Genomic DNA, 84237 nt, shown 5'->3' on the forward strand with positions numbered 1-84237 from the left:
GCGGACAGGCTGACACCGTACTTTTTCTGCAGGGCCAATCCAAGTTCAAGCGCGTCAATCGAATCCAGACCCAGGCCTTCGACGAACAACGGCGCTGCGGAATCGATGTCGTCTGGAGTGATGTCTTCCAGTGAAAGCGATGAAATGATCAATTGCTTGATCTCGTGCTCAAGTGCCTGCACGGGTCGGTTCTCCAGCGTAGTCAAAGTAATGGGCAAGATGATCGGTCACACGCCGGGCCGCCAAGGCATCCCCCCTGGGCATGTCGCCGGCGCCCACCAGGAAGGGAGCGATCGGGAGATCTTCCCCGACTTCCAGCTGAACGTGAAAACGCCGTGAGGGCACACGATACCATTTCTGACCCTTGGTCAGGGTAAGGGGGGTGCAGGTGATCCGCACCGGGGTGATGTCCAGCCGTCCGCGGACGGCGATGTTGGCGGCCCCGCGCTGCAGGCGCAGCGGCTGGCCGGGCACGGTGCGGGTGCCTTCGGGGAAGATCACCAGGTTGCCGCCGGCCTGAACGGCGGCGATGCAGTCGTCGATCAGCCCGGCACCATCGTCATTGGAGACATAGCCGGCCGCGCGCACCGGACCGCGCATGAACGGGTTGCGGGCCACGGCCTGCTTGACCACGCAGTCGGCGTTGGGCAGTTGGGCGACCAGCAACACCACGTCGATCAGGGTGGGATGGTTGGCCAGGATCAGCAGGCCATTGCGCTGCAGGCGTTCGCCCCCGCGGATTTCATAGGTCATCACGCCCAGCCGGTGCATCAGGCCCACATGGCTGGCGAAACTGAACTGCACCAGGCGCCGGGCCAGCGCGCGCCGCCGGTCCGGGTTGCCGACCAGCAACAGCAACGGGAACAACAGCCCGCCCAACAGCAGCCCGCCGATGCCGAACACGGCAAAGCTCAGGCCGGTGCCGAACACCCGCCAGACGCGGTCGAGGCGGGCCCGCCAGCGCTCAGCCATGGCGCTGCCAGGTCCATTGCTGGCCGGCCACGGCCAGGCCAAGGGTGGCGTCGCCACTCAACAGGAAACGCATCGCATCCAGCCCGTGCGGCAGCGCAGCGGGCGCGCTGTCGGCCGCGGCGGCGCCCCAGCCCAGCGATAGCCGGGTACCGGCGGGAGGGTCGGCGCGGGCCAACCGCCAGCACCAGGCGTAATACGGGTCCGGCTCATCGGCGAAGTCGGCGTAGACCGGCGGCAGCGGCGATTCATAGACGATCACACGCACTTCCGGGGCGCCATCGGCCAGTAGTCCGTAGGCTTCCACGCACGCCGCTTCGACCGTGGCGCGACCGGCGGCAAGGGCGAGGTAGTTGCCGCGATGGCCGCGGGCGATCGAGTACAGGGCGGCCACCGCGTTGTGCACGGACAGGCCAAAGGCGGTCGGTGACATGCCGTTGCCGGTGCCCAGGCTGTCCAGCAGTTCCATCGAACGGGCAACGTCGCCGTGACGGGAGGCGAACACCAGCGGCACCTGGCGGGCATCGTCGGGCTGTTCACACCAGCAGGCGGCCTGGATGGCCATGCGTCCCAGCCGCTCGATGCGACGGCGCTGCATGGCGGGCACTTCGCTCAGCGTGGGGGTGTCATCGCCTTGCGGCAACGAGGGGGCCAGCGCCCAGGCCTGCCATTCTGCCTTGGAGGTCAGGCCCGGCGCCCAGGCCGACCAATCCACAACTGAAAACTCGATCATTCACGCCAACATGTTGAAAGGCACCCGGAACGAAGTGCTGGAAGGTAGTGCGCCGGGAGTGCCCGGCCCGCCGCCGTGAAAGGAGCGCACGCTATCATGACACCCTCGGCAATGGCGGTATTCACAATCTGAAATGAGTAGCACGATCCACGACGCAGCGACCCAGGGGGTCGCTCTTCCCCCGCCCGGCGCGGCGTTGTTCAGCGCGGCCTATGCACCGGCATCCGAACGCGATGCGGCGCTGGCCGATCCCTGCGTGCTGGCGGTGTTCGGTTTCGGCACGCGCGGGGAGCACATCGACGATCCGCGCTGGTTGCAGGTGCCACTGGCCGAGCACGGGCCGGCCCGGATCGAGGTCTGGCGGGGACTGACGCCGGTGCTGCGCGGGGTCACGGCGGGGGTTCGCTGGTCGCACAACGAAGCGGTGCTGTTCGGGGTACTGGAAATCGAGGAGGTCGACGGCGATATCGAGTCGGCATCGGCCGATGCCTATGCGCGGATGAGTGGCTTCCTGGCCCAGTGTGGTTTCCCGCATCTGCTGCGGACCTGGAACTATCTGGATGCGGTGACCGAGGGCGAGGGCGACGCGGAGCGCTATCGGCGTTTCTGCGTGGGCCGGGTACGTGGCCTGCGGGAGTTGGACGAGGCGGCGTTGCCGGCGGCGACCTGCATTGGTCGTTACGACGGCGATCGGCGTCTGCAGGTGTACTGGTTGGCGGGCCGGGAGGCGGGGATGCCGTTGGAGAATCCGCGCCAGGTGAGTGCGTTCCGGTACCCGCGTCAGTACGGGCCGCAGTCGCCGAGTTTTTCGCGTGCGCTGCTGGCGCCGGTGGCGACGGGGTTGCCGTTGCTGCAGTCGGGGACGGCGGCAATCGTGGGGCATGTGTCGCAGCACACCGGGGCGGTGGACGGGCAGTTGCGCGAGACGTTGACGAATCTGCAGAGTCTGGTGGACGCGGCACGGCGGCAGCGGCCGTCGTTGTCAGCGGTGCTGGGGGCCGGTTCGGTGTTGAAGGTGTATGTGCGGCGTGCGGAGGATCTGCCTGCGGTGGCCGCGCAGATGGCGGCGCTGCCGGGTGCGCCGGCGTTCGTGGTGCTGCATGCGGAGGTTTGTCGGGCGGAGTTGCTGGTTGAGATTGAGGGGTTGCATGGGTGAGGGGTTTTATTTTTTTGTAGATGCAACTGCAACTGCAACGTCAACTTCAACGGCAAATTTGGCTGCGGGCTCGCGGGGTTGGGGCGGTCGCCATGGATACAGTCAAACGCCAAGCGCAGGTGCTGCTCTTGATGCGTTGCGCTTAAGACGGTCCGTTTTTGACTTCGACGTTTGGAAAGTTTGGGTTTGGGATTTTGGGTTTGGGGCGTCTGCATCGGCTTCGGCTTTTCGCTCTGCGCTTTTCGCTCTTGTAGAGCCGAGCGTTGCTCGGCTGCTCTTGCCCCTTCTTTCGCGGTTGATCCCACCCACCGGCGACGCACAAGGTTGCGGGGCGAGGGCGGTTACCCCCTGTCGGGACCGTGAGCGGCATGGATGCCGCTTACGAGTCCCCATGGATGGGTTCACGACGTGTCCCGGCAGGGGGTAACCGCCCTCGCCCACCCGTAAAAATGACTGGTCCGCAATCAACCCAATCAACCCGCCCCCTCAGTGATACCCCGTGTCCGCGCGGACCTTGCCGCGGAATACCCGGTAGGACCAGGCGGTGTAACCCAGGATCACCGGCAGTAGTACCACCAGCCCGACCAGGCTGAAACCCAGCGACGATGCCGGTGCCGCTGCCTGCCACAACGTCATGCTCGGCGGCAGCAGGTAGGGCCACATGCCCAGCACCAGCCCGATGAAGCCCAGCACGAACAACGCCAGGGTCAATAGGAACGGGGGCAGGTCGCGGCGGGGGTGCATCGCGCTGCGCCACAGCGCTACCGCCACGGCCAGGGTCAACAGCGGGACCGGCGACAGCCACCAGAAATTGCCATCGCTGAACCAGCGCGCCATCAGGCGCGAATCCAGGAACGGCAGCCACGTGCTGACCAGGCCCATGAACACGATCACCGCCACCACCAGCGGACGGGTCAGGGTGCGGGCGAAGGCCTGTTCGCGGCCTTCGGTCTTCAAAATCAGCCACGTACTGCCCAGCAGCGCATAGCCGAACACCACCGCGGCGCCGGTCAGCATCGAGAACGGACTGAACCAGCTGAACGCACCGCCGACGTAGCGGCCGTCCACGATCTGCAGGCCTTCCACCAGCGCGCCGAGGATCACGCCCTGGGCGAACGCAGCCAGCAGCGAGCCCAGCCCGAACGCCACGCTCCAGAGCCGCCGCGAGCGGTGCGCCTTGAAGCGGAACTCAAATGCCACCCCGCGGAACACCAGCGCCACCACCAGCAGCAGCACCGGCAGGTACAACGCGGACAACAGCGCGGCATAGGCCTTGGGGAACGCGGCCATCAGGCCCGCCCCACCCAGCACCAGCCAGGTCTCGTTGCCGTCCCAGATCGGCGCGGCGGTGTTCATCATGATGTCCAGCTGTTCTTCATCCTCGGCCATCGGCGCCAGGATGCCGATGCCGAGCACGAAACCGTCCAGCACCACGTACATCAGCACGCCAAAACCAATCACCGCAAACCATGCCACCGGCAGCCAGGTCGTCATCTCCATCTCAGCGCTCCTCCAGCGGTTCGTCGGCCCCGGACAGCGGCCGCGCCGGCGTATGACTGCCGGCCTCCAGCGCCGGTGCCGGGCCGTGTGGGCTGGGCCCGGTGCGGATGATCTTGACCAGGTACCAGATCCCCCAGCCGAACACGAAGGCATAGCCGACGATGTAGACGCCCAGCGACAGAGCGGTCATCCACGCGCTCTGCGGGCCCACCGCGTCGGCGGTGCGCAGCACGCCGTAGACCACCCAGGGCTGGCGCCCCATTTCAGTCACGAACCAGCCCGACAGCAGCGCGATGAAGCCGCTGGGCAGCATCCAGTTCCAGCTGCGGATCAACCCGCGCGACTGCAGCAGCTTGCCGCGCCACCACTGGAATGCCGACACCCAGGCCAGCAGCAGCATCAACGTGCCCAGCCCGACCATGATGCGGAACGCGAAGAACACCGGCACCACCGGCGGTCGGTCACTGGCGGGAACCGTGGTAAGCGGATCGAAGGTGCCGTCCAGCGAGTGGGTGAGGATCAGGCTGCCCAGGCGCGGAATGGCGATTTCATAGTCGTTGCGTTCGGCCTTCTCGTTGGGCAGCGCGAACACCACCAGCGGCACGCCTTCGCCCTCGCCGGCCGAATGCCAGTGGGCTTCCATCGCGGCGATCTTCATCGGCTGGTGCTTGAGTGTATTCAAACCGTGCATGTCGCCGACGAAGATCTGCACCGGTACGGTCAGCGCGGCGAACGCCACGGCCGCCAGCAGCATGGTGCGGCCGGCCTCGATGTGGACCCCTTTGCGCAGGTACCAGGCCCCCACCCCACCGATCACGAAACAGGTGGTGATGAACGACCCCAGCGCCATGTGCGCCAGGCGGTACGGGAAGGAGGGGTTGAACACCACCTGCCACCAGTCCTGCGGATGCACGATGCCATCGATCATTGCGTAGCCGGCCGGGGTATGCAGCCAGCTGTTGGACGACAGAATCCAGAAGGTGGAGAACAGCGTGCCCAATGCCACCATGCAGGTGGAAAAGAAGTGCAGGCGCGGCGAAACGCGGCCCCAGCCGAACATCATCACCCCCAGGAAGCTGGCTTCCAGGAAGAACGCAGTGAGCACCTCGTAGGTGAGCAACGGCCCGATCACGCTGCCGGCCACCTCGCTCAGCCGTGGCCAGTTGGTGCCGAACTGGAAGGCCATCACGATGCCGCTGACCACGCCCATGCCGAAGGACACCGCGAAGATCTTCTGCCAGAAGAAGTACAGCTCGCGCCAGACCGGGTTGCCGGTGCGCAGCCAGCGCGACTCCACGAATGCCAGCCAACTGGCGGTGCCGATGGTAAAGGCGGGAAACAGCACATGGAAACTGATGACGAACCCGAACTGGATCCGCGACAACAACAACGCGTCCACGTGACGCCTCCGACTGGTTTCTGAAATCCGCACCAGTCTGGGCCGGTATCCGTGAAAGGCACATGCGACCCGGTGACGCGCTGCTTCACTTTGTCGCAGGGGCTACCGCGAGCGTGAGGGCCCTGTCGGTGGGTCGGGCGCTGGGCCCCATACCCTTGGAGGCGAAATAAAGGAGGAGGTGGCGGCCGCAGGCCGACGCCGGGGGACATTCGCCTCCAAGGGTATGGGGCCCAGCGCCCGGCCCACCGGCCACCGCTTGCCTTCCGCAGGAGCGCACGCCCATGACCTGTGGCCCCTTCCTGCGGCCCTTACGGCTGCTACGCTTGCCGGGTTTTCTACTACGGTGCTGCCCGCAATGCCCAGAACGCTGCCCTTGTCCCTGCTGTTGCTTGCCGCCCTCGGCGGCACCGCCCACGCGGCGCCGACGCCGATCACCATCGAGCAGGCCATGGCCGACCCGGACTGGATCGGTCCACCGGTCGAAAGCGCCTGGTGGTCCTGGAACAGCCAGCAGGTCGAGTACCAGCTCAAGCGCACCGGCAGCCCCGTGCGCGACACCTTCCGCCAACCGCTCAGTGGCGGCGCGGCCGCGCAGGTGGCCGATGACCAGCGCGGCAGCCTGGATGTGGACAGCCCGGTGTACGACAGCGCGCGCCAGCGTGCGGTGTTCGTGCGCAACGGCGATGTGTTCCTGCGCGACCTGCGCAGCGGCGCGCTGACCCAGCTGACCCGCAGCACCGAGAAGTCCGGCGCGGTCAATTTCGCCCGCGATGGCGGGGTGATCTGGCAGACCGGGCAGAACTGGTTCCACTGGACCGCCGCCGCCGGCGTGCAGCAGGTCGCCAGCCTGAAGGCCGAGAAGAACCCCGACGATGCGCCCAAGGCCGACGTCCTGCGCGACCAGCAGATGCGCACCCTGGCCACGCTGCGCAACGACCGCGCCCAGCGTGACGCGCTCAAGCAGCAGGACGCCAGCTGGCGCCGCAGCGACAGCACCCGTGCCCCGGGCCCGGTGTATCTGGGCGCCGATGTCGAGATCCTCGACAGCGTGCTGTCGCCGGACGCGCGCAGCCTGATCGTGGTCACCAAGCCCAAGGGCTTTGATGAAGGCCGCGGCGGCAAGATGCCCCGGTACGTGACCGAGTCGGGTTACGAAGAAACCGAAGACACCCGTACCCGCGTGGGCCGCAACGATCCCGAGCCGCACAGCCTGTGGCTGGTCGATGCGGTGACCGGCACGGTCAAGCCGCTGTCGCTGGACCGCCTGCCGGGCATCGGCAGCGACCCGCTGGCCGCGCTGCGCAAGGCCGCCGGCAAGGACGCGCTGAAGGGCAACCGCCCGGTTGAGGTGCTGGGTGGCCCCGGCAGCCCCGGCATCCGCTGGAGCGCCGATGGCCAGCAGGCGGCCATCATGCTGCGCTCCAACGACAACAAGGACCGCTGGATCGTCAGCGTCTCTGCGGCCAGCGGCACGCTGGACAACCGCCACCGCCTCACCGACGGTGCCTGGATCAACTGGAGCTTCAACGATTTCGGCTGGTCCAACGACAACCGCACCCTGTGGCTGCTGTCCGAAGAATCGGGTTACTCGCACCTGTACACCCAGCAGGGCACCGCCAAGCCGGTGGCGCTGACCGGGGGCAAGTGGGAAACCTCGATGCCGGTGCCCAGCGCCGATGGCCGGGGGTTCTACTTCCTGTGCAACCAGCAGTCGCCGGGCGACTACGAAGTGTGCGCGGTCGATACGGCCGGCAAGCAGGTGCGTGAACTGACCGCGCTCAACGGCGTGGAAGATTTCTCGCTGTCCCCGGACGGCCAGCAGCTGCTGGTGCGTTACTCCGGCGCCTACCTGCCGGCACAGCTGGCGGTGGTGCCCACCAGTGGTGGCCAGGCCCGCGTGCTGACCGACACCCGCAGCGCCGCCTTCAAGGCCCGCGAGTGGGTGCAGCCCAAGCTGGTGCAGGTGCCGTCCAAGCATGGCGCCGGTATGGTCTGGGCCAAGTACTACGGCCCGGAGAACCCGGAACCAGGCAAGCAGTACCCGATCGCCATGTTCGTGCACGGCGCCGGCTACCTGCAGAACGTGCACCAGCGCTACCCGGCCTACTTCCGCGAGCAGATGTTCCACAACCTGCTGGTGCAGCAGGGCTACATCGTGCTGGACATGGATTACCGCGGCAGCGAGGGCTACGGCCGCAACTGGCGCACCGCGATCTACCGCAACATGGGCCACCCGGAACTGGAAGACTACAAGGACGGCCTGGACTGGCTGGTGGACAGCAAGCAGGGTGATCGCGACCACGCCGGCATCTACGGCGGTTCCTACGGCGGCTTCATGACCTTCATGGCGTTGTTCCGTTCACCGGGCACGTTCAAGGCCGGCGCCGCGCTGCGCCCGGTGGTCGACTGGCACCAGTACAACCACGGCTACACCGCCAACATCCTCAACACGCCGGACATCGACCCGGAGGCGTACCGCAACTCCTCGCCGATCGAGTACGCCGAGGGCCTGCAGGACCACCTGCTGATCGCGCACGGGATGATGGATGACAACGTGTTCTTCCAGGACTCGGTCAACCTGACCCAGAAGCTGATCGAGCTGCACAAGGACAACTGGAGCATCGCGCCCTACCCGCTGGAACGCCACGGCTACGTCCGCCCCGATTCGTGGCTGGACCAGTACAAGCGCATCCTCAAGCTGTTCAACGAGACCCTGAAGTGAGCCACGCCGCGGCGCCGATCGAGATCGTCGTCGCGGTCATTTACGACACCACCGGCCGGGTGCTGGTGGTGCGCAAGCACGGCACCGATACCTTCATCCAGCCCGGTGGCAAACCCGAACCGGGCGAGCCGCCATTGGCCGCCCTCGCCCGCGAGCTGCATGAAGAGCTGGGCGTGGTCATGGACCCTTCCAGCGCGTGTGCGCTGGGCGGGTTTGAAGACTGGGCCGTGCATGAACAGGGCCAGCGCGTTCGCGCGCAGGCCTGGCGGGTGGAGGTCACCGGTACCCCGTGCGCGCAGGCGGAAATCGCCGAGCTGGCGTGGGTTCCCGTGCACCCGCCACATGGCTGTCGCTTGGCACCGTTGAGTGCAGGCCATATCCTGCCCGCGGCCGCACGCGCGGTGGCGGCAACCTAGAGGTTTCCGCCCGCCCTACCAGGACACCGGATGTCATCGTCCCTGCCCCCTCGATTGCCCACTGCCACGCCACCGGTCGATCCATTGGCACCCCCGGCGTTCCTGTCACCGATGGCCAAATCGGTGCTGCTGGTCTGTCTGGTCTCGGCGCTGTGCTGGGCGGTGATGGCGTTGATTGCCGTGCCACTGTCCAGCGCCGGCTGGGTGCAGGACCTGCTGCACGGGCCGTCGCTGGACTGGCTGTCGCCGCCGATACGCTGGCTGGGGCGGCATGCCGTGGCCACCAATGGGGCGTTGTTGGTGATCTGCCTGCTCGGCGCCGTCGCCAGCGTGGGCATGCTGCGCCGGCAGCCGTGGGCGCTGTGGCTGTTCCTGGTGCTGCTGGTGGTCACCGCCGCGCTCAACTTCGTCGGCGCCTGGGTGCTCGATGACGCCTTCGCGCACGTGTACCGCCATCTGCTCACGCTGGGCGACAGCCCGGACCTGGTCCAGTTGCGCACCGACGTGCACCTGCAACGCATCGTCTTCACCGGCATGACCGGGATGACCGCCGTGGGGTTTGCCGGCCTGCACGGCTGGTTGCTGGTGCGCCTGCTGCGCGCCGATGTGCGCGCGTATTTCCGCCGCTGACGCGGCGTTTTCGACCCTCTTGCACAAGGACGTCGTCGTGACCCCTGCTGTTTTCCTGCCCCGCCGCAGTGCCGGTTGGCGCGCGGCCCTGTTCACCCTGCTGGCCTGCGTCAGCCTGCCCGTGGCGGCGGCACAGCCGATGCTGTGCGGCACCTTCAAGGCCGACGACACCGGCACGACGATCACCTTGGAAAGCCCCAACCAGGGCCTGCGTCAGATTCCCGGGCTGGCTCCGGAGCCTTATCTGGTCAACCGGCTCGGCGACGAACTGAAACTGGCCGACCTGGACGCCGGCGGCGTCAGCGCGCTGACCCTCAGCGAGGGCGGCCGTCACCTCAGCGACGGGGTCAACCAGTACCGGTTGGTTGCCCCGGCCCGCTGCGCGCCGGCCGCGGTGTTCGCCGCGGACACCTGCCGCGCCGACATCGCCAGCTGCATGCACGACATGACCTTCGCCAGCAACGAACACCTGCGCCAATGGTGCAGCGAGGACGTACCGGCCGCGTGCAGCCGTCTGCTCGGCAACTACCAGTCCCAGGCGCATGAGGCGCGCGGTGAGGTGGCGCGCGCCGAGGAGGATCCGGACCTGGTCGAACCGGAGGTCTGCAAGCCGGCATCCGGCCACTACGACGAAGCGGCCTGCCAGAAGGCCGCGGGCGAGGCCATGGCCAAGGCGATGGCCAAGGCACTGATGGGCGTGCTGGGCGACACCGATCCCGCGCCGTTGCCGGCCACGCAGCTGGATGAGATCACCCGCCTGTGCCGCAACCAGACCTTCGGTACGTTCTGCGCCAAGGCCGCCGCCGCGCTGTGGGAGGCCGGACGTCTGGCCGATGCCCGCGACGCCCTGCAGCTGGCCTGCAGCCGCGGCAAGGATCCCCGCGCCTGCGAGCAGGCCGCGCCGCTGGCCGCGCTGGAGGCGCGTGGATTGCAGCGGGCGTCGGCCACCGTCCTGCCCTGTGGGGGCTATGCGGCCGAGCAGGGTCTGCTCGACCAGCTGGTCTTCGGTGACGCCGGGTTGGTCGACACCGGCCTGGGCGGCCACCTGCGTGCACGCCTGGAAAACGGACAGGTGCGGGTCCGCCATGACAAGGGCGGCGACTTCGTGTTCCAGCCGCTGGCAAGCGGCGACCTGGCCGGCATGGACCGCTGGAACCAGTACAGCCTCTACCGCCGCAGCGGCGCGTCGGCGCAGTGCAAGGCGCCGGTGGTGTTCGTGGAAACACCGCTGCCGCAGGACTGCCCGGCCGCGGGCAGCGCAGCGGCCGCACGCGCCTGCTGCACCGCCGGCAAACTGCAGGGGTGCAACGCCGCCGGCCATTACCTGGCCCTGGGCGAGCGCTGGGCCGATGCCGCGCCGTATTACCTGAAACTGTGCAGCGCCGGCGTGCGCGAGGGTTGCCAGAACCTGGCCACGGTCTACGCGCGCACGGGCGAGGACAGCATTCCGGCATCGATCCAGCAGCTGTGCGAACGCGATGGCAAGGGCACCCACGTGGCCTGCGACGTCGATGCGACCAGCAACTGGGCGATGCTCAAGCTGGGCGCCGACCTGGACGGTATGGCCGAGCGCCTCACCGCCGAACTGGAGGCGGAAGAGCAGCTGCAATCGGCGCGTTCCGATGCCGATGCCGACGCACTGCAGGATGCACCGGCAACCCCACCGGCGCATGGGAACCGGAAGGGACACTGAAGCCTGCGGTAAAGTACGCGGCATGAACGAGTTCGAGCGCGTACGCAGCTACCTGACCGACCTGCAGGACCGCATCTGTGCGGCCATCGAGGCCGCCGACGGCCAGGCCCGGTTTGCCGAAGATCTCTGGCAGCGCGCCGAGGGCGGCGGCGGGCGTACCCGCATCCTGCGCGATGGGGCGGTGTTCGAGCAGGCCGGGATCGGCTTTTCCGACGTGGCCGGCACCCGCCTGCCACCGTCGGCATCGGCCAACCGGCCCGAGCTGGCCGGCGCGTCATGGCGCGCCACCGGGGTGTCGCTGGTGTTCCATCCGGCCAACCCCTACCTGCCCACCACGCATGCCAACGTGCGCTATTTCCGCGCCGAGCGCGATGGCGTGGAAGTGGCCTCCTGGTTCGGCGGCGGCTTCGACCTGACCCCGTTCTATCCCTTCGACGAGGATGTGCAGCACTGGCACGGCGTGGCGCGCGACCTGTGCGCAGCGTTCGGCGAGGAACGCTACGCCGCGCACAAACGCTGGTGCGACGAGTACTTCTTCCTGCGCCACCGCAACGAAACGCGCGGCGTGGGCGGGTTGTTCTTCGATGACCTGCACGGCGATTTCGAGCGCGACTTTGCCTACCTGCGTGCGGTGGGCGATGGTTTCCTGGACGCCTACCTGCCCATCGTGCAGCGCCGCAAGGACATGCCCTACGGTGAGCGCGAGCGCGAGTTCCAGCTGTACCGGCGCGGTCGCTATGTGGAGTTCAACCTGGTCTACGACCGTGGCACGTTGTTCGGCCTGCAGAGTGGCGGGCGCAGCGAGAGCATCCTGATGAGCCTGCCGCCGCGCGTGCGCTGGGAGTATGGCTTCCAGCCCGAGCCCAGCAGCGATGAAGCGCGCCTGGCCGACTACCTGGTGCCCCGCGACTGGGTGTGACCCGGCAGGCGGCACGCCGGGCAACGATGCACCGGCCTGCGCAACGGCGCCGCCGGGACAACCATCCACCGTAGAGCCGACCGTTGGTCGGCTGCCGTTGGTCGGCTGCCGTTGGTCGGCTGCCGTTGATCGGCTGCCGTTGATATTCGCCTCGGCCCGCAGCCGACCAACGGTCGGCTCTACTTCTTTGGCACGATGGTGATGTGGCCGTTGATCTCCAGCAGCGCCAGTTCCACCTCGCTCACATCCAGGCAGCCTTGCTGGCGTAGCGCGGCGTCGAAATCGGACGGGGTCACCATTTCCCGCTTCAACACCGAGGCCAGCAGCTTGCCATCGCGTGCGATCAGCACCGGTTCGCCTTCCACCAGCGTTTCAATCCGGCGGCTGCGCGTGCTCAACCAGCCCACGCCGTAGTTGAGCAGGATCAGCGTGGCCGCCAGCAGCAGGCCCCCGCCCAGCGAGGTGTCCTGGCCCAGCAGCGCGTTCTGCACGGCATTGCCCAGCAGCACGATCAGCAACACGTCGAAGGGGGTGATCTGGCCCAGCGCGCGCTTGCCCGACAACCGCACCATGCCCAGCACCACCACGTAGACGATCACCGCGCGCAGGATGAATTCCCACCACGGCATGGCCAATGCAAACAGGTCGCTCATTCACCTTCTCCCCCGGTCGTGGCTGCCAGCATGGGCTGCAATCGTTGTCATCGGCAATGCGGGCCGATGGTTTCAATCGTAATCAACTGCGTTGGCACGGGCGCGTGACAGCCGATGGGGGCGCCACAAATAAAAGGTTCTTCGCCCATCTGCGAGGCAAACAGAACCGTGCCTTGACGCTTACCAGGCGCAGTCGTCGGTGGGTCGGGCGCCGGGCCCGCAAGCCGAGCCCCGTAGCAGCCGGTAGGCCCCTGGGCAAAATCAAGGAGAAGGCCGCCCGCGGCCGGGGGACATTTGCGCCAGGGGCCTACCGGCTGCTACGGGGCCCTCACGCTCGCGCCCGGCCCGATCGGAGACGCCAGTCAATCCAAATGGCGCCTGCACACCTGGCCAGCGGCGTAGCGTCGTGCTCACTCTGCGACGGCCCTTGCAACAAGACGCTCCCCTCAGATGGGAGAAGAACCAAATAAAAAGCCCCGCCGACCAGGGGGAGGTCAGCGGGGCCGGGGAACGGGCGCTTGGGGAGTAGCCCCCGTTCCGAGATCTGCTCCAGGGGATGGGAGAGATCCACAACAGGCGTTGCGCCTGTCGAGGTCTATAAAAGCATTCCGAACATTGATAGTTCGTGAAGGGGCCCAATTAATGAAACGACTGTCGGTGAAACATTCATGCAAGAGTCAGTTTTTAAGACTGAATTCAACGCATTCACTGTTTGCCTGTGATTGCCGTCTCAGTGCGCTTCATCCCAGTTATCACCCACGCCTGCATCCACCACCAGCGGCACACGCAACTGGGCTGAAGACGACATCAGCTCCACCACCTTCAAACGCAAGGTGTCGAGAAACTCGCTTTCGGTTTCAAACACCAGTTCATCGTGCACCTGCAGGATCATCCGCGCCTGCCCATCCTGGGCCTGCAGCCACTCGTCGACCCGCACCATCGCGCGTTTGATGATGTCCGCCGCGGTGCCCTGCATCGGGGCGTTGATCGCCGCCCGCTCGGCGCCCGCGCGCAGGCCCTGGTTGCGGGCGTGAATGTCGTTCAGGTACAGCCGGCGGCCTTCCAGGGTTTCCACATAGCCCTGGTCGCGGGCCTGCTGGCGCATGCGTTCCATGAAATCGCGCACGCCCGGGTAACGGCTGAAGTACAGCGCCACGTAATCCTGGGCCTGGCCACGGTCGATGCCCAGGTTGCGGGCCAGCCCGAACGCGCTCATGCCGTACATCAGCCCGAAGTTGATCGCCTTGGCGGCGCGGCGCTCGTTGGTGGTGACGTCCTCCAGCGCACGCCCGAACACCTCCGCGGCGGTGGCACGATGCACGTCCACGCCCTGTTCAAACGCGCGCACCAGGCCCGGGTCCTCGGACAGGTGGGCCATGATCCGCAGCTCGATCTGCGAGTAGTCGCAGGCCAGGATCTTGCGGCCCGGCGGGGCGACGAAGGCGCGGCGGATGCGGCGGCCATCCTCGGTGCGGATCGGGATGTTCTGCAGGTTCGGGTCCGACGAGGACAATCGCCCGGTGGCGGCGCCGGACTGGTGGTAGCTGGTGTGCACCCGGCCGGTGTCCGGGTTGACCATCTCCGGCAGCTTGTCGGTGTAGGTGCTGCGCAGCTTGGCCAGCCCGCGGTATTCCAGGATCACCCGCGGCAGCTCGTGCTGCCCGGCAATGGCCTCCAGCGCCTCTTCATTGGTGCTGGGCTGGCCCTTGGGGGTCTTCACCAGCGCCGGCAGCTTCAGTTCGTCGAACAACACCGCCTGCAACTGCTTGGGCGAATCCAGGTTGAAGGTGTGCCCGGCCAGTTCGGTGGCCTGCTGCTGGGCGGCCAGCATGCGTACGCTCAGGTCCTGGCTCTGGCGGCGCAGCTCGGCCATGTCGATGTGCACGCCGTTGGCCTCGATCCGCGCCAGCACCGGCACCAGCGGCATCTCGATGTCGCGGTACACGTGGTCCAGCGCCGGGACCGCCTGCAGCTGCGGCTGCAGCGCGTGGTGCAGGCGCAGGGTGATGTCGGCGTCTTCGGCGGCATAGCGCCCGGCCTCGTCCAGGCCCACCTGCGAGAAGGAAATCTGCTTGGCGCCCTTGCCGGCCACGTCCTCGAACTTGATGGTGCTGTAGCCGAGGTAGCGCATCGCCAGCGAATCCATGTCGTGGCGGGTGGCGGTGGAATTGAGCACGAAGCTCTCCAGCATCGTGTCGTCGTGGTACCCCTGCACGTTGATGCCATGCCGGCGCAGCACGTGCAGGTCGTACTTGCCGTGCTGGCCCAGCTTCTTCTTGCCGGGGTTTTCCAGCACCGGGCGCAGCGCGGCGAGCACCTGCTCGCGCGGCAGCTGGGCCGGGGCACCCGGGTAGTCGTGGCCGACCGGGATGTAGGCGGCACGGCCCGGTTCGACCGCCAGACTGATGCCGACCAGGTTGGCGCGCATCGCGTCCAGCGCATCGGTTTCGGTATCGAAGGCGATCAACTCGGCCGCCTCGGCACGCTGCACCCAGGCATCGAGCTGTTCGGTGGTCAGCACCGTTTCGTACTCTCCCGGTGCCGACAGCGCCGGATCAACCGGTGCCGCCGCGTCGTCCGGCGTGCTGCGGGCAAACCCGGCGGCCGTGCCACGCAGGCTCACCGGGGCATCGCTGGCGGCGGCCGGGGCCGGTATCGGCCCGCCGAGCTCCTTCAACGCCTGGGTGAAGCCGTAGCGCAGGTACAGCTCGCTCAGTGTCGGCACGTCCGGGTCACGCAGGGCCAGCGTGCGCGGGCTGGCATCCAGCGCCACGGTGGTGCGGATGGTGACCAGCTCGCGGTTGAGCGGCAGGCGCTCCAGTGCCGCGCGCAGGTTCTCGCCGATCTTGCCCTTCATGGTCGCCGCTGCGGCCATCACCCCGTCCAGGTGCTGGTACTCGGCCAGCCACTTGGCCGCGGTCTTGGGGCCGCATTTGTCCACGCCGGGCACGTTGTCCACGGTGTCGCCCATCAGCGCCAACAGGTCGACGATCTGGTCGGCGCGCACGCCGAACTTCTCCATCACCGCCGCGTCCGAATCCATGCGGCTGCCGGTCATGGTGTTGACCAGTTCGATACCCGGGCGCACCAGCTGGGCAAAGTCCTTGTCGCCGGTGGAGATGGTGACGTGCAGGCCATCGCGCTGGCCCTGCAGGGCCAGCGTACCGATCACATCGTCCGCTTCCACGCCGGGAATGCGCAGGATGCTCAGGCCGAGCGCTTCGACGATGCGGCACATCGGCTCCACCTGCGGGCGCAGGTCATCGGGCATCGGCGGGCGGTTGGCCTTGTACTCGGCATACAGGTCATCGCGGAAGGTCTTGCCCGGCGCATCGACCACGAAGGCGACGTACTCGGGGCGCTCCTTCAGCGTGGCGCGCAGCATGTTGACCACGCCGAACAGCGCGCCGGTGGGTTCACCGTGGGCATTGGTCAACGGCGGAAGCGCGTGGAACGCGCGGTACAGGTAACTGGACCCGTCAATCAGGACTAATCGGCTCATGCGACGATTCTACGCGCCCGGCCGCGCGGGTTCCCGGCACCGGCCTCACCACGCTTGGGGCATAATCAAGGCTCCCCGCCCTAGGACCCTCGGCCCATGAAGATTCTGTTGCTGGCTGGCCTGCTCGCGCTGGCCGGATGTGCCACCACCGGTGGTGCCGGCTCCGCCCCGGTCGATGTGAGTGGCGCCGATGTCATCAAGCGCACCCAGGACAACGGCGACACCATCGAGGAATACCGGGTCAGCGGCCAGCTGCGCATGGTCAAGGTGACCCCGGCCCGTGGCGCGCCGTATTACATGTATGACCGCAACGGCGATGGCCGCATGGACAGCGACAAGGACGGCGTCTCGCCGGTGTACTGGAAGCTCTACAGCTGGTGATGGAACGCGGCTTGCAGGGGCAACCGTTCCACCTACCGCTTTGTAGCACCCGATGACGACGCCCGAACGCCGCCAACCGCCCGACCCTGCCGCTCTGCGGGCCGGGCTCACCGCCGAGCAACGGCAGGCCGTGGAAACGCTGGAGCATTTCGGCTGGCAGCTGCGCTTCGTACGCCGCCCGCTGTTCCGCGACCCGATCCCGGTGCTGTTCGACCGTAGCGGCGAGCGCTACGTGGTGCTGCAGCCCGATGGCAGCCTGGATGAATCGCAGACCTTGACACTGCGCCCGTAGCGCCGGGCGCTAGGTGGGCGCGGCTAGCGGATCACCAGTACCGGCACGGTGCTGCGGGCCAGGACTTCGGCGGTCTGGCTGCCCAGCAGCACACGGGTGACGCCACGACGGCCGTGCGAGGTCATCACGATCAGGTCGCTGTTGCGCTCGATGGCGGTATCGATGATGCCGTCGGCGGCGTAACGGTCCAGCACATGCACCACGTTGGCCCGCAGGCCCTGCGCTTCGGCGGTGGCCTGGGCCGGGGCCAGCACCTTCTGCGCGCTCTCTTCGCGGTCGGCCTTGTACTCGGGGCTGTTCATGTAACCCACGCTCCAGCCCATCGCGTCATACATGCCCACCGCCCACGGCTCGGACACGGTCACGATATCGACCTCGGCATCCAGGTCCTTGGCCAGCTCCAGGCCTTTGCGCAGCCCCTTTTCGGACAGCTCCGAACCGTCGGTGGCAATCAGGATTCGCTTGTACATGGCAGGGCTCCGTCCACAGGGGCAATGGGTAGAACACCATTGCACACCCGGTGTGGAGACGATGCCTTGAGCCGGATCAATCGGGCCGGTGCACGATCCGGGCGGGATTGCCGACCACGGTGCCGCGGGGCAGGCGCGTAGCGGCGATGGCGGTGACCGCAACCATTCCGGCGGTGGTCCAGAACGGCCACGATTCCAGCAGCGCATACAGGTCATTGGGGCGGGCTTCGCAGCGCAGCCGCACCAGGTCCAGGCCGCCACCCGCCTGCAGGCAGGCGTAGGCATGGTCGAACAGGGCCAGCACCGGCGCCGCCCAGCCTGCCGACAGCGTCAGCGCGACCAGGACAGCAAGCAGATACGGGATTCCCTTGTTCATATGCGCGCTCCCAGCGGACAGCGCCAGACTCTGGGCGTGGTCGCCGGGCGTCACAAGCGGCAGGCGACGAAGCCGGTGATATCCGGGATGAGTGCGGGGCCGGGGCGGACGAGTTGCGGTCGACGAACGGTGCCATGGCCCGCCCTGCGCACGCCCTACCGTCCGTCGGCGCGTGACTTCCGGCAGTCACGGCGCGCGCGGTGGCCCCGTACGGTGGCCACGACCGGTCGATCCGCACCGGTACCCGGGAGCGGCGCAATGACAACGCAGCAGCGCATCGGCCGCCTGGCCGGTGGGGTGTACCTGGTAGTGATCGCCACCGGCATCTTCAGCCTGGCCTATGTGCCTTCCCGGATCAGCGGCGGCGACCCGGCAGCGACGCTGGCCAATGTGGCCGCGCACGCCGGGTTGTTCCGTGCCGGCATCGCGGCCTTCGCGCTGGAGCAGGTGGCCTTCCTGCTGCTGCCGCTGCTGTTGTATCGGCTGTTCGCGCCGTTGCACCGCACCGCCGCCACGCTGATGGTGGCGCTGGCGGTCAGCGCAGTGCCGATCGCGCTGGTCGCCCTCGCCCAACGCGTGGACGCGGTCAACCTGCTGACCGATCCAGCCCTGGCGCTTGCGCTCCCATCGGCGCAGCTGCAGGCGCTGGCGATGGCGGCCCTGAAAAGCTGGAGCAGCCACATCTTCCTGGCCAGCCTGTTCTGGGGCCTGTGGCTGCTGCCGTTCGGCTGGCTGGTGTGGCGCACGCGGGCCATTCCGCGCGTGCTCGGTGGGCTGCTGATGCTCGGCGGCGTGGGCTATGCGCTCAACGTGTTCGGCGAGCTGCTGATCCCCGGCTACGCCGCCACGGCACTGTCGAACTACGCCACGCTGCCCGCCTCGCTCGGTGAGATCGGCAGTGGCCTGTGGCTGGTGCTGTTCGGCGCACGCGCCAGCAGCCTCGCCCCGCCCCGGCACGCCGCCGACCTTTCCTGACGAGAACCGCCATGAGCACGCCCGCATTGCACGACATACCGATCCACGTGCGTTTCAAGTTGTCGGCGCTGTGGACCGCGCTGATGTTCTGTTACATCTACGGCGACTACTTCGGCCTGTACGTGCCGGGCAAGCTGCAGGGCATGATCAACGGCACCGGGCCGGTCGGGCCGGTCAGCGAAGGCACGTTGGTGGGCACGGCCGTCATGCTGGCCATTCCGGCGCTGATGGTGCTGCTGTCGCTGGCCGCACCGGCGTCGCTGGCGCGCTGGCTCAACATCGGCTTCGGCCTGGCCTACACCGTCATCATGTTGCTGACGATGCCCGGTGCATGGTGGTTCTACCTCACCCTGGGGGTGATCGAGATTGCGCTGTCGCTGGCCACCGTGGTGGTGGCGTGGCGATGGCCGCGCAGGTAAGCGGCGCGCGTGGTCAATGGCTGACCGTCACCCGCCACCCGCCCTCATGCGCCTGCCAGTCGAACTCGACCGGCAGGAATTTCTCGCTCAGGCGTTGCGAGCAGCCGACCAACGGTCGGCTCTACGCGGGTCTGGGGCTCGGTAGAGCCGACCGTTGGTCGGCTGCTCGCAAACCCGGCACCGTTACACGGTTATCAGGCGATCTTCACCACGCGCGCGCCCTGGCACAGCGGGTAGCTGGCCACCAGGTCGGCGATGCGCTCTCTCAGGGTCTCGAACGACACGCCATACAGGTACAGCGCGGTCTCGGTCGGCCCCTGCCACCAGCTGCAGATTTCGCCCACGCCTTCGATGCGTTCGACGATCTGTTCGAACACATAGTTCGAATCGCACTGCTCGTACACCTCATCGGGCAGGTCCGACCCGTTCAAGTACAGGGCCAGGCCTTCGGTGACGCCAAACGGCTGGTCCGGCGCACCCTCACGCTGGATCACCGAGCCCTTCGGCGCGCCCAGCTGTTCCAGCAGTTCAACCACGCCGGGCAGCGAGCCGGCATCGTTCAAGGCGATCTCGATGTCGCCGTACTCCACTTCGCCGTCGTCAGCCAGCGCAGTACCACCGCCGGTGAGCTGGCCCAGTGCTGCGCTTTCCAGCAGCGCGTCGAGCGGATCCTCGAACAGCTCATGCCGGTGCTCAGGCTGCAACCGTGCGTTCAATTTGACGGTGATGTTCAACGGCGACTCGGTCATGGGCGCAATCCACAGCAAAGGATGACGCTCATTGTAGAGCCGGGCTCTGCCCGGCCATGCCCTCAGATCACGGTCAGGTTGGCGTAGGCCATCACCAGCCACTTGCTGCCGGCGTCGGCGAACTCCACCTGCACGCGCGCGTGCGCGCCACTGCCTTCGTAGTCGGTGACCATGCCTTCGCCGAAGCGCGCGTGGGTGACCATCGCACCGAGTTTCAGCGGCGGTGCTTCCAGCGCGGCGTGGCCCATCACCCGGTTGGCGCCGAGCGAAGCGGTGCGCGATACCTGCACCTTGGGCCGCACTTCGTTCAACAGCTCACGCGGAATCTCGCGCAGGAAGCGCGAGGGCACGTTGTAGTTTTCCTGGCCGTGGATGCGCCGCGATTCGGCATAGCTGAGCACCAGCTTCTGCCGCGCTCGGGTGATGCCCACGTAGGCCAGCCGGCGCTCCTCTTCGAGCCGCCCGCTTTCCTCCAGCGAACGTGCACTCGGGAACAGCCCGTCTTCCATGCCGGCCAGGAACACCAGCGGGAACTCCAGGCCCTTGGCCGAGTGCAGGGTCATCAGCTGCACGCCTTCTTCGCCGGCCTGGGCCTGGCCTTCGCCGGCCTCCAGCGAGGCATAGGACAGGAACGCGACCAGTTCGCTCATGGTCTCGCCGGTTTCTTCGATGTCATCTTCGCGGCGGACGAAACGCGACGCCACCGAGATCAGTTCGTCGAGGTTGTCCGCGCGCGATTCGGAATCCAGCGCGTTGCGGCTTTCCTTGGACCAATGCTCACGCAGGCCCGAACGCACCAGCACGTGGTCGATGCGCTCGGCCAGGGTCATCTCGCCGGCTTCGGCATGCAACTGGTTGACCAGGGTCAGGAACCCCGCCAGCGCATTGCGGGCGCGCGCGGCCAGTGCATCGCCCTGGGTGGTCAGCATGGCGGCCTCCCACAGCGAGATGGCCTGGTTGCGTGCCAACCGGCGCACTTCGTCCAGGGTGCGGTCGCCGATGCCACGGGTGGGTGTGTTGACCGCGCGCTCGAACGCGGCGTCATCATTGCGGTTGGTCATCAGCCGCAGGTACGCCAGCGCGTCCTTGATTTCGGCGCGCTCGAAGAAGCGCACGCCGCCATACACGCGGTACGGCACCTGCTCGGAGATCAGCGCTTCTTCAAACGCACGCGACTGCGCGTTGCTGCGATAGAGCACGGCGGCATCGCCGTAGCTGCCACCGTCGCGTACCCACTGGCGCGCACGCTCGACCACGTAACGCGCTTCGTCCATCTCGTTGTACGCCGCGTACAGATCGATGGCTTCACCATCGCCGCTGTCGGTCCACAACTCCTTGCCGATGCGGTCCGGGTTGTGCGCGATCACCGCGTTGGCCGCGCCGAGGATGTTGGCGGTGGAGCGGTAGTTCTGTTCCAGCCGCACGGTCTGCGCGCCGGGAAAATCCTTCAGAAAGCGCTGCACGTTCTCGACTTTCGCACCGCGCCAGCCATAGATGGCCTGGTCATCGTCGCCGACCACGAACACGTGGCCGCTGTCGCCGGCCAGCACGCGCACGAAGGCGTACTGGATGGCGTTGGTGTCCTGGAATTCGTCCACCAGGATTTCGCGGAAGCGCGAACGGTAATGCGCCAGCAACGCCGGGTTGTCGCGCAGCAGTTCATGCGCGCGCAGCAGCAGTTCGGCAAAGTCGACCAGGCCGGCACGGTCGCAGCGTTCCTGGTAGGCGGCATAGGCCTGGCGCATGGTTTCCAGCCACGCATCGTGCGGCTCGGGCTGGATGTGCTGCGGACGACGGCCCTCGTCCTTCTGCTCGTTGATCCACCAGGCGATCTGCTTGGGCGGATGCTTGCTGTCGTCAATCTCCAGCTGCTGCACCACGCGTTTGACCAGGCGCAGCTGGTCATCCGAATCGAGCACCTGGAAGCTGTCAGGCAGCTTGGCGTCCTGGTAATGCAGGCGCAACAAACGATGGGCCAGCCCGTGGAACGTGCCAATCCACGCGCCGCGGCTGCCCTGTGGCAGCTGCAGGTCGATGCGGTGGCGCATCTCGCCAGCGGCCTTGTTGGTGAAGGTGACCGCAAAAATGCCATGGGTAGGCACGCCGCAGACTTCATTGAGCCAGGCGATGCGGTGGATCAGTACGCGGGTCTTGCCGGAACCGGCACCGGCAAGCACCAGATGGTGGCCGGGCGGGGCGGACACAGCTTCGCGCTGGGCGGGGTTGAGCCCGTCGAGCAAGTGGGAGACATCCATGCACCCATTTTACGCCCTATCGCCGGATCGGTCAGGAACCGCGTGCAACTGTTCAGCCCGACCGCTCAGGCCAAGGCAGCACGCGCGGCCTGCTGGGCCTGCACGCGCAGCTCGGGAATGGCCAGGCTTTCCCACAGCGTGCCGATGCGCAGGCTGCCGACCACGTGGATGGCCGCCTGCGGCTGGCCGCTGGCGTCGAGCAGCTGGCCCTGTTCCAGCGAGGTGTCCAGGCCCAGGCCATGCGGCCCGGGGCGGGCATGGCCATCGACAAGCAGTTGTTGCAGCAGCGGGTTGCGCATCGCCAGGGCCCGGGTTTCCACCCCGGTGGCGTTGATCAGCGTGCCCACGCGCAGCGGTGTCCAGCCGCCGCGCGGCGCGCGTGCGTGGATCTGCAGGGTGCCATCTAGCACCAGTACCGTATCCAGGCGTGCGCGGTGCCGCTGCAGCTGGCCGCTCTGCTCCAGCGCGGTCAGCTGCGCCTGGACCGACGCGGCGATACGGTGGCGGTGCACGTCCCAGTAGCGCACCACATGGCGCAGGAAGCGGCGCTGGTCGGCAGCGGCCAGGCTCAACCACAGCGCCTGCCCGAGGGGACGGATGCGATCCATCACCGCCTGCCACGGCAGCCCCGCCGCAGTGGCATCGCGGGCATGCGCACGCAGCGTACGCAGCCGCTGCCGTAACGGCATCGCCAGCAACGGCTGCGGATCGAACGTGGCCGCGCCGCCATGCGCGTGCGGCAGCGGCAGCAATGCGTGGCGCGACAGCACGTGGATGCGGCCGCGGTGACCGGCATTGGCCAACGTCACCACGCTGTCAGCCATGCTCAGGCCCGAGCCGATGATGGCCAGGTCATCGTCGCCGGCCAGCAGGCGTACGCCGTCGTAGTCCCAGGCGTCGACCACGTTGCCCGGCGGCAGCGCCTCGGCACCGCTGACCGGCAGCGGGCGCATGCTGTTGCCGCAGGCCAGTACTACCTGGCGTGCCGCGAGGCGGCTGCCATCGAACAGCTGCAGTTGCACGCCATCGGTGCCCGGCTGCAGCGCTGCTACCGGCTGCGCGATCACCTCCAGCACGGCGGCGCTGGTGGCCTCGGCCTGTGCCAACCGTTCACGCAGATAGGGCGCGTAGCAGCGACGCGGCACGTGCCGGGGGGCAAGCACGTCACGGGCAGTGCCGGTGAAGGCGGGGTCCTGCAGCAGATAATCGAGGAAATCGTCGGGCGCATCGGGCAGCGCGCTCATTCTGCCGACCGGCACGTTGAGCAGGTGCTCGGGCCACGGCGTTGCGTAGGCGATTCCTTCGGCCAGGGCCGATGCCGGCTCGAGCAGGACGACGCGCAGCGGCGCGGTGGCGTCGCGCAGGGCATTGAGCGCGACCAGCACGCCGGCGGCACCGCCGCCGATGATGGCCAGGTCGCACGGACGGTGGAGTTCGATGGCAGTCATGCCGCAATTGTAGGCGATGCCTGGCCGTGCCCGGCATCAGGCCACGCTGCGGTGCTACATCAGTGCATCGGCCAACCGCGCGATACCCTCACGGCTGCGCCGCCAGGTGGGGCGCTGGCGCCAGGTGTCCAGCGCGAGCTGGCGCGATTGCCGCAGGTAGTCGTCTTCGATCTGCAGCAGCTGGGCGACGATGCCGGTGTCATAGCAGAGCATGCCGATCTCGGCGTTGAGCGCGAACGAACGGATGTCCAGGTTGATCGAGCCCACCAGGGCGATATCCTCGTCCACGCTGAGGTGCTTGGCGTGCAGGAACTGCGGCTCGTACAGCGCGATGCGCACACCGCTGCGCAGCAGTTCGTCGTAATAGGCCTCCTGCGCCCAGGCGGTCAGCCGCTGGTTGCTGCTGGCCGACAGGATCAGCTGCACCTGCACGCCGGACAGCGCGGCGATGCGCAGCGCGCTGAGGGTGGCTTCATCGGGGACGAAGTACGGCGTGACCAGTACGATCCGCCGGCGTGCCAGGTGGATCAGCGCGTTGACCGCATCGCGCGCATTGCTGAAGGGATACGCCGGGCCGCTCGGCAGCAGTTGGGTGGCCACGTCGGCCGAGCACACCGGCACCGCGGTCAGCACGTCCAGGCGCTGGCCGGTTTCCATGTACCAGTCGCTGGCGAACACCGCCTCCAGGTGGGCAACGCCGGGGCCGCGCACGCGCGCGACCAGCTCCTTGTTGGGAAAGCCCGGCACGAATTCCGGCTGGGCCAGGTTCTGCGAGCCGATATAGCCGACCCGGTTGTCGATCACCGCAATCTTGCGGTGGTTGCGCAGATCCATGCGCCCGCTGCGGCGCCAGCGCAGGCCGCCTGGGAGCATTGCACGGACGTCCACGCCCAGCGCCTGCAGGCGGCGCCGGTAGTGGCGCAGCCCGCGCTTGGCGCCAACCGCATCCAGCAGCAGCCGGCACTGCACGCCGCGCGCGGCGGCGCGCTGCAGGGCCTGCACGATGGCCTCGCCCACGGCATCGTCGAGCATCAGGTAGTACAACAGGTGCACGCGGTCGCGGGCCTGGTCGATATCGGCGATCAGCGCCTGCAACGAGGCATCGTAATCGCCGAGCAGTTCGACCGCGTTGCCATGGATGGGCATGAAATCGCCCTGCCGTTCGATCAACGGCACGATCTCGGCGGTGGCGGTGTCCGGTACCGGTGTCCAGCGCAGCGGCGGTTGCAGCGCCTGCTCCTCACGGATCACCTGCGAGGCTTCGGCCTGGCGCTGTACGCGCTGGCGCGACAGCCAGGGGTGGCCGAACAATAGATACAGGGGCAGCCCAAGCAGCGGGACGAAGCCGACCAGCAGCAGCCAGCTGCGCGCGGCACCGGGCGTGGTGCGGGTGGGAATCCAGAACAGCGCAGCCAGCCGGATCAGCCAATCCAGCATCAACAGCCATGAGCCCAGCAGCCACTCGAAGAGCATCGCATCGCCCGTTGGAGGTGTCGGCGCATTCTGCCATGGGTGGTGTCTGCAGCCGGTGGTGCTGGTCGCTGGGTGGCCGTTCGCGGTCCTTGCCCGTAGCTGGCCGCTTGCCCGTGAAAAAGGCAAAAGCGGCTTCCGCCGGCTGCTCGGACTGGGCCGGGGTGGGTGGCCAAGGCCCAGAATCAAGCGCAGCAGGCAACGCGCCGCCCCTGCGCTTCCGCCGTTGTTCGGCGAAAAACAAAAAACCCGCCACGAGGGCGGGTTTTTCGTCGGGAGGATCAGCAATCCTTGCGGATTACTTGATCTTGCCTTCCTTGTACAGGACATGCTTGCGCATGACCGGATCGTACTTCAGGAATTCCATCTTCCCGGGGGTGTTCTTCTTGTTCTTGTCCGTCGTGTAGAAGTGGCCGGTACCGGCCGTCGAAATCAGACGGATCTTGTCGCGCTTGCCTGCCATGATCGTTTACTCCTCAGACCTTTTCGCCGCGCGAACGCAGCTCAGCCAGAACGGAATCAATGCCGTTCTTGTCGATGGTGCGCAGGGCGTGCGCGGAAACACGAAGCTTGACCCAGCGGTTCTCGCTGGCAACCCAGAAGCGACGCTCGTGCAGGTTGGGCAGGAAACGACGACGGGTCTTGTTGTTGGCGTGCGAGACGTTGTTACCCGTCTGCACTCGCTTGCCGGAAACTTGGCATACGCGGGACATTGCGCACCTCGATTTAAGTAGTTGTCAGCCCATGGCCCGGGCGACGGCGGCCTCGACGGTTTCCCGCCACACGTCATGAGAATCAAAGGGTTACGCTGTCGAGGGCGGGCCGGATGACGTGTTCCCGGCCGCCGATCCAAAAAATTCTGGACACAGCGAGCCGCGCATTATGCCGTAGTGACCGCAGCAGCGCAAGTTGTCCACAGGCCAGTCCAGGGCGCGCCGCCGCGGCCGGTCGGCCCGTTCGCACCGGCTCCCCTGGTCGCCGACGATACTGGCAGCCCCTGACCGGATGCGCCGATGAAGCTGCTGGCCCTCACCTACGGAACCGAAGGCGACACCCGGCCCCTGGCCATGCTGTGCCATGGCCTGCGCCGCGCCGGCCACGAGGTGATGCTGCTGGCCGAGGGCGGCACCCTGGGCAGCGCGCGTGCCATGGGCGTACCGCATGCCGCGCTGGAGGGCGATATCCACCAGGAGGTGGTGGCGCTGGTAGCGGGGGGCAACAACACCCTGGCTGCCTCGCGCGGGCTGGTCCGGATGGCGCGCCAGCATGTGCCCGCGTGGATGCGGGAGGCCGATGCCGCCGCGGCCGGTTGCGATGGCGTGCTGACCGGCGGCCTGGCCGCCTTCGTGGGCATGAGCGTGGCCGAGCGCCATGGCCTTCCGGCAATCGGCATCGGGATGATCCCACTGACCCCGACGCGGGCCTTCCTGTCGCCGTTCCTGCCCCGGCTACGGCTGCCGGGCGTGCTCAACCGGCTCAGCTATGGCCTGGTCAACCAGGCGGTCTGGCGGACCTTCCGCGCACCGATCAACCAGGCGCGGCAGGCACTGGGGATGCCGGCCCGGCGCACGCTCTGGCGCGATCTGCCGATGCTGTACGGCATTTCGCCCAGCCTGCTGCCGGCCCCCGCCGACTGGCCAGACACCCATCGCCTGTGCGGCCAATGGCGCGCGCCCGACCCGGACTGGCAGCCGCCGCCAGACCTGCAGGCCTTCCTGGAGGCCGGGCCGCCACCGGTCTACCTGGGCTTTGGCAGCATGACCGGGTTCGATCACGAGCGCGTGCTGCCGGCGCTGCTGCAGGCACTGGCACCGCGACGGGTACTGCTGTTTCCAGGCTGGGCCGGGCTGCCCGCGGCACCGTTGCCGGCCAACGTGTTCGTCATCGGCGCCACGCCGCACGAGGCATTGTTCCCGCGCTGCGCGCTGGTGATCCACCACGGCGGCAGCGGCACCACGCATTCAGCCTGCCGCGCCGGCGTGCCTTCGCTGGTGATGCCGTTCGCGGCCGATCAGTTCTTCTGGGCCGCACAGCTGCAGCACCTTGGCGTCGCCCCGGCGGCGTTGTCGCCCCGGCGGTTGGATGCTGCAAGCCTTGCGCGGGCGGTGGCGTTTGCCGAGGACACCGCTACCCGGACGCGGGCGGATGCCTTGGGACGGTCGATGGCCAGCGACGATGGGGTCGCAGAGGCCGTCGCACGGCTCGAGCAATGGCTGAACCCATGCAGGCCAAGGCCCACAGGTCTCCACGAGCTGCTGCCGTAGGCACATTAACGAACGCCGGGGGACGGTTTTACATGACATTGGCCGCATGGCATCATCCCCTCAGGCACTGCTGATCGGGACCTGGCAACAGGAAAGTAGTGCTGCGAAGACGGGCATGTCCCGTGCTTTCCTCAGCCTTTGGCGGGATAGGCGCAAGCCGACGCGATGCACAAGCACCGAGAATGACATTTGAAAGCGCCCCAGCGATGGGGCGCTTTTTTTTGGTTCATCGCGGATTAGCGTGGAGCTTTTGCCGGCTCCCGTTACCCTTGAAGCCTGAAATCAGGGCCTCAGGGGTCAGGTCATGCTGGATCGGAAGACGATTGAGAGGCTGGGTGGCTGGGAAGGCTACCGGGTGGAGCGGATCGCCTGGCCGGAAGGCGACAGCCGGACCGTCACTATCTACCTCAAACCCACGGCCCGCACGATGCATTGCGAGCACTGCGGGAGCCGATGCCGGCAAGTGCACGAGACGACGGTGCGCCGGGTACGCGATCTGCCCCTGATGGCATTGCGCGTTGCGCTGGTGGTGCCGCGACGGCGCGTCTGGTGCCCCCAGTGCGCTGGGCCGCGCCTGGAGAAGTTGAGCTGGCTTGGCCGCTACCAGCGGGTCACTGACCGGCTGGCCGAAGCGGTCAGCCAGTTGCTGGTATCCAGCAATATCCTGGCCGTGGCACGCTTTTTCCAGTTGGGCTGGCATACGGTCAAGGCACTGGATAAAGCCTTGTTGCGTGAGTCTGTCCAAGCCCCGGACTGGAGCCAGATCCACTACCTGGCGATGGACGAATTTGCGCTGCACAAGGGTCACCGCTATGCAACGGTCGTGGTGGATCCGATCAGTCGCCAGGTACTTTGGCTGGGCAACGGGCGCTCCCGCGATACGGCGCGTGCCTTTTTTGAGCAGCTTCCCCCGGGCGTTTCCGAGCAATTGCGCGCCGTGGCGATCGACATGACGACGGCCTATGAAGTGGAGATCCGGGCCAACTGTCCCAATGCCGAGATCGTCTTCGACTTGTTCCATGTGGTGGCCAAGTACGGTCGCGAAGTGATCGACCGGGTTCGCGTGGACCAGGCCAACAAGCTCCGGCACGACAAGCCTGCGCGCCGTGTCATCAAATCCAGCCGATGGCTGCTACTGCGCAATCGCAGCAACCTGGACCGGCATCAGACGGTGCGGCTGGATGAGCTGCTGGAAGCAAATCAACCGCTCCTCACCACCTATCTGATGCGTGATGAGCTCAAGCGACTGTGGTTTTACCGCCATCCCGGATGGGCCAGGAAGGCTTGGAACCAGTGGCTGGAGCAGGCCCAGCGCAGCGGAATCGCCGCCTTGGCGCTGTTTGCACAACGGCTCAAAGCCTATCTGCATGGGATCGTGTCGCGTTGCCGACACCGCCTCAATACCAGCATCGTCGAAGGCATCAACAACACCATCAAGGTCATCAAACGCCGGGCCTACGGCTATCGGGATCAGGAGTACTTCTTCCTGAAAATCCGTGCAGCGTTCCCCGGTATTCCGCGATGAACCTTTTTTTTGCTCAGGCCCTGGGGATGCCCAACTTGGCGGCCAGAACCTTCGAAACGCGAAACAAACCGTGTCCATTCGGCAGCACCTGCCCCTGCCAGTCGCGGTTGTAGGCACTGGCAACCCAGATGTGGGCGCGGTTGCGTTCTGCGCGCCGCGTAATACGGGTCCAGATGATGTCGCCCTGGCCCATGTCCGTGCAGAAGTACTGCTCGCGCGCCTCACCCCGAACCTGGCGCACATTTCGACGCACGGATGCGTCGAAGAACGGACCCCGCATGAAATGCGCCACGTCGTGGCTCAACCGGTAGCGATCCAGGCAGAAGTAACGTTCTTCAGTGTGGTGTGGAAACAACGGCCCCTGCCCTTCTGATCGGTGAACAGATGGAAGCTGAACATCACGTCCACTTCGACGTTCGTGCCGAGCACCACGATCGAAAGCGTAAAGGGATCGAGATGGGTGAGGTCATATAGCTGCGCGCCGATCTTGAACTGTCCATAAGACACCTGTCGCTCTCCATGCACCGTTCTTCCCGGACAGCCGTTGATGATAGCGGCGCAACTTGCCCAACAAGTGCGACCGATACCCCATCGTGGAGCATCCCGCTGAAAGCGCACACGCGATGTCATGCACGTCATGCACGGCAGGCACAACGTTGCGTGCCTGCCGTGCAAAGCCCTCACCCGACCCACGGTCGGGTACTACCACTATTCTTTCCGATGCAGCCACCGGTACAGCACCGGCAGCACCAGCAGCGTCAGCAAGGTGGATGACACGATGCCGCCGATCACCACCGTGGCCAACGGCCGCTGCACTTCCGAGCCGGCACCGACGTTGAACGCCATCGGCACAAAGCCCAGCGAGGCCACCAGTGCGGTCATCAGCACCGGGCGCAGACGGCCCAGCGCGCCCTCACGCACGGCGTCGGCCAAGGGCAACCCGCCCTCGCGCAGGCTGCGCACGAAACTGATCATCACCAGGCCATTGAGCACCGCCACGCCGGACAGCGCGATGAAACCGACGCCGGCGGAGATCGACAGTGGAATGCCACGTGCGGCGAGGGCCAGCACGCCACCGGTCAGTGCCAGCGGCACGCCGCTGAACACGATCGCCGCGTCCTTGACCGACCCGAACGCCCAGAACAGCAGCGCGAAGATGATGATCAGGGTCAGCGGGACCACGATCGCCAGCCGCTGGCTGGCCGAGATCAGCTGCTCGAAACTGCCGCCGTACTCGATCCAGTAGCCATTGGGCACCTGCACATCGCGTCCGATCGCCTGCTGCAGGTCACCGACGAAACTGCCCAGGTCACGGTCGCGCACGTTGGCGGTGACCACGATGCGGCGCTTGCCGTTTTCGCGGTTGATCTGGTTCGGCCCTTCACTGTTGGCCAGCGTGGCCAGCTCGCGCAGCGGCACGGTACGCGCACTGCCGCTGGCCCCGTTGCTGGTGCGGCTGGATTCGTCGGCATCGTCGCCGGCCAGCGCCGGTGCCAGCGACACCGGCAGGTCGGCCAGCGCGGCCGGGTCCTGGCGCAGTGCTTCAGGCAGGCGCACCACGATGTCGAAGCGGCGGTCGCCTTCGAACAACTGCCCGGCCACCTGGCCCCCCACCGCGGTGGCCACGGTCGATTGCACCTGGCCGGGATTGAGCCCGTAACCGGCCAGCGCGGTGCGGTTGGGGGTAACGGTCAGCAGCGGCAGGCCACTGGTTTCCTCCACCCGCACATCGGCCGCGCCCGGCACCTTGCCGGCCACCGCGGCAATCTGCTTGCCCACCGACAACAGCGTGTCCAGGTCATCGCCGAACAGCATCACCGCCACGTCGGCACGCACCCCGGAAATCAACTCGTTGGTGCGCATCTGGATCGGCTGGGTGAACTCGTAGTTGTTGCCCGGCAGCTGCTCCACGGCCTGTTCCAGTTCTCCCAGCAGCGCGGCGCGCGACTTGCGCGGGTCCGGCCACTGCTTGCGGGGTTTCATCATGATGAAGGTGTCGGCCACCGACGGCGGCATCGGGTCGGACGCCACCTCGGGGGTACCGATCTTGGAAAACACCTTGTCCACTTCGGCGAACTGCACCAGGCGGTTTTCGATCTGCTTCTGCATCTCGATCGACTGGGTCAGGCTGGTGCCGGGGATACGCATGGCGTGCATGGCCACGTCGCCCTCGTCCAGGTTGGGCACGAACTCGCTGCCCAGGCGGGTGGCAAGCAGACCGCAGCCAACGGCCAGCACCAGCGCGCCGGCCACCATCCAGCGCCCCCGCCGTAGCGAGAACGCCAGCGCCGGCTCATAGCGCCGGCGTACCCACGCCATCAGGCGGTTTTCTTTTTCCTGCACGCGGCCACCGAGGAACAGCGCGATCGCCGCCGGGACGAAGGTCAACGCCAGCACCATCGCGCCACTCAAGGCGAGCACGACGGTGATCGCCATCGGGTGGAACATTTTTCCTTCCACGCCGGACAGCGCGAAGATCGGCAGATACACCGCGGTGATGATGCCCAGCCCGAACAAACTGGGACGGATCACTTCAGCGGTGGCGCTGGCGGTTTCCTTGAAGCGCTCATCCCGGGTCATGTCGCGGCCGAGTGCGTGCTGGCGCTCGCCAAAGCGGCGCAGGCAGTTTTCGATGATGATCACCGCGCCATCGACGATCAGCCCGAAGTCCAGCGCGCCCAGGCTCATCAGGTTGGCCGATACCCCCCCGCGGGCCATGCCGGTGAGGGTGAACAGCATCGCCAGCGGGATCACCGCGGCGGTAATCAGCGCGGCGCGGAAGTTGCCCAGCAGCAGGAACAGCACCACCACCACCAGCAGCGCGCCCTCGACCAGGTTCTTGGCCACTGTCTGGATGGTGCGGTCCACCAGCGCGGTGCGGTCGTAGCTGGCGGTGACGGTGACGCCCTGCGGCAGGCTGGCCTGCGCCTGCTCCAGGCGCGCGGCCGCGGCCTGGGCGACATCGCGGCTGTTGGCGCCGATCAGCATCACCACCGTGCCCATCACCACTTCGTGGCCATTCTGGGTGGCCGCACCGCTGCGCAGTTCCGGCCCGTCCTTGACCTCGGCCACGTCGTGCACATGGATCGGCACGCCTTCGCGGCGGGCCAGCACGATGTTGCCGATCTCCTCCAGGTTGGCCACCTGCCCGGGAATGCGCACCAGGAACTGCTGGCCGTTGCGTTCGATATAGCCCGCACCGACATTCTGGTTGTTGGCTTCCACCGCCGCGGCCACGTCTTCCAGGGTGAAGCCGAGCGCACGCAGGCGCGCCGGGTCTGGGGTGATGTGCACCTGGCGCTGGAAGCCACCGATGGTGTTGACCTCGGTCACGCCGGGCACGTTGCGCAGCTGCGGCCGGATCACCCAGTCCTGCAGCGTGCGCAGGTCGGTGGCGGTGTAGGCGCTGCCATCGGGTTTGCGTGCCTTGGGGTCGGCGTCGATGGTGTACATGAAGATTTCGCCGAGGCCGGTGGAGATCGGGCCCAGCTGCGGGTCCAGTCCGTCGGGAATCTGCGATTTCACCTGCTGCAGGCGTTCGGCCACCTGCTGGCGCGCGAAGTAGATGTCGGTGCCGTCTTCGAACACCACCGTCACCTGCGAGAGCCCGTAGCGCGACAGCGAACGCGCCTGCTCCATGCGCGGCAACCCGGCCATCACGGTTTCAACGGGATAGGTGATGCGTTGCTCGGTCTCCAGCGGCGAGTAGCCGGGGGCGGCGGTGTTGATCTGCACCTGGACGTTGGTGATGTCCGGGGTGGCGTCGATGGGCAGCTTGGTGAAGCTCCAGATGCCCACGGCGATCAGCGCCAGGGTCAGGGTCATCATCAACCAGCGATGGGCGATGGACGCGCCAATGATGCGCTCAAGCATGCCGGCACCCTCCACGCGCAACAGGCGGCACGGTGCGGTCAATGCTCATGCGATGCCCCCGCCTTGCCGATATCGGCCTTCACCACGTAGCTCTGCTCCACCACCACGTCTTCGCCGAGGGTCAGCCCGGACAGCACTTCCACCTGGCCCGCATCGCGCGCGCCCAGCGTGACCGGGCGGGCGGTGTAGGTCTCACCACTGCGGACGAACACCACGTCCTTGCCGTCCATGTTCTGCAGTGCGCTCAACGGCACCACCTGCGCGGCCGCTTGGGTGGCCACCACGATGCGCGCCTTGACCGCCGCACCTGGCCGCCACAGGCCGTCCTCGTTGCGCAGCGTGGCGCGGGCCACGGTGCTCTGACTGGCGGTGGCGGTGCCGGGCAGCACGCGTTCGAGCGTGGTGGTCTGGCTGACGCCGTCGGTCATGCGCGAGACGGTGACCGGTACGCCGGCGGTGATGTGCTGGGTGTCCTTGCCGAAGATATGCAGGTCCACCCACAGCGTGGACAGGTCGCCGATCTCGAACAACGGCGTGCCCTCTCCCGCCACGCCGCCGACCTGCGCCTGCCGCGCCAGCACCACGCCGGCAATCGGCGCGCTGACGGTATAGGTGGTCAGGCTGAGATTGCTTTCGATGCTGGCCAGCACCTGCCCGGCGCGGACCGTGTCGCCGACGTTGGCGCGCAGCGAACGGATCGGGCCGGGGAAGCGTGCCATCACCTGGGCGACGCGGCCATCGACCGGGGTCAACAAGCCCTGTACGTCGTGTTCATCGGCGATGGTGCCGGCGGCCACCGGGGCGACACGGATGCCGGCCTGTTCGGCCATGGCGGCGGCGATGGTGGTGCTTTCCGCGGCAGCGTGGTCGTCTTCGTTGTCCTCATGGCCGGCTTCGCCGTGGCCCGGGTCGGCGGCGGTGTCGGCCGGTGCGGAGGCGGGCGTGTCCTTGCCACAGCCGGTCAGCGCCAACAGGGCCAGCAGGAGCCCGGCAGCCAGCACGGTGCGGTGCGCAGAAAGGGTCATGGGCGGTTCTCCGTGGACACGGTGTCAGTAGTGGCGACCATGCTCTGGCCAGTGAGACGCTGGATTTCGATCAGGGCAGTCTGTGCGGCGATGGCCGCATCGAGCTGGCGCTGGCGCGCATCGATACGCATGGCCTGCAGCTGCGCCCATTCCATGTAGCTGATGGCACCGGCACGCCAGGCTTTCTCGGCCGCGTTTTCGGCGCGCTTGAGTTGCGGCAGCACGTCGCGCGACATCCGCGTGACTTCCAGCCGCGAGGTCAGGTAGCGGCCGTGCGCTTCGGCAAGCGTGGCGTACAGCTGCAGCGCGCGCGCATCGCGCTCGACACTGTTGAGGGCCAGCTCGGCCTCGGCGGCGCGGATCTCCGGCGCGGCGCGGCTGACGCTGCCCAGCGGCACGCTGAAGCCGGCCACCAGCGAGGTGTCGCGGCTGTCGCGGCTGTTGCGCACGCCCACCTGCCAGTTGAAATCCGGCCGTGCCGCGGTGCGAGCCAGTTGCACCTGCGCTTCGCGCACGCGGCGCTCGCTGGCCAATACGGCCAGTTCCGGGGTGCGCTGCAGTTCTTCGGCGAGCAGCGCGAAATCCTGCAATGCCGGCAGTTGCATGGGGTCGCCGGTGACCACGTCGAAGCCGGGATCACGTTGTCGCCACAACGCCGACAAGGCTGCGCGGGCGGACTGGTCAGCCTGGCGGGCGCGGTCGCGGTCCAGTTCGGCCTGGGCCAGCATCGCCTGCGCGGTCATCAGCACCGATTCGGGCGAGGCACCGGCCTGCAGGCGCAGCCGCGCGGCGGCGACCGCACGCTTGCGCTGCTCGATGTCGGTCAACGCGATGGCCAGCTGCTGGCGGGCTTCGGTCACGGCCAGGTAGCGGCGCGCTACTTCGGCCATCAGGTCCAGACGGGTGGTTTCGCGCTGCGGGGCCAGGCTGTCCAGGTTGGCCTGGGCCACCGCACGGCGCGCATCCAGCTTGCCGCTGCGTTCGAGCACGCCGGCCAGGGTGACGGTCAGTTCGGCAGCGCGGAAGCCACTGGCATCGCCAGTGCCCAGTGCGTTTTCAAGATCCACCCCCACGCTGAGCGGTGGCCGCAGGGCAGCGGCGTCGCGGCGTGCCTCCCAGATCGGGCGCTGCGCGTCGGCCAGGCGCAGGTCGGGATGGTATTGGGCGACGCGCGCGATGGCGTCGTCGAGGGTCAGTGCAGCCGGGGGTGAAGCAACAGCGGGCGTGCTGCCCTGCGCATACACGCACGGCACGAACGCAAAGGCAGCCAAGGCTGCCAGGCGCATCCACATGGGGGAATCTCCAGATAGCGTTTCAGATGGACAACGGCGGCACGTGGCCGCGTGGCATCAGGACGCTTTCGGGGGGCGCAACAGGCTCTCGGGCGACTGCGTGCGCAACTGCGTGGTCAGCCCGGGCGGCACGCTGTGTGCGGGTGCGGCAGGCAGTACCCACGGCAGCGAGGCCATCGGCAGGACGCCGCCGTGGCCGTGGCAGTGGCCGCAGTGGACCAAGGCATGCAGCAGGTCGCCGTCGGCCGGGTCCGGCTCGCTGGTTGCCGGCGCCGCCATGTCGGCAGGGACCGCATCGGTATGCAGGCTGATATGGATGTCGGCCAGCGCCGAGGCCGTGGCCGTGCCGAACACACCCAGGCCGACCGCCACCAGCATCAGCAGGCGCAGCAACAGGGACGGACGCGGGCGGGCACGGCGGAACATGGGCGCAGGGTAGCGGGCCGCTTGCGCGTTACACAATCGCAGCGGCACGGCGCCGTTCACATTGTCGGGATCGGCCGCAGCGCGACCGATCCCGACCGGCTCAGGGAGCCGCCTTGCGCTGGGCGATGTAGGCCTGGATCTGCTGCTCCAGCACCGGCAACGGCACCGAGCCCTGCTTGAGCACGGCATCGTGGAAGGACTTCACGTCGAAGCGGTCGCCCAGTTCCTGCTCGGCCTGCGCGCGCAGGCGCACGATGGCGATCTCGCCCAGCTTGTAGCTCAAGGCCTGGCCGGGCCAGGAGATATAGCGGTCGACCTCGGTGGTGACTTCATGCTCGCTCAACGCGGTGTGGTCGCGCAGGTAGGCGATGGCCTGCGCACGGGTCCAGCCCTTGTGGTGCACGCCGGTATCGATGACCAGGCGCGCGGCGCGCCACATTTCATAGGTCAGGCGGCCGAAGTCTTCGTAGGGGGTTTCATAGATGCCCATTTCCACCCCGAGCTTCTCGCAGTACAGGCCCCAGCCCTCTCCGTAGGCGGAGATGTAGGCGGTGCGGCGGAACTCGGGCTGCTCGCCCTGCTCGGCGGCCAGCGCGCCCTGCAGCGCATGGCCCGGGTCGGACTCGTGCAGGGTCAATGCCGGCAGGTTGTACAGCGGCCGCGCGGGCAGGTTGTAGGTATTGAGCCAGTAGGTACCCATGCCGCCCCGGCCGGCGGTCCAGAACGGGGCGATGTCCGGCGGCACCGGCACGATGGTGAAGCGCGCGCGCGGCAGGGTCATGTACTTGCCGATCACCCCGTCCACGCGCTTGGAGATCCACGCGGCGCGGTGCAGCAGCTCGTCGGGGGTCTTGGCGTAGAACTGCGGGTCGGTGCGCAGGAAGGTGAGGAACTCGGCGAAGCTGCCCTTGAACTGCACCTGCTCGATGATGCCGTTCATTTCGGTCTGGATGCGCGCCACTTCCTTCAGCCCGATCTCGTGGATCTGCTGCGGGGTGAGGTCCAGCGTGGTGTATTGGTGGATCTGCTGCTTGTAGTACGCCTTGCCATCGGGCATGGCTTCGGCAGCCAGGGTGGTGCGCGCCTGCGGCACGTACTCGTTGACGAAGAACGTACGCAGCTTGGCGAATGCCGGTACCACCGAGCCACCAATGGCCTGGCGCGCCTGCGCCTGCAGGTCGGCCTGCTCGGCAGCGGGGATGCTCGCCGGCAGCTTCTTGAACGGCGCATACAGCGGCGACGCGGTGGGATCCTTCAGCTCGGACACCGTGGCGATGGAAACCTCACGGCCATCGAGCACCGCACGCGGCACGCTGAAACCGCGCTTGAGGCCGGCGCGCATGTTCTCGGTCTGCTGGTCGAAGTAGCGCGGCACATCGTTGAGGCGCGCGATGTAGTTGCGGTAGTCCTGCGCGGTCTTCATCTCGCGCCGGGCCATGAAGGACAGGTTGGACCAGAACGAGGAATCGGCGTTGAACGGCATTTCGTAGCCGCGCATGCGGATGTCGGCGGCCAGGTTGAACACCTGGTCGCGGTAGATCGCGTAGTTGATCTGGTTGTCGGCCGAAAGCGCCTTGGGGTCGAGCCTATCGAGCTTGGCCAGCACCTCGTCCCAGACCTTCAGCCGGTCCTGCTGGGCGGCAGCGCCGATATCGGGCATGCGGGTCGCCTTGGCCGGACCGTCGCCATCCTCACTGGCTTCACCGCCACCGGCCTGGCGCCATTTCCACTCGGTTTCGTAAATAGCCTTGAACTGCGCATCGACAGCGCTTTCGGTGGCCAGGCTGGCAGGCGCGGCAGGCGGTGCGATGGGCGGCGCGGCCAGCGCGGCGTGGGCAGGAAGGGCCAGGGCGAGCAGCAGCGCGGTGACAAGGGACGATTTCACGATCAGCGGTTCCCGGTGGACGGCAATCCCCGATCATGGCACCGGTCAATCAGGTTCGCATGGATCAAAGGTCCTGCCGCGACGCAGGCAGGACCTGGGGACCGGCCACCGGCCGGGACCCCAGCGCCGCAGGCGCGTGGTAGCCACCGACCGTTGGTCGGTGGACGCGCAGCCTCAATGCGCCGCCTTGTCCCGCTTCCACCCGCGATGCTGGATATCCAGCTTCAAGCTGTACAACGCGGTGAACGCCGGGAACAGGTTCTGCAGCACGCCCACCGAATCCTGCTTGGCCGAGAACAGGAAGTAGCTCAGCGTCATCAGGCTGCCGATCACGCTCATGTACCAGAACACGCGCGGGATCACCGGTTTGCCGGCGCGCCGGGAGGCCACGAACTGCACCAGCCAACGGCCGCCGAACATCAGTGCGCCGGTGTAGCCGATCAGCTTCCAGCCGGTCACGTGCAGGCCGGTCCAGTACAGCCAGGTCAGCGGCTGGTCGAGCCAGTGCAGTTCCATCAGCGCTCTTCCACGGCGGTGCGCCTGCTGCGCGTGATCAACCAGGCCACGCCGCGCAGGTCGCGTATGCCGACCAGTGCGCGGCCCAGGTTGGTGTACTTGGAGACCCCGGCGGTACGGTGGCGGTGGTTGACCGGCACGCTCACGGTTTTCCAGCCGGCGCGCTGCATCAACGCCGGCAGGTAGCGGTGCATGTGGTCGAAGTAGGGCAGGTCCAGGAACGCGGCGCGCTCGAAGAGTTTGATGCCGCAACCGGTATCGGGGGTGTCATCGCGCAGCATGCGCGCGCGGATCGCGTTGGCCCACCGGCTGGCCCAGCGCTTGCTGCCCGAATCCTGGCGGTTGACCCGCCAGCCGGCAAACAACTTGACCTGTGGCGTGGCCGCGGCTCGCGCGGCGATCAGCTTGGGGATATCGGCCGGGTCGTTCTGGCCATCACCGTCGAGGGTGGCGATCCACGCTGCCCGCGCGTGCTTGACGCCGTTGCGTACCGCAGTGCTCTGCCCGCTCTGGCTGACATGGTGCAGCACGCGCAGCTCGGGGTTGGCCGCCTTGAGCCCCTGCAGCACGGCCAGGGTGTCGTCGCGCGACTGGTCGTCGATGTAGACGATCTCGAAGTCGACCTGCCCACGCAGGGCCGCGGTGATCTCATCGATCAGGGGTGTGACGTTGTCGCGTTCGTTGAAGACCGGGACGACAACCGACAGCTGGAGTTGGCTCATGTTCGGGCTCTGCAGGGGGCCGGGCATGGAAAAGAGCGCGCATTGTCCGCAGCCGAGATTATCCGAAGATGAATCAGTACATGTGTTTCAGGCGTGATCGCCGAAATAATCGCGGCACCAGGCCACCACCGGCGGCAGGCCGCGCTCGATGGGCGTGGCCGGATCAAAGCCGAAGGCGTCACGCGCGCGCGTGGTATCGGCCATGGTGCGGACCATGTCGCCGGGCTGCATCGGCTTGTAGATCTTCTGCGCCGGGCGTCCGGCGGCGGCTTCGATGATCCCGATGAACTGCTCCAGCTCGATCGGGGTGTGGTTGCCCAGGTTGAATACACGGTGCGGTACGTCCTCGCCGGACGGGTGCGCCAGCGCGCCGAGAATACCGGCGACGATGTCAGAGACATGTGTGAAGTCGCGCTGCATCTTCCCTTCGTTGAACACCTCGATGGCGCGCCCGGCCAGGACCGCGCGCGAGAACAGCAGCGGTGCCATGTCCGGCCGGCCCCACGGCCCGTACACGGTGAAGAAGCGCAGGCCGGTGGCGCGCAGGCCGTACAACTGGGCGTAGGTATAGGCCATCAACTCGTTGGCGGCCTTGGTAGCGGCATACAGCGAGCGCGGTTTGTCGATGCGCTGGTCTTCGGAAAATGGCGGGGTGGCCGAATCGCCGTACACCGAACTGCTGGAGGCATACACCAGGTGCGCCACGCCGCGATGGCGGCACAGCTCGAGGATGTTGACGAAGCCGACCAGGTTGCTGTCCACGTAGGCGTGCGGGTTTTCCAGCGAATAGCGCACCCCGGCCTGCGCGGCCAGGTGGATTACCCCGGTCGGGTTGACCTCGTCGAACAGCGCGGCCAGGCCGTCGCGGTCGGTCAGGTCCAGCACGCGGATATCGGCGTGCGGGCACAACGCGGCCACCCGGTCGCGCTTGATCTGCGGGTCGTAGTAATCGTTGTAGTTGTCCAGGCCAACCACGCGCTCCCCCGCATCGAGCAGGGCACGCACGGTGTTGGCACCGATGAAGCCTGCGGCGCCGGTAACGAGGAGGGTCATGACAGGGGTCCTGGAAATTGCATACGGCAGGATACCAATGCAGGCAACGCCCGGTGCGAACCGTGGCGCGTACTGGCCGCCGTCACCTCAGCGTGAGCGGCGTTTCCCTGGCCAGCGTGGCCTTGCGTTCCTTGCTGAAATCCCACCACGGGCGCGGTGCGTCGCCCTGCATGAAGCGCTCGATCGACAGGAACACGTCGATCACGCACGGGTCATGCATCACCCCGGTGCGCAGGCACAGCTGCGCATACATGTCATAGGCGTCGCGGCCGCGCAGGTGCGCGGGCACGCGGATGCCGATCAGACGCAGATCTTTCTCACAGGCCGGCCCGACATTTGGCAGGTCGGTCAGACGCAACAGATGGTTGCGGTCGACCTTGGCTGGGTTCATTGCTGGGGGGGAATCCTCAAGCGCGGAGCGGGCTCAGCCCTTCTGTGCGCGAAGTCGTTCGAGCACGCCATCCAGCGTGTCCAGGTCGGTGTAATGGATGATCAACTTGCCCTTGCCGCCGCGGCCGTGGTTGATCGCCACGCGTGCGCCCAGCGACTCGGACAGTTCGGTTTCCAGCGAGGCGATATCGGCCTGCGGGGCAGCGGCACTGGGCTTCTTGCGCAGCGCGCCGGGCACCTTGCCGGCGGCGAACTGCTGCGCACGGTGCTCCACTTCACGCACCGACCAGCCCTGCTCGGCCGCTTCCTGGGCCAGCTTGCTGGCCAGTTCGGGCACCAGCGTCAGCAGCGCGCGGGCATGGCCCATTTCCAACCGGCGGGTTTCCAGCAGCAGCCGGATGGCGATCGGCAGTTCCAGCAGGCGCAGCAAATTGGACACCGAGGCACGCGAACGGCCGACGGCCTGGGCTGCCTCGGCATGGGTCAGCGCGAATTCGCCGATCAGGCGCTGCAGCGCTTCGGCTTCTTCAAGCGGGTTGAGGTCTTCGCGCTGGATGTTCTCGATCAGCGCCATCGCGATGACGGTGCGGTCTTCCAGCTCGCGCACCACCACCGGTACTTCGTCCAGCCCGGCCAGCTGCGAGGCGCGCCAGCGGCGTTCGCCGGCGACGATCTCGAAGCTGTCCGCGCCGAGCTGGCGCACCAGGATCGGCTGGATCACGCCCTGTGCCTTGATCGACTCGGCCAGCTCGGCGAGCTTGGTTTCGTCCATGTCGCGGCGCGGCTGGTACTTGCCCGGCTGCAGGTGACCCACCGGCAGCTTGCGCAGCACTTCACCGGGCATCGGTTCGACCACCGCGGCGGCCTGCACCTGTGTCACCGCGCCCTTGGGCCCCAGCAGCGCATCGAGGCCACGGCCGAGGCCGCGTTTTTTGCCGAGGGCGGGCTTGGTGCTCATCAGGCGGTCTCCAGGGCCTTGTCGGCCTTATTACGTTGTTGGTGGCGGCGGATGATTTCGCCGGCCAGGCCGAGATAGGCAACGCCCCCCCGCGAGGCGCGGTCGTAGCCGACGATGCTCTGGCCGTGGCTCGGCGCTTCGGCCAGGCGCACGTTGCGCGGCACGATGGTGCGGAACACACGGTCGCCGAAATGGTCGGTCAACTCGGCCGACACCGCATTGGCCAGGTTGTTGCGGACGTCGAACATGGTGCGCAGCACGCCCTCGATCTCAAGAGCGGGATTGAGGTTGGCACGCAGCGCTTCGATGGTTTCCACCAGCGCGCTCAGCCCTTCCAGCGCGTAGTACTCGCACTGCATCGGCACGATCACCGAATCGGCAGCGGCCAGCGCGTTGAGGGTCAGCAGCGACAGTGCCGGCGGGCAGTCGATCAGGATGTAGTCGTACTCGTCGCGGATCGGGGCCAGCGCGCGCTTGAGGCGCTGTTCGCGCTCGCCCTGGTCCATCAGCTGGATCTCGGCGGCAGTCAGGTCGATGTTGCCCGGCAGCAGGTCGAATCCTTCCGGGGTGGTCACCCGGACCTCGACCGCGGTGGCTTCGCCCAGCAGCAGGTCGCAGGTGGACGCGGCGACTTCACGCTTGTCCACCCCGCTGCCCATGGTGGCGTTGCCCTGCGAATCCAGGTCGACAAGCAGCACGCGCTTGGGTGCAGCAGCCAGGGAGGCGGCCAGATTGACGGCGGTCGTGGTCTTGCCGACGCCACCTTTCTGGTTGGCGATGGCGATGATGCGGGCCATGCGGGTGAGCCTCATCGGCAGGGAGTGGGACTGGTCATTATGCGTATATGGGGCGTGTCATGCACTGTGAGATGCGCACCGGGGCGCGCCCGCGACCCCGCATGGCCGCCCATGGTGCACCCGGTGGACAGTGCAGCGGCAGCTGCGACAGGCGCTGCCACCGATATCGGGGCACGCGCGTGTCGCCACGACGGCACGCGCGCGGTGACGGTCAAGGACCGGCTACCACCACCAGATGGCGCTCACCGGTCAGCCCGGGCACGTGCAACGGCAGCACCTGTTCGACCTGCCAGCCGGCCGGCAGCTGCGCGATCTCGTCATGCGGGTACATGCCTTTCATCGCCAGCAGGCGGCCACCGGGACGCAGCAGGTGGCCGCCCACCTGGATGATCCCGGCCAGCGTGTCCATCGCACGGGCGGTCAGATGGTCGTAGGCACCCGGCTCGGCCAGGGCCTCGGCGCGCGACTCGGCCACCCGTGCATTGCCCAGGCCGAGCTGGCGCACGGCTTCGCGCATGAAGCGGGCCTTCTTGCCGTTGCTTTCCACCAGGGTCACCTGCAGCTGCGGGCGGGCGATCGCCAGCGGAATGCCGGGCAGCCCGGGGCCGGTACCGAGGTCGGCCAAGGTGCCGCTTTCCAGGTACGGCTGCATCGCCAGCGAATCGAGCAGGTGGCGGGTGACCATCTCCAGCGGGTCGCGGATGGCGGTGAGGTTGTAGGTGCGGTTCCAGCGATCCAGCAGGGTCAGGTAGGTCAGCAACGGCGGCGCCAGGGCGGCGTCCAGGTCCATCGCGGCCAGGCCACGCTCGAGTGCTTCGGCCACGCCGGCCGGCAGGGTGTGTTCAGTCATGCCGCGATTATCGCAGGGCGGGCCGGGTCAAAGCGCGTGGAAAGCCAACGCCGCGCGGAAATCAGCGGCCGCCTGCCACTCATGCAGATGCCAGCGCTCGGCCGGGCCGAGCTCGGGGTCGCACCAGGCCAGGTGCAAGCCGTCGTCCGTGCCGGGCGCCAGCTGCAGGCGGTGCAGGCCAAAGGAGATGCCCTGCCCCTGCGCCTTGAGGATGGCCTCCTTGGCGCACCAGACCCGGAAGAACCACGGGGCGCGGGTGGCTTCGTCCATGCCCAGCAGCCAGGCAATCTCGGCCGGGTGGAAGAAGCGTTCGATGATTTCGGCCATGCGCGGGCGCGGGCGCAGAGGCTCCAGGTCCACGCCCAGCCGCACGCCCTCACCCAGCGCCACCAGCAGCCGGCCGTGGCTGTGGCTCCAACCGGTGCCCATGTGCGCCAGCGGGCCATGAAGCTCGGGGCGGCCGCGCGCATCGCGCTGCAGCGGCAGGGCATCGGGCTCGCCACCGAGCTGCTCGGCCAGCAATACGCGGGCCTGCGGTTCGCCGCGGGTGCCATTGACGTGCGGCAGGCACCAGACCGTGACCGGACCTAGCTGCCAGGGCCCTCCCAGCGGGGCGGGCACGCTCATGCCCGGCCCCGGTGAGCGGGGCTGCACGGCGATTTCACGGGGCTTGCCGTCAACTGGCCCGGTCGTACACGCAAACCAGGAGTCAAGGCTATGGGCATCATCATCTGGCTGATCGTCGGCGGCATCGTGGGCTGGCTGGCCAGCATCATCATGAAGCGGGACGCGCAGCAGGGCATCATCCTCAACATCGTGGTCGGCATTGTCGGCGCACTGTTGGCCGGCTGGCTGTTCGGCGGTGGCATCAATGAAGCGATCACCATCCGTACCTTCCTGTTCTCGCTGATCGGTGCGGTGATCCTGCTGGCGATCGTGAACCTGTTTACCCGCAAAAGCGTACGCTGATCCATCCGCGTTCGGCGTGACAAGGCCCGGCAATGCCGGGCCTTGTTGTTTCCGGCTCATTGGCCCAGTTGTACCCAGGCTGGCGCATGGTCGCTGGGGCGGTCCCAGGTTCGTGGCTCGCGATCAATGCCCGAGGCCACCGCGCGTGCCTTGAGCGCATCGGAGACCAGGGTCAGGTCGATGCGCAGGCCCAGGTTGCGGCGGAAGCCGGCCGCACGGTAATCCCACCAGCTGAACACGCCTGCTTCTTCGCTGTGCAGGCGGAACGCGTCGTGCAGGCCCAGTCCCAGCAGCTTGTTGAGTGCGCCGCGCTCGGCGGTGGAGGTGAGGATGTGGTTTTCATTCCACACCAGCGGGTCGTTCACATCGCGCGCGTCCGGGGCGATGTTGAAATCGCCCATCACCACCAGTTGCGGGTGTTTCTCCAGTTCGGCCGCTACCCAGGCGTGTACCGCTTCGAGCCAGCGCAGCTTGTAGGCGTACTTGTCGGTGCCCACGTCCTGGCCGTTGACCACGTATAGATTGATGATGCGCACGCCATTGACGGTGCCGGCGATCGCGCGCTTCTGCTCGTCCTCGAAACCGGGGATGCCGATCTGCACGTCCTGCGCCGGCTCGCGCGAGAGCAGCGCCACGCCGTTGTAGGTCTTCTGCCCGGCAAACACGCTGCGGTAACCCAGCCCGGCCAGCACCGCGTCGGGGAACTTGTGGTCCTCCATCTTGGTTTCCTGGATACCCACCACATCCGGGCCGAAGGCCTGCAGCCATTGTTCCAGGTGCGGCAGGCGCACGTTGAGCGAGTTGACGTTCCAGGAGGCGATTTTCATGCGGGCATTCTACCTGCGCCGGTGCACTGGCCGACGCTTTGGAGCGCTGCGGGACGGTGCACGCTTGAGTAGCAACAGGGGCCGCCTCGATCCCTCGGCGGGGGCGGTTGGCGCTGGCACATGAGCCGAATAGGGGCTATATTCGGCTCATCAAGTGAGCCGAATAGGTCTGTTATTCGGCTCTCAATCTGTTGAGGACGTCCTTATGGCCACTCCCCGCTGGATTTGGCAGTACCCGGACTGGCCGCATTTCAGCTGGGATGGAAGCGCGATTGCGCCGCTGTTGCGCGATTGCCATCACGCATACGGCCAGTTGCAGGGAATGGCGGGCGCGGTGGCCGGTGACGCGCGCGCAGAAGAAGCGCTCGATACGCTGCTCTCCAACATCGTCACCTCATCGGCCATCGAAGGCGAAAACCTGGACGTAGGTTCGGTTCGCTCGTCCTTGGCGCGCCATCTGGGCATGCACGACACGGCGCCCCGTCGCACCAACGTGCGTGCTGAAGGTCTGGCTGAGCTGATGCTCGACGCCATCGTTTGTGCCGATGCACCGGTAGACCTGCCACGTCTGCTGCAATGGCACCGCTGGTTGTTCGCCGCTCCGGACGACCTGCACGCGCTGCGAATCCATGTCGGCACGCTTCGAGGCCCTGCTCCCATGCAGGTCGTGTCTGGTCGCATTGATCGCCCCACCATCCACTTCGAGGCGCCTCCTCGCGAAGGGCTTGAAGACCAGGTGGCTAAGTTCCTCGCCTGGTTTGACAGCTCGCGAACCGATACCGGACTGGACCCACTGCTGCGTGCTGGCATCGCGCACTTCTGGTTCATTACGCTGCACCCCTTCGATGACGGCAATGGGCGCCTGACCCGGGCACTCACCGACCTCGCACTTGCCCAGGCACAACCGCAGGCAGTCCGCTTCCATGCACTATCGGCCAGCATCCTTGCCGATCGTAGCGGCTACTACGATTGTCTTGAGGCCAGCCAGAAAGGCGGCCTTGTCATCAGCGGCTGGCTGCAGTGGTTTCTGCGCACGCTGCATGACAGCCTCCTACAAGCGCTGCACCGCATCGACCGGGTGCTGGCCAAGGCACGCTTCTGGCAACTGCATCGTGATCAACCCCTCCTGGCCGAGCAGATCAAGGTACTCAACCGCCTTCTGGATGGAGGCGAACGGGGGTTCGAACACGGTATCAGCGCCAGCCAGTATCAGTCGGTTGCCAAGGTCTCCAAGGCCACCGCCACCCGCCATCTGTCAGACCTGCTGGAAAAGGGTCTGTTACGTCTTCTGCCAGCAGGCGGGCGCAGCACCCGTTACGCCGTTGACCTGCCTGAAGGTGGCGCCATGCCGTTGCCATCACCGCCCGCCCGGTAGCCACCGACCGTTGGTCGGTGGGCGCCCTCACCGCACCAGCGCCCTCAACATCCCGGCAATCTTCGAATACGGCGGCTTCAACAGGTCGCTGGCGGCCCAGCGCGACTGCCACAGGATCGGCAGCTGCTTGCTCAGCCCATCAAATCCAGCGCGGGAATGGTAGGCGCCCATGCCGCTGGGCCCTACCCCGCCAAACGGCAGGTCGTTGATCGCAAAATGCAGCAGGGTGTCGTTGACGGTGACGCCGCCGGCCACCACCTGGCCAAGCACGCGCTCCACCGTGTCGCGCTGCTGGCTGAAGACGTACAGCGCCAGCGGCCGGTCGCAGCGTTGCACCTGCGCCAGCGCCGCGTCCAGGTCCGGATAGGCGCAGACCGGCAGGATCGGGCCGAAGATCTCCTCCTGCATCAGGTCCAGGTCATCGGGCGGGTCCAGCACGATGGTCGGCGCGATCAGACGCTCGCGGTCGGCGCGGTCACGGTCGATGTGGGCCAGCTCGATCACCGGCACGCCGCGTGCCCGCGCCTGGTCCAGATAGCCGCGCAGTCGCTGGTACTGGCCCTCGTGGATGATCCGGGTGTAGTCGGAGGCATCGCTGAAATCGCCGTAGCGCGCCTGTACCTGGGTCTGCAGCTGCTGCACCAGTTCGCGCTGGCGGCGGCCGTCGATCAGCACGTAATCCGGGGCGATGCAGGTCTGGCCGGCGTTGAACCACTTGCCAGTAGCCAGCCGTGCGGCGGCCTTGTCCAGCGGGTAGTCGCTGCACACAATGGCCGGCGACTTGCCGCCCAGCTCCAGCGTGAGCGGGGTCAGGTGTTCGGCAGCGGCCGCCATCACCTTGCGGCCGATGGCGGTGGAGCCGGTAAATACCAAGTGGTCCAGCGGCGAGCCGGCCAGTGCGCCAGCCAGCGCGCCATCGCCCTGCACCACCGCTACCCGGTCCGGCGGAAACACCTCGGCCAGCAGCGCCTGCAGGAACGCACTGGTGCGGGGGGTGTGTTCGGACGGCTTGAGGATGACGTGGTTGCCGGCGGCAATGGCGGTGGCCAGCGGAATCAACGCCAGGTTGACCGGATAATTCCACGGCGAAATCACCCCGACCACGCCCAGCGGCACGGCACGGGTCTGCGCGCGCGCCGGCCAGAATCGCCAGCCCACGCTCACCCGGCGCGGGCGCGCCCAGCGCTGCAGGTGCTTGAGCAGGTGGTCGATCTCGCCCAGCACGGTCATGCCGTCGGCGATCAGCGATTCATGCGCGGAGCGATGGCCAAAGTCGGCCGAGATCGCCTCGGTCATCTGCGGCAGCCGCGCTTTCAGCGCGACGCGCAAGCGCTGCAGGTCGTCGCGGCGTTGCGCCAGCGATGGACGGTTGGCCTGCCAGGCGCTGCGCAGGGTGTGCAGGATCGCCGGGAGTTCGGTGGGATCGGTGTGGGCATCACTCATGCCGCGACTATAGCGGCCAGCCGCGTGAGGAATGGTAGTGCCGGCCGCTGGCCGGCAACCGCATGAGCCTCCGGACGGGTGTGCGTGGTTGCCGGCCAGCGGCCGGCACTACCGGGAAAGGAAAAGGGGCCGCGATTCGCATCGCGGCCCCTCTTCATACCGTGTGCTTCACCGTTACTTGGTGATGTCCACACCCTTGGTTTCATGCAGGAACAAGCCACCCACCACCACTGTCATCAACGCGATGATGATCGGGTACCACAGGCCGTAGTAGAGGTTGCCGGTACCGGCCACCAGTGCGAAGGAAATCGCCGGCAGGAAGCCACCGAACCAGCCGTTGCCGATGTGGTACGGCAGCGACATCGAGGTGTAGCGGATGCGGGTCGGGAACAGTTCGACCAGGTAGGCGGCGATCGGGCCGTAGACCATGGTCACGTACAGCACCAGCAGCCACAGCATGAAGATCGTGCCGGGGATGTTGATGCGCGCGTTGTCGGCCTTGGCCGGGTAGCCGGCGGTAGCCAGCGCGCCCTTCAGTTCGGCGCCGAACGCATCCCCCTTGGCCTTGCCGTCTTCCTTGGTCAACCCTGCCGCCTCGTAAGAGGTAACGGCCGCGCTGCCCACGTTGACCACCGCCAGCGAACCGGCCGGTGCCGGCTTGACGTCATACGGCACGCCGGCCTTGGTCAGCGCAGCCGTGGCCACGTCGCAGGAACTGGTGAACTTGCGCAGGCCGACCGGATCGAACTGGAACGAGCAGGTGTTCGGATCGGCGACCACCAGGGCCGGCGAGTTGGTACGCGCTTCCTCGATGGCCGGGTTGGCGAAGTGGGTCAGGCCCTTGAAGATCGGGATGTAGGTGATGGCGGCCAACAGGCAACCGACGAGGATGATCTTCTTGCGGCCGATGCGATCGGACAGCCAGCCGAAGAAGATGAAGAACGGCACGCCCAGCGCCAGCGCGGCGGCGATCAACAGGTAGGAGGTGGTGGCGTCCACCTTGAGCATGCTGCTCAGGAAGAACAGCGCGTAGAACTGGCCGCCGTACCACACCACGGCCTGGCCGGCGGCCGCACCCAGCAGCACCAGCAGCATCAGCTTGAGGTTGCCGTCCTTGAGGCTGTCACGGAACGGCGTCTTGGAGCCCTTGCCTTCGGCCTTCATCTGCTGGAACAGCGGCGACTCGCTCAACTGCAGGCGGATCCACACCGAGATGCCCAGCAGCACGATCGACACCAGGAACGGAATGCGCCAGCCCCAGGCTTCAAACGCTTCGTTGCCCAGGAAGTAGCGGCAGCCCAGGATGATCAGCAACGACATGAACAGGCCGAGCGTGGCCGTGCACTGGATGAAGCTGGTGTACAGGCCACGCTTGTCGGCCGGGGCATGCTCGGCAACATAAGTGGCTGCGCCACCGTACTCGCCGCCCATCGCCAGGCCCTGGGCCAGGCGCAGGATGATCAGGATCACCGGGGCGGCAAAGCCGATCGAGGCGTAGTTGGGCAGCACGCCGACCAGGAAGGTCGAGATGCCCATGATCAGGATGGTGACCAGGAAGGTGTATTTGCGCCCGATGCGGTCGCCCAGGCTACCGAAGAACGCCGCGCCGAACGGACGCACGAAGAAGCCGGCCGCGAACGCCAGCAGGGCGAAGATCATGCCCGTGGTTTCATTGACGCCACTGAAGAACTGCTTGGCGATGATCGCCGCCAGCGAGCCGTACAGGAAGAAGTCGTACCACTCGAAGACAGTCCCCAAGCTGGACGCGAAGATGACCTTCTTGTGTCCCTGGGTAAGTTGGGCTTTTGTTGGTGCAGGTGTCGTGGACATGGGACGTTCCCCTAGGTAGTGCCGACCGTTGGTCGGCAATGTTCTTTCTTAAAAACTGTATTTGGTGGTGAACTGCAGGCGGTTGATGTCGCCCTTGCGTCCGTCCTCGATCTCGCGCACGCCGTACATGTATTCCGCACCGATATCGACCTTGGGCATCGGCGTGTAGAAGATGTTGCCGCGGATGCTCTGCACGCTCTTGGTCACCAGCGGGCCAAGGCTGCCGTCGTTGTCGTAGTCGCTGCGTGCGTAGATCAGGTTGGTGCGCAGCTTCGGGGTGAAGGCGTGGCGCCAGCCCACGTAACCGGCCAGCACGCCGGTCGGGTTGAGCTCGTCGCGTGCCACGTCATAGGCGGTATCGGCGGTCACGCCCAGGCCCACGTAACGGGCGATGCCTTCGCCGCCGCTGACCTGGTAATGCAGGGTGTCGCTGCCGCCCATGACCCATTTGCCGCCCAGGGTCAGGCCGCCGCCGATCTTGTCGGCCTTGGCACCGGTGGTCTGATTGTCGATCTGCAGCTGGCGCACCACGCCACCCACGCCGAAGGTGCCCCAGTCGCCCTTCCAGCCATAACGCAGGGTCAGGTCGGGCAGCCCGCCGCGATCGGAGTTGCTCGATACGTTGGTCCACGCCCCGGTGATCGGATTGCGGGTGCCGGTGAGCAGGGTGGTTTCCGGATTTTCCAGCGCGACGCTGAAGCCGCCCTGGGTGTAGCGGATCTGCGCCTGGCGCACGAACAGGACGCCGTCGGTAGGCCCGACGAAATCAGCCGCTTCCGGCAACGAAGCTGCGTCCATGAAGTTCGACCAGGTCTGGCCGGCCAGCCAGTTGTTCCAGTACATGTACGCATGCCGCAGGGTTACGCCATAGGTATTGGTGGCGGTCTGGTTGCCCAGCGAGTTGCCGAAGAAGTCCATCTCGAAGAACGCGCCGGCCTTGTTGCCGCCTTCGCTGACGTTGTCGATGCCCAGGTTGAAGCGCGAGAACTTGGCGTGGGCGTTGTAATCCACGTCCGAGCGCTTGCCGCTGCCGCCGGCACCGGCCACCGGGGTCTGGCCCGGCAGGTACAGCGCGCGGCCGGTGGCGTCGTCGGCCAGCTGGCCATCACTGGTCTGGGTAGCCAGGAAATCGGCCTTGATGAAGCCGCCGATCTTGACCGTGGTGCCCGGCGCGGCGCCCGGGGTGATGGTGGTGACCTGGATCGGCTGCTTGCCCGCCGGGACCTGCGCGGACAACGGCTGCTGCGCCTGCACGGTCTTCACCGCGCTGACGTCGGTCTGGGCCTGGCTGATCTGGGTCTGTTGCTGCTGGCTGGTGGATACCAGCAGCTGCACCTGACGCTCCAGTTCGGCGATGCGGGCCTCCAGCGCCTTTTCTTTGGCGGTGTCGGCAAACGCCATGCCTGGCGCGATCAATGCAACGAACAGACAGGCGGCCAACGGCCGGCGTGTCGTCTTCAGAATACGGTGGCTCATGTTGCCCTCTCTCCCGGGTGGCAAGGCGAACGCCGCGCATGGGCACGGTCGAGCCGACAGTGCGGCCGCCGTGCCCGCAACGGCTATTGGCCATTAGTCGTACTCGCCCCGCCGGGGCGAGTACGACGCGGACGCCACCGGCGGCCGCCAGGTGCCACCGGCACCGCGTAGGTACCGACCGTTGGTCGGTACGCCGTTGGCCTGCCTCACGCCAACGGTCGTGAGCTACCCGGGCAAAGCACCACGTAGGTACCGACCGTTGGTCGGTACGCCGTTGGGTCTGTCTCACGACCAACGGTCGTGAGCTACCCGACCAACGGTCGTGAGCTACCGGGCCAACGGCCGCGAGCGCCCCGGCCCAAAGCACCCACGCAGGTACCCACCGTGAGCCACCGCATCGTCCCGGCTTCGACCAAGGTCTAATCACCCCGGCAGCGCGAAGGGGGGTGGATGCGGCAAACTGAGGGGGAGATGTCGCATCTTATGTTGCGACCGCACAACCCAAATCCAGTTGCAAGTGAGGGTGCCATGGCCGATCTTTACCCCGTCAAGGCGGATTTCTCCGCCAAGGCGCGCATTGACAAGAACACCTACGAAACGCTTTACCGCGAATCGATCGAGAACCCCGATGCCTTCTGGGGCAAGGCCGCGCAGCGCCTGCAGTGGTTCAAGAAGCCGACCACGATCAAGAACGTCAGCTACAACCTCGACGATTTCCGCATCAAGTGGTTCGAAGACGGCGAGCTCAACGCCAGCGTCAACTGCCTGGACCGCCAGCTCGAGCAGCGAGGCGACAAGGTGGCGCTGCTGTTTGAACCGGACAGCCCCGATGCGGCCGCGCAGGGGGTCACCTATCGCGAGCTGTATGAGCGCGTGTGCCGGCTCGGCAACGCGCTGCGCAGCCTGGGCGTACAGAAGGGCGATCGGGTCACCATCTACCTGCCGATGATCGTCGATGCGGCCGTGGCCATGCTTGCCTGCGCGCGCATCGGTGCGGTGCACTCGGTGGTGTTCGGTGGCTTTGCGCCGAACTCGATCGCCGACCGGGTGATCGACTGCGCCAGCAAGCTGATCATCACCGCCGACGAAGGTCTGCGCGGTGGCAAGAAGATTCCGCTGAAAGCCAATGTGGACGCCGCGCTGAAGCTGCCCGGCACCACCACGGTGGAAACCGTGCTGGTGGTGCGCCATACCGGCGGCGCGGTGGACATGCAGGCCCCGCGCGACCGCTGGTTCCACGACGTGGTGGACCCGCAGCCGGCGCAGTGCGAGCCCGAGCGCATGAACGCCGAAGACCCGTTGTTCATCCTGTACACCTCCGGCTCCACCGGCAAGCCCAAGGGCGTACTGCACACCACCGCCGGCTACCTGCTGTACGCGGCCTACACCCATGAGGCGGTGTTCGACCTGCGCGAGGACGACATCTACTGGTGCACCGCCGATGTGGGCTGGGTCACCGGCCACAGCTACATCGTGTACGGCCCGCTGGCCAACGGTGCCACCTCGCTGATGTTCGAAGGCGTGCCGAACTACCCGAACACTTCGCGGTTCTGGGAGGTGATCGACAAGCACCAGGTGACCATCTTCTACACCGCCCCCACCGCGATCCGCGCGTTGATGCGCGAGGGCGAGGCGCCGGTCAAGCGCACCTCGCGGGCCTCGCTGCGCCTGCTGGGCAGCGTCGGCGAGCCGATCAATCCCGAGGCGTGGCGTTGGTACTACGAGGTGGTCGGCGACAGCCGCTGCCCGATCGTGGACACCTGGTGGCAGACCGAAACCGGCGGCATCCTGATCTCGCCGCTGCCCGGTGCAGTCGATCTCAAGCCCGGTTCGGCCACCCTGCCCTTCTTCGGCGTGGTGCCGGCGCTGGTCAACGCCGATGGCGAGATCAAGGACGGCCCCACCGAGGGCAACCTGATCATCCGCGACTCCTGGCCGGGCCAGATGCGCAGCGTCTACGGCGACCACCAGCGCTTCATCGATACCTACTTCCGCACCTACCCGGGCAGCTACTTCACCGGTGACGGCTGCCGTCGCGACGAGGATGGCTACTACTGGATCACCGGCCGCGTCGATGATGTGATCAATGTGTCCGGCCACCGCATCGGCACCGCCGAAGTAGAGAGCGCGCTGGTGTCGCATCCGAAGGTGGCCGAAGCGGCCGTGGTCGGCTTCCCGCACGACATCAAGGGCCAGGGCATCTATGCCTATGTCACCCTGATTGCCGACGAAACGCCCAGCGACGCACTGCACAAGGAACTGATTGCCTGGGTGCGCAAGGAGATCGGGCCGATCGCCGCACCCGACCACCTGCAGTGGGCGCCGGGCCTGCCCAAGACGCGTTCGGGCAAGATCATGCGCCGCATCCTGCGCAAGATCGCCGAGAACGCACCGGACCAGTTGGGCGATACCTCCACCCTGGCCGATCCGTCGGTGGTGGCCTCGCTGGTGGAAGAACGCAAAGTCAAATGACGTAACCCTTCACCGGGACGGCGCAGGAAGTGACCGATGGTGACCCGCGCGGAGGGGCGCGGGTCATCATTGGACCGTATTTCTGCACGCGGTCACGGTGCCTCACGGCTCCATCTGATTAGCTATCCCCCATGACAACCCTCCTGATTGCCGATGACCACCCGCTGTTCCGCGAAGCCCTTCGTGGCGCGGTGCAGCGCGTGATTCCCGGCGTGCAGCTGTATGAAGCCGACAGCGTGGAAGCGCTGTACCAGCTGGCCGACCAGCACACCGACGCCGACCTGGTCCTGATGGACCTCAACATGCCCGGTGCGCAGGGCTTCAACGCACTGGTGCACATGCGTGCGCTGCACCCGCAGCTGCCGGTGGTGGTGGTGTCCGCGCGTGAAGAGCCCACCGTGATGCGGCGTGCGCTGGACCACGGCGCCTTCGGCTTCATTCCCAAATCCGCCGACTCGGACACCATCGGCCACGCGTTGGGCACCATCCTCGACGGCGAAACCTGGGCCCCGCCCGAAGCACACAACGTACCCCAGACCGGGCGCGAGGAACGCGAGATCGGCCAACGCCTGCGCGAACTCACCCCGCAGCAGTTCCGCGTGCTGCAGATGCTCGGTGTTGGCCGCCTCAACAAGCAGATCGCCTACGACCTCAACGTCTCCGAGGCCACCATCAAGGCCCACGTCACCGCGATCCTGCGCAAGCTGGGCGTCACCAACCGCACCCAGGCGGTGCTGATGGCCGGCAAGCTGGCCATTGATGACGAACAGATCGTGTTGCCCCCCGAAGAAGAGTAGGTCACCACCGTTGGTGGTGACGCTGTTGCCATCCGCAACCCGAGCCCCTTCGCAGCCGGCAGATCCTTGTGCAAAAGCCAAGCCACGGCGGCGTCAACAGCAGCCGACCCACGGTCGGCTCTACGTGTGCCCGGGTTATAGCCGGCGCTATGAAAGCCAGTATTACCTGCGCAATGCGCGCGAAACGCTCGAATTCCCGCACCCGGTGCTAAGCTTCGCGTCCCCTTGGGGAGTAGCCTGTTTCCTGCAATTGGGAAACGCCCGTATCAACATACTCGGCCAGTGCGCCGTGGTGCGGGTAGCCATGATGGTTGGCGAGACCAGCGGTCCGCGTGCGCAACGACAGGTTGGGCGCGAACGCGGTCCGTTGCCTGCAACCGCCCAACCTGCCGTGCCCGTCCATGTCCCCTCTCTCGATCCTGCTGATCGGCTTTGCCATGTCCACCGATGCCTTCGCCGCAGCGGTTGGCAAAGGCGCCGCCATGCGCAAACCGCGCTTCCCCGATGCCCTGCGCGCCGGCCTCATCTTTGGCGTGATCGAGGGCATCACCCCGATCATCGGCTGGCTGCTCGGCCGCGCCGCGCTGCAGTATGTCGAGGCGTTCGACCACTGGATCGCCTTCGGCCTGCTCGGTGCGCTCGGCGTGCACATGATCGTCAACGGCATCCGCCCCGATGACGGCGGCGACGACGAAGACCCCGACAAGCACCACGGCTTCTGGCGGCTGGCCATCACCGGTTTTGCCACCAGCATCGACGCGATGGCGGTCGGCATCGGCCTGGCCTTCCTCGATGTCCACATCGGCGTGATGGCACTGGTCATCGGGCTGTGCACCTTCGCCATGGTCACCGCCGGCATCATGCTTGGCCGCGTGCTCGGCACCATGGTCGGCAAGCGCGCGGAGATCATCGGCGGGGTGATCCTGATCATCATCGGCAGCACCATCCTGTACGAGCACCTCAGCGCTGCGACGGCCTGAACACCCGGCCTCTCCCTGCGCGCGGCTACAGGTCGCCGCGCGGAGCGTGGAAGGCCGCCAGGAACGCGCGCAGCGACGCTGGCTTGATCGGCTTGGTCAACAACCGGTAACCGCGCTCGCGCGCCATCCGTTTCAACTCATCGCGGCCGTCGGCGGTGAGCAGCGCGCCCGGGATCGCCCGTCCGGCCTTTTCGCGCAGCGCCACCAGCGTATCCAGCCCGTCCAGGCGGTCATGCAGGTGGTAATCCACCAGCATCACGTCCGGCTGTTCTTCCACCTTCTGCAACGCCTGGTCCACCGTGCTCGCGGTGATCACCTGCACCTGCCAGCGTCCCAGCAGCGCGCGCATGCCATCCAGGATTTCCTGGTCGTTGTCCACGCACAGCACGCGCATGCCCGCCAGCGAATCGGGGCGGGCCTGCAGCGGCGGCGACGTTGCCGGGGCGGCGATCGGCAATGCCGGCGCGTCCACCTTGGGTAGCAGGATCGAAAACATGCTGCCGGTGCCCACCCGGCTGCGCGCATTCAACCGGTGGTCGAGCAGGCGCGAGATGCGCTGGCAGATCGACAGGCCCAGTCCCAGTCCCTGCTCGCCCCAGTCGAAGGGCTGCTGGTAACGGTGGAACTCATCGAAGATCTGCTGCATGTGGTGCTCGGGAATGCCGGGGCCGGTATCCCACACCTGCAGTTCCACTTCGTCGCCACGGTGGCGCACCGCCAGCACGATGCGGCCCTGGCGGGTGTAGCGCAGTGCATTGGCGAGGAAGTTCTGCAGCACCCGGCGCAGCAGACGGCGATCGCTGCGCACCCAGGCCGGCCGCGCTGAAAGATCCATGCGCAGGCCGCGGCCGGCGGCGACCGGCGAGTACTGCGCGGCCAGCTCGCGCATCAACAGGCCCACATCGAAATCGCCAATCACCGGGTGCAGGCCGCCGGCATCCAGCCGCGACACATCCAGCAGCCCATCCAGCAGTTCCTCGGCGGCACGCAGCGAGGCATCCACGCGCTCGGCCAGGTGGCGCTGTTCTTCGTTGTTGTGGTGGGTCTCGCGCAGCGCCGAGGCGAACAACCGCGCTGCGTTCAGCGGTTGCAGCACGTCATGGCTGATCGCCGCCAGGAAGCGCGTCTTGGATTGCTGTGCCATCTCGGCCACGTGCGAGCGCTCGGCCACGCGCTGCTCCAGGGTTTCGTTGGCCTCCAGCAATGCCCTTTCGGCATGCTTGTAATCGGTGATGTCGTTGTAACTGGTGACATAGCCGCCACCCGGCAGCGCCTGGCCGCGCATTTCGATTACTTTGCCATCGCTGCGGGTGCGCTCGAAGATATGCGGCGAGCCGGCGCGCATATAGCCGATGCGGCGGTTGATCTGTATGTCGATATCGCCCTCGCCCAACTCGCCGCGCTCGGCGTTGTAGCGGATCAGGTCGGCCACCGGCCGGCCGACATAGAGCATGCCGTCGGGGTACCCGAACATCTGCTGGTAGCGGCGGTTCCAGGCGGTCAGGCGCATGTCCGGATCGACCACGCTGACCCCGGCGCTGATGTTCTCCAGCGTGGTCGACAGGATCTCGCGGTTGAAGCGCAGCTCCTGCCCCGCTTCATCCAGTACCGCCACCACCTCGCCCAGGTCCATGCCCGAGCCGCGCAGCAGGCTGGTCAGCAGCAGGCGCGCCGACGCCGCACCGATCGAGGCCGCCAGCAGGCGCTCGGTGAACTGCACCCAGGCGCGGTCGGCCGGCGCGGACGCCTGCAGTTCGCGGCTCATCGACTGCGCCTGCTCGAAGAACGATCGCCGCGCGTGGCGATCACCCACCACGCGCGAGGCCAGTGCCAGCAGGTCGCCGACATGTACGTTGCCCGGCCACGCACCGGCCACCGAAGGCCGCTGCGCGTAAGGGTCCAGGAACGGGGCGGCACGCAGGCGCTCGTCCACGCCCGGCCGCCAGCGCACCGACACCAGCACCATCGCGGCCACGTTGACCAGCAGCGACCAGAACGTACCGTGGGTGAGCGGGTCCCAGCCGCGCATGCCGAACAGGTGTTGCGGCTGCAGCCACTCGATGCCGAACGGGCCCTGCACCAACCACGCCGCATCCATCCAGCCGGCATGGGTCAGCGCCGGCAGCAGCAGCGTGTAGGCCCAGGTGCCGAAGCCGAGCAGCATGCCGACCTCCACGCCCTTGCGGCTGGCACCGCGCCAGTACAACCCGCCGATCAGCCCCGGCGCGAACTGCGCCACTGCCGCGAAGGCCATCAGCCCGTACGAGGCCAGCGTGCTGTCGTTGCTGCTGCCGCGGTAGTAGCTGTAGGCCGCCAGCGCCAGCAGCAGGATCGCCGTGCGCCGGATCCACAGCACCCGCGAGGCGACATCGGCCGCTTCCTGGTGGTCGCCACTGCGGCGCAGCAGCACCGGCATCACCAGGTCGTTGCTGACCATGGTGGCCAGCGCGATGGAGGCCACGATGACCATGCCGGTAGCGGCCGAGAAACCGCCCACGTAGGCGACCAGGGCCAGGAACTTGCGCCCTTCGGCCAGCGGCAGGGCCAGCACCATGCTGTCGTCAGCCACGCTGCCACCGGTACCGAACAGGGTGACCCCGGCGGTGGCGATCGGAATCACCATCGCCGAAATGATCACCAGGTAGGCGCCGAACATCCAGCGCGCGCGGCGGATATCGCGCACGTCGCCACACTCCACCACGGCCACGTGGAACTGGCGTGGCAGGCAGATGATCGCAAGGAAACTGAGCAGCGTCTGCGAAATGAACCCCACCGGCGGCAACCCACTGAACAGGGTGTGCGCCGACCGCAGCACCGCATCGGTACGGTCGCTCAACCACAGGTAGGCGAACAGCCCCAGCGCCACCATCGCGATCAGCTTGACCATCGACTCCAGCGCGATGGCCAGCATCATGCCGTGGTGGTGCTCGGTAGCATCCACCTGACGGGTACCGAACAAGGTGGCGAACAAGGCCATCAGCAGCGCCACGTACAACGCCGGATCGGTGAAGAAACCGGTGGGGCCGACGTTGCCGGTGAGCACCTGCAGGCTCATCGCCACCGCTTTGTACTGCAGCGCCAGGTACGGCACGATGCCGATCAGCGCGATTACCGCCACCAGCGCCGCCAGCCGGCGTGAGCGCCCGAACCGCGAGGAGATGAAGTCGGCGATGGACACCACGTTCTGGCTACGTGCGATCAGCGCCAGGCGTTCGATGATGCGCCAGCCGAACAGCCACAGCAGCAGCGGCCCCAGGTAGATCGGCAGATAACCGATGCCGTGGCGTACCGCCGTGCCGACCGCGCCATAAAAAGTCCACGACGAGCAGTACACCGCCAGCGCCAGGCTGTAGACCACCGGGCGCAGCCACGGCCGGTCCGGATACATCGGCCGTCGGTCGCCCCACCACGCCACGCCGAACAGCAGCGCGGCATAGACCACCGATACCAACAGCAGGATCCAACTGGAGACCACGGGGTGATTCCGTCAGGGCAGGGGCCGTAGATCACGACCGGTGGTCGTGATGAAACCACAGTCGCCCGGTAGATCACCACCATTGGTCTTGATGGCACCCACCCGGCAGGTCACGACCGTTGGTCGTGACCGCAGCGGATCATTCGGCCGGGACGCCCATTTCCTTCAGCAGCGCCGGCGCCGGGTAGACCTTGGCCAGCAGCCAGCGCAGGTAGCGCATGTCCACGTGCACGGCGCGCTTGTAGCGCGGGTCGAACCACCAGCTGGCACTCACCGACTCCCAGTTGCTGTCGAAGTTCAGCCCGATCAGCTCGCCCTTGGCATTGAGCACCGGTGAGCCGGAGTTGCCGCCGGTGGTGTCCAGGTTGGTCAGGAAGTTGACCGTCTGGATCTTCAGCACCGGGTCGGCGGTGGAACCGAAATCGCCCTTGGCGATCGCCGCCAGCAGCGGCTTGGGCGCGTCGAACGGATAGGCGTTGGTATTCTTTTCGACGATCCCGGCCACGGTAGTCACCGGATCGACATGCACCGCATCGCGCGGCGACAGCGCCTCCACCTTGCCGTAGCTGATGCGCAGGGTGCGGTTGGCATCGGGATACACCGCGCGGCCCTGTTTGGCCCGCCATGCAAACAGTGCCCGCATGTAGGCCGGGCGCAGGCGCAGCTGCTCGCCCGCGCGCGCCTTGCTCTGGTCGTCCAGGCGCAGCTGCGCGGCCACCAGCGGGCCAGCCAGGTCGATCAGCGGGTCACGCGCCAGCGGCTTGCCGTCGCGGGCGGCGGCGAAGCGTGACAGGCGCTGCGCTTCATCGCCCAGCGTGGTGCTGGCGTACAGCCCGTCCAGCGCCTTGGCCAGCGCTGCCGGGGTGCGCCCGAAGGCCGCGTCGAACTCGGGCACGCGTTGTGCCTCGGGCAGCTGCTGGTAGCGGGTCAGCAGCGTGGTCAGCAGCGCCTTTTCCACCTCGGGCGAATAGCGACGCTGCACCTGCTTCAAGGTGCCTTCGATCAGCGCCAGGTCGCGCTGCTGGTAGCCGCTTTCGCGCTCGGCATCGGGCTTGGCCGATTCAATGCGCAGGCGTTCCAGGGTCAGCGCCGAACGCAGCAGCTGGCTCTGCGCCGACAGCAGGTCCAGCAGCAGGTCGCGTTCACCCACCGACGCGCCCTGCGACAGCGAGCCCAGCAGCGCCTGGATGTCGCCCTGGAATTGGGCGTCGGTAGCCTTCAGCATCGCGCCTTCGTCGCTGGCGCGCTGGGTCTTGGCATCGCTGCGCAGCAGGCCTTCCAGCTCGCCAGCGGCACGCTTGCGGTTGTTCTTCAGCGACTGCAGCTGCGAGGCGTAGCGGGTACGCGCCTGCGCATCCTTGGCGGTGGCCGCCTCGATGGTGTCGATCATCTGCTGGAACACCGCCACCCGGCGCGGCAGCACCGCATCGACCTGGCCGGCGAACTCGGCCGCGGTGCGGTGGCGGTAGGTGATGCCCGGGTAGCCGGCCAGCATCGCGTAGTCGCCGGTTTTGGGGCCATCGATGGCCATCTTCAGGTGCGCCGGCGGCTGGTAGGGCACGTTGTCCACGCTGTACGGGGCCGGCTTGCCGTCCTTGCCCACGTAGGCACGCAGCAAGGTGAAATCGCCGGTGTGGCGCGGCCACATGAAGTTGTCGATCTCATCGCCGTAGTTGCCGATCGCGCGCGGCGGCGCGTATACCAGCCGCACATCGCTCAGTTCGAGCTGGCGGATGCGGTAGAAATCGGTGCCGTAGTACATGTCGGCCACGCTGCAGCGCACGTTGCCTTCTTTTTCGCAGTCGGCCACCAGCTGCTTGCTGGCGCGGTCCACCGCATCGAAGTAGGCCCGGCCGGTCTGGCCGCGCGCATCGCGCAGCACCTCGTCGGTGACCTTGTCGAAACCGGTGGTGACCAGCACGCGGAAATCCGGGTTGGCCGCGCGCTCGTCGCCGCGGCCCTGGGCGATGAAGCCATCGTCGATCAGGTTGTGCTCGGGCGAGCTGTTGTACTGGATCACGCCCATCGCCACGTGGTGGTTGGTGAGCAGCAGGCCATCGGCGGACACGAACGAACCGGTGCCACCGCCGGCACGTACGACGGCACTCAACGGGGGCGCGGTGACGTTGGCCAGGTCGGCCGGGTCACCCTTGAAGCCTGCCGCTTTCAGCGACTTGGCCAGCGCCGGCAGCTGGGTCGGCATCCACATGCCTTCATCGGCGTGGGCGCCGGCGGCAAGGGTCAGGCCGAGGGCCAGGGCGGTGGCGAGAGGTTTGCGTGGCGACATGGGCACTTCCGGTACGTCAGAACAGCCCGGGACCATAGCCGCTGCGCCCCGCAGGGGCAACGGCCGATGGTTGGGTAGCCAGCAGCATCACGACCAACGGTCGTGATCTACTTTTCTCTTCGCCAGTTCAACGAACCGCGGTTTTCCACCGTGCTCGACTCTACTTCCAGGTCAAACCCACGGCGCAGCAGGTACTTCAACGTCAGCACCGAGCCGCTGCCCACCAGCGATACGCCATACCCCACATACAGCTTGGGCGAGATGTACTTGCCCACGCCGATCACCGACCCGCCCAGCGCGCGCGACTGGCTCACCCCGGCATCGTCCAGGCCGAGCTTGGCCCCCAGCTGCGAGGCGAGCAGGCCGCTGCCGGCCGAGATCGCCGCCGAGGCCGCGTTGACCTGCTGGGCCTGGTCGCTGCTGGCACCGGTCAGGCTGCGGCCCAGCACCAGGTAGGCCAGTGCTTCGGACTGCGACATCGCCGGGTCCGACCACACATCCACGCGTGGTGACTGCGCGCGCCCGGTGACATCGATCCCGGCGGTGACATCGCCGATCCGGCGCTCGGCGCGGATGTTGATGCGCGGGTCGGCCACCGCGTTGTAGTTCCAGCTGAGGTTGCCGCGGGTGATGGTCAGGTCCTGGCCATACGCCTTGTAACGCCCGCTCACTTCCAGCCCGCCGTTGGCGGTCATTTCGCGGCCCGGTCGCGACCACACCTGCATCTTGCCGCCCAGCGCACCCTTCAGACCGAATCCGCTCATCTTGACCTTGTCGCCGAGGCTCACGGTCAGGTCCATGTCCAGCGGCGAGGTCGGCGTTGCCTCCGGATCGACCGGATCCAGCACCACCACGTCCTCGGACACCGATGTGCCCCGGTCCAGGCGTTCCAGGTCCAGGTCGGCCTCGGGCACGTGCACGGTGCCGCGCAGTTGCATCGCGGTACCGGCCAGGGTGAACTCCAGGTTGGGATTGGCAACCACGCGCAGTTCGCTGGTGTTGGCCAGCAGCACGTTCTCGCCATGGATGTGCAGTTGCAACGGTTGCGCATCGCCGAACCACGACAGCCCGCCATCCACGTACAGCGTGCCCTTGCCGGAGTTGGCCTGCGCGCTGATCTTGGCCGAGCCGTCCGGCTGCGCGATGAAGCTGCCTTTGCCTTCAGCGAAGGTCAGGCCCAGCGCCGGGAACTCGCCATTGAACTTGCTCAGCGTTGCTTCGCCGCCCAGCGTCGGCGTGCCGCGGGTGCCGCGCAAGCTGACGTGGCCTTCGATCAGACCGGTGGGACGCACGATGTCCGGCGAGAACAACTCCAGCCAGTACAGCCGCGCGATGTTCATGTACAGCTCGCCGTTGAGCGGCGCATTGGCATCCCAACCGGTCTGCACCTTGGCATCGACGAAGCCGTCGCCCTTGAAACCGACGCCGAGCTTGGCGTTGATCTGCGCCGGGGTCATGTCCAGCGTGGCCGAGAACTGGTCGTAGCGCACCAGTTCGCCACGGGCGTTGTCGCCTAGGCGGATGCCGCCTTCGGGCGATGCGATCTTGACCGTGCCCTCGAAGGTGTTGCCACGTGGGCGGATACGCCCGTCCAGGGTCAGCTCACCGCGCAGGTACATGCGCCGCCCCGATTGCGGCGGCAGCCACGGCTGCACCAGCGACAGCGGCAAGGCATCGCCGCGCACCAGCAGGCCTTCGCGCGGCCAGTTGGCGCTGGCGCACAGCGCGCCACCGGTGGCCGCCCCCAGGCAGGTATCGCTGAGGGTGAAATTGCTGCCCTGTACGCTGAAGGTGGCCGGCGCCCGCAGGCTCCACGCATCGCCCTTGACCGGTGCGATGCGCAGCGCGCCGAGGTCGCCGCGCCACGCCTGGCCCTGCTGGCGTACGGCCCCCTGCAGTGCGATCGCGCCGAGTTCGTTTTTGGTCTGTGCCTCCAGGCGCAGGTTGGAGACGCTGCCGCGGGCATCCACGTTGAGCGTATCCAACAGCATGCCGACCTGCACCTTGCTGCCCTGCACGGCCAGCGTGCCGGTGTCGCCCTGCCATGGCAGGCGGCCCTTGATGCTGATCGCCTCGGCGCTCCAGTCCTCCCAGCGCAGGCCGCTGCCGACCAGGTCGGCGGTGATGTCCGGCGCCGCACGCGGCCCCTTCACCTGCACATGGCCGCGCAGGCTGCCGGTGCTGCCAGGCAGCAGGTCGTCCAGCTGCACCGGCTCCAGCTGCGCGTCGATGTCGAGCCGGTCGCCGACCGAGCCCTTGGCGCTCAGGCGGCTGTTGCCCAGCGCCAACGTCAGGTTGCCCTCGCCCTGCTCGCCACGCAGGGCGAACTTGCCCTGCGCATCCAGCGCGCGCTTGCGCAGCGTGCCCTTGATGCCCGGCACGTCGACGGTGGCTTCATAGGACCCGGCGGTACCAACCGGGCTGCCGGCCGGCGGCGGCAACTGCCGCCCCTTGGAAGCCAACGCGCCGGACAGCTTGCCGTCCCAACCCGGGGCGAAGTAACCCGGATCGAAACCGGCCAGCTTGGCGGCAACGTCCCAGTCCAGCTGCGGTGCCCACGCCACCTGCCCGGTGACATCCAGCGAGCCGCCCGGCGTACTGGCCTGCAGCTGCTTGATCTGTGCGTTCTGATCGTTGCCACGTACGTCGAACTGCAGGTCGGCGACCTGCTTTTCGCGTTCCACCGAGGCCTTGCCCACGGCCGCCCATGCTTTCAACGTACCGGCCAGGCCCAGGCGCGCTTCCTTCAGCGTCACCGGCACCGGCGCGGCCGCACCCGGGGTGGTGGTGTCGGCGGCGGGCACGAAGGTCAGGTCGTTGGCGACGATGGAGAAGCGCAGGCTGGCGTTTTCCTTGTCGGTGAAATCGGCCTTGCCCTGCAACCGCGCCTGGCCGCCGAAGGCCTTGACCTGCAACGGCGCCACAGTCAGCACCTGGTCGGCCAGGCCAATCTTGGACGGGGCCAGTTCCACCGCGATGTCGCCCTGTTTGAAGCGGCCCTGCAGGTTGGCCTGGCCTCCTTTGCCATCGGCCTGGAAATCCAGTGCCATCGGGGTGCTCGCGCCGGCATCCATCCCGGGCACCAGCAGCGCCAGGTCCAGTTGCTTGCTGCGTGCGCTGGCCTTCCACACCGGATCGGTGCGGCCATCGAACACCAGGCTGGCCTGCAGCGGCGCTGGCGCGTTACCGGCCACCGCCACTTCCATATGCCCCAGGTCGCCACGTGCGACCAGGCCCAGCCGCGCCGGGGTACGCCCGCGCGGGGCCGGCAGCAGTGCGCCGAGGGTGATGTCGGTGTCGTAATTGCTGCGCGGCAGGTAGCGTCCGTCCACGCGGAAGTCGCCCATGTCGCTGTCGATCTTGAGCTGGGTGGCGCGGAATTCGCCATTGGCGATTTCCACCCCGCCGCGCAGCTTGGCGATGTCGATCAGCGGCTGCTGCGCCTGGGTGATACGGAACCCATCGATGATGATGGTGTCGGCCTGGATCGCCAGCGGCATCTCGATCTGCGGCAGCGAATCGGGCCACGACGGCAGCTCGAACGGTTCCTCGCTCTTGGCCAGGTTGAGCGTGGCGTTCTTCAGCTGCAGCGCATCGAGCCGCAGCTTGCGGCCCAGCAGCGGGCGGATGTCCGGATCCAGGTAGGCGCGCTCGGCGGTGAAGTGGATATCGTCGTAACGGAAATCCAGGTCGTGCAGCACCAGCGGGCCGGCGACCGGGCCATCGACCTTGCTCCAGGTCAGGCTGGCGCCCACCGGCAACCGCGCCACCACCTGGGCCAGCAGCACGTCGCGGCCGGCCACGGTCTGCAGCAGCCAGTACACCAGCAGCAGGGCCAGCAGCACCAGGCCCAGCACGGTCAGGCCGGACCATGCCCAGAAGCGGCGCCTGCGATAGAAGCGGCGGCGCGGCGGCGGCGGTGCGGCAGAAGCGGAAGGCGTCGGCGTGCTCACAGGTCCGCTCCGATGTTCAGGTACAGCTGGAACTGCGAGTCGGGGTCGTTCAGGCCGTGCGCGATATCCACGCGCACCGGGCCCACCGGCGATTTCCAGCGCACGCCGAAGCCCACACCGGTATGCAGGTCGATGGTGTTGTCGAACGCGCTGCCGGTATCGACGAACACCGCCGCGCCCCACGGACCGCCCTTGAAGTAGTGCTCGTACTCGGCCGACCCGACCACCAGGTTCTTGGCGCCCAGCGCGAATTTATCCGGCTCGGGGGTGCGCGGGCCGACTTCGCGGTACGCGTAGCCGCGGATGCTGCGGTCGCCACCGGCGAAGAAGCGCAGGCTGGGCGGCATCGCCACCAGGTCGCTGGTCCAGGTGGTACCGCCTTCGCCGCGCAGGATCAGGCGGTCGGTGTCGCCGATCGGCACGTACCAGCGCAGCACCATGTTGGCCTGCACGAAGCTGGTGTCCGAACCGACCCCTTCCACGCCGGTGCGCAGGGTCGCGCTGCCGCTGATGCCCTTGCGCGGGAACAGCCGGTCGTCGACGTTGACGTAATCGGCCACCAGCTGCGGGTAGACCAGCGTGGAGGTGTTGTAGACCGCATTGGTGAATTCGGTGCCCGAGGCATAGCGCCAGCGCTCGCGCAGCGCGTTGACCGAGGCGATCGCGGTCCAGTTCTCGTTGATCTCACCGCTGCGGCTGGCGCTCAGCTTGAAGTTGCGCAGGTCGATGTAGTCGGTCTGCTCGTCGTAGGCGCTGGCGGTGAACGCATACCAGCCATCCAGCCACTTGAACGCCGGAATGCGGTAGCTGGTGACCAGGCTCTTGCGCTTCTGCGCATAGTCCAGCTGGGTGTTCATCTTGTGGCCGCGGTTGTTCAGGAACCGCCGCTCCAGGCCACCGCGCACACCGGCCCCACTCTCGCTGCCGTAGCTCAGGCCGGCGGTGTAGATGGTGCGCTTGGCCCGGGTCAGGTTGACGTCCACCGGCACATCGCCATGTTCATCGGCCTGGTCCGGGCGCGGCTGGATGTCGATCACGCTGAAGTAGTCCAGCTTGGTCAGCGACTCCCGCAACCGGTCCAGCTTGCCTTCGTGGAAATAGCTGCCCTTGTCCCAGTAAACCAGCGGATCGAACAGCCTGTCGACGAAGTAATCCTGGTGGAAGCGGATGTCACCTATGTTGTAGCGGCGGCCGCTGTCCCAGGTCAGGTCGATGTCCGCGGCGTTCTCCGCGCGGGTAATCTGCACCTGGCGCTGGGTGTAATCGGCATCGAAGTAACCGCGTTCGGCCAGGCGCCGGGTGACGGTGATCTTGCTGGCTTCGTACTGGGTGTGCTCGAAGCGCTGGCCTTTGCGCGGCTTGAACTTTTCCAGGTCGTCCTGCAGGTACTGGTCGTTCTGCGCCGGGCCGGTAATGTCGATGTGCTCGCGCCGGACCAGGGTCGGCACGCCTTTGTCGACATGGATCACCACGCGCAGGTTCTCGCCTTCGCGGGGGCTTTCGACCGTGATCACCGGGTTGTAGTAGCCAAATGGCTCCAGTGCGCCACGGGTCTGGCGTTCGGCCTGGGACAGCAGGTACTCCAGCCGCGACTCGCCCTGCGGTTTGCCGATGGTGTCGTAAAGCGACAGCGAGACCTCGATGTTCTCGATCATCTCGGCGTCGTCGCCCTTGTCCAGTCCGTTGATGTCCACTTTCTCGATGGTGCCGCGGGCGTGTGCCACCGAGACGGTGGCCAGCGACAGGAACATCAGTGGAAGGGCGTAATTCTTTGGCTGCATGGGCACAGCATAACGGGCCATCGTGACCATGCGAAATCGGCGGGGGCGTTTCATGAATGAGGTGAAGACGCTGTTAAATTCAGCCACCTTCGTCCATCTATCCGCGTACACGACACGCCCCGCCGTAGAGCCGACCGTTGGTCGGCTGCGTCACCCCGGTCGACATCGGACGACAACGGCAGCCGACCAACGGTCGGCTCTACGGCGGGGTGCCCCCCATCAGCTGGACAGGTGCTCGATCGCCGCCACGCTGCCCAGGCGATCGCCCAGGCGCTTGAGCAGGGCCAGGCGGTTGGCCCGCAAGGCCGGGTCTTCGGCATTGACCATCACCGCATCGAAGAACGCATCCACCTGCGGACGCAGCCGCGCCAGGCGGTTGAGCACGCTGATGTAGTCCTTGTGGTGCAGGCTGGCGTTGCTGTCGTTGATGGCCGCTTCCACCGCTTCGGCCAGCTCGCTTTCGGCCGGCTCGGCCAGCAGCGCCGGGTCGACCATGCCCGGGATCTCGCCCTCGGCCTTGCGCAGGATGTTACGGATGCGCTTGTTGGCCGCGGCCAGCGCCTCCGCTTCGGGCAGCGCGGCGAAGGTGCCGATCGCATCGATGCGGCGGTCAAGGTCGTACAGCGAGGCCGGCTTCAACTCGGCTACCGCATTGAAATGCGTGGCCGGCACGCCCTTGTCGGCGTAGTAACCGCGCAGGCGATCGAGGATGAAGTCGTAAAGATCCTGCGGCAGCGCCTCGGTCTTGCGCTCCACGCTGGGCTGCACGCCCGCCGGCAGTGCGGCAATCGCCGTGGCGATCAGCGCGCGCAGGTCGATGTCGATACCCGATTCGATGATCGTCCGCGCCAGCCCCAGCGCATTGCGGCGCAGCGCGAACGGGTCCTTGTTGCCGGTCGGCTTCAACCCTGCGGCAAACCCGCCTGCCAGGGTGTCCAGCCGCTCGGCGATGGCCAGCACCTTGCCCAATGCCGACAGCGCGATGTCATCGCCACCGAAGCGCGGCTGGTAGGCCTCGTCGATGGCCAGCGCCACCTCGGGCGATTCGCCACCGGTCAGCGCGTAGTGGCGGCCGGCGATGCCCTGCAGTTCCGGGAATTCGTTGACCATGCGCGACTGCAGGTCGTTCTTGGCCAGCAGCGCGGCGCGCCTGGCCAGCACCGGGTCGGCGCCCACCTGCGGCGCGATCGCCTCGGCGAGTGCGACCACGCGCTGCACCTTGTCGGCCACGCTGCCCAGCTTGGCCTGGTAGGTGACGGTCCTGAGACCGTCTCCCATCGATTCCAGGCCCTGCTTGAGGTCTTCGTCGAAGAAGAACTTGGCATCGGAGAAGCGCGGGCGGATCACCCGCTCGTAGCCCTTGGCCACTTCGGCCACATCCCTGGACTCGATGTTGGCGATACCGATGAACTTCTCGGTCAGCTTGCCGCCAGCATCCAGCACCGGGAAGAACTTCTGGTTGATCTCCATCGTCTCGATCAGCGCTTCCTGCGGTACCGCCAGGAACTCACGCTCGAAACTGCACAGCACCGCGGCCGGCCATTCGACCAGGTTGACCACCTGCTCCAGGTTGTCGGGAGTGATCCGTGCCTGGCCACCGGCCTGGGTGGCCGCGGCAGTGACCGCCTCGACGATGCGCGCCCGGCGCACGTCGGCATCCACCAGCACATAGGCGGCCTGCAGCGACGCGATGTAGTCATCCGGGGTGGTCAGCCACACCGTCTTGTCGTGCATGAAGCGATGGCCGCGGCTCATGCGGTCGGCGGTCAGGCCCAGCAGTTCGGCCTCGACGATGTCGCCGCCGTGCAGCAGCACCAGCCAATGCACCGGCCGGGCGAACCCATAGGCGTGGCTGCCCCAGCGCATCGGCTTGGGGATCGGCATCGCCGCGATCGCCTCGCGCAGGATCTCCGGCAGCAACGTGGCGGTACGCGCGCCCGGAGTAGTGGCGCGGTGCACGAAGCGCTCGCCCTTGGCATCGGTGGTGCGCTCCAGTGCGCTCCAGTCGAGCCCGGCCTTGGCCGCGAAGCCCTGCAGCGCCTTGGTCGGCTGGCCGTCGGCATCCAGCGCGATGTTCAGGTACGGGCCCAGCACTTCGGAATGCTGCTCGGGCTGTTCCACCGCCACGCCGGGCAGCAGCACCGCCAGCCGGCGCGGGGTCGACAGCGGCTTGGCATCGCCCAGCTCGACGGTCACGCCACGCTTGGCCAGCCCGTCGACCACGCCATCGAAGAACGCCTGGGCCAGGCCCGGCAGCGCCTTGACCGGCAGTTCTTCGGTCCCCAGTTCAATCAACAGCGGCAGCATCGTGCTCATGCCTGCACCTCCTTGGCGGCAATCGCTTCGATGCGCTTGGCCTGGTAAAGCTTCGCCACCGCCTGGGCCAGCGCGCGCACGCGCAGGATGTAGCGCTGGCGCTCGGTCACGCTGATCGCGCGGCGCGCATCGAGCAGGTTGAAGGCATGGCTGGCCTTGCATACCTGCTCGTAGGCCGGCAGCGGCAGGCCGACATCGACCAGCTTCTGCGCTTCCTTTTCGCACGCATCGAAGCGATGGAACATTTCGTCCACGTCGGCGTATTCAAAGTTGTAGGTGCTCTGCTCGATCTCGTTCTGCAGGTACACATCGCCGTAGGTCACCGGCGTGCCGTCCGGCCCGTAGGTCCAGACCAGGTCGTAGACGTTGTCGCAGTTCTGCAGGTACATGCACAGGCGCTCGAGACCATAGGTGATCTCGCCCAGCACCGGCCTGCACTCCAGGCCACCGGCCTGCTGGAAGTAGGTGAACTGGGTCACTTCCATGCCGTTGAGCCACACTTCCCAGCCCAGGCCCCAGGCGCCCAGCGTCGGCGACTCCCAGTTGTCCTCGACGAAGCGCAGGTCATGCACCAGCGGGTCGATGCCCAGCGCCTTGAGCGAATCCAGGTACAGCTGCTGGATGTTGTCCGGGCTCGGCTTCATCGCCACCTGGTACTGGTAATAGCGCTGCAGGCGGTTGGGGTTCTCGCCGTAGCGGCCATCGGTGGGACGGCGCGACGGTTGCACATACGCGGCATTCCAGCTTTCCGGTCCGATCGAACGCAGGAACGTGGCCGGGTGGAAAGTGCCGGCGCCCACCTCCAGGTCCAACGGCTGGATCAGCACGCAGCCCTGCTGCGCCCAATACTGGTTGAGGGTCTGGATCAGGCCCTGGAAAGTGATCGGAACGCTCTTGGTGACGGACATGCGGCGGATTCTTGCCTGCAGGAGGGGTGCGCTAGTATAGCGAGGCGCCCCCGCGGCCTGAGTGCGCTGCGGTGATGAACCTCCCCGCATGCGTCCGGCCACCGCCGCGCACGCCGTTGAGATGTCCAGCGACCGGTCCGGGGGGAATCCGGCCACCCCTTCCATTTCTGCGTGCCCGGCACGCCCTGAGGATCTTCGCGGATGGATCAGCGCCCCGTGGCACCCCTCCCCTCCCAGGCCGTGGCCGCATTGCCCGCGGGCCGGCTCGGCTTCGAGCAGGTGGTGGCGGCCCTGGTCGCCGACGGCCTGGTGGCCGAGTCGGACCTGGAGCGCATCCGCTTCTCTGCCCAGGGCGCGCGCAACGCCAGCGAAGTGCACCCGCTGGTGCTGCTGGCCAATCTCAAGCTGGCCGCCAGCGGAGGCGGCGAGCTGGGCCTGGAGCGGTTGACCGAATGGCTGGCCACGCGCACCGGCACCCGCTACCTGCGGATCGACCCCACCCGGGTCGATGTGGCCTCGGTGACGGCCCTGGTTTCCCATGCCTATGCACGCCGCCACCGCTTCCTGCCGCTGGCAGTGGACAGCGAGCGGCTGCTGGTGGCCACCAGCGAGCCACTGGCCCAGGAATGGCTGCGCGACCTGCAGCACCTGACCCGGCGCCGGATCGAGCTGGCCGTGGTCAATCCGCTGGACCTGCACCGCTACACGATGGAGTTCTTCGGGGTGACCCGTTCGGTGCGCGGCGCGCGCGGCGACGTGCGCGGCGAGACCAACAGCACCCTGCCCAGCTTTGAACAACTGGTCGAGCTGGGCCGCGCCGGTGACGTCAACGCCGATGACCAGCACATCGTGCACATCGTCGATTGGCTGCTGCAGTACGCCTATGAACAGCGTGCGTCGGACATCCACCTGGAACCGCGCCGCGACATGGGCCGCATGCGCTTCCGCATCGACGGCGTGCTGCACAAGGTGTTCGAGGTGCCGCCGGCGGTGATGACCGCCGTGGTCAGCCGCATCAAGGTGCTCGGGCGCATGGACCTGGCCGAGCGCCGACGGCCGCAGGACGGCCGCATCAAGACCCGCTCGCCGGGCGGGCGTGAAGTGGAAATGCGCCTGTCGACCATGCCCACCGCGTTCGGCGAGAAGTGCGTGATGCGCATCTTCGACCCGGATGCGGCCTTCAAGAGCATCGACCAGCTCGGTTTCAGTCCCCAGGAAGCAGCCGGCTGGACCGCTCTGGTCGAGCGCCCGCACGGCATCGTGCTGGTCACCGGGCCCACCGGCTCGGGCAAGACCACCACGCTGTATTCCACGCTCAAACGCCTGGCCACGCCGGAGGTGAACGTGTGCACGGTGGAAGACCCGATCGAAATGATCGCGCCGGAATTCAACCAGATGCAGGTGCAGACCAACATCGACCTGGATTTCGCCAGCGGCGTGCGCACCCTGCTGCGGCAGGACCCGGACATCATCATGATCGGCGAAATCCGCGACCTGGAAACCGCGCAGATGGCGGTCCAGGCCTCGCTCACCGGGCACCTGGTGCTGTCCACCCTGCACACCAACGACGCGCCCTCGGCGATCACCCGCCTGCTCGACCTCGGCGTGCCGCACTACCTGCTCGCCTCCACCCTCAATGGCATCCTGGCCCAGCGCCTGGTGCGCACCCTGTGCCCGCTGTGCAAGGTGCCGCGACCGCTCAGCGCGGCCCAATGGGCGGTGCTGGCTGATGCCGATGAAGCATTACCTGAGTCGCCCACGCCATATGCACCGGCCGGTTGCCTGGATTGCCGGCGCACCGGTTACAGGGGCCGGGTAGGCCTGTATGAGTTGCTGCCATTGGGCTCGCGGCTGCGCAGCCTGATCCGCGCGGACATGGATCTGGCCGGTTTCAGCCGTGCCGCGCGTGCTGAAGGACTGCGTACCCTGCGGCGCGCGGGACTTGAAAAGGTAGCCGCAGGGCTGACTACAATCGAGGAAGTTCTGTCAGTGCTGCCGCCCCCGGATGAATTCCACCCCGTTCCTGATTCTTGAAACCGGCCAACCCGTCGCCTCGCTGCGACGCTACGGGCGCTTCCCGCACTGGATCCGGGTGGCCGCCGGGCTGGATGCCGACGAAACGGTGGTGGTCGATGTCGAACACGGCGGCCACCTGCCCGACCCACGCAACTTCGCCGGGGTGATCGTCACCGGCTCGGCGGCCTACGTCACCGACCACGCCGACTGGAGCGAGCGCAGCGCGCGCTGGCTGCGCGAGGCCGCCCACGACGGTCGCCCGGTGTTCGGCATCTGCTACGGCCACCAGCTGCTCGCGCATGCGCTGGGCGGCGAAGTGGCCTACAACCCGGCCGGCCGCGAGTCGGGCACCATCGAGTTGTCGCTGGATCCGTCGGCCAGCAGCGATCCGCTGTTTGCTGGCCTGCCCGAGCGCTTCCCGGCCCATGCCACCCACCTGCAGACGGTGCTGCGCGCGCCCGAGGGTGCGGCCATCCTGGCGCGGTCGGCCCAGGACAACTGCCATGCCTTCCGCTGGGGCCGGCAGGCGTGGGGCGTGCAGTTCCATCCCGAGTTCGCCACCCACCACATGCGCGGCTACGTGCGCGCCCGCGCCGAGTGCATCCGCAGCCATGGCGGCTGCGCGCGCAGCGTCGCCCGCGGGGTCAGCGCCGCGCCGCTGGCGCGCCAGCTGCTGCGCCGTTTCGTACGCCAGGCGCGCAACGCCTGAGCCAGCGGCCCGCCGCTGCGACGGAGCGTCCCGCCCCTGCGTTGCGGCCTTCAGGTGACGGGCGCGGAAAACAGGGATAATCGATCCGATTCGGGGCAAGCATGCCCCTTCCCCCTGTTCCGGAATGGTATGAGCGATATTCGCAAGCTGCCCGCCTCGGCTGGCGCCCAATGGTTGCTGGATGCGTTTTCCCTGTACGCCCGCGCGCCGATGCAGTTGGCCGTGCTGGGCGTGGTCGGCATGCTGGTCAGCTCGCTGATCCTGGTGCTGGCGCAGATGCTGCCGGGTTGGTTGGGGCTGCTGGTGCAGCTGCTGTCGCTGGCGGTGGGCCCGTTGATCTTCGGCGGCATGCTGTGGGCGGTCAGCGAGATCGACCAGGGGCGGCGCGGCTTGCCGACCCACCTGCTGCAACCCATCCGCGACCACCGCGTGAGCCACCTGCTGGTGCCGCTGGCGATCCAGCTGATTGCGGTCATCGCGCTGGGTACGCTGCTGTTTGCGCTGATCGGCAGTGAGGGCTTCAGCTCCTTCAGCGGATTGCTGCACAAGGCGCAGGAGCTGCAGCAGTCCGGCCGTCAGCTTGGCAATGACGAAGCGCTGGCGCTGATGGCCGATGTGCCGGTCAAGCGGATCATGCTGTGGGTCCTGATCGCCTTCGCCACGTTCGTCGCGTTGAGCATGGCCATGTTCGCCCAGCCGGCGCTGGTGATGTTCGATCGCCAGAGCGGCATGCATGCGCTGCGCATGAGCCTGCAGGGCTGCATCGAGAACTTCAGCGCGATGGCGGTGTTCATGGTGCTGGGCCTGATTGCCGCGGTGTGCCTGTACATCCTGATGCTGATCCTGATGCAGGTCGCCATGCTGCTCGGCGGCATGGGCGCGGCGGCATTCGTCATGCAGCTGACCATGACCACGGTGATCATGCCGCTGTACGTCGGCGCGGTGTATGCCGCGTGGAAGCAGATGTTCGCGCACCGCACCCGCAAGGGCGGGCCGCCGGTGGTGCCCCAGCCGGACAACGTGTTCGTCGCCTGACTACATCCGCGTAAAGCCGACCGTTGGTCGGCTGCCTTCACCGGCACCGATCAACCGGTGGACTTCACCACCGACGATGGCACCAGCCATCGCGCCGCGTGTATCCCCAGCTCGTAGAGCAGGCACATCGGAATGGCCAGCAGCAGCTGCGAGACCACGTCCGGCGGGGTCAACACCGCGGCCACGATGAAGATGCCGACCACCGCATAACCCCGGCTTTCCTTGAACTGCTGCGGCGTCACCCAGCCCATCAGCACCAGGATCACCATCGCCACCGGCAACTCGAAACTGGTGCCGAACGCGAAGAAGATCGCCAGCACGAAGTCCAGGTAGGCATTCGCATCCGGAGTGATCGCAATCACCTCCGGCCGGAACGTGGTCAGGAAGTGGAACACCGCCGGCAACACCAGGAAGTAGGCGAACGCGCAGCCCAGGTAGAACAGCAGCACCGAAGACGCCAGCAGCGGCACCGCCAGGCGCTTTTCGCGCGCGTACAGGCCCGGTGCCACGAATGCCCACAACTGGTACAGCAACCACGGCACCGCCACGAACAGCGCCACGAAGAACGTGAGCTTCAACGGCGCGAAAAAGGCGCCTGCCGGATTGGTCGCAATCATGGTCTGCCCGTTGGGCAGCTGCGAGATCAGTGGCTCGGCCAGCCAGGTATAGATCGTGCGCGAGAACGGCAGCAACAGCAGCAGCACCGCCAGCAGGCCGATGATGGCGCGCACCAGGCGGGCGCGCAGTTCGATCAGGTGTTCCACCAGGGAGCTTTCGGGATAGTCCTTCTCGCTCATCGCGCCTCCTCCCCGTGTGGCGGAACGGGCGCATCGTCCACGCGGTCGTTCACCGGCAACCGCGCATCGGCCGGTGTCACATCCGCCTGCGCCGTACGCGGCGCGCTGCCATCGATGCCCGGCGGTGCCATCGCATCGCGCGGCGCGGCGCTGGCCGCCTCCTCGGTATCAGCGGCCACCACATGCTGGGCCACGCTGGCCGGCGAACCGGGCACGGGGCCGGTCATCAACGGTGCTTCGCTGGCGCCGGCGGCCACCTCATCGCCCTGCCGTGCCACGTCCTGGCGCATCTGCTCTGCCTCGCGACGTACGGCTTCGCCACTGGCGCGCAGCTGCGCTTCGGTGTCCTGCACCGATGCCTGCACATCGCGGAACTGGCGCTTGATCTCGTCGGCGTGCAGCTCGCGCTCGAGCTCCTGCTTCACCGAATCCCACTGGTTGCGCGCGCGGCGCACCCACAGACCGGCGAAGCGCGCCGCCTTGGGCAGGCGCTCGGGGCCAAGAACCACCAGGGCCACTACTGCGATCAGCAGCAGCTCACTGAAACCGATATCGAACACGCCGTGCGTTCCCGATCAACGCGGATCGCGGTCGTGCTCGGTCTTCGACGCTGTCGTCGAGTCCTGCGGACGCGAACCGTCGCCGAGCTGTGCGTTCGGCTTGTCCTCGTCGTGCATGCCCTTCTTGAATTCCTTGACGGCGCTGCCAAGGTCCTTGGCGCCGCTGGTCAACTTCTTGGTGCCGAACACCAGCAGAACGATGACCAGCACGACCAACCAATGCCAGATGCTGAAACTGCCCATGAGCTGCTCGCGTTACGTAGTGATCAGACGGTTGAGCATAGCGCACCGGCTGTAAGCCGGCGCGCGTGTCGAAAGTCAGTTGCCGTCCAGCGATTCAGTTCGCACTTCACCTTCGCCCACCGGCTGGAAGCCCTGCTGCGGCGCCGGCTGGGCCGGTACGGCCTGCAGCGGCGCGGTGGTCGCGCCTGCGGCCGGTGCCTGTTCAGTCACCGGGGCAACGGCCGGCGCGGCCTGGCGGGCTGCCGGGGCCGGGGCGCTGCCGGCGGTGCCGCGCTTTTCGCGGGCGCTATAGGTGGCTTCTTCCAGGCGATCGCGGAAGGCCACCACGTCGATCGACGGCGGTTCACCCACGCGCCCCTCGAACACCATGCGCGGGGTCGTGTTGCTGCCGTAGGCATCCAGGTTGGCGGCATCGTCGATCTGCAAAATCGCACCGTCCAGTGCGACACCGGCAAACAGGCCGCGCGCGCGCGACCACGACCAGATCTCGGCCTTCAGCTGGCCATCGGTGGCCGCCGCCGCATTGCGACCCACCGGGCCGGCCGCCACACCGGCATCAGCGCCCAGGGTGAATTTGCCATTGACCAGATTGTCCAGGCTGCGGTCATTGCGGAACACCAGCACCACGTCGGAGGACTGCACACCGGCCTGGAAGCCGATGCTGCCGCCGGTGAGCTTGACGAACACCGGGTTGGACCAGCTGCCGTCGGCATTCTTCACCGACATCAGGCCATGGCCCCGACGCCCACCAATCACCAGTCCGGCCTTGATCGTGTCGGGAATGACCACGATCGCGCGGCCTTCATCCAGCAATTTATCGGGAATGCCCTGCTCGGGCATCTGCTGGATTTCATTCAGCACGCGCACCGCGTTGCGGGCGCGCTGGTCTTCCTGTGGCCCGGCCACCGCCTGGGTGGACAGCAACAGGCTGGCGGAGATCAGCAGTACAAGGCTCAGGCGGCGCATGGCGGGCTCCAGAAGTCGATTCAGACGAAGATAAAGCAACTTGTTGAAATTAGTGGGCTTGCGATGAATCCGCAATGAGTGAAGCCCTCTATCGATATACCCAGCATATGCCGCTTATCAGCTGATTCCATCCCGCCAATCGCGCAGACCTGCGAGAATGGCTCCCATGCTCGACGCACCCGACACCGCCGTGCTGGCGGTCAATCTAGGCACGCCCGAGACGCCAACCGCCCCGGCGGTGCGTCGCTATTTGGCTGAATTCCTCACCGATCCGCGCGTGGTCGCGATCCCGGCCGTGCTGTGGAAGCCCTTGCTGTACGGGCTGATCCTGCCATTGCGCAGTGGCCGCTCGGCCGCCAAGTACGCCCAGGTGTGGCTGCCGGAGGGCTCGCCGTTGATGGTGCATACCCGCCGCCTTGCCGAGGCCATGCAGGCCCTGATGCCCAACCTGCGGGTCCGCCATGCAATGCGTTACGGGGCCCCGGCGCTGACCGCCGAGCTGGACCGGCTGGCCGCTGAAGGCCTGCGCCGGATCGTGGTGCTGCCGCTGTATCCGCAGTACTCGACCACCACCACCGCCTCGATCGAAGACCAGGTGCGCCACTGGCAACCCCGCCATCCCACCGTCACCGTCACCCTGGTGCGCGACTACGCGGTCGACCCGGACTGGGTATCGGCGGTGGCCGGCTCGGTCCGCCAGTGGTGGAAGGCCCACGGGCGCGGCGAGAAACTGGTGTTTTCCTTCCACGGCATTCCGCAGCGGCTGGCCGATGCCGGCGATCCGTATCCGCAGCGCTGCCACGCCAGTGCCCGCGCGATCGCCGAGGCACTGGGCCTGGCCGACGACGCCTGGCAGCTGACCTACCAGTCGCGCTTCGGCCGCGAGAAGTGGCTGCAGCCTTATGCCGAGCCGACCCTGTGGGCGATGGCCGAGGCCGGCGTCCGCACGATCGACGTGATCTGCCCGGGCTTTGCCACCGACTGCCTGGAAACGCTGGAGGAAGTAGCCATCGGCTTCACCGAAACCGTCGCCGCGCGCGGCGCGACGATGCGCTACATCCCCTGCCTCAACGATGCTCCCGACCATGCGCTGGCATTGTCGCGGTTGAGCATCGCCGCACTGGCATGAGCCTGCAGCCGTTCTCGCTGACGGTGGCCGGCAGCCACGTGGCCGGCCTGCGTTCTGCACCGCATGCCGGCAGGCGGGTTCTGGCACTGCATGGCTGGCTCGACAACGCGGCCAGCTTCCTGCCGCTGGCCACGCAGCTGCCCGCACTGGACCTGGTCGCCATCGACCTGCCCGGCCATGGCCACAGCGCCCATCTGCCGCCCGGCACCCAGTACAACACCCCCGGCGCGATCTGCCACGTGCTCGATGTTGCCGATGCGTTGGGCTGGGATCGCTTCAGCCTGCTCGGCCACTCGATGGGCGCGGGCATCGCCAGCCTGACCGCCGCGGCCGCACCGGAACGCATTGAACGTCTGGTCGCGATCGAAGCGCTTGGCGGCCTGCGTGGCCCCGAAACTGAAACCGCCCAGCGACTGCGCGAACACGTCCGCGCCGCGCGTGCACTGCCGGGCCGCAACCTGCGCGTGTTCGCCGACCTGTCCGCGCCGATCCGCGCGCGGATGATGGCCAACCAGCTCAGCGAACCCTGCGCGCGGCTGCTGGTCGAACGCGGCGTCAAGCCGGTGGAGGGCGGCTACAGCTGGTGCAGCGACCCGCGCCTGATGCTGCCCACCGCGATGCGCCTGAGCGAAGCACAGATCGACGACCTGCTGGCCGCCATCGAATGCCCTACCCAGGTCATCTATGCCACGCCCGCGCAGTCCTACTATCCCGAGCCCCTGCGCAGCCAGCGCATCGGCCTGCTGCGCGATGGTCGTCTGGCGGTGTTCCCGGGGACGCACCACCTGCATATGGAGCATCCGCAGGTGGTGGGTGAGGTGATCGGGAATTTCTTCGCCCGATAGCGCGTTTCCCCGCGTCCTGCGACATCCGGACGCACTCAATTTCTGCAGCCGCTGACCGATACCGATAGGGCAGGCCGAACTGTCCGGCCCATGTCGTCGCTTGCTCCGCCGTTGCGAAGCCGCGCATCACCCGAGGCCTCGAGGGAACGTCGTCGCAATGCCGCTTTGGCCGTGCCATCGCCCACCGGATCGGGCCATGCCGGCGGTGCGCCACCCGGCCATCGCGGCCGGCGCGCGCCGCTCTCCCCTTCGTCCGTCCTACTTGCCTACCACGCAGCGCCCACCGCATTGACGGTGACTGGCGCCCCTTTGCCTGTCCTTGACCCTGGAGTTTCCATGTCTGCCCTTCCCCTCATTCCGTCGCGTCCGCCTGACGCCGCATCCAGCGCGTTTCTTTCAGCGTCAACCGCCCATCGCATCGGCCTGCTGTCGGCCCTGCTTCTGCTGGCGGTCGCCGTGGTCGTTGTGGTGGACGCTGCTGCCGATGGCGCTGGCCTCGACGCTGCTGGCCGTCCTGGGCGTACGCATGCACCGTGCTGGACTCGCCTCGCGCCAGCAGTGCGCACGCGCCGCCACCGTCGCCGCCGACCTCGCCCGGCAGCATGCGCACGACGCGGCCGGCCATCGCGAGAACGCACAGATCCGCCGGGCGCTGGATGTATCGCGGACGGCCATGATGATCGCCGACAACGACCACGTGATCCGCTACGTCAACCACGCGGTGGTGTCGCTGCTGCGCAACCAGCAGGCCAGCCTGCGCGACGCATTTCCGGATTTCGATGCCGGGCAGCTGGTCGGCAGCAGCATCCACCGCTTCCATGTCGCCCCGGACCGCATCCGCGCCATCCTCAACACCCTGCAGCAGGTCCATCACGGCCGCGTGCGGATCGGCCCGGTGCACTTCGCCCAGGTGGTGACCCCGGTGTTCGATGAGGAGGGCCAACGCCTTGGCTTCGCGGTCGAATGGCATGACCGCACCGAGGAGCTGCAGCTCGAAACGGCCGTCGCCGGGATCGTGGCGGCGGCCACCCGGGGCGACCTCGATCATCGATTGCCCACCGGCACTGCCGGCGCGAGCTTCATGGACGGACTCACCGGCGGCATCAACCAGTTGCTGGACAGCGTCGGCGGCACCGTCGGCGAAGTGCGCCGCGTGTTGTCCGCGTTGGCCGAGGGCGACCTGGATCAGCGTATGCAGGGGGCGTTCGACGGCTCATTCGCCGCCATGCAGCGCGACGCCAACGCCACCGCCGAACAGCTCACCGCGATGGCCGGGCGCATCAAGCAGTGCAGTGCATCGATCTCGCAGGCAGCCGGGGAAATCGCCAGCGGCAACAGCGATCTTTCCGGGCGCACCGAACGCCAGGCCGCCCACCTGGAGGAAACCGCCGCCACCCTGGAGGAACTGACCTCCACCGTGCGACAGAACGCCGGACATGCGCGCCAGGCCAGTGCGCTGGCCCAGGGTGCGCACGGCATGGCCAGCCGCGGCAGCGACGTGGTCGGTCGCGTAGTGGAGACCATGACCTCCATCCAGCAGGCATCCACCCGGATCGGCGACATTACCCGGGTCATCGACGGCATCGCCTTCCAGACCAACATCCTGGCCCTGAACGCTGCGGTCGAGGCAGCCCGCGCCGGCGAGCAGGGCCGTGGCTTTGCGGTGGTGGCCAGCGAGGTACGCACGCTTGCGCAGCGCTCGGCCGACGCCGCCAAGGAAATCAAGGGGCTGATCGAAGACTCGGTGCAGCAGGTTGCCGAGGGCATGCATCGGGTCCAGGACGCGGGCAGGACCATGAGCGACGTGGTCAGCAGCGTCGCCGGCGTCAACGCGATCATGGCGGAGATCTCCTCCGCCTCGCAGGAGCAGGCGGCCGGCATCGACCAGGTCAACCAGACCGTTGCACAGATGGACGAGGCTACCCAGCAGAATGCGGCCTTGGTGGAAGAAGCCAGTGCTGCCGCCAGCATGCTGGAGGAGCAGGCAGCCGAGCTGAGCGAAGCGGTCGCGGTATTCCGGCATGGGCAAGCGGTAGCGGTGGCCACCCCGGCTCGACGCGCCGCCATCGCAGCGGCCTGAGCCAGCCTGTCGCCGGCAGGTGCCGACCGTTGGTCGGCACGGCCACATCCGTGTACGGAAATACCCGGCGCGATGCGCCGTCGCCCGACCAACGGTTGGGCGCTACCGGGTGTGGACCCGACGGACCCCGGTAGGTGCCGACCGTTGGTCGGCACTGCCACATCCGTGTGCGGGAATACCCGGCGCGATGCGCCGTCGCCCGACCAACGGTCGGGCGCCACCGGGTGTGGACCCGACGGACCCCGGTAGGTGCCGACCGTTGGTCGGCACGGCCCCATCCGGGTGCGGGGAAACCCGTTGCCATGCGTCGCTGCGCGACCAACGGCCGGGCGCACCCGGGTGTGGGCCCGACGGACCCTGGTAGGTGCCGACCGTTGGTCGGCACAGCTCCATCCGTGTGCGGGGAAACCCGGTGCCATGCGCCGTCGCCCGACCAGCGGTCGGACGCTACCAGGTGTGGACCCGACGGACCCCGGTAGGTGCCGACCGTTGGTCGGCACGGCCACATCCGTGTGCGGGAATACCCGGCGCGATGCGCCGTCGCCCGACCAACGGTCGGGCGCCACCGGGTGTGGACCCGACGGACCCCGGTAGGTGCCGACCGTTGGTCGGCACGGCCCCATCCGGGTGCGGGGAAACCCGTTGCCATGCGTCGCTGCGCGACCAACGGCCGGGCGCCATCGTGATCCTGGGCGAAATCATGCCGCTGGACGAACGCACAAAAAAACCCCGTTGCGTGAGCAACGGGGTTTTCGGGGTATAAACCCTGGCGATGACCTACTCTCGCATGGCTTGAGCCACACTACCATCGGCGCAGCTGCGTTTCACTTCCGAGTTCGGGATGGGATCGGGTGGTTCCACAGCGCTAATTTCACCAGGGAGGCTTTTGGAGTGTCGCCGTGGGAGCCGTGTCTTTGCAGGGAGCAGGCATGTTGGTGCCTGCTTTACAAAGAGACGCGCCTACAGCGCCTGCCTCTCGTTTGGTCTTGTGACGTAGCGTGCACTTGGGATCTATCGACATGTCATGTCGGCCAAGGCAACTTGAGGTTATATGGTCAAGCCTCACGGATCATTAGTATCAGTTAGCTCAATACATTGCTGTACTTACACACCTGACCTATCAACCACATAGTCTATATGGTTCCTTCAGGGGGCTTGTGCCCCGGGAGATCTCATCTTGAGGCGCGCTTCCCGCTTAGATGCTTTCAGCGGTTATCGCTTCCGAACATAGCTACCCGGCAATGCCACTGGCGTGACAACCGGAACACCAGAGGTTCGTCCACTCCGGTCCTCTCGTACTAGGAGCAGCCCCTCTCAAATCTCCAACGCCCATGGCAGATAGGGACCGAACTGTCTCACGACGTTCTGAACCCAGCTCGCGTACCACTTTAAATGGCGAACAGCCATACCCTTGGGACCGACTACAGCCCCAGGATGTGATGAGCCGACATCGAGGTGCCAAACACCGCCGTCGATATGAACTCTTGGGCGGTATCAGCCTGTTATCCCCGGAGTACCTTTTATCCGTTGAGCGATGGCCCTTCCATACAGAACCACCGGATCACTAAGTCCTAGTTTCCTACCTGCTTGATCCGTCGATCTTGCAGTCAAGCACGCTTATGCCTTTGCACACAGTGCGCGATGTCCGACCGCGCTGAGCGTACCTTCGAGCTCCTCCGTTACTCTTTAGGAGGAGACCGCCCCAGTCAAACTACCCACCATACACGGTCCCCGATCCAGATAATGGACCCAGGTTAGAACGTCAAGCACGACAGGGTGGTATTTCAAGGATGGCTCCACTGCAGCTAGCGCCACAGTTTCATAGCCTCCCACCTATCCTACACAGACGAACTCAACGTTCAGTGTAAAGCTATAGTAAAGGTTCACGGGGTCTTTCCGTCTTGCCACGGGAACGCTGCATCTTCACAGCGATTTCAATTTCACTGAGTCTCGGGTGGAGACAGCGCCGCTGTCGTTACGCCATTCGTGCAGGTCGGAACTTACCCGACAAGGAATTTCGCTACCTTAGGACCGTTATAGTTACGGCCGCCGTTTACTGGGGCTTCGATCAAGAGCTTCGCCTTGCGGCTGACCCCATCAATTAACCTTCCAGCACCGGGCAGGCGTCACACCCTATACGTCCACTTTCGTGTTTGCAGAGTGCTGTGTTTTTGATAAACAGTCGCAGCGGCCTGGTTTCTGCGGCCCTCTTCAGCTATAGCTCGCATGAGCCACCAAAAAGGGCGCACCTTCTCCCGAAGTTACGGTGCCATGTTGCCTAGTTCCTTCACCCGAGTTCTCTCAAGCGCCTGAGAATTCTCATCCTACCCACCTGTGTCGGTTTACGGTACGGTCTGCGTAAGCTGAAGCTTAGGAGCTTTTCCTGGAAGCGTGGTATCAGCGACTTCGCCTTAAAGGCTCGTCTCGGTGCTCGGTCTTAAAGGATCCCGGATTTGCCAAAGATCCAAACCTACCGCCTTTCCCCGGGACAACCAACGCCCGGTACGCCTAACCTTCTCCGTCCCTCCATCGCACTTACGCGAGGTGCAGGAATATTAACCTGCTTCCCATCGACTACGACTTTCGTCCTCGCCTTAGGGGCCGACTCACCCTGCGCCGATTAACGTTGCGCAAGGAAACCTTGGGCTTTCGGCGTGCGGGTTTTTCACCCGCATTATCGTTACTCATGTCAGCATTCGCACTTCCGATACCTCCAGCAGACTTCTCAATCCACCTTCAACGGCTTACGGAACGCTCCTCTACCGCGTACATATAAATATGCACACCCCAAGCTTCGGTTCACTGCTTAGCCCCGTTAAATCTTCCCCGCAGACCGACTCGACCAGTGAGCTATTACGCTTTCTTTAAAGGGTGGCTGCTTCTAAGCCAACCTCCTGGCTGTCTGTGCCTTTCCACATGGTTTTCCACTTAGCAGTGAATTTGGGACCTTAGCTGTGGGTCTGGGTTGTTTCCCTTTTCACGACGGACGTTAGCACCCGCCGTGTGTCTCCCATACAGTCCGTCTTGGTATTCGGAGTTTGCAATGGTTTGGTAAGTCGCGATGACCCCCTAGCCATAACAGTGCTCTACCCCCAAGAGGATACATATGAGGCGCTACCTAAATAGCTTTCGAGGAGAACCAGCTATCTCCGGGTTCGATTAGCTTTTCACTCCTAATCACAGCTCATCCCCGTCTTTTGCAACAGACGTGGGTTCGGGCCTCCAGTACCTGTTACGGCACCTTCACCCTGGCCATGACTAGATCACCCGGTTTCGGGTCTACTGCCCGCGACTATGCGCCCTTATCAGACTCGGTTTCCCTTCGCCTCCCCTATACGGTTAAGCTTGCCACGAACAGTAAGTCGCTGACCCATTATACAAAAGGTACGCAGTCACCCCTTGCGAGGCTCCTACTGCTTGTACGCACACGGTTTCAGGATCTATTTCACTCCCCTCTCCGGGGTTCTTTTCGCCTTTCCCTCACGGTACTGGTTCACTATCGGTCGGTCAGTAGTATTTAGCCTTGGAGGATGGTCCCCCCATGTTCAGACAGGGTTTCACGTGCCCCGCCCTACTCGTCTTCACTGGAGTGGCCCTTTTAAATACAGGGCTATCACCTTCTATGGCCAGCCGTTCCAGGCTGTTTTTCTAGAACCATTCCAGCTTAAGGGCTAGTCCCCGTTCGCTCGTCGCTACTCAGGGAATCTCGGTTGATTTCTTTTCCTCTGGTTACTTAGATATTTCAGTTCACCAGGTTCGCTTCCAGCAGCTATGTATTCACTGCAGGATACCCGCAAGCGGGTGGGTTTCCCCATTCGGACATTACCGGATCAAAGCTTGTTGCCAGCTCCCCGATACTTTTCGCAGGCTGCCACGTCCTTCATCGCCTCTGACCGCCAAGGCATCCACCGTGTGCGCTTATTCGCTTGACCATATAACCGCAAGTTGCCTTGGGTTACATATATGACCTGGGGGTACAAAGCCCAGGTACGAAATATAACGACTCAATTAATAAGAAGACATTTAAGTCTTCCGCCTTAGCCTCACGACACGTCAAGATAGAATCTCAAAACGCTCGCTACGTCACAAGTTTTAAAAGAACACGTACCGGCCACAATGCCGATGCGTAATAAATTCTTTGTATGCGCTAATCATTCAGAGTGGTGGGTCTGGGTAGACTCGAACTACCGACCTCACCCTTATCAGGGGTGCGCTCTAACCACCTGAGCTACAGACCCAATGTCCGTTCAGCTCAGTGCCAACGC

General features: G+C 66.6%; 68 protein-coding genes, 1 tRNA gene and 2 rRNA genes (1 of these 71 cut by a window edge). 23 read left to right on the forward strand and 48 right to left on the reverse strand.

Annotated elements, in window-relative coordinates; translation table 11 throughout:
- The 3 genes in view from AC3IR9_RS20270 to AC3IR9_RS20280 are tightly spaced (each overlapping or abutting the next) and all read right to left on the reverse strand, a layout consistent with a single transcriptional unit that may run on beyond the window.
- A protein-coding gene (locus AC3IR9_RS20270) for a phosphopantetheine-binding protein (RefSeq protein ID WP_489293035.1) crosses the window boundary here: on the reverse strand, positions 1-182 show its 5' portion. The gene continues 79 nt to the left of window position 1, outside the view; the window shows 182 of its 261 coding nt (coding positions 1-182); it begins with the start codon at positions 180-182; its stop codon lies off the left edge, out of view.
- On the reverse strand, positions 169-972 hold the full coding sequence (locus tag AC3IR9_RS20275) for a lysophospholipid acyltransferase family protein (RefSeq protein WP_489293037.1): 804 nt from the start codon (positions 970-972) through the stop codon (positions 169-171). The genes AC3IR9_RS20270 and AC3IR9_RS20275 overlap by 14 nt, the downstream gene beginning before the upstream one ends.
- Complete coding sequence (locus AC3IR9_RS20280) at positions 965-1702, reverse strand: beta-ketoacyl synthase chain length factor (protein WP_489293039.1); 738 nt, start codon at positions 1700-1702, stop codon at positions 965-967. The genes AC3IR9_RS20275 and AC3IR9_RS20280 overlap by 8 nt, the downstream gene beginning before the upstream one ends.
- 133 nt (positions 1703-1835) lie before the next feature.
- Here AC3IR9_RS20280 and AC3IR9_RS20285 point away from each other — a divergent pair, with 133 nt between their 5' ends.
- Positions 1836-2858, forward strand: coding sequence for a chorismate transformation FkbO/Hyg5 family protein (locus AC3IR9_RS20285; protein ID WP_489293041.1), 1023 nt, complete (start codon positions 1836-1838; stop codon positions 2856-2858).
- A 486-nt stretch (positions 2859-3344) separates the two neighbouring features.
- Here AC3IR9_RS20285 and cydB read toward each other — a convergent pair whose 3' ends face one another.
- Together cydB and AC3IR9_RS20295 are read right to left on the reverse strand one after the other, a co-directional pair.
- Positions 3345-4358: a cytochrome d ubiquinol oxidase subunit II gene (cydB, locus tag AC3IR9_RS20290; protein ID WP_489293043.1), complete on the reverse strand. Its 1014-nt coding sequence runs from the start codon at positions 4356-4358 to the stop codon at positions 3345-3347.
- Between the two features lies 1 nt (position 4359).
- Complete coding sequence (locus AC3IR9_RS20295) at positions 4360-5757, reverse strand: cytochrome ubiquinol oxidase subunit I (RefSeq protein ID WP_489293045.1); 1398 nt, start codon at positions 5755-5757, stop codon at positions 4360-4362.
- Between the two features lie 355 nt (positions 5758-6112).
- Here AC3IR9_RS20295 and AC3IR9_RS20300 point away from each other — a divergent pair, with 355 nt between their 5' ends.
- The 5 genes from AC3IR9_RS20300 to hemF are packed head-to-tail and all read left to right on the forward strand — an operon-like array spanning position 6113 to position 12137.
- Complete coding sequence (locus tag AC3IR9_RS20300) at positions 6113-8479, forward strand: S9 family peptidase (protein WP_489293047.1); 2367 nt, start codon at positions 6113-6115, stop codon at positions 8477-8479.
- On the forward strand, positions 8476-8895 hold the full coding sequence (locus AC3IR9_RS20305) for an NUDIX hydrolase (RefSeq protein ID WP_489293049.1): 420 nt from the start codon (positions 8476-8478) through the stop codon (positions 8893-8895). Before AC3IR9_RS20300 ends, AC3IR9_RS20305 begins: the two co-directional genes overlap by 4 nt.
- 30 nt (positions 8896-8925) lie before the next feature.
- Entirely contained in the window at positions 8926-9525 is a 600-nt protein-coding gene (locus AC3IR9_RS20310; protein WP_489293051.1) for a hypothetical protein, read from the forward strand.
- A gap of 37 nt (positions 9526-9562) precedes the next feature.
- Positions 9563-11218, forward strand: coding sequence for a hypothetical protein (locus tag AC3IR9_RS20315; protein ID WP_489293053.1), 1656 nt, complete (start codon positions 9563-9565; stop codon positions 11216-11218).
- Between the two features lie 22 nt (positions 11219-11240).
- Entirely contained in the window at positions 11241-12137 is an 897-nt protein-coding gene (gene hemF, locus AC3IR9_RS20320) for an oxygen-dependent coproporphyrinogen oxidase (RefSeq protein WP_489293055.1), read from the forward strand.
- Between the two features lie 179 nt (positions 12138-12316).
- Here hemF and AC3IR9_RS20325 read toward each other — a convergent pair whose 3' ends face one another.
- On the reverse strand, positions 12317-12790 hold the full coding sequence (locus AC3IR9_RS20325; protein WP_489293057.1) for a DUF421 domain-containing protein: 474 nt from the start codon (positions 12788-12790) through the stop codon (positions 12317-12319).
- A 730-nt stretch (positions 12791-13520) separates the two neighbouring features.
- Positions 13521-16292 (reverse strand): DNA polymerase I, encoded by a 2772-nt coding sequence (gene polA / locus AC3IR9_RS20330; protein ID WP_489293059.1) that lies wholly within the window; start codon positions 16290-16292, stop codon positions 13521-13523.
- A 96-nt stretch (positions 16293-16388) separates the two neighbouring features.
- On the opposite strand from polA, the gene AC3IR9_RS20335 reads away from it, so the two are divergent.
- Positions 16389-16673, forward strand: a complete 285-nt coding sequence (locus tag AC3IR9_RS20335; protein WP_489293061.1) for a DUF2782 domain-containing protein — start codon at positions 16389-16391, stop codon at positions 16671-16673.
- A 52-nt stretch (positions 16674-16725) separates the two neighbouring features.
- On the forward strand, positions 16726-16965 hold the full coding sequence (locus tag AC3IR9_RS20340; protein ID WP_489293063.1) for a hypothetical protein: 240 nt from the start codon (positions 16726-16728) through the stop codon (positions 16963-16965).
- Positions 16966-16988: 23 nt separating this feature from the next.
- Here AC3IR9_RS20340 and AC3IR9_RS20345 read toward each other — a convergent pair whose 3' ends face one another.
- Both AC3IR9_RS20345 and AC3IR9_RS20350 read right to left on the reverse strand, forming a co-directional pair.
- On the reverse strand, positions 16989-17435 hold the full coding sequence (locus AC3IR9_RS20345) for a universal stress protein (RefSeq protein ID WP_489293065.1): 447 nt from the start codon (positions 17433-17435) through the stop codon (positions 16989-16991).
- Positions 17436-17511: 76 nt separating this feature from the next.
- Positions 17512-17811 carry a hypothetical protein gene (locus AC3IR9_RS20350; protein ID WP_489293066.1) on the reverse strand — a complete coding sequence of 100 codons (300 nt, stop codon included), beginning with the start codon at positions 17809-17811 and terminating at the stop codon, positions 17512-17514.
- 258 nt (positions 17812-18069) lie between these two features.
- Here AC3IR9_RS20350 and AC3IR9_RS20355 point away from each other — a divergent pair, with 258 nt between their 5' ends.
- Both AC3IR9_RS20355 and AC3IR9_RS20360 read left to right on the forward strand, forming a co-directional pair.
- Positions 18070-18786, forward strand: coding sequence for a DUF4386 domain-containing protein (locus AC3IR9_RS20355; protein WP_489293067.1), 717 nt, complete (start codon positions 18070-18072; stop codon positions 18784-18786).
- An 11-nt stretch (positions 18787-18797) separates the two neighbouring features.
- On the forward strand, positions 18798-19205 hold the full coding sequence (locus AC3IR9_RS20360; RefSeq protein WP_489293068.1) for a DUF6326 family protein: 408 nt from the start codon (positions 18798-18800) through the stop codon (positions 19203-19205).
- Between the two features lie 194 nt (positions 19206-19399).
- Here the strand turns inward: AC3IR9_RS20360 and AC3IR9_RS20365 are convergent, their stop codons facing one another.
- From AC3IR9_RS20365 to rpmB, 6 genes are all read right to left on the reverse strand, one after another.
- A complete protein-coding gene (locus AC3IR9_RS20365) occupies positions 19400-19954 on the reverse strand; it encodes a hypothetical protein (RefSeq protein WP_489293070.1) in 555 nt (184 codons plus the stop codon).
- 62 nt (positions 19955-20016) lie between these two features.
- On the reverse strand, positions 20017-22209 hold the full coding sequence (gene uvrD, locus AC3IR9_RS20370; RefSeq protein WP_489293071.1) for a DNA helicase II: 2193 nt from the start codon (positions 22207-22209) through the stop codon (positions 20017-20019).
- A 65-nt stretch (positions 22210-22274) separates the two neighbouring features.
- Positions 22275-23675: an FAD/NAD(P)-binding protein gene (locus AC3IR9_RS20375; RefSeq protein ID WP_489295926.1), complete on the reverse strand. Its 1401-nt coding sequence runs from the start codon at positions 23673-23675 to the stop codon at positions 22275-22277.
- A 36-nt stretch (positions 23676-23711) separates the two neighbouring features.
- On the reverse strand, positions 23712-25130 hold the full coding sequence (cls, locus tag AC3IR9_RS20380; RefSeq protein WP_489293072.1) for a cardiolipin synthase: 1419 nt from the start codon (positions 25128-25130) through the stop codon (positions 23712-23714).
- Positions 25131-25425: 295 nt separating this feature from the next.
- On the reverse strand, positions 25426-25593 hold the full coding sequence (gene rpmG, locus AC3IR9_RS20385) for a 50S ribosomal protein L33 (protein ID WP_489295928.1): 168 nt from the start codon (positions 25591-25593) through the stop codon (positions 25426-25428).
- A gap of 10 nt (positions 25594-25603) precedes the next feature.
- Positions 25604-25840 (reverse strand): 50S ribosomal protein L28, encoded by a 237-nt coding sequence (gene rpmB / locus AC3IR9_RS20390; RefSeq protein ID WP_019185625.1) that lies wholly within the window; start codon positions 25838-25840, stop codon positions 25604-25606.
- Between the two features lie 300 nt (positions 25841-26140).
- Between rpmB and AC3IR9_RS20395 the strand changes: the two genes are divergently transcribed.
- Positions 26141-27391: a glycosyltransferase gene (locus AC3IR9_RS20395; RefSeq protein WP_489293074.1), complete on the forward strand. Its 1251-nt coding sequence runs from the start codon at positions 26141-26143 to the stop codon at positions 27389-27391.
- Between the two features lie 304 nt (positions 27392-27695).
- Positions 27696-28916, forward strand: coding sequence for an ISL3 family transposase (locus tag AC3IR9_RS20400; RefSeq protein WP_489291085.1), 1221 nt, complete (start codon positions 27696-27698; stop codon positions 28914-28916).
- 13 nt (positions 28917-28929) lie between these two features.
- Here the strand turns inward: AC3IR9_RS20400 and AC3IR9_RS20405 are convergent, their stop codons facing one another.
- The 15 genes from AC3IR9_RS20405 to AC3IR9_RS20475 form a co-directional block, all read right to left on the reverse strand.
- Complete coding sequence (locus tag AC3IR9_RS20405) at positions 28930-29220, reverse strand: hypothetical protein (protein WP_489293075.1); 291 nt, start codon at positions 29218-29220, stop codon at positions 28930-28932.
- Positions 29217-29423 carry a hypothetical protein gene (locus AC3IR9_RS20410; protein ID WP_489293076.1) on the reverse strand — a complete coding sequence of 69 codons (207 nt, stop codon included), beginning with the start codon at positions 29421-29423 and terminating at the stop codon, positions 29217-29219. Before AC3IR9_RS20410 ends, AC3IR9_RS20405 begins: the two co-directional genes overlap by 4 nt.
- Positions 29424-29624: 201 nt before the next feature.
- A complete protein-coding gene (locus AC3IR9_RS20415; protein WP_489293077.1) occupies positions 29625-32789 on the reverse strand; it encodes an efflux RND transporter permease subunit in 3165 nt (1054 codons plus the stop codon).
- A gap of 38 nt (positions 32790-32827) precedes the next feature.
- A complete protein-coding gene (locus AC3IR9_RS20420; RefSeq protein WP_489293078.1) occupies positions 32828-33814 on the reverse strand; it encodes an efflux RND transporter periplasmic adaptor subunit in 987 nt (328 codons plus the stop codon).
- Entirely contained in the window at positions 33811-35106 is a 1296-nt protein-coding gene (locus tag AC3IR9_RS20425; RefSeq protein WP_489293079.1) for a TolC family protein, read from the reverse strand. Before AC3IR9_RS20425 ends, AC3IR9_RS20420 begins: the two co-directional genes overlap by 4 nt.
- Positions 35107-35163: 57 nt before the next feature.
- Entirely contained in the window at positions 35164-35532 is a 369-nt protein-coding gene (locus tag AC3IR9_RS20430; protein ID WP_489293080.1) for a DUF2946 family protein, read from the reverse strand.
- Between the two features lie 100 nt (positions 35533-35632).
- Positions 35633-37417, reverse strand: coding sequence for a DUF885 domain-containing protein (locus tag AC3IR9_RS20435; protein ID WP_489293081.1), 1785 nt, complete (start codon positions 37415-37417; stop codon positions 35633-35635).
- 174 nt (positions 37418-37591) lie between these two features.
- Positions 37592-37933, reverse strand: a complete 342-nt coding sequence (locus tag AC3IR9_RS20440; RefSeq protein ID WP_489293082.1) for a lipid-A-disaccharide synthase N-terminal domain-containing protein — start codon at positions 37931-37933, stop codon at positions 37592-37594.
- Positions 37933-38655 carry a glycosyltransferase family 2 protein gene (locus tag AC3IR9_RS20445; RefSeq protein ID WP_489293084.1) on the reverse strand — a complete coding sequence of 241 codons (723 nt, stop codon included), beginning with the start codon at positions 38653-38655 and terminating at the stop codon, positions 37933-37935. The genes AC3IR9_RS20440 and AC3IR9_RS20445 overlap by 1 nt, the downstream gene beginning before the upstream one ends.
- 87 nt (positions 38656-38742) lie before the next feature.
- Positions 38743-39708 (reverse strand): NAD-dependent epimerase/dehydratase family protein, encoded by a 966-nt coding sequence (locus tag AC3IR9_RS20450; protein ID WP_489293086.1) that lies wholly within the window; start codon positions 39706-39708, stop codon positions 38743-38745.
- 82 nt (positions 39709-39790) lie between these two features.
- A complete protein-coding gene (locus tag AC3IR9_RS20455) occupies positions 39791-40099 on the reverse strand; it encodes a helix-hairpin-helix domain-containing protein (protein ID WP_489293087.1) in 309 nt (102 codons plus the stop codon).
- 33 nt (positions 40100-40132) lie between these two features.
- On the reverse strand, positions 40133-41056 hold the full coding sequence (locus AC3IR9_RS20460; RefSeq protein WP_489293089.1) for a ParB/RepB/Spo0J family partition protein: 924 nt from the start codon (positions 41054-41056) through the stop codon (positions 40133-40135).
- Positions 41056-41853 (reverse strand): ParA family protein, encoded by a 798-nt coding sequence (locus AC3IR9_RS20465; protein ID WP_489293090.1) that lies wholly within the window; start codon positions 41851-41853, stop codon positions 41056-41058. Before AC3IR9_RS20465 ends, AC3IR9_RS20460 begins: the two co-directional genes overlap by 1 nt.
- Positions 41854-42064: 211 nt before the next feature.
- Positions 42065-42703: a 16S rRNA (guanine(527)-N(7))-methyltransferase RsmG gene (gene rsmG / locus AC3IR9_RS20470; RefSeq protein WP_489293092.1), complete on the reverse strand. Its 639-nt coding sequence runs from the start codon at positions 42701-42703 to the stop codon at positions 42065-42067.
- 27 nt (positions 42704-42730) lie between these two features.
- Positions 42731-43330 (reverse strand): 4'-phosphopantetheinyl transferase family protein, encoded by a 600-nt coding sequence (locus AC3IR9_RS20475; RefSeq protein ID WP_489293094.1) that lies wholly within the window; start codon positions 43328-43330, stop codon positions 42731-42733.
- Positions 43331-43420: 90 nt separating this feature from the next.
- Here AC3IR9_RS20475 and AC3IR9_RS20480 point away from each other — a divergent pair, with 90 nt between their 5' ends.
- Positions 43421-43672 (forward strand): GlsB/YeaQ/YmgE family stress response membrane protein, encoded by a 252-nt coding sequence (locus AC3IR9_RS20480; RefSeq protein ID WP_489267247.1) that lies wholly within the window; start codon positions 43421-43423, stop codon positions 43670-43672.
- Positions 43673-43728: 56 nt separating this feature from the next.
- Here the strand turns inward: AC3IR9_RS20480 and xth are convergent, their stop codons facing one another.
- The gene (gene xth / locus AC3IR9_RS20485) at positions 43729-44499 is read right to left on the reverse strand and encodes an exodeoxyribonuclease III (RefSeq protein WP_489293095.1); all 771 of its coding nucleotides are present in this window, start codon (positions 44497-44499) and stop codon (positions 43729-43731) included.
- Between the two features lie 205 nt (positions 44500-44704).
- Here xth and AC3IR9_RS20490 point away from each other — a divergent pair, with 205 nt between their 5' ends.
- Positions 44705-45874 (forward strand): Fic family protein, encoded by a 1170-nt coding sequence (locus AC3IR9_RS20490; protein WP_489293097.1) that lies wholly within the window; start codon positions 44705-44707, stop codon positions 45872-45874.
- A gap of 27 nt (positions 45875-45901) precedes the next feature.
- Here AC3IR9_RS20490 and AC3IR9_RS20495 read toward each other — a convergent pair whose 3' ends face one another.
- The 3 genes from AC3IR9_RS20495 to AC3IR9_RS20505 all read right to left on the reverse strand — a co-directional run bounded on the left by AC3IR9_RS20495 (position 45902) and on the right by AC3IR9_RS20505 (position 50623).
- The gene (locus AC3IR9_RS20495) at positions 45902-47317 is read right to left on the reverse strand and encodes a coniferyl aldehyde dehydrogenase (protein WP_489293099.1); all 1416 of its coding nucleotides are present in this window, start codon (positions 47315-47317) and stop codon (positions 45902-45904) included.
- A 174-nt stretch (positions 47318-47491) separates the two neighbouring features.
- Positions 47492-49147 (reverse strand): MFS transporter, encoded by a 1656-nt coding sequence (locus AC3IR9_RS20500; RefSeq protein ID WP_489293100.1) that lies wholly within the window; start codon positions 49145-49147, stop codon positions 47492-47494.
- A gap of 48 nt (positions 49148-49195) precedes the next feature.
- Entirely contained in the window at positions 49196-50623 is a 1428-nt protein-coding gene (locus AC3IR9_RS20505; protein WP_489293101.1) for a DcaP family trimeric outer membrane transporter, read from the reverse strand.
- Positions 50624-51151: 528 nt separating this feature from the next.
- Between AC3IR9_RS20505 and acs the strand changes: the two genes are divergently transcribed.
- The 3 genes from acs (at position 51152) to AC3IR9_RS20520 (ending at position 54872) form a co-directional block, all read left to right on the forward strand.
- Positions 51152-53095 carry an acetate--CoA ligase gene (gene acs, locus AC3IR9_RS20510; protein WP_489293103.1) on the forward strand — a complete coding sequence of 648 codons (1944 nt, stop codon included), beginning with the start codon at positions 51152-51154 and terminating at the stop codon, positions 53093-53095.
- A gap of 131 nt (positions 53096-53226) precedes the next feature.
- Complete coding sequence (locus AC3IR9_RS20515) at positions 53227-53892, forward strand: response regulator transcription factor (RefSeq protein ID WP_489293104.1); 666 nt, start codon at positions 53227-53229, stop codon at positions 53890-53892.
- A 401-nt stretch (positions 53893-54293) separates the two neighbouring features.
- Entirely contained in the window at positions 54294-54872 is a 579-nt protein-coding gene (locus AC3IR9_RS20520) for a manganese efflux pump MntP (RefSeq protein ID WP_489293105.1), read from the forward strand.
- Between the two features lie 25 nt (positions 54873-54897).
- Here AC3IR9_RS20520 and AC3IR9_RS20525 read toward each other — a convergent pair whose 3' ends face one another.
- The 6 genes from AC3IR9_RS20525 to glyQ all read right to left on the reverse strand — a co-directional run bounded on the left by AC3IR9_RS20525 (position 54898) and on the right by glyQ (position 69592).
- Positions 54898-58347: a hybrid sensor histidine kinase/response regulator gene (locus AC3IR9_RS20525; protein ID WP_489293106.1), complete on the reverse strand. Its 3450-nt coding sequence runs from the start codon at positions 58345-58347 to the stop codon at positions 54898-54900.
- Positions 58348-58486: 139 nt separating this feature from the next.
- A complete protein-coding gene (locus AC3IR9_RS20530) occupies positions 58487-60634 on the reverse strand; it encodes a S46 family peptidase (RefSeq protein ID WP_489293108.1) in 2148 nt (715 codons plus the stop codon).
- Between the two features lie 107 nt (positions 60635-60741).
- Positions 60742-64587: a translocation/assembly module TamB domain-containing protein gene (locus AC3IR9_RS20535; RefSeq protein ID WP_489293109.1), complete on the reverse strand. Its 3846-nt coding sequence runs from the start codon at positions 64585-64587 to the stop codon at positions 60742-60744.
- Positions 64584-66368, reverse strand: coding sequence for an autotransporter assembly complex protein TamA (locus AC3IR9_RS20540; protein WP_489293111.1), 1785 nt, complete (start codon positions 66366-66368; stop codon positions 64584-64586). The genes AC3IR9_RS20535 and AC3IR9_RS20540 overlap by 4 nt, the downstream gene beginning before the upstream one ends.
- Before the next feature lie 219 nt (positions 66369-66587).
- Complete coding sequence (gene glyS, locus AC3IR9_RS20545; protein WP_489293113.1) at positions 66588-68684, reverse strand: glycine--tRNA ligase subunit beta; 2097 nt, start codon at positions 68682-68684, stop codon at positions 66588-66590.
- A complete protein-coding gene (gene glyQ / locus AC3IR9_RS20550; RefSeq protein WP_489293115.1) occupies positions 68681-69592 on the reverse strand; it encodes a glycine--tRNA ligase subunit alpha in 912 nt (303 codons plus the stop codon). The genes glyS and glyQ overlap by 4 nt, the downstream gene beginning before the upstream one ends.
- Positions 69593-69793: 201 nt before the next feature.
- Here glyQ and AC3IR9_RS20555 point away from each other — a divergent pair, with 201 nt between their 5' ends.
- The 3 genes from AC3IR9_RS20555 (at position 69794) to AC3IR9_RS20565 (ending at position 73352) form a co-directional block, all read left to right on the forward strand.
- Positions 69794-71626 (forward strand): GspE/PulE family protein, encoded by a 1833-nt coding sequence (locus AC3IR9_RS20555; protein ID WP_489293116.1) that lies wholly within the window; start codon positions 69794-69796, stop codon positions 71624-71626.
- Positions 71598-72317, forward strand: coding sequence for a glutamine amidotransferase (locus AC3IR9_RS20560; RefSeq protein WP_489293118.1), 720 nt, complete (start codon positions 71598-71600; stop codon positions 72315-72317). The genes AC3IR9_RS20555 and AC3IR9_RS20560 overlap by 29 nt, the downstream gene beginning before the upstream one ends.
- Positions 72318-72446: 129 nt before the next feature.
- Positions 72447-73352: a BPSS1780 family membrane protein gene (locus AC3IR9_RS20565; RefSeq protein WP_489293119.1), complete on the forward strand. Its 906-nt coding sequence runs from the start codon at positions 72447-72449 to the stop codon at positions 73350-73352.
- A gap of 50 nt (positions 73353-73402) precedes the next feature.
- Here the strand turns inward: AC3IR9_RS20565 and tatC are convergent, their stop codons facing one another.
- The 4 genes from tatC to AC3IR9_RS20585 form a co-directional block, all read right to left on the reverse strand.
- On the reverse strand, positions 73403-74149 hold the full coding sequence (gene tatC / locus AC3IR9_RS20570; protein ID WP_489293121.1) for a twin-arginine translocase subunit TatC: 747 nt from the start codon (positions 74147-74149) through the stop codon (positions 73403-73405).
- Positions 74146-74709, reverse strand: coding sequence for a Sec-independent protein translocase protein TatB (tatB, locus tag AC3IR9_RS20575; RefSeq protein ID WP_489293122.1), 564 nt, complete (start codon positions 74707-74709; stop codon positions 74146-74148). The genes tatC and tatB overlap by 4 nt, the downstream gene beginning before the upstream one ends.
- A gap of 15 nt (positions 74710-74724) precedes the next feature.
- A complete protein-coding gene (gene tatA, locus AC3IR9_RS20580; RefSeq protein WP_489293123.1) occupies positions 74725-74952 on the reverse strand; it encodes a Sec-independent protein translocase subunit TatA in 228 nt (75 codons plus the stop codon).
- 75 nt (positions 74953-75027) lie between these two features.
- On the reverse strand, positions 75028-75918 hold the full coding sequence (locus tag AC3IR9_RS20585) for a lipid-binding SYLF domain-containing protein (protein ID WP_489293124.1): 891 nt from the start codon (positions 75916-75918) through the stop codon (positions 75028-75030).
- 166 nt (positions 75919-76084) lie between these two features.
- On the opposite strand from AC3IR9_RS20585, the gene hemH reads away from it, so the two are divergent.
- Both hemH and AC3IR9_RS20595 read left to right on the forward strand, forming a co-directional pair.
- On the forward strand, positions 76085-77047 hold the full coding sequence (gene hemH, locus AC3IR9_RS20590; RefSeq protein WP_489293125.1) for a ferrochelatase: 963 nt from the start codon (positions 76085-76087) through the stop codon (positions 77045-77047).
- On the forward strand, positions 77044-77892 hold the full coding sequence (locus AC3IR9_RS20595; RefSeq protein ID WP_489293126.1) for an alpha/beta fold hydrolase: 849 nt from the start codon (positions 77044-77046) through the stop codon (positions 77890-77892). The genes hemH and AC3IR9_RS20595 overlap by 4 nt, the downstream gene beginning before the upstream one ends.
- A 402-nt stretch (positions 77893-78294) precedes the next feature.
- Here the strand turns inward: AC3IR9_RS20595 and AC3IR9_RS20600 are convergent, their stop codons facing one another.
- Positions 78295-78420, reverse strand: a complete 126-nt coding sequence (locus tag AC3IR9_RS20600; protein ID WP_489293127.1) for a hypothetical protein — start codon at positions 78418-78420, stop codon at positions 78295-78297.
- Here AC3IR9_RS20600 and AC3IR9_RS20605 point away from each other — a divergent pair.
- Positions 78419-79972: a methyl-accepting chemotaxis protein gene (locus AC3IR9_RS20605; RefSeq protein ID WP_489293128.1), complete on the forward strand. Its 1554-nt coding sequence runs from the start codon at positions 78419-78421 to the stop codon at positions 79970-79972. The genes AC3IR9_RS20600 and AC3IR9_RS20605 overlap by 2 nt on opposite strands.
- Before the next feature lie 764 nt (positions 79973-80736).
- On the opposite strand, the gene rrf is transcribed toward AC3IR9_RS20605, so the two are convergent.
- From rrf to AC3IR9_RS20620, 3 genes are all read right to left on the reverse strand, one after another.
- Positions 80737-80851: ribosomal RNA gene (gene rrf, locus AC3IR9_RS20610) — 5S ribosomal RNA — on the reverse strand.
- 172 nt (positions 80852-81023) lie between these two features.
- Positions 81024-83904: ribosomal RNA gene (locus AC3IR9_RS20615) — 23S ribosomal RNA — on the reverse strand.
- A gap of 229 nt (positions 83905-84133) precedes the next feature.
- Positions 84134-84210, reverse strand: a tRNA-Ile gene (locus tag AC3IR9_RS20620).
- Positions 84211-84237: the final 27 nt, after the last annotated feature.

Source organism: Stenotrophomonas sp. GL_101 (assembly GCF_057835675.1).

Coding starts and splice junctions, on each gene's coding strand:
- AC3IR9_RS20275 (WP_489293037.1), bottom strand. CDS start 972: ATGGCTGAGCGCTGGCGGGCCCGCCTCGACCGCGTCTGGCGGGTGTTC.
- AC3IR9_RS20280 (WP_489293039.1), bottom strand. CDS start 1,702: ATGATCGAGTTTTCAGTTGTGGATTGGTCGGCCTGGGCGCCGGGCCTG.
- AC3IR9_RS20285 (WP_489293041.1), top strand. CDS start 1,836: ATGAGTAGCACGATCCACGACGCAGCGACCCAGGGGGTCGCTCTTCCC.
- cydB (WP_489293043.1), bottom strand. CDS start 4,358: ATGGAGATGACGACCTGGCTGCCGGTGGCATGGTTTGCGGTGATTGGT.
- AC3IR9_RS20300 (WP_489293047.1), top strand. CDS start 6,113: ATGCCCAGAACGCTGCCCTTGTCCCTGCTGTTGCTTGCCGCCCTCGGC.
- AC3IR9_RS20310 (WP_489293051.1), top strand. CDS start 8,926: ATGTCATCGTCCCTGCCCCCTCGATTGCCCACTGCCACGCCACCGGTC.
- hemF (WP_489293055.1), top strand. CDS start 11,241: ATGAACGAGTTCGAGCGCGTACGCAGCTACCTGACCGACCTGCAGGAC.
- AC3IR9_RS20325 (WP_489293057.1), bottom strand. CDS start 12,790: ATGAGCGACCTGTTTGCATTGGCCATGCCGTGGTGGGAATTCATCCTG.
- polA (WP_489293059.1), bottom strand. CDS start 16,292: ATGAGCCGATTAGTCCTGATTGACGGGTCCAGTTACCTGTACCGCGCG.
- AC3IR9_RS20335 (WP_489293061.1), top strand. CDS start 16,389: ATGAAGATTCTGTTGCTGGCTGGCCTGCTCGCGCTGGCCGGATGTGCC.
- AC3IR9_RS20340 (WP_489293063.1), top strand. CDS start 16,726: ATGACGACGCCCGAACGCCGCCAACCGCCCGACCCTGCCGCTCTGCGG.
- AC3IR9_RS20345 (WP_489293065.1), bottom strand. CDS start 17,435: ATGTACAAGCGAATCCTGATTGCCACCGACGGTTCGGAGCTGTCCGAA.
- AC3IR9_RS20350 (WP_489293066.1), bottom strand. CDS start 17,811: ATGAACAAGGGAATCCCGTATCTGCTTGCTGTCCTGGTCGCGCTGACG.
- AC3IR9_RS20355 (WP_489293067.1), top strand. CDS start 18,070: ATGACAACGCAGCAGCGCATCGGCCGCCTGGCCGGTGGGGTGTACCTG.
- AC3IR9_RS20360 (WP_489293068.1), top strand. CDS start 18,798: ATGAGCACGCCCGCATTGCACGACATACCGATCCACGTGCGTTTCAAG.
- AC3IR9_RS20365 (WP_489293070.1), bottom strand. CDS start 19,954: ATGACCGAGTCGCCGTTGAACATCACCGTCAAATTGAACGCACGGTTG.
- uvrD (WP_489293071.1), bottom strand. CDS start 22,209: ATGGATGTCTCCCACTTGCTCGACGGGCTCAACCCCGCCCAGCGCGAA.
- cls (WP_489293072.1), bottom strand. CDS start 25,130: ATGCTCTTCGAGTGGCTGCTGGGCTCATGGCTGTTGATGCTGGATTGG.
- rpmB (WP_019185625.1), bottom strand. CDS start 25,840: ATGTCCCGCGTATGCCAAGTTTCCGGCAAGCGAGTGCAGACGGGTAAC.
- AC3IR9_RS20395 (WP_489293074.1), top strand. CDS start 26,141: ATGAAGCTGCTGGCCCTCACCTACGGAACCGAAGGCGACACCCGGCCC.
- AC3IR9_RS20400 (WP_489291085.1), top strand. CDS start 27,696: ATGCTGGATCGGAAGACGATTGAGAGGCTGGGTGGCTGGGAAGGCTAC.
- AC3IR9_RS20415 (WP_489293077.1), bottom strand. CDS start 32,789: ATGCTTGAGCGCATCATTGGCGCGTCCATCGCCCATCGCTGGTTGATG.
- AC3IR9_RS20420 (WP_489293078.1), bottom strand. CDS start 33,814: ATGACCCTTTCTGCGCACCGCACCGTGCTGGCTGCCGGGCTCCTGCTG.
- AC3IR9_RS20425 (WP_489293079.1), bottom strand. CDS start 35,106: ATGTGGATGCGCCTGGCAGCCTTGGCTGCCTTTGCGTTCGTGCCGTGC.
- AC3IR9_RS20430 (WP_489293080.1), bottom strand. CDS start 35,532: ATGTTCCGCCGTGCCCGCCCGCGTCCGTCCCTGTTGCTGCGCCTGCTG.
- AC3IR9_RS20440 (WP_489293082.1), bottom strand. CDS start 37,933: ATGGAACTGCACTGGCTCGACCAGCCGCTGACCTGGCTGTACTGGACC.
- AC3IR9_RS20445 (WP_489293084.1), bottom strand. CDS start 38,655: ATGAGCCAACTCCAGCTGTCGGTTGTCGTCCCGGTCTTCAACGAACGC.
- AC3IR9_RS20450 (WP_489293086.1), bottom strand. CDS start 39,708: ATGACCCTCCTCGTTACCGGCGCCGCAGGCTTCATCGGTGCCAACACC.
- AC3IR9_RS20455 (WP_489293087.1), bottom strand. CDS start 40,099: ATGAACCCAGCCAAGGTCGACCGCAACCATCTGTTGCGTCTGACCGAC.
- AC3IR9_RS20460 (WP_489293089.1), bottom strand. CDS start 41,056: ATGAGCACCAAGCCCGCCCTCGGCAAAAAACGCGGCCTCGGCCGTGGC.
- AC3IR9_RS20465 (WP_489293090.1), bottom strand. CDS start 41,853: ATGGCCCGCATCATCGCCATCGCCAACCAGAAAGGTGGCGTCGGCAAG.
- rsmG (WP_489293092.1), bottom strand. CDS start 42,703: ATGACTGAACACACCCTGCCGGCCGGCGTGGCCGAAGCACTCGAGCGT.
- AC3IR9_RS20475 (WP_489293094.1), bottom strand. CDS start 43,330: ATGAGCGTGCCCGCCCCGCTGGGAGGGCCCTGGCAGCTAGGTCCGGTC.
- AC3IR9_RS20480 (WP_489267247.1), top strand. CDS start 43,421: ATGGGCATCATCATCTGGCTGATCGTCGGCGGCATCGTGGGCTGGCTG.
- xth (WP_489293095.1), bottom strand. CDS start 44,499: ATGAAAATCGCCTCCTGGAACGTCAACTCGCTCAACGTGCGCCTGCCG.
- AC3IR9_RS20490 (WP_489293097.1), top strand. CDS start 44,705: ATGGCCACTCCCCGCTGGATTTGGCAGTACCCGGACTGGCCGCATTTC.
- AC3IR9_RS20495 (WP_489293099.1), bottom strand. CDS start 47,317: ATGAGTGATGCCCACACCGATCCCACCGAACTCCCGGCGATCCTGCAC.
- AC3IR9_RS20500 (WP_489293100.1), bottom strand. CDS start 49,147: ATGTCCACGACACCTGCACCAACAAAAGCCCAACTTACCCAGGGACAC.
- AC3IR9_RS20505 (WP_489293101.1), bottom strand. CDS start 50,623: ATGAGCCACCGTATTCTGAAGACGACACGCCGGCCGTTGGCCGCCTGT.
- acs (WP_489293103.1), top strand. CDS start 51,152: ATGGCCGATCTTTACCCCGTCAAGGCGGATTTCTCCGCCAAGGCGCGC.
- AC3IR9_RS20515 (WP_489293104.1), top strand. CDS start 53,227: ATGACAACCCTCCTGATTGCCGATGACCACCCGCTGTTCCGCGAAGCC.
- AC3IR9_RS20520 (WP_489293105.1), top strand. CDS start 54,294: ATGTCCCCTCTCTCGATCCTGCTGATCGGCTTTGCCATGTCCACCGAT.
- AC3IR9_RS20530 (WP_489293108.1), bottom strand. CDS start 60,634: ATGTCGCCACGCAAACCTCTCGCCACCGCCCTGGCCCTCGGCCTGACC.
- AC3IR9_RS20540 (WP_489293111.1), bottom strand. CDS start 66,368: ATGCAGCCAAAGAATTACGCCCTTCCACTGATGTTCCTGTCGCTGGCC.
- glyS (WP_489293113.1), bottom strand. CDS start 68,684: ATGAGCACGATGCTGCCGCTGTTGATTGAACTGGGGACCGAAGAACTG.
- glyQ (WP_489293115.1), bottom strand. CDS start 69,592: ATGTCCGTCACCAAGAGCGTTCCGATCACTTTCCAGGGCCTGATCCAG.
- AC3IR9_RS20555 (WP_489293116.1), top strand. CDS start 69,794: ATGGATCAGCGCCCCGTGGCACCCCTCCCCTCCCAGGCCGTGGCCGCA.
- AC3IR9_RS20560 (WP_489293118.1), top strand. CDS start 71,598: ATGAATTCCACCCCGTTCCTGATTCTTGAAACCGGCCAACCCGTCGCC.
- AC3IR9_RS20565 (WP_489293119.1), top strand. CDS start 72,447: ATGAGCGATATTCGCAAGCTGCCCGCCTCGGCTGGCGCCCAATGGTTG.
- tatC (WP_489293121.1), bottom strand. CDS start 74,149: ATGAGCGAGAAGGACTATCCCGAAAGCTCCCTGGTGGAACACCTGATC.
- tatA (WP_489293123.1), bottom strand. CDS start 74,952: ATGGGCAGTTTCAGCATCTGGCATTGGTTGGTCGTGCTGGTCATCGTT.
- AC3IR9_RS20585 (WP_489293124.1), bottom strand. CDS start 75,918: ATGCGCCGCCTGAGCCTTGTACTGCTGATCTCCGCCAGCCTGTTGCTG.
- hemH (WP_489293125.1), top strand. CDS start 76,085: ATGCTCGACGCACCCGACACCGCCGTGCTGGCGGTCAATCTAGGCACG.
- AC3IR9_RS20595 (WP_489293126.1), top strand. CDS start 77,044: ATGAGCCTGCAGCCGTTCTCGCTGACGGTGGCCGGCAGCCACGTGGCC.
- AC3IR9_RS20605 (WP_489293128.1), top strand. CDS start 78,419: ATGCACCGTGCTGGACTCGCCTCGCGCCAGCAGTGCGCACGCGCCGCC.
- AC3IR9_RS20600 (WP_489293127.1), bottom strand. CDS start 78,420: ATGCGTACGCCCAGGACGGCCAGCAGCGTCGAGGCCAGCGCCATCGGC.